Here is a 111,051-nt window from a genome sequence, read left to right as displayed (position 1 = left end):
ACATGGGCCTCGGGGATTCGGGACATGGTGACGGCTCGTAATCGGTACGGGAATCAGAGCCTGCCAATAATCCACCTGACTGACCAGTACTTCCTATAACCCGACGTTGGGGTTTATCGCCTTCTGCGATAACCCTGGGTGATCAATGGATAGGGATAAGTGATTAGTCGCTCCCGGGTCGGCTGGCTACAGTCGGCTCAGCGATCGACGGGTAATGACCTCCAGGTTTTACCGAGGGATCGTACGCACAAATACAAAAAGCCTGTCTTGTCTATTCCGCAAGACGTTAACCGGCACTTAAGGAACATCCTTATGACTTACCCAGATTCGGCGTCGGTCCTGCACCGCGCCATTGCCAAAAGCCGCCTGCGGCTGCTGCCGTTCCTGATCCTCATGTACATCCTGGCGTTTATCGACCGGTCCAACGTCGGTTTTGCCAAGGCCGCGCTGCAGGCCGACACCGGCCTGGGTGATGCGGCCTTCGCCTTTGGCGCGAGCATCTTCTTTATCGGCTACGCGTTCTTCGAAGTCCCGAGCAACTATATGTTGCACCGCCTGGGCGCACGGGTTTGGCTGTGCCGGATCATGGTGACCTGGGGGCTGGTCTCGGCTGCGATGATGTTTGCCCATGACGCCAACACCTTCTACGTACTGCGCTTCCTGCTGGGCGTCGCCGAAGCCGGGTTTTTCCCCGGGATCATTCTCTACCTCACCTACTGGTTCCCGGCGCAGAGCCGTGGCCAGGCCCTGGGCCTGTTCTACTTCGGCCTGCCACTGGCCCTGGTGCTGGGCAGCCCGCTGTCGGGCTGGTTGCTGGAGTTCCATGGTGTGTTCGGGCTGACCAACTGGCAGTGGCTGTTCGTGGTCGAAGGCCTGATGGCGTCGGTGGTCGGCGTCGCGGCTTACTTCTACCTGGTGGACCGGCCGGCCGATGCCCGCTGGTTGAGCGCCGAGGAGAAACAGGTGCTGCAAACCACCCTGGCCGATGAAGACGCGAAGAAGCAGGCCCAGGGCCCGCACGGTTTTCTCAGCGCCTTGCGCAGCCGTCGCGTATTGCAGTTCTGCCTGGCCTATTTCACGGTACAGATGAGTGTCTATGGCGTGGTCTTCTACCTGCCGACCCGTATCGCCGGGCTGCTCGACGGGCATGTCGGTCTGAATGTCGGGCTGATCACCGCTATCCCCTGGATCTGTGCACTGGTGGTGACCCGCCTGGTGACCCGTTATGCCGATCGCAATGGCCAGCACCGCCGTGTCGCCGTCTGCATGCTGACGATGGCCGCCCTGGGCATTGCCGCCTCGGCGCTGGGTTCGAGCATGGTGCCGGTGGTCCTGGCCTTCTGTTTTGCCGCCGCCGGGTTCGTCGCCGTGCAGCCTCTGTTCTGGACCATCCCGACCAACTACCTGACCGGCGCCGCAGCGGCCGGTGGCATTGCCCTGATCAACTCCATCGGCAACCTCGGCGGCTTTGTCGCGCCGAACCTCAAGACCCTGATGGAAAGCCAGTTCGCCGACCCCCGGGCCGGCATGTTCGCCCTGGCGGTGGTCGGCTTGCTTGGCGCGGTATTGCTGTCGCGACTCGGGCGCCAGGACACCGGTACTTCCCCCTCAACCTTGAAGCCGGCACAGGTTGGTTGATCTCTATTCAATAGCTGTTGCAAGGAACCGTATTCATGAAAATCAAAGCGATCCGTACCCGCGTATTCGAGTGGAAGGGCAAGGTTGTCCCGCCCCAGGCGCACTTTTGCACCAATGCCAGTGACATTCTGTTCGAGCGCGGCGATGCCATGGGCTCGTTTCGTTTCCATGGCTGGCTGGTGGTGGAAGTCGAGACCGATACCGGTCTTGTCGGTATCGGTAACTGCGCCCTGGCGCCGCGCGTGGCCAAGGAAATCATTGACACTTACCTGGCGCCTATCGCCATCGGTGAGGATCCCTTCGACAACGAATACATCTGGCAGAAAATGTACCGCCAGAGCCACGCCTGGGGCCGCAAGGGTATTGGCATGGCGGCGATCTCGGCCATCGATATCGCCATCTGGGACATCATGGGCAAGGCGGTGAACAAGCCGGTGTTCAAGTTGCTGGGCGGGCGTACCAAGGAAAAGATCTGGACCTACGCTTCCAAGCTGTATGCCAACGACAACCTCGATCTGTTCCTGGAGGAGGCCAAGGGTTATCTCGACCAGGGCTTCACCGCCATGAAGATGCGTTTCGGCTACGGTCCCAAGGACGGCCCGTCAGGCATGCGCCGCAATATCGAACAGGTGCGCGCATTGCGTGAGCTGGTCGGCCCGGATGTCGACATCATGCTCGAATGCTATATGGGCTGGACCCTGGAATACGCCCGGCGGATGCTGCCGAAGCTGGCGGAGTTCGAACCACGCTGGCTGGAAGAGCCGGTGATTGCCGACGATATCGAAGGCTATATCGAGCTGAAGAAGATGGGCATCATGCCGATTTCCGGCGGCGAACATGAGTTCACTTCGTACGGTTTCAAGGACCTGCTCGAACGCCGCGCGGTCGACGTGATCCAGTACGACACCAACCGCGTCGGCGGCATCACGGCGGCCCGCAAGATCAACGCCATGGCCGAAGCCTGGTCGGTGCCGGTGATTCCCCATGCCGGCCAGATGCACAACTACCACCTGACCATGGCCAGCACCGCATCGCCGATGGCCGAGTTCTTCCCGGTGTTCGATGTCGAGGTCGGCAACGAATTGTTCTACTACGTGTTCAAGGGCGAGCCGCAGCCGGACAACGGCTATATCCAGCTCGACGACAATACGCCCGGCCTGGGCCTGGAAATCAGCGACGAGTACCTGAGCGACTTCAATATCATCGAATAACGTCATGCCGCGGCGTCCGGCCCCAGGACGGGCTGGGCGCTTATTGCAAAATGTATCGGGCGCTGGTTATAGTCGGCGCCTGGTCCTTTTTCCTCTCCCAGAAGATCTGTCCATGGCCGTTTCCCTTTCCAGCGTGGTAGTCGATTCAGCGGTCAACGCTGGCGTTGTGCCGTGCGGGAAACAGCAGCCTGTGCAGATCAGTCACTACCCACCCCCTGTCAGTAGCACGCCGGTCTGCGTCAGCGCAGCACCGCCAGGCGTTGGTTACTCGGGCTGATCAGCCTCACGCGCTGATCCCTGCTGCCCGCCTGAAACAAACCTACTGAACTTCAGCCTCGGCTGAGTTGGCTTTTGCCTGAATCACAGGTGGTACCCATGTTGCCTATTTCCAGACAATCCGTAGCGGCGGCCGCTTCCACGAGCCTGTTTGTCCTGCTGTGGAGCAGTGGCGCGATCTTCTCCAAGATCGGCCTGGCCCACGCTTCGCCGTTCGCGTTCCTGCTGATCCGTTTTGCTCTTGCCCTGTTCGCGCTGTGCCTGCTGATGCCGCTGCTCAAGTTTCGCCGGCCCCGGGGCGGCCAGCCGATGCTCTACGCCATGGCTACGGGCGTCGTGTTGCTGGGCGCCTACCAGATCTTCTACCTGCTGGCGCTGGACCTGAAAGTTACGCCGGGCGTGATGGCGACCATCATGGGCGTGCAGCCGATCCTGACGGCGGTCCTGATGGAGCGCCAGCGTTCCTGGTCACGCATGTTCGGCCTGGGGCTGGGCCTGGCGGGCTTGATACTGGTGGTGTACCAGGGCATCGGCCTGGCCGGGATGTCGCTGGCCGGGATGCTGTTCGGCCTGCTGGCCCTGGCCAGCATGACCTTTGGCTCGATCATGCAGAAGCGCATCACCGATAACCCCTTGGGGACGTTGCCCCTGCAGTACCTGGCCGGGCTGTTGCTGTGTGCGGTGTTCGTGCCTTTCCAGCCGTTTCACTTTGAGTACAGCGCCGGCTTTATCGGGCCGGTGTTGTGGATGGGGCTGGTGGTCTCGGTGCTGGCGACGGTGCTGTTGTATCGGCTGATTGCCCGCGGCAACCTGGTCAATGTCACCAGTCTGTTCTACCTGGTGCCGGCGGTGACGGCCGTGATGGATTACCTGATCTTTGGCAATACCCTGGCGCTGCTGAGCCTGTTCGGCATGCTGTTGATCATCGTCGGGCTGGTGTTCGTTTTCCGCAAGGGATAGGCGAACAACGGCTGGCCGCTGCGACAGGGCGGCCAGCCGGCTGGCTAGCCCTTGGCGATGGCGCCGGGGCGCAGCACCAGCCAGAGCGCCAGGCCGATCAGCAGGCCACCATAGAGATGGGCCATTGACAGCGGCTCGTCCAGCCACAGGGCGCCCCACAAGACGCCGAACACCGGAATCATGAAGGTTACGCTCATGGACTTGACCGGGCCGATGCGGGTCAGCAGATGGAAGTAGAGGATGTAGGCCAGCGCGGTGCAGATCAGCCCCAACCCCAGCAACGACCACCACACATCCGCTGCGCCCCAACTGGCAGGTGGTTGGCTAATGGCGCTGTAGGCGAACAAGGGCAGTAGCAGTAGCGTTGCCCCGAGCATGCTGCCCAGGGCCGATAGGCGAGGGTCGAGGCCGCCTTGCTGGTCGAGCCAGCGGCGGGCGAGAAAACCGGCAAAGCCATAGCAGGTGGTGGCCCCCAGGCAGGCAAGCGCTCCGACCAGCAGTGGCAGATCAAAGGCCACCGGGCCAGCACGGGTCAGGATGCCCACGCCAAATAGCCCGATGCTCACGCCCAGCAGCTTGACCGGGCTGAGTTTCTCACTGAAGAACAGGCCGCCGATCAATACGCCCATCAGCGGCGTGGTGGCGTTGAGGATTGCCGAGTAACCGGCGGGCAGCACCTGGGCAGCGACTGAATAGAGCGTGGCCGGAATGCCCGAGTTGATCACGCCCAACAGCAGGCAGACCTTGAATTTGCCCTGGAAGTCCCAGCGGGTGCGCAGCAGCGCCAGGATGACCAGCAGTCCGGCGGCGGCAATCGAAACACGAAAGAACGCCGTGGGGAGGGTGCCCAGTTGCGGCGCGATGATCCGCATAAACAGAAAGCTGGCACCCCAGATGGCCGCGAGTAGCAGCATGTTCAAACTATCGACAGGTCTCACGACACACTCCCAGGTAGAGCGCAGGAGTGTTGCCGAGTGAAGCTTTGGGTGCAATCGCGCAGTGTGATTTACAGCACGAAACGGTTGACCAGGCCGTTCAGGTTGATGGCCAGTTGTGCCAGTTCCTCACTGGCGACCGACGTCTGGTTGGCGCCGGTGGCGGTCTGGCTGGCCAGGTCGCGGATGCTCACCAGGTTACGGTCGACCTCACGGGCCACCAGGGCCTGCTCTTCGGCAGCACTGGCAATGACCAGGGTGCGCTCGTTGATCAGGGCGACCGATGTGGTGATTTTTTCCAGTGCCTGGCCGGCGCTGCTGGCCTTGAGCAGGGTCTGCTCGGCCTGCTCGGCACTGTCTTGCAGGGCCTGGACAGTCGCGCTGGTGCCTTGCTGGATGGCGCCGATCATTTGTTCGATTTCTTCGGTGGAGCCGTGGGTACGTTGGGCCAGGGAGCGCACTTCATCGGCGACCACGGCAAAACCACGCCCGGCTTCGCCTGCACGAGCGGCCTCGATGGCGGCATTGAGGGCCAGCAGGTTGGTCTGCCCGGCGATGCCACGAATCACTTCCAGTACCTTGCTGATGTCCTGGGCTTCGGTAGCCAGGCCTTTGGCTTTGTCGGAGGCATTCAAGACCTCGCCGACCAGGCTCTGGATCGCTGCGACCGTTTCGCTGACCTGAAGCTGCCCGTGCTGGCTGTCGGTGTCGCAGGCGCGGGAGGCATCGGCGCTGGCCACGGCATTGCCGGCGACTTCGTCGACCGCTGCGCTCATCTCGGTGACGGCGGTGGCGGCCATTTCAATTTCATCGTTCTGCCGTTGCAGACCGCGGGTGCTTTCTTCCATCACCGTGCTCATTTCCTCGGCGCTGGCCGCCAGTTGGCGGGCAGAGTCGCTGATCCCGCCAATGGTCGTGCGCAGGTTGTCCTGCATGGTCGCCAGGGCCTGGAGCAGTTGTGCCGGTTCGTCCTGGCCGGTGACCTGGATGGTGCTGGTCAGGTCGCCGGCGGCGATGGTGCTTGCCACGCTCAGGGCTTCGGTAATGGGCTGGGTAATACTGCGGGTCAGCACCAGTGCCAGGCCGAGTGTGGCCAGCAGTGCGCCGAACAGGCACAGGCCGACGATCACCTGGGCCTGGCTGTACACATCGGAAGCGTCTTTCGAGGCCATCTCGGCGCCTTTTTGATTGAAGACAATCAGGTTCTCGATATCCTCGTCGAGCACGGTCCCCTGGGGCGTCAGTTGCTCGGTGAGCAGGCGGACGGCGTCGGCCTGGCTTGTCTCAAGCAGGCTGCAGACCTTGTCCAGGATTTGCAGGTAGAGGGTGAAGGTCGCCTGTAGGCGATCAAACAACACACGCTCGCGATCATTGGCAATGTACGGGTCGTACTGTGCAAGGCGAGTGAGCAGGCTTTGCCGGCTCTCGGCAAGCTCGCTCAGGCTTTGCTTGCGAGCGGCCGGGGTCTGTGGGGTCATAAGTTGCACGGCCTGCATGCGGATGGCGGCGATCTCGGCATTGGCGTCGTGCATGTTCTCGATGCTTGGCATCCACGACTCTTCGATCACGCGTGCGCTTTCGCGCAGGTTGGCCATCTGGCTCAAGGCGAAGCAGCCGACCACTACCAGCAGCGCCGCCAGGGCACCAAAACTCAGAGAGGCTCTTAGACCGATACGCATGTTTCTGATTGACATGAATGTGTTCCCGGGACAGTTGAAGATGACTGGCAGTACAGGTCGGGCGGATCTGTGTTCGATTGCCAGATTCCGTAATAGCAAGGTGCTACTTGCTTGGTAACCCCGGTTTGGCAGCACCTTTTGTACGAAATATGACCGTGCAGGGGAGGGGGATAGGCTGTGCCGCACCCTGTAATCAAGGCACAGGCCTTTTGGCATAAGGGCTGGCGATGAAACGTTTAAGCGCTGATCGGGGGGGCGGTGGGCGTTTTTTGCGCGGAAGTCAGAAATGCACTGTATTGATTTCTCGAAGAGCTGCTGTAGGTCAAATCAATTCTTTAGTGTGGGAAAAATACTATTCTCTTGGCGCAAGTCACTGGCTAAGCTCTGGCATCCCAAACCCGCAGAGGTTGTTCTATGCCGCAGTCATGGCCCGCCGCCGATATCGCCCGGATGATCCTCGATGGCTTTGATGATTATCGGGAGCATTTCCGCCAAATCACCGATGGCGCCCGCGCCCGTTTCGAAGGTGCACTGTGGCAGGAAGCCCAGGCCGCTTCGGCAGCGCGGATCAATCTCTATGAGGAGAAGGTCAGCGAGGTCAATGCACGCCTGCGGGCCGGATTCGAAGAAGACGTGCTGCTGGATGCCACGCTATGGCCGCTGGTCAAAAGTGCCTATATCAGCCTGATCGACCTGCGGTTTGACGATGAGTTGGCCGAGACCTGGTACAACTCGACGTTCTGCGGGCTGTTCAGCCACGACATGATCAGCGACGGCTGCATGTTCATCCACACCACCCGGCCGTCCCTGCGCCGTGCGCGGGCCGCACAGACCCGGACCTATCGACCGGCGGGCGAGCTGTCCGACATGCTGGCGCAGATTTTTGCCGACTACCGTTTCAGCGAAGATTACGCCGACCTGCCGGGCGATATGCGCCGCCTCGAAGCGCAACTGCGTGAAAACCTGCCGGACTGGGTCTGCAAGGACCCGCAGCTGAGTGTCGAGCTGTTTTCCTCGGTGCTCTACCGCAACAAGGGCGCCTACCTGGTCGGGCGGATTTTTACCCCGGACGAGCAATGGCCGCTGGTGATCCCACTGCTGCATCGCGAAGGGCGCGGCATCCAGATTGATGCGCTGATTACCGACGAGGCGGATGTCTCGATCATCTTCTCGTTCACTCGCTCCTATTTTATGGTCGACGTGCCGGTGCCCGCCGAGTTTATCGGCTTTTTGCGGCGCTTCCTGCCGGGCAAGCACATTGCCGAGCTGTACACCTCCATTGGCTTCTATAAGCACGGCAAGTCCGAGTTCTACCGGGCGCTGATCAATCACCTGGCCAGCACCGATGATCAGTTCATCATGGCGCCGGGCGTGCGCGGGATGGTGATGAGCGTGTTCACCCTGCCGGGCTTCAATACGGTGTTCAAGATCATCAAGGACCGGTTCTCGCCGTCGAAAAACGTCGATCGCGCCACGGTGATCGAGAAGTACCGCCTGGTGAAGAGTGTCGATCGCGTTGGGCGCATGGCCGATACCCAGGAGTTCGCCGATTTCCGCTTTCCCCTGAGCAAGTTCGACCCGGCGTGCCTGGCCGAGTTGCTGGACGTTGCCGCGTCGACCGTCGAGGTCGATGGCGACACCGTGCTGATCCGCCACTGTTGGACCGAGCGGCGCATGACCCCGCTGAACCTCTACCTGGAAAACGCCAATGACGCCCAGGTCCGCGATGCGCTGGAAGACTATGGCCTGGCCATCAAGCAGCTGGCGGCGGCGAATATCTTTCCGGGCGACATGCTGTTGAAAAACTTCGGCGTGACCCGCCACGGCCGCGTGGTGTTCTACGACTACGACGAGATCTGCTTTCTGACCGAGGCCAACTTCCGGCATATCCCCGAGCCGCGTACCCCGGAGGATGAAATGGCCTCCGAACCCTGGTACTCGATCGGCCCGCTGGATGTGTTCCCCGAGGAGTTCCCGCCGTTCCTGTTTGCCGATGCAGGGCAGCGGCGCCTGTTCAACGAACTGCATGGCGAGTTGTACAACGCCGATTACTGGAAAGGGCTGCAGGAAGCGATTCGCGCGGGCAAGGTCATCGACGTGTTCCCCTATCGGCGCAAAGGCCACGAAGCGTAAAAGCCGTGGCAAGCTCAGGGCTTGCAGCGGCCCGTAGCGCGTTGCGAGCAACGCGCCACAAGCTATAAATGCAGAGCTGCGTTAACCTTGCTGCTTTTCGCTTGCCGCTTGCAGCTCCCGCGCCTATGACTACTGAATCGCCCGCTATCGACCAACTGCTGAAAAACCTCGATCAAGCCATGCTCGCCGACCGTCATCGGTTGCGGCGCCAGTTGCACGAACTGCGCAAGAAACCCGATGAGGCCAAGCTGGCCCAATGGGTCGAGCGGGTACAGGCGTCGTGCGCCCAGGTCACGGCACGGCGCGACAGCGTGCCGCTGATTCGCTATGACGACAGCCTGCCCATCGCAGCCAAACGCGATGAGATCAAGGCGGCGCTGCTCAAGCATCAGGTGCTGATCATCGCCGGCGAAACCGGCTCGGGCAAAACCACCCAGTTGCCGAAGATCTGCCTGGAAATCGGGCGTGGCCAGCATGGGCTGATCGGCCATACCCAACCACGGCGAATCGCGGCGCGCAGTGTGGCCAGCCGAGTGGCCGAGGAGTTGGCGACGCCGCTGGGTGCACTGGTGGGTTACCAGGTGCGGTTCGAGGATCAAAGCGACGCCAATACCCTGGTCAAGCTGATGACCGACGGTATCCTGCTGGCCGAAACCCAGAACGACCGCTACCTCGAGCGCTATGACACGATCATTGTCGACGAGGCGCATGAACGCAGCCTCAATATCGACTTCCTGTTGGGCTACCTCAAGACCCTGCTGCCGCGTCGCCCGGACCTGAAGGTCATCATTACGTCGGCGACCATCGATCTGGAGCGCTTCTCCAAGCACTTCAACGATGCGCCGATTGTCGAGGTCTCGGGGCGCACCTTCCCGGTCGACACCTGGTATCGGCCGCTGACGTCCCAGCAGGATGAAGAGGGCAACAGCGTCGAGGACGACCTGACGGTGGACCAGGCGATTCTTGCCACCCTCGATGAAATTGCCGACTTCGAGCGTCGCGAGCGCAAGAGCCCGGGTGACGTACTGGTGTTTCTGCCCGGCGAACGGGAAATCCGCGACGCTGCTGAGATGCTGCGCAAGGCCCAGCTACGCCATACCGAAATCCTGCCGCTGTATGCACGCCTGTCACCGGCCGAGCAGCAACGGATCTTTCAGTCCCATCCGGGGCGCCGGGTGGTGCTGGCGACCAACGTCGCCGAAACCTCGCTGACGGTGCCGGGGATCCGTTATGTCATCGACAGCGGCACCGCGCGGATCAGCCGCTACAGCTATCGGGCCAAGGTCCAGCGCCTGCCTGTCGAGGCCATTTCCCAGGCCAGCGCCAATCAACGTAAGGGCCGCTGCGGCCGGGTTGAGCCGGGCATCTGCGTGCGCCTCTACAGTGAGGACGACTTCAACGGCCGGCCGGAATTTACCGACCCCGAGATCCTGCGGACCAACCTGGCGGCGGTGATCCTGCAGATGCTTCACCTGCGCCTGGGCGAGATCACGGCGTTTCCGTTTATCGAGCCGCCGGATGGCAAGGCCATCAGCGACGGCTTCAACCTGTTGCAGGAACTCTCGGCGGTCAACCGCGAGAACCAGTTGACCCCGCTGGGTCGCCAGCTGGCGCGCTTGCCGGTGGACCCGCGAATGGGCCGCATGCTGCTCGAAGCGGCAAAGCTGGGCAGCCTGCAGGAAGTGTTGATCGTCGCCAGTGCCATGTCGGTACAGGACCCGCGCGAGCGTCCGCCGGAGCGCCAGCAGGCGGCTGATCAGGCGCACGCGCAGTGGAAGGATGTCGATTCGGATTTCGCCGGGCTGATCAATGTCTGGCGCGGGTTCGAGGAGCAGCGCCAGGCGCTGACTGCCAGCCCGCTGCGCAACTGGTGCCGCAAGAATTTCCTGAACTACCTGCGCCTGCGCGAGTGGCGCGACTCCCATCGCCAGCTCAGCCTGATCTGCCGCGACCTGCAATTGAGCATCAATAAGGAACCGGCGGATTATCCGAAGTTGCACAAGGCAGTGCTGTCCGGGTTGCTCAGCCAGATTGGCCAGAAGACCGAGGAGGGCGATTACCTGGGCGCCCGCCAGCGGCGGTTCTGGATTCATCCCTCTTCGGGCCTGGGCAAGAAGCGTCCGCAGTGGCTGATGACCGCCGAACTGGTGGAGACCACCAAGCTCTATGCGCGCATGGTCGCCAAGATCGAGCCGGACTGGATCGAGCCGCTGGCCGGACACCTGATCAAGAAAAACCACTTCGAGCCGCACTGGGAGAAGAAGCGTGGCCAAGTGGTCGCGTATGAGCAGATCACCTTGTTTGGCCTGATTGTGGTTGGGCGGCGGCCGGTGCACTTCGGCCCGATCGAGCCGGTCCTATCCCGCGAGCTGTTTATCCGCGAGGCGCTGGTGCGGGGCGAGATTCAGTCGCGGGCCAAGTGCCTGAGTGCCAATACCCGTTTGCTGGAGCAGCTCGACGAACTGGAAGCCAAGGCGCGCCGCCGCGATATCCTGGCCGACGAGGAAACCCTGTTCGCCTTCTACGATGCGCGCCTGCCGGCGGAGATCCACCAGACCGCGACCTTCGACAGCTGGTACCGGGTCCACAGCCAGAAAGACCCGCAATTGCTGATCATGCGCGAGGAAGATGTGCTGGCGCGCGAGGCCAGTGAAGTCACCGCCGCCCATTATCCGGACACCTTGCACCTGGGCGACCTGGCCCTGCCTCTGAGTTATCACTTCGAGCCCAACCATCCCCGGGATGGCGTGACCCTGCGCGTGCCGGCGCCGCTGTTGCCGGTATTGCCGCCCGAGCGGTTGGAGTGGCTGGTGCCCGGCCTGCTGGAAGCCAAGTGCATCGCGCTGGTGCGCAACCTGCCCAAGGCCTTGCGCAAGAATTTCGTGCCGGTGCCGGATTTTGTCCGTGCGGCGTTGCAGCGTATCGAATTCGCCCAGGGCTCGTTGCCCCAGGCCCTGGGGCGTGAACTGCTGCGCATGACCGGGGCGCGGGTCAGCGATGAAGCTTGGGCCGAAGCCGAACAGCAGGTCGAGAGCCATTTGCGGATGAACCTGGAAGTGGTCGACGGCGAAGGCAAGTTCCTTGGCGAAGGCCGCGACCTGGCCGAACTGACCGCGCGCTTTGTCCAGGCCAGCCAGGCCGCCCTGGCGGTGGCGCAAACAGCGAAGAGCCAGCAGCCGGTCGAGGCCAAAGTATTTGCCACGGTGGCGCAACAGACCCAGCAAAAGATCGCCGGGCTGTCGATGACGGTCTATCCGGCGCTGGTGGAAGAGGGCGGCACGGTCAAGGAGGGGCGTTTCTCAACCCCGGCCGAGGCCGAGTTCCAGCATCGTCGGGCCTTGCAGCGCCTGTTGCTGCAGCAACTGGCAGAGCCGGCGAAGTTCCTGCGCGGCAAGTTGCCGGGGCTGACCGAGCTGGGCCTGCTGTACCGCGACCTGGGCCGAGTCGAAGCACTGGTGGAAGATATCCTGCTGGCGAGCCTGGACAGCTGTGTGCTGGAAGGGGAAGCCGTACTGCCGCGTGACGGTGCCGGCCTCGCGGCCCTGGCCGAACGCAAGCGCGGTGGCTGGACCGAGCACGCCGAGCGCCTGGCACGCCTGACCCTGGAGATTCTCAAGCTCTGGCATGGCCTGCAAAAGCGCTTCAAGGGCAAGATCGACCTGGCGCAAGCCGTGGCCCTCAACGACATCAAGCAGCAGTTGAGCCATCTGGTGTATTCGGGGTTTGTGCGCGAAACGCCGGCTGTCTGGCTCAAGGAGTTGCCGCGTTACCTCAAGGCGGTCGAACTGCGCCTGGAGAAACTGCCGGGCCAGGTGCAGAAGGACCGGGTCTGGAGTGGCGAGTTGAGCGGGCTCTGGAGTCAGTACCAGAATCGCTTGAACAAACATGCCCAGGAAGGCAAGCGCGACCCGCAACTGGAACTGTATCGCTGGTGGCTGGAAGAGTACCGGGTGTCGCTGTTCGGCCAGCAGTTGGGGACCAAGGTCCCGATCTCCGACAAGCGCCTGAGCAAGCAGTGGAGCCTGGTCGAGCCCTAGCGGCCAGGCTGGCGCAGTGCAGGCACGGGCTTTTGGCGCGAGTGCAGACGTCAAAAACTCGCGCCTGCCGGTTCAAGTGTCGTCCAACGAGATGGGCGAAAGCCCGGTGGTTATGGCAAACTTCGCGGTTATAAGCCGTCGCACCGGGCACTTGCCAGGCCGGAACCGGCATACACACGATTGAGGTGTTGTTCCATTTGCCAGGGATAACATCTTTTACGTATTGGTACTGATGTGCCAATACCACCTGTCTGAACACGATAGAGGAACGACCGTGCATAACGTCGTCATCAGCGGCACCGGCCTGTATACCCCGGCCAACAGCATCTCCAACGAAGAGCTGGTGCAGTCCTTCAATACCTATGTGCATCAGTTCAATGCCGACAACGCCGAGGCGATCGAGCGCGGCGAAGTCCAGGCCCTGACCGAATCCAGCGCGGCGTTTATCGAGAAAGCCTCCGGGATCAAGAGCCGCTTCGTGATGGACAAGGACGGCATTCTTGACCCGCAACGCATGAAGCCACGCCTGCCCGAGCGCTCTAACGACGAGTGGTCGATCCTTTGCCAGATGGCCGTCGGTGCCGCTGAACAGGCCCTGGCCCGTGCGGGCAAGACCGCCGCGGATATCGACGGCGTGATCGTCGCCTGCTCCAACCTGCAACGGGCCTACCCGGCCATTGCCATCGAAGTCCAGGAAGCCCTGGGCATCCAGGGCTTTGGCTTTGACATGAACGTTGCCTGTTCCTCGGCGACCTTTGGTATCCAGGCCGCGAGCAACAGCGTACAGCTGGGCCAGGCCCGGGCGATCCTGATGGTCAACCCGGAAATCTGCACCGCGCACCTGAATTTCCGCGATCGCGACAGCCACTTTATTTTTGGTGATGCGGCGACCGCCGTGGTGATCGAGCGCGCTGACCTGGCGACCTCGGCCCATCAATTCGAGGTGGTCAGCACCAAACTGCTGACTAAATTCTCCAACAACATCCGCAATAACTTCGGCTTCCTCAACCGCACGGCAGACGAGGGCAGCGACTCGCCGGACAAACTGTTCGTGCAGGAAGGCCGCAAGGTGTTCCGCGATGTCTGCCCGATGGTGGCCGAACTGATCGGCACTCACCTGGATGAAAACCAGCTGAACGTCGCAGAAGTCAAACGCTTCTGGCTGCACCAGGCCAACCTGAGCATGAACCACCTGATCGTCAAGAAACTGCTGGGTCGCGAGGCTTCGGAAGTGGAAGCCCCGGTCATTCTCGACACCTACGCCAACACCAGTTCGGCCGGTTCGGTCATTGCCTTCCACAAATACCAGGACGATCTGCCGGCCGGCGCGCTGGCGGTGCTCAGCTCGTTCGGAGCCGGTTACTCGATCGGTAGCGTGATCCTGCGCAAGCGTTGATTGCGACGGTGCCTGCACGCCATGTTGCTAGCGTTCGCCTGGGTGTTCGGCGCATGGCTTGTCATGCGCTGCCCTTCAGGAATCGGAGGTAGGCATGGCCACTGACGACCCACTGTTGCTGCAACGGCTATTGGCTGGAGAGCAGCGGGCCTTCAAGGAGCTGGTCAGCACCTATCAGGGGGCGATGCGGGCCGTGGCCTATGCCATCGTTGGCAATCGTCACGCCGATGAAGTGGTACAGGACGCCTGGCTGGCCGTGGTACGCAATCTGGCGGGCTTCGAGGGGCGTTCCAGCCTCAAGACCTGGCTGCTGACCATCACGGCCAATGCGGCGAAGAATCGCTACAAGCAGAATCGCCGTGAAGTCCTGCTCGATGACCTGCCTTCGCCCCACGGGACGATCGGCGAGCAGCGCTTTTCCAGCGACGGGCACTGGCTGCTCGCACCCTATGCCTGGCATGAAGACACCCCCGAAGCCCTGCTCAGTGAAGAAGAACTGCGTGAGTGCCTGGAGAGCACGTTGCTCAGCCTGTCGCAATTGCAGTGCAGCGTGTTGTTGCTGCGCGAGCGTCAGGGGTTGGAGCTGGAGGAGATCTGTAATCTTCTCGGCCTGTCGCTCTCCAATGTGCGGGTGCTGTTACACCGGGGGCGGCTGAAGGTCTTTGCGACCATCGAGCATTTTGAGGAAACCGGTAAATGTTGACCTGTAAGGAGCAAGTGGCACGTTCCAGCGACTTCCTCGATGGCCAGTTGAGCTTTCGCGAGCGCTTGCTGGTGCGCCATCACTTGATGTTCTGCCCGAATTGCCGCCGCTTTATCCGCCAGATGCGCCTGGTGCAGGCGACGCTGCGCGCACTGCCTGAAGCCCCCGTACCGGAGCTCGATGAACTGGCGCAACGCCTGGCCGCCGCGCAACGTGACAGTCGCAGCGAAAAGCCTTAGTCCGAGCCTTTTGCGATAATGACTTTCCAGCGCCGCAACGGCTCTGGAGTGGGCATTTTGCCTTATTTCAATTCGAAGTAAAAAGTTCCACTGTCATAAAATCTTTATATAACAGCAACTCCTCTGAAATAACCCGCCGCCAAGATTCCCTCCCAACACAAGCGGGCCAGACCCGCGTGTTTTCAAGCTAAAGACCACCACTTTTAGGGGAACTCTTCGATGATCCGTAAGCACTTCGCCGGTTTTGCGGCCAGCGCCCTGGCCCTGGCAGTTACCGCCCAGGCTTTCGCTGGCACCGTCACCACTGACGGCGCCGATATCGTAGTCAAGACCAAGGGCGGCCTTGAGGTTGCCACCACCGACTCGGCATTCAGCTTCAAGCTGGGCGGTCGTCTGCAAGCCGACTACGGTCGTTTTGACGGGTTCTACACCAAGAATGGTGATACCGGTGATGGCGCTTACTTCCGCCGCGCCTATCTGGAACTGGGCGGCACGCTCTACAAGGATTTCAAATACCAGATCGCCTACGATTTCTCGCACAACTCCGGCTCCTCCGATGATGGCTACTTCGACGAAGCGTCGATGTCCTACGTCGGCTTCAAGCCAGTCGTGATTCGCGTGGGTCGCTTCGACCAGGACTTCGGTCTGGAAAAGGCCACCAGCTCCAAGTGGATCACCGGGATCGAGCGTAACGCCGCCTACGAGCTGGCCGACTGGGCCAACTCCCATGAAAACGGCATGGGCATCCAGCTCAGCTCGGTCGTGGCCGACATGGCTTACCTGTCCACCAGCATCGCGTCCAAGGACATGAATGACACGGACGGTGACAGCGTCAAGCAGTTCAACGCCCGTGCGGTCTTCGCCCCGCTGCATGAAGCCGGCAACGTGCTGCATATCGGTGTCGACTTCGCCCGCCGCGATTTGAGCGACGCGGCCTTCGACTCGCGTATCCGTCCACGTCTGGGGGCTCGCGGTATTGCCACCAACGGTGGTAACGATGCGGGCACCAACGGTAACCGTGCGACCTTCGGTGGCGGTATCGGCCTGAACGCCAGCAACGTGACCGCTGCCGGCGCTTACGACAACGACTCGGTCTACGGTGTCGAACTGGCTTATGCCATCGGCCCGTTCTCGGCCCAGGCCGAATACCTGAACCGCAAGATGAAAGCGGACAGCAACGCTTACCAGGATGTCAAAGCCAGCGGTTACTACGGTCAACTGGCCTACACCCTGACCGGCGAGTCCCGCGGCTACAAACTCGATGGCGCCAAGTTCGACAGCATCAAGCCTGAGAACAAGCAGTTGGGTGCGTGGGAAGTGTTCTATCGCTACGACAACATCAAGGTGGATGACGAGAACGTCGTCACCAGCACCGCCACCCGCGAAGTGGGCGATGCCAAGGCCAACCTGAACACCATCGGTGTTAACTGGTACGCCAACGAGTCGGTAAAAGTGGCCCTGAACTACATGAAGGTCAAAACCGACAAGATCACCAACGCCAACAACGACGACAGTGGCGACGCCATTGTGGCCCGCGTGCAATACGTGTTCTAAGCAAGGCTGACACCGCAATAGGGCTTTTTTCCATCCGTTAAAGCTCCTCTGGTTATTTCGACCCCGCCTCGGCGGGGTTTTTTTATGCCTGGACCCAGGCGGATGGGCGATACTCGCCAGGCGTGTTGATCATGATTGTCGGGGAATGCAATGCCGCTACAACGTCTGCAAAGCCTGTCCGAAGTGGCCGCCGAGCAATGGGATGCCCTGCTGCCTGACCGTCAGCCATTTTTGCGCCATGCCTTTCTCTCCACGCTGGAGGACAGCGCCAGCCTGGGTCCGCACTCCGGCTGGCGCCCGGAGCATCTGTTGCATATCGAGAACGGTCGTGTGCGCGCGGCTTTGCCGAGCTATCGCAAGTGGCATTCCTATGGTGAATACGTGTTTGACCATGGCTGGGCCGATGCCTGCGCGCGGGCCGGTATCGACTATTACCCCAAGCTGCTCAGCGCGGTGCCGTTCAGCCCAGTGACCGGCCCACGTCTGCTCGCGGCGAATATTGAAGACGGTCTTGAATTGCTGGCGGCTTTGCCGGGCTACCTGGAAGTCGAAGGGCTGAGCAGCGCCCATATCAACTTTACCGAGGCGCCGCTCGATAAGGCCTTGGCGGGGCAGCCCGGTTGGCTGGAGCGCCTGGGTTGCCAGTATCACTGGCGGAATCGCCAGTACCGCGACTTCCAGGATTTTCTCGACGCACTCAGTTCGCGCAAGCGCAAACAGATGCGCAAGGAGCGTGAGCAGGTCGCGGGGCAGGGGATCGAGTTCCAGTGGCTCGAAGGGGCACAGGTCAGCGAAGCGCAATGGGACTTTATCTACGCTTGCTACGCCAATACCTATGCCGTCCGCCGGCAGACACCGTACCTGACCCGGGCGTTTTTCAGCCTGCTGGCCGAGCGCATGCCCGAGGCGATTCGCGTGGTGCTGGCCATGCAGGGCGCGCGGCCGGTGGCCATGGCGTTCAGCCTGGTGGCCGGGGACAGTCTGTATGGCCGTTACTGGGGCTGCCTGGCGGAGTTTGATCGCCTGCATTTCGAGACGTGTTTCTATCAGGGGATGGACTTTGCCATCGCCCAGGGGCTGCAACGCTTCGATGCCGGCGCTCAGGGCGAACACAAGCTGATTCGCGGTTTCGAACCGGTGATCACCCATTCCTGGCACTACCTGCGCCACCCGGGCCTCAAGGCGGCGGTCAGCGCTTTTCTCGACGAGGAGCGCGTGGGCGTACTGGCCTATGCCGAGGACGCGCAGACCGCCCTGCCGTATCGGCAGGGCTGAGTCCGGCGCCCCGGCGTTGACTCAACGGCCTTCCTTGCCCAACCAGCGATAGACCACGCCGCCCATCACGGCGCCAAGCAGCGGTGCCAGCCAGAACAGCCAGAGTTGCTGCAGTGCCCAGCCGCCGACGATCAGCGCCGGGCCGGTACTGCGCGCGGGGTTGACCGAGGTGTTGGTCACGGGGATCGAGATCAGGTGGATCAAGGTCAGCGCCAGGCCGATGGCAATCGGTGCGAAGCCGGCCGGGGCACGTTTATCGGTGGCCCCGAGGATGATCAGCACGAACATGGCGGTCATCACCAGTTCGCAGACAAAGCCCGCTGCCATCGAGTAGCCGCCCGGAGAGTGCTCGCCATAGCCGTTGGACGCCAGCCCGCTGGCCAGTTCGAAGCCGGGTTTGCCACTGGCGATAAAGTACAGCAGCGCTGCCGCAATCACCCCGCCGAGCACCTGGGCAATGATATAGGCCGGCAGTTCCTTGGCAGGGAAGCGCCCGCCCACCACCAGGCCAACGGACACTGCCGGGTTGAGGTGGCAGCCGCTGATATGGCCGATGGCGAACGCCATGGTCAGGACCGTCAGGCCGAAGGCCAGGGCCACACCCAGCAGGCCGATACCGACATTGGGAAAGGCCGCTGCGAGCACGGCGCTGCCACAACCGCCGAGCACCAACCAGAAAGTACCCAGCAACTCGGTTGCCGAACGTTTGAGAAGAGTCACGAAAGCCGTCCTTGATAGAGGCATCTATCGAGAGGGTGGATCAGCAGGGTGTCCAGGGATTTACGGCAGGATCGCTCCGGATCCTTGCCTCAGTACAGCAGATTCATGGCGCAATGCCAGAGAGGAGCAAGCCCCCGGGATTCGGGGGCTTTGCCGGCGGTTCGAGGGCTTGCGAGCGCGCTCGCTACAGCCGGGCGTGGCGGGGTTAGTCGATGCCGACAAAGCCGCCGGTCTGGTGTTGCCACAGGCGTGCGTAAAGACCGCCCCGGGCCAGCAGTTGGGCATGGGTGCCGGTCTCGGCGATCCGGCCCTTCTCCAGCACCACCAGGCGATCCATGCGGGCAATGGTGGACAGGCGGTGGGCGATGGCGATCACGGTCTTGCCTTGCATCAGGGTTTCCAGGCTTTCCTGGATCGCGGCCTCGACTTCGGAGTCCAACGCGGAAGTGGCTTCGTCCATGATCAGGATCGGCGCGTCCTTGAGCAGCACCCGGGCAATGGCAATGCGCTGGCGTTGGCCGCCGGACAGCTTGACCCCGCGTTCGCCCACATGGGCATCGAAGCCGGTACGTCCCTCGGCATCCGACAGCAGTGGGATAAATTCGTCGGCGCGGGCCTTGCGCACGGCTTCCCAGAGTTGCGCATCGGTAGCGTCGGGCTTGCCGTAGAGCAGGTTGTCGCGGATCGAACGGTGCAGCAGCGAGGTGTCCTGGGTGATCATGCCGATATTGGCGCGCAGGCTTTCCTGGGCCACGTCGGCGATATTCTGGCCGTCGATCAGGATGCGCCCGCCCTGGACGTCATAGAGGCGCAGCAACAGGTTGACCAGGGTCGACTTGCCCGCGCCGGACGGGCCGATCAGGCCGATCTTTTCGCCTGGGGCAATCACCAGGTCCAGGCCGCCGATCACGCCGCTGTGCTTGCCGTAATGGAAGTCCACCTGCTCGAAGCGTACCTCGCCACGCGTTACGCGCAGGGGCTGGGCGCCTTCGCGGTCGGTGACCTGGATCGGTCGGGCAATGCTTTGCAGGCCGTCCTGGACCATGCCGATGTTCTCGAAGATGCCGTTGACCACCCACATGATCCAGCCGGACATGTTGACGATGCGGATCACCAGGCCAGTGGCCAGGGCAATCGCGCCGACCGAGATCAGCGACTGGGTCCAGAGCCACAGGGCCAGGCCGGTGGTGGTGACGATCAGTACGCCATTGAGGCTGGTGATCACCACGTCCATGCTGGTGACCACACGGCCGGCCAGTTGGGCCTTTTCGGTCTGTTCGTCGATGGCCTCGCGGGCGTACTGCTGTTCGTACTGGGTGTGGGCAAAGAGTTTCAGGGTGGTGATATTGGTGTAGCCGTCGACGATGCGTCCCATCAGCTTGGAGCGAGCATCGGAGGCCACCACCGAACGCTCCTTCACCCGGGGCACGAAGTAGCGCAGGGCGCCGATGTACAGAACGATCCAGGTCAGCAGCGGGATCATCAGGCGCCAGTCGGCTTCGGCAAACAGCACCAGGGAGCTGATCGCGTAGATCAGCACGTGCCAGAGTGCATCCACCGCCTGCACGGCTGAGTCACGCAGGGAGTTACCCGTCTGCATGATGCGTTGGGCGATGCGCCCGGCGAAGTCGTTCTGGAAGAAATTCAGGCTCTGCTTGAGCACGTAACTGTGGTTTTGCCAGCGAATCAGGCTGGTCATGCCTGGGCTGAGCGTCTGGTGCACCAGCAGGTCATGCAGGCCGAAGAAAATCGGCCGCAAGACCAGCGCCACCACCACCATCCACAACAATTCGGCGCCGTGGATGCTGAAGAAATCGGTATTGGGTGTGCCTTGGGCGAGGTCGATAATCCGGCTCAAGTAACTGAACAGCGCCACTTCGATCAGTGCGGCGATCAGCCCCACCACCAGCAGGGCGGCAAAGCAGGGCCAGACCTGGCGCAGGTAGTAGAGATAGAAGGGCAGGACCTTGTTGGGGGGAGCCTTGCTGGGCGCGTCGCGGAAGATATCGATCAGTTTTTCAAAGCGACGGTACAGCATGGGGCGAAACTCTCCTGGCGTGACCTACAGGGTGCCGGGGCTGCGCGACGGTGAGCCACCGTCGCGCAGCGGCTCGGGCTTAATCGAGGCGCTTGGCCGACTTGATCAACACCGGGTCGATGGGCACGTTCTGCATGCCCTGGCGGGTGGTGGTCTGGGAATTGACGATCTGATCGACCACGTCCATGCCGTTCACTACCTTGGCAAATACCGCGTAGCCGAAGTCACGGCCGCCGTGGTCGAGGAAGGCGTTGTCATTGACGTTGATAAAGAACTGGGTGGTCGCCGAGTTGACGTCCGACGTACGGGCCATGGACAGGGTGCCGCGCACATTCTTCAGGCCGTTGTCGGCTTCGTTCTTGATCGGGTCCTTGGTCGGTTTTTGCACCATCTGCGGGGTGAAACCGCCGCCCTGGACCATAAAGCCCGGGATGACCCGGTGGAAAATGGTGTTGGTGTAGAAGCCGCTGTCGACATAGGCCAGGAAGTTTTGGCTGCTGATCGGCGCCTTGACGGTGTCCAGTTCGATTTCGATCTTGCCGAAGCTGGTGTCCAGTACGACGTGGGGCTGCTTGGCCGGGGCCGGGGTGGCGGCCATCAGTTGGCTGGCGAACAGGATGGAGCCGGCAAAGAGGGCGATTTTTTTCAGCATGGTTCAGTGATCCTGGGAAGTGGTTTCAACTGCGTTGATGAAATCGAGCAGGGTGTCGTTGAACACCTGCGGTTGGTCCAGCGGTGTAGCGTGACGCGAGTCGGCGATAACCACCAGCCGCGCATCGGGGATTAATCCGACATAGGCCTGCTTCAGCGCGACTGGGGTGTAGTCGTGGTCGGCGCTGACGATCAGGGTTGGACAGGTGATCCGTGAAAGTCGTTCCTGCACGCCCCAGCCAACGATGGCATCGAAGCTGGCGAGATAAGCACGTTTGTCGTTCTTTGCCCAGCGCTCGGCGATCTTGCGACGCAGGTCGGCCTGTTGCGGCTGGGGGAACAGCAGGCCTCCCAGCGCCAGGCCCACACGGTGCATGCTAAACAGGCGCGCCAGGCTCCAGCGCTTGGCCCATTGCAGCACATCCGTCGGGGTGCGGACCTTGACCTGGGGCGCGCTGTTGACGATGCACAGGCTCTTGAGCAGTTGCGGGTGATCCACGCCGAGCTGAAAGGCGATCATGCCGCCCATGGACAGCCCGACCAGATGAATGCGCTCAAGCGCCAGGTGCTCGATCAGGGCCAGCAGGTCGGCGCTGAACCCGGCAATGCTGTAGCGCTCGTGCGGTTTGTCCGAGCGCCCGTGGCCGCGCACATCCATCAGGATCACCCGATAGTGGCGCGACAGCGCGGGGACCTGCATCTCCCAGTCCAGGCAACTGGAGCCCAGGCCGTGGAGCAGTACCAGGGGCGAACCCTGGCCGTATTCCTCGTAGTGCAGGGTGCAACCGTCGTGCTCGAAATAGGCCATGCGTGACCTCCTGTCAGGCTTGTTCGGGGGCCGCGAACGGTGCGTCCAGCGGCGCGGTGTCGAAGGTGCGCAGCAATTCGATCAGAATCTGCGTGGCCGGGCCAAGGGGTTTGTCCTTGTTCGAGTAGAGATAGAACTGCGGGTTGCGGCTGCCGCCCTGATCCAGGGGCAGGGGCTTGAGCAGCCCTTCGCGCAGTTCCCGCTCGATCAGGTGGCGGGGCAGCCAGGCAAAGCCCAGGCCGCTGCAGACAAAGGTCGCGGCGGTGGCCAGGGAACCGACCGTCCAGCGCTGCTCGGCGCCCAACCAGCCGACATCGCGCGGTTGCTGGCGGCCGGAGTCGCGGATCACCACCTGCAACTGGCTTTGCAGGTCTTGGAAATTCAGTTCGCGTTGCAGGCGGTGCAGGGCATGTTCCGGGTGGGCGACGGCGACAAACTCCACCGAACTCATTTCCGCACCGAGAAACCCGGGAATGCTGAAGCCGCTGATAGCCAGGTCGGCGACGCCTTCGAGCAGGACTTCCTCGACGCCGGACAGGACCTCTTCGCGCAGGCGCACCCGGCAGCCACGGCTTTGCGGCATAAAGGCGGTCAGGGCGCGAACCAGCCGGGCGCTGGGGTAGGCGGCGTCGACGACCAGCCGCACCTCGGCCTCCCAGCCCTGTTCCATATGGTGGGCCAGGTCTTCCAGCTGGCTGGCCTGCTTGACCAGTTGGCGCGAGCGCCGGAGCAGCACGCCACCGGCATCGGTCAGCACGGCCTTGCGCCCGTCGATGCGCAGCAGGGGGACGCCGAGTTGGTCCTGCATGCGCGCCACGGTGTAGCTCACCGAGGACTGGGAGCGATGCAGCGCTTCGGCGGCCTGGGCGAAACCGCCATGGTCGACCACGGCCTGCAGGGTTCGCCACTGATCGAGGGTAACGCGGGGCGCTTTCAAGTTGGGTTCCTCTTGTCCTAAGCTGGCGCCCCCACTGGAGAGCGCCGAATGAAAAAAATAACCTGTGCGTTACTGGCCCTGCTGCCGTTGACGGCCTTTGCCTACCCCATCGCTGTCGAGAAGGAGCTTAACGGGCTCTCGATCGACTACACCACCTTTGCCACCGACTACGATATCGGCGCCATTACCCTCAACAACTATGGCAATGTCGCGGCCGACTGCACCGTGGTGTTTCGCAACGGCCCGGAGTCACCGCGGACCCGGCGTATCGTGGTCGGGGCCAAGCAAAGCAGCGACCTGTCGGCCAAGTTCAACCGCAAGATCATCAAGCTGCGCATCGGCCTGACCTGCAAGGCCAAGTAACGCTGCGCTGAAGCATGGTCCATTGTGCTGTTATGAACAAGTTTACTGATGGGTTATAGCAGTTATTTGCGCTTTTTTATCGATATGGTCCTGGCTAACCTTCGCTCCATCGTTTTGCAGCATTTACCGATGGAGGCTTTAGCCCATGTCCCGCGTCCTGATTATCGAAAGCAGCGCCCGTCAGCAAGGTTCGGTCTCGCGCCAGTTGACCGAGCAGTTCATCAGCCAGTGGCAGGCGGCGCACCCGGCGGACCAGATCCAGGTACGCGACCTGGCCCGTGACCCGGTGCCCCATCTGGATGCCGACCTGCTCGGTGGCTGGATGAAACCTGTCGAGCAGCGCAGCGCCATCGAGCAGGTCGCACTGGAGCGTTCCAACCAGTTGACCGATGAGCTGCTGGCCGCCGATGTGCTGGTCATGGCGGCGCCGATGTACAACTTCGCGATTCCCAGCACGCTCAAGTCCTGGCTGGACCATGTGCTGCGTGCCGGCTTGACCTTCAAGTACACCGAAACCGGCCCCCAAGGGTTGCTGACCGGCAAGCGCGCCTATGTACTGACCGCCCGTGGCGGTATTCATACCGGTAGCCACAGCGACCACCAGGAACCCTACCTGCGCCAGGTCATGGCCTTTATCGGCATTCACGATGTGGCGTTTATCCATGCCGAAGGCCTCAACCTGGGCGGCGACTTTATGGAGAAAGGCCTGAACCAGGCCAAGGCGCGCCTGGCCCAGGTCGCCTGAGACGGATTTATCGCAACCAGGGTTCGCGCATCGAACTTCCCTTTGTACTGAGCCTATTTCAGTGCACATCCCCCGGCCCGGCGTAATCGCCCGGCCGGTTTTTTTTGCCCGTCACGTTCACGTCATCGGGGAAAACCGCTAAGGTCGCCGCCATTCGAAAGCGAGGCGAGCATGGGCTATCTACTTTTTGTCACGCTGATTCAGGCGTTTTCCTTCAACCTGATCGGTGAATACCTGGCCGGTCATGTCGACAGCTATTTCGCGGTGCTGGTCCGGGTGGTGCTGGCCGGGCTGGTGTTCATTCCGCTGACGCGCTGGCGTCGGGTCGAGCCGGGCTTTATGCGGGGCATGCTCCTGATCGGCGCGTTGCAGTTCGGTATTACCTACGTCTGCCTGTACCTGAGTTTTCGCGTGCTGAGCGTGCCGGAAGTGCTGCTGTTCACCATCCTCACGCCGCTGCACGTGACCCTGATCGAGGACGCCTTGAACCGGCGTTTCAATCCCTGGGCGCTGGTGGCTGCACTGGTGGCGGTGCTGGGGGCGGCCGTGATTCGTTACGACCGCATCAGCGCGGATTTCTTCCTGGGTTTCCTGCTGCTGCAACTGGCCAACTTCACCTACGCGGCGGGTCAGGTGTTGTATCGCCATCTGGTGCGACGCTATCCGAGCGATCTGCCGCATTATCGGCGTTTCGGCTATTTCTACCTGGGGGCGCTGGCGGTGGTGCTACCGGCATTCCTGCTGTTTGGTAAAAGCAACTTTCTGCCGGATGCACCTGTGCAGTGGGCGGTATTGCTGTTTCTGGGGTTGGTCTCGACGGCGTTGGGGCTGTACTGGTGGAACAAGGGCGCCTGCCTGGTCAGTGGCGCGACCCTGGCGGTGATGAACAACTTGCACGTACCGGTGGGGTTGTTGATGAGCCTGCTGATCTGGAACCTGAACGAGGACCTGGGGCGCCTGTGCCTGGGCGGCCTGGTGATTCTCGGGTCATTGTGGATCAGCCGGCTGGGCGACCAGCGGCCGGCGCATTTGACGCCGTAACCGCTGTCGCCGCGCAGCGACGTCTCTACAGAGAAGGCGTCGACGGTTGCGGTTGGCTCGCCAGTAAGCCGGCGCGCAGGTCACTGCCGCTGGGTTGCTGGTAAAGGCCCAGGCCGAATTCCGGCAACACCGCCAGCAGGTAGTCGAAGATATCGCCCTGGATACGCTCGTACTCGCCCCAGGCGGTGGTGCGGGTAAAACAGTAGATTTCCAGTGGTACGCCCTGGGGCGTGGCCGGCATCTGGCGGACCATGCAGGTCATGTTCGGCTGGATCTCGGCGTGGCTTTTCAGATAGGCCAGGGCATAGGCGCGAAAAGTCCCTAGGTTGGTCATGCGCCGGCGGTTGGCCGACAACTCAGCGACATTGCCCTGGGCCTCATTCCAGCTCTTGAGTTCGGCCTGTTTGCGGGTGATGTAATCGGTCAGCAGGCGTACCTGGGCCAGGCGCTGTTCTTCGTCATCATGCAGGAAGCGCACGCCGGTGGCGTCGATAAACAGACTGCGCTTGATCCGCCGACCGCCGGCCTGCTGCATGCCGCGCCAGTTCTTGAACGACTCGGACATCAGGCGCCAGGTGGGGATCGAGACAATGGTCTTGTCGAAATTCTGCACCTTGACGGTGTGCAGGGTCATGTCCACCACATCGCCGTCGGCGCCGACCTGGGGCATTTCGATCCAGTCGCCGACGCGCAGCATATCGTTGCTGGTCAACTGCACGCTGGCGACAAAGGACAGCAGGGTGTCCTTGTAGACCAACAGGATCACCGCCGACATGGCGCCCAGGCCGGACAGCAGCAACAGCGGCGAGCGGTCGATCAGGGTGGCGACAATGATGATTGCGCCAAAGATGTACAGCACCATCTTCGCCAGTTGCACGTAGCCTTTGATCGAGCGGGTCTTGGCGTGTTCGGTGCGCGCGTAGATATCCAGCAGGGCATTGAGCAGGGCGCTGATCGCCAGCAGCTGGAACATGATGGTGAACGCCAGCGCCACATTGCCGAGGAAATGCTGGCTGGCGGTACTGAGTTCCGGCACCAGGCGCAGGCCGAACTGGATGACCAGCGAGGGGGTCATTTGCGCCAGGCGATGGAACACCTTGTTGTGGCGCAGGTCGTTGACCCAGTGCAGCGCCGGCTGGCGTCCGAGCAGTTTGGCGGCATGAACGAAGGCGTAGCGAGCAATGCGCCCGACGAGCAGGGCAATGGCCAGCAGGACAATCAGGCCGATACCGGCGTAGACGCGCGGATGTTGATCGAGGTTGCCCCAGAGTTCCTGGGTCGAGAGCCAGAGCTGTTGAATATCCATGGGTAAAAAGGTTCTTGTGCGGCAAATGAACGGACAATTAGAGCATCCCTGGCCGCGCAAGGGGGCATATTGGCCAGAATCCGCCGGAAAAAACCTTCTATTGCAGCCGTTCACACAAAGACACTCGGTTTGAGCGCCCGAAACCGTTACCCTATGCAGCTGTTTCTTGGTATTTCTTCGAGGTAGCACCCGTGTTTTCCCAATTCGCCCTGCACGAACGCCTGCTCAAAGCCGTGGCCGAGCTTAAATTTGTCGAGCCCACGCCTGTGCAAGCCGCGGCCATTCCGCTCGCGCTCGAAGGGCGTGACCTGCGGGTGACGGCGCAGACCGGTAGTGGCAAGACTGCCGCTTTCGTGCTGCCCATCCTCAATCGCCTGATTGGCCCGGCGAAAATCCGTGTCAGCATCAAGGCGCTGATCCTGCTGCCGACCCGCGAGCTGGCCCAGCAGACGCTTAAGGAAGTCGAGCGCTTTTCCCAGTTCACCTTTATCAAGTCCGGGTTGATCACCGGCGGTGAAGACTTCAAGGTCCAGGCCGCGATGCTGCGCAAAGTGCCGGATATCCTGATCGGTACGCCGGGTCGTTTGCTGGAGCAACTGAACGCCGGCAACCTCGACCTCAAGGAAGTGGAAGTGCTGGTGCTCGACGAAGCCGACCGCATGCTCGACATGGGGTTCGCCGAAGATGTGCAGCGTCTGGTCGACGAGTGCCCGAACCGTCAGCAGACCATGCTGTTCTCCGCCACCACCGGGGGTTCCGGCCTGCGCGAGATGGTCGCCAAGGTCCTGAACAACCCTGAGCACCTGCAACTCAATAGCGTCAGCCAACTGAACGCCACGACGCGTCAGCAGATCATCACTGCCGACCATAACCAGCACAAAGAGCAGATCGTCAACTGGCTGCTGGCCAATGAGACGTATCAGAAAGCCATTGTGTTCACCAACACCCGGGCCATGGCCGACCGTATCTACGGCCGCCTGGTCGCCCAGGAATACAAAGCGTTCGTGCTGCACGGCGAGAAGGATCAGAAGGATCGCAAACTGGCGATCGACCGCCTCAAGCAGGGCGGCGTGAAGATCCTGGTCGCGACGGATGTGGCGGCGCGAGGCCTGGACGTCGAGGGCCTCGATCTGGTGATCAACTTCGATATGCCGCGCAGTGGCGACGAATACGTGCACCGTATCGGCCGTACCGGCCGTGCGGGTAACGATGGCCTGGCAATCTCGCTGATCTGCCACGGTGACTGGAACCTGATGTCGAGCATCGAGCGTTACCTCAAGCAGAGTTTTGAGCGACGCACCATCAAGGAAGTCAAGGGCACCTACGGCGGACCGAAGAAGGTCAAGGCTTCGGGCAAAGCCGTTGGCGTGAAGAAGAAAAAGACCGACGCCAAGGGCGACAAGAAAAAAACCGCGGCCAAGGCCCCGACCAAGCGCAAGACCGCCAACCGGCCGAAGGCCGAGGTGCCGTCGCTGGTCAGCAAGGATGGCATGGCGCCGCTTAAGCGTCGCAAGCCCGAGGCCCCGGCTGGCGAATAAGCCAACTGGCATCACGCGAAACGCCCGGACTTGTCCGGGCGTTTTGGTATTCGGGGGCTATTGCTCGGCTTTGTCTGCGGCCGTATCCAGCTCTTTCAAGCGTTTGTCGATCAGTTGGCAGTTGTCTGGCTGATCCTGGCTGGCCGTCTGCAGCTTCATCTTCTGCAACTCATCGTTGATTTCCTTGGCCTTGTGCGGGTTCTGCTCAGTGATTTTGGCGATCTCCCGAGCCAGTTGGTCACGCTTGGCCGAGGCTTCTTCCGGGGTGCAGGCCAGCGCAGGCAGGGCACCGAGCAAGCAGGCGGCGAGGGTGATATGCGTCAGTGTTCTCATGGTCGGGCCTCCGGGAGCCGTAACGGGCGCCGTGAAGTCGGCGTATGCGGTTGAGGTATTTGGCGGTGGAAAAGTTCAACCAAATCCCCTGGGTTGCGCCGGCAATACCGTCAGTCCGCTTTGACTGAACGGTGGTCACGGGCCTGTGTCATTACTGCTGAAGGTTTCTTTTCAGCACGTCACCAAGGCCGGGAGGCTGAGCACAATGACCACCTATAACTGGGAGTTGATCGAACGACTGCTCCACGAAGTGCAGAACGGCGCCGACCACAGTTTCGCGCCACGCGCCTACGCCGAAGAACACGCCACTGCCCAGGCCGCGAAGGGCGAGGCGGTCGGCAATCTGGATGAGCTCAAGGCGCTGGCGGCGGATTACGAAGCTTTGCTGCTCAAGCGTGGCTTTATCGAAAGCCGGCCGGAGGAGGAGGGCGGTAATGGCGAGAACTTTCGCCTGACGCCACGGGGCTCCAGCCTGTTGTGCCTGCTCGATAGCAGTATCCCAGGTAACAACCACCCGCTTGAGGTACTCGATGCCCAGGTCGACGCCCTTGACCCGCACGTGTTCGATGACCTCGCCTCGAAAGCGCAGATTGCCTGAGGGCCGGTCGACGGGTTCAGGGTTGGCGAGCGGCTTGCAGGCATTTGAGCTCGCTGAAGTCCTGGCGGGTCTGGGCGATTTTCTTGACCAGCCGCTGGCGCTGGCCCGCCGAGCTTTCGGCCAGCAGGTCGACCAGCAGGCTGCGGGTGGCTTGCTCGGTACGTAGGAACGCCTGGCGGTACTCCTCGGTCCACAGGCTTTCCCGGTCGACGATCAAGGTGTTCAGCCGTTGAGGAAAGTCGGGCTGCTGCCTTTGTGCCAGCGCTGCACTAAAGAGTGCCTGCCAGCGGGCACGGTTGCCGATCCATTCGCGGTTCTGTTCCCCCAGTTCGGCTGACCAGGCGCTGACCCGTTGGCGTTGGCCGGCCGTCAGCGGCCCGAGCCAGGTGCTCAGGCGTTTGTTCATGCGCTTTGCCCGTTCGTCGACTTGCTCGGCCAGGGGCGGTTGTACGTATTCGGCCTGGCGCTGGCGCAGGTCCTTGGCGAGGGCGCGGTTCAGCTGTGCGACTTGCTGGTTATCCAGCCCCTGCAGCAGTTCGGTGGCTGGCGGGGTGATCTGGCGGGCGATGTCGGCGATGGCCTGGCGGGCCTCCTGGGTGCGTTGCCAGAGATTGGCATCGTTGACCTCGCGGGTTTCGACCATCAGTTGGAGACGGTCGAGCCAGTCCAGGTAGCCAGGGAGCTGGGTGGTGCAATGCCAGTCGAGTTGGGATTGGAGGCGGTCGTTAAACCAGCCTTTCTGTTCGCGGTCCATTTGCAGGTAATCGCTGAGTGTCCAGGGGATGATCACATCGAGATTGCGATAGGCCAGGCCCATGCGGCTGCAGGCGCCCAGTAGCAGGCTCAGGCTGAGCAGCAGGCAGAGGGTTTTGAATGTGCGATACATGGGCGGGTCCTTGCACGAACGTGTCCTGTAGAACCCAGGATGCGCCCGGCAGTTCAGCCGCTCAAGAGCAGAAGAGGGGGAGCCGATGACGGGGGAGGCGGCAGTCCTGGCGCTCCGAGGGTTGGAGCGCTTAGGGACCGGGCTTGTTGCGAGGGGTGTTACTTCTTGCCGAGGGTGATCTGCTTGGACGGGCCGAATGTCTGGCCGCTGACGCCCTTGGCAATTTGCTGGATTTCACCACCGGACTTCAGGAACGCGGCGATTTGTTCATTGATCGAATCGCTGGTTTCGACGGCTGGAGCTGGCTTTGCTTTGCTGTTGGATGCTTTTACGCGCATGGCGGCCATTAACCTGTAGAAATTAACTTGGCCAGGCATATTACATGAAATGCTTGACAATTGCTTGGTAAATATCTTCCTGATTAATTTAGTCCTGGGCGATGGTGCCAGATATAGGCCAAGTTCAACGCGCCAATAGGCGGCTAACTCGCTGTTTTAACTGGGAAGAACCGAGCAGGTAGACGGCGGTGAACGCGTCGGGTGCGGTCTGCTACCCTTCCAGTGACCCGACGGGCGGCCCGACCTTGCTCTGCAAGCCTTGAAAAACAAGCCACTGGCGGTTTTTATCGGAGGCGTTTGTCCATGGCCAACGTCGTTGAGAAACTCGGGTAGAATGCGCGCCACGCAATGAGGGTTCCGGAAATGGCTTTAGTGGGTCGCTACAACAGTTTGCAAGTGGTTAAACATACAAACTTCGGTTTGTATCTGGACGGTGGGCAGGAAGGCGAAATTCTGTTGCCCAATCGTTATATTCCTAAAGATATTCCCAGCGAAGATGAAGACTGGCTGAATGTTTTTATTTATCTCGATAGCGACGATAAATTAATTGCTACCACCGAAAAACCGAAAGTTCAGGTGGGTGAATTTGCCAGTCTGAAAGTGGTTGAGGTGAACAGCATTGGCGTGTTCCTCGACTGGGGCCTGCCCAAGGACCTGCTGCTGCCGTACTCCGAAGAGAAGCGTCAACTGAGCGCTGGCGAGTACTGTGTGGTGCATGTCTATCTCGACAAGCACACTCGCCGTATCACGGCCACGGCCCGCCTGGATCGCTACCTGGACAAGACACCGGCGGACTACAAGGTCGGCCAGGAAGTTGATCTGCTGGTGGCTGAAGCGACCGACATGGGCTTCAAGGCCATTATCAACAACAAGCACTGGGGCCTGATCCACAAGAACGAAGTGTTCAAGTTCCTACGTCCGGGTAAACAGGAAAAAGGCTTTATCAAGGAGGTCCGCGCCGATGGCAAGATCGCCTTGAGCCTGCAACCGATTGGCCAGGAAGCGGCCAGCAGCCTGAACTCGAAGATCCTCGCCAAGTTGCGTGAAAACAATGGCGTACTGCCCGTGAGCGACAAGAGCGATCCGAGCGTGATCAGTGGCCTGTTCGGTGTCAGCAAGGGCAACTTCAAGAAAGCGATTGGGGCGCTCTACAAAGAAGGGCGTATCGTGATCCACGCCGATCGCATCGAACTGAGCTGATATCCCCCGACGGAGATCATCGACCATGAAGCGCAACCTGCTGGCCTACGTCGTAACGTTGCTGGTTTTTCTGCTCCTCGACGGTCTCTGGCTCGGTGTGATGATGGGCCCCACCTATGGGGCGCTGCTGGGGCCGCTGATGCGTGATCAGCCATTGTGGGGGCCGGCGGTGGCGTTTTACCTGATGTATGTGCTGGGTGTCGTGGTGCTCGTGGTGTGTCCTGCGCTGGCACACCGCAGTGGCTGGCACGCCGCCGGCTTTGGCGCATTGCTCGGGCTGGTCGCCTACGGCACTTACGATCTGAGCAACTGGGCCACGCTGCACGCCTGGCCCGGGCAATTGGCCGTGCTGGATATGGCCTGGGGCACAGTGCTGACCTGTCTGGCCGCCAGCGCCGGGTATGCCGTTGCTCGCCGGGTATCGGCTTAGACGGCTACCTCGCGGCCAGCGCCGCACGGCACACCAGCCTTGCGGGCCAAGGGTTGCCAGATCAGGATCCCCGCGACCACCAGGCCACTGGCGGCAGCGATCAAGGCCGGTTGCAGGCTGCCATCCAGAAAATGGCTGAGAGTCGCCAGCAGCGGTCCTCCCAACTGGCCTACTGCAAAGCAGGCGGTCAGCAGCCCGGCATTGCGTTGGGAGGCATGGGGCGCCAACTCTCGCGAACGCTGCATCACCAACTGCATGCAGGCCAGGAACGGCGTGCCGCAGAGCAGCACACCCAGGGCCAGCCCGAAACCGCCTGGCAACAGACAGGCGAACACGCCCGCGGCCTGCAGCCAGAGTGTCGCAATCAACCAGTGACGGGTACGCCCCGGCGTAAGCCGACGCAGGCTGGCCAGGACCACGCCGACTGCTGCCGCCAGGCCGAAGCACGGCCAGAACAGATCAGCCTGCCACTGGCCTTGAAAGCGTGCGCTAGCCATTTGCGCAAGAAAGGTCGCCGGAATGATGTAGCCGATGCCATAGAGCCCATAGACCAGCCCCAAACGGCAGATCCCTTGGCCCCTTGGCTGCTGGGCGAGCTCGGGCGCAGCCGGTTCGCCGATGCCGGGGCGAGGCAGGATCGGCAGGATTCCCAGCAGCAGCACCAGGCCGGTGACGGCATAGACCAGCCATAGGATCGCCGAACCTTGCCCAAGCAGATTCGAACCCAGCGCCAGCAGGCCGGTCAGCATGATACCCAGGCCCGGCCCGGCAAAAACCAGGGCGCCCAGCCGAGGACGGCCGGCGGCAATCGCCAGCGGCTGGCTGAGTGCGGTGATCATGACCAGCACCCAGGCGCTGGCCACGCCGGTGCCCAGGCGCAGGAGCCAGTGACTCCAGAATCCCTGGGCCCAGAACGAGGCCAGGGTCAGCAGGACGCAAAGCCACAAGCCGCCCTGCAGGCGCAGGCGCACCTGGGCCGGACGCCGGGCAAACATGGCATCGAGCGCGCCGAGCAAATAGCCCAGGTAGTTGGCCGCGGCGATCAGTCCGGCGGCGCTCAAGTCGATCTGTCCCTCGCTGATCAGGTGAGGCAATTGCGGCGTCAGGGCGAAGCGGCCAATACCCATGGCCATCATCAAGGCGATAAAGCTGGCGAGCAAACGGGTTTGGGCAGGCATGGGCGCGGTTCCAGGGGCGAACAATGACCGTTAGGCTAGGGTGAATTGACTTTCTTTAAAAATGAATAATAGTGAGTGACTTGTTCACTTAAAGAGAAAGTCATGGAGTTCAGCCAACTGCGGATCTTCCAGGCCGTGGCCGAAGAAGGCTCGCTCACCAGAGCGGCGGAGCGCTTGCATCGCGTCCCCTCGAACCTGTCGACGCGCTTGCGCCAGCTCGAAGAGCAATTGGACGTCGAGCTGTTTGTTCGCGAGCGTCAGCGCTTGCTGCTATCGCCCGCCGGGAAGGTGTTGCTGGAGTACACGCGCCGCCTGTTCGCCCTGCACGAAGAAGCACGGGTAGCGGTACAGGGTGGCCAGCCCGGCGGGGATTTTGTCCTGGGGACCATGTACAGCACGGCGGCCATCCATTTACCGGAGCTGCTGGCGCGTTATCACCGCCGTTATCCGGCGGTGAACTTGCAGGTACAGTCAGGGCCCAGTGGCGAGTTGCTCGAAGGCTTGCTGAGCGGGCGCCTGGATGCGGCCCTGGTCGATGGTCCGATGGAACTGGCGGGCCTGGATGGCGTCCCGCTGTGCGAGGAAACCCTGGTGCTGGTCAGTGAGGCCGATCATCCGCCGGTGCGCAATGCCCTGGATGTCGAGGGGCGGGCAGTGTTCACCTTTCGTCAGGGCTGTTCCTACCGGATGCGGCTGGAGGCCTGGTATGCCCACGATCGCGCGAGCATGGGGCGAGTGATGGAAATCGAGTCCTATCCCAGCATGCTGGCCTGTGTGATTGCCGGTGCCGGGGTGGCGTTGATGGCCGAATCGATGCTGGCCAGCCTGCCGGGACGTGAGAGCGTGGCGGTGCATACCCTGGCCGAACCTTTCGCGCGTGCAACCACCTGGTTGATGTGGCGCAAGGGCATGGTGGGGGCCAATCTGAATGCCTGGATCGAGATGCAGCAGGCAGCTTGAGGATCGGCGGTAGTGACCTGGGTCACGATCACCTGCGACTTGAGCGCGCATTGCGCGAAACTTAGCGCTATGATCTCTAGGAGACGGCCTACAAGCTTTGGCCGCTAGCATGATGTGCAGCTAGCACTATCGAAAGAGGGGAGCGTCATGAAAGAGAAAATCCAGAACTGGCTCCACGATCTCGGCGTCGCCCTTGGGCTGATCGAGCCCCCGCTGCAGCCGGTACCGGTTCGCACCGATGACGAGCGTCGTCGCCCGCGTCGCTGAACCAGCCCGTGCCCGGGCAGGCGCCTTGCGGCGCACTGCCCGCGATCCCGTCTAGGCGGCTTGCCCTTCGCCCGCCAGCTTGCGATTGAGCTGATGGCTCCAGCGCACGTACATCATTGCGCTGCAGAACACGGCCACGCTGGCCGCCATTTCCAGCACGCCGAACCATTGCCGGTTGGGGTCGTACGCGGCCAGCGCGCCCTTGATGAAATACAGATTGACCACGTAGCAGGTCCACGAGTGACCGCGCACGCTACCCATCAGCATGCCCGGCAGCAGGGGCAGTAACGGTACCAACTCGATCAGCAGGATCACCCAGGGCCGCGCGCCGTGCAGATCGGCGAGCCACAGGTACCAGACGCAAAGCAGCCCGATCAAGCCGAAAAAGCACGCCAGGCTCACGACCCGGCTTATGCGCACCCGTGGCTGCAACCATTGCAGGGACGGTAATACCTTGGGCTTCTTAGCCACGGGGACTCTCCAGTTGCCGCGCGGTTTTCGCCAGGCGCAGGCCCAGTGCACGGCACAGGCTGATTTCATGTTCATCCAGCGCGCGCTTGCCGTCCGCCCCGGCGTGGCGGCTGGCGCCATAGGGCGTGCCGCCACCGCGGGTGTCGAGCAAGGCAGATTCGCTGTAGGGCAGGCCGGTGACCAGCATGCCGTGGTGCAGCAGTGGCAGCAGCATGGACAGCAGGGTGGTCTCCTGGCCGCCATGCAGGCTGGCGGTGGAGGTGAACACAGCAGCTGGCTTGCCGACCAGGGCGCCCGTCAGCCAGAGGTTGCTGGTGCCGTCGATAAAGTACTTGAGCGGCGCCGCCATATTGCCGAAGCGCGTCGGGCTGCCGAGTGCCAAGGCACTGCAGTGCTTGAGGTCGTCGAGGCTGGCATAGAGCGCGCCTTCGGCGGGAATATCGGGGGCTACAGCCTCGCATTCGCTGGAAACTGCCGGCACGGTGCGCAATCGTGCTTCCAGGCCGCCCTGCTCGATGCCGCGGGCGATCTGCCGGGCCATTTCGCTGGTTGCGCCATGGCGGCTGTAGTACAGCACCAATACATAGGGGGCGCTCACGGCAGGATCTCCAGAATGTTTTCCGGTGGCCGGCCAATGACCGCACGATCACCGACTTCCAGGATTGGCCGTTCGATCAGCTTGGGGTGTGCCGCCATGGCGGCAATCAGCTGCGCTTCGCTCAGGTTCGTATCGGCCAGGCCCAGGGCCTTGTATTCGTCCTCACCGCTACGTAGCAGCTGCCTTGCACCCATGCCCAGCTTGGCGAGCAGGGCCTGCAGTTGCGTGGCGTCGAGTGGGGTGTCGAGGTAACGCACCACGGTCGGGGCCAGGCCGCGGGCTTCGAGCAATTCCAGCGCGCTGCGCGATTTGGAGCAACGCGGGTTGTGATAAAGCGTCAGGTCGGTCATGTGCTGGTCGCATCTTGCGTAAGGTGGCGGCTATTCTACCTGCGTGGCGCGTGCGGCTGAACCTTGCGAGGTGATTGGTCGCAGGCCGGTGCCAATCAATTGAAAGGGATCAGAGCATGACCAGGCGTTGGATAACGGCAGTGGCAATCATGGGCAGCCTGTTGCTCAGTGGCTGTGGCAATGATTACGGGGTCGATCAGCATGGCCAGAAAGTCGCCGCCGAGCGTCTGGACACGCAGTGGAAGGTGGTCAATTACTGGGCCGAGTGGTGTGGGCCGTGCCGGATCGAGATTCCGGAGCTCAATGCCCTGGCCGAGCAACTCAAGGGCCAGCCGGTCGAAGTGTTCGGGGTCAATTTCGATGGGATGCAAGGGGCTGAGCTCACCCAGGCGAGTGAGGCGCTGGGGATCCGTTTCACGGTGTTGGCCCAGGACCCGGCCGAGCGGTACGAGTTGCCGCGCAGTGAAGCATTGCCGGTGACCTATCTGATCGACCCGCAGGGCAAGGTCCGCGAACAGTTGCTCGGCGAACAAACGGCAGCAGGGCTGACGCTGAAACTCAAGCAATTGCAGGCCGTGAACTGAGGCCTACCCCGCGCGAACAAGCGTGCTGGCGACGCTTTGCAACGCCTGCAAAGATCGCGAGCACGCTCATTCCGGCCATCAGGCCGGGCGGCTCAGCCTTCTTCGAGCCACAGGCGCAACGGCTTGCCCTGGGCAGGCCAGAAACGCATCTGGTCGATGGGGGAGATATCCCAGCGCTGCACGGTTTCCAGCGCCTGGAGAAAGCGTCGCTCCTGCTCCATCAGGGCTGGCGCACAGAGTTTGCGCGTGCTGCCGACCTTGCCGAAGCTGAGTGTGTTGCCGTCCAGTGTGTAGGGCGCAAACCAGTGATTGCAGCCGCCATTGCCGTAGGCCCGGCCATCGCTGCCAAGGGTGACGGTCAGGTGGCTGTAATCGATCAGGGGCCGCTCGCCGATCCATTCCAACACATAGCTTTTATCCTGCTGCAGCTTGACCGGCTCGGCGGCGCAGCCGACCAGGCCGGCCGCGAGACCGCAGAGCAGTAGCGCATGGCGCATTATTTTGCCTCCTGGCACGCTGGGCACAGGTGTTTTTCGCCCTGGCTGGCCCAGCCCAGCTCGGCGATACGCGCAGTGGCAGCAGGCTTTTGGGCCTTGTTGCCGAGCTTGCTGTCGACCGCGAACTCGAAGCTCAGGGTCTTGGCGCAGCTGTCGCAATTGACTTCCCACTGGTGAATCGCCAGCTCGCCAAACACCGGGCCACTGGCCACGGCGACCCATTGGCCGCGGGGATTGATCAGGTGGCGAACGGTCTCGACGGTCAGGCGCATGGACAGGTCACGGCTGCCCTTGAGGGTCACCAGCAGTACATCGCCAATACGGATCGAGCCACCGTTGCCCGTGACCTGGTAACGACCGGGCACCAGGTTGCGGCATTCGATCAGGGTATGTTGCGGGCTCATCAGGCTGTAGCGGAAATCGTGTTCGACCATGGGTCCTCCAAATAGGCTCGGTATGCTAGCACGCAGATCCCGGGAAGATGGCAGGGCGTTGTGACCTTCGATCTGGTGCAGCCGGTCCGTGACGCGCCCCTCGGCAAGCTGGCACACTCGCACACTGATGTTATTGAGGAATGAACATGGCGTTGATTCAGTGTGCAGGATGCAAGCGGTCCATCAGTTCGGTGGCGTCGGCGTGTATTCATTGTGGTGCGGCGATGCCCGGGGCGAATGCCAAGCCGGCGGCCGCTGCAGCTGCCAAGCCGGAGCTGGGGGGCGTGATGCTGATGGATGAGTCCTTGCTCTCGATGCATGGGCTGAGCGATCCCCAAGTGCGTAATGCTTTGAATGAGGCGTTGGCTTCTGCGCAAGCCTCGACAACGCCTCCCAGTTTCGAGTCGCACACCTCTTCCACACAGACCTATGGCCCTGGAGATAATGTTCCAGCCTCTGTACAGGCGATGACGGACGCTGCACTCGAGAGCATCAGGCTGGCTGATGGCAAGTCTAGCGAGCGGACTTACGAAGTTGGAGAAGAGGTCCCGGCCCACCTGCTGACCTTGGCCTCGGCAGGGGTCGAGAGCGCCATGCAAGCCAATGGCAATCCGGATTTTGCGGTTGCAGGACTTGCCGGGAGCGGATTGACGCCGGAAATTCTATCGGCAGTCAATTTTTCTCTAGCCCAGGTAGCCGCCAATGCGGCGCAGGCGGCCGACAAGCCTGGATTCGCCGGCGCAGGTACGATACCTACCAGCACAGCGTCGAACTCGGCGCCGTCAGTCAGCTTTTCCATGGGGGATGTGATTGCGGCCGCAGCGCTGGCCGACCTTCCTAAGGTCGCCACTGTTGCACCGCTCCAGGCCAGTGCCGTACAGACGCCGTTGCCGCCCGCCCGCGTCTCCACGGATGAGGTCACTGCCGCCGCAAAGCCGGCCGATACGCCTGATACTGCTGTCGTTGCACCGCTCCAGGGCCGCGTCGTACAGATCCCTTTACCGGTGCCGGCTGTCAGTGCTCCCTCTGCGCCCGTCACTGACACCGGGGTGTCGGCGGACCCGGCTGAAGTTGCTGTCGCTGCACCGGCCCCGGCCCGCTTGGTCCAGATTCCATTACCGACACCGCCAGACCATAGCCCTCTTCCCGCAATGACGGCTCCCGCACAAACTGTCGATTCAACTGATGCCCAGGGTGCCAAGCGCTCGGTCCCCCTATGGCTGGGGCTGGCGATCTTTTTACTACCGCCGGTGTTCGTCTGGTTTCTGCTGCGCAAGGGCCATACCACGACGCAGCGTGTGTTGGGATTCTCCTGGATGGGGCTTATCGCTTTGGGGAAATACGCCAGCACGTTGGCGGGCAGTTAGACCCGATTGCGCACCTTGCCGGCGGCCCAGTCGGCAATGTTGCCCAGGGTCGTCTCGGCGATGGCCCCGAGCGCTTCATGGGTCAGAAAGGCCTGGTGAGCAGTGACGATAACGTTGGGAAATGTCAGCAGGCGCGCCAGCACATCATCCTGTAGGGGGAGATCTGAACGGTCCTCGAAAAACAGCTGCGCCTCCTCCTCGTAGACATCCAGCCCCAGATAGCCCAACTGACCTTCCTTGAGCGCGTCGATCAGGGCCGGTGTGTCGACCAGGCCGCCACGACCGGTGTTGATCAGCATGGCGCCCGGCTGCAAGTGGGCCAAGGAGTCACGGTTGATCAGGTGTTTGCTTTCAGCGGTCAACGGGCAGTGCAGGCTGATGATGCGTGACTGCTCCAGCACCTCGCGCAGGCTCAGGTAGCGTGCGCCCAGGGCCACGACTTCCGGATTGGGGAAGGGGTCGTAGGCCAGGAGTTCGCAACCGAAGCCGGCCATGATCCGCGCGAACGTCGCGCCAATCTGGCCGGTACCAATCACCCCGACGGTCTTACCTACCAGGTCGAAACCAGTGAGCCCGTGGAGGCTGAAATCGCCTTCGCGGGTGCGGTTGTAAGCGCGGTGCAGACGACGGTTGAGGGCGAGGATCAGGGCGACGGCATGCTCGGCCACGGCGTGGGGGGAATAGGCCGGGACACGCACGACCTCAAGGCCCAGGCGCTTGGCGGCCAGCAGGTCGACATGGTTGTAGCCGGCGGAGCGCAGTGCGATCAATTGCGTTCCACCGGCTGCCAGCTGTTCAAGCACTGGGGCGCTCAGGTCGTCGTTGATAAAGGGGCAGACCACCTCATGGCGCTCGGCCAGGGCAACCGTATCCAGGCTCAGGCGTGCGGGTTGGAAATGTAGTTCGAGTCCGGCGGGTTGTTGGGCAGCCAGGAAACTGTCGCGATCATAGGTCTGGCTGCTGAACAGAATGGCACGCATTAGGGCTTTCCTTTTAATGAACGCCGACAGTCTAGCGGCCGGCGCTGTGACACGGCTTGCGCCAGGTCAGGCGCTGACACGCGCCTCGCTGGTCAGCCGGGAGATGGCGATATCGAGCTCTTCGAGGGCGGCCATGGCACCGGGGTCGTCCTGCTTGAGCAGCGTCTCGCTACGCAGGCAGGCGGCGCGCAGTTGCGGCACGCCACAATAGCGGGTGGCACCGTGCAAGCGATGAACCCTTTCGATCAAGGCCAGGCGGTCATTCGCCTCGCGGGACTGGCGAATGGCCTGCCGATCGGCGTTCAGGGAGGCCAGCAGCATTGCCAGCATATCGGCAGCCAGGTCAGCCTTGCCCGCTGCCAGGCGCAGCCCTTCCTCGGGGTCAAGGACACGCAGCTCACCGCCCTGGCGTACGGGTTCGCCACCCAGGTCCGGTGCCTGGTTGCGCAAGGCCAGGCCCGTCCATTTAAGGACCACCTGGGCCAACTGGCGCTCGCTGATGGGCTTGGTCAGGTAGTCGTCCATGCCGCTCTGCAGCAGGGCGCGTTTTTCATTGGCCATGGCGTGGGCGGTCAGCGCGACGATGGGCAGCGGGTTGCCGGACCGTCCTTCTTCCCAGAGCCGGATCGCTTCGGTGCATTGGCGGCCATCCATGCCAGGCATCTGCACATCCATCAGCACCAGGTCGAAGGCTTCCTGGTGCACGGCCTGGATGGCCGCGAAGCCACTGTCGACCGCCGTGACCTGGGCGCCGATGTCTTCGAGCAGGGTCTGGACCAGCAGCAGGTTGGCCGGGTTGTCGTCGACGCACAGTATCCGTGGCGCGCGGCTGGACAACGGTTCGCTGGGGCTTGGCCGGCTGGGGCCGGGATGAACCAGGTCCGCCAGGGCGCGGCGCAGTTTGCGGGTGCAGGCCGGCTTGGCCTGGAGCTGGCTGTGGGGGTTGGGCACTGCCACCTGGAACAGCGTCTGTTCGGTGGTCGGGCACAGGACCAACGCCTTGCAGCCCAGGTGTTCGAGGTCCCAGATGCATTGGTTGAGGCGTTCAGGCGGCATCTCGTTGGCGGTCATGCCCAGGACTGCCAGGTCAATGGGCTGCGCCGTCTGGTGAGCACTGGTCACGCCATTGAGCAGGTTGTCCAGGGTGGTGAACGGGCTGACCTGCAGCCCGCAATCCTCCAACTGGTGTTGCAAGGCCTGGCGTGCCAGCTCATGGCTTTCCAGCACCGCGACGCGACGCCCAAGCAGCGGCGGTGTGGGCAGATCTTCGGCATCGCTGCGGGTTTTGGGCAGGGTCAGGCTGATCCAGAACTCCGAGCCCTGGCCGGGGCTGCTGTCGACGCCGATTTCGCCGCCCATCTGTTCGATCAGGCGTTTGGAGATCACCAGTCCCAGGCCAGTGCCACCCGGCTGCCGGGCCAGGGAATTGTCCGCCTGGCTGAAGGCCTGGAACAGCGTACGCACATCCTGGTTGGACAGGCCGATACCCGTGTCCTGGACGCTGATGCGCAATTGCACGTTGTCTTCCTGCTCGTCTTCGAGCATGGCGCGCACGACGATCGTGCCCTCGCGGGTGAACTTGATCGCGTTGCTGACCAGGTTGGTGAGGATCTGCTTGAGTCGCAAGGGGTCGCCGATCAGCGACAGTGGCGTGTCGCGGTAGACCAGGCTGACCAGTTCAAGCTGCTTGGCGTGGGCGGCAGGCGCGAGGATGGTCAGGGTATCCTGCTGCAGGTCGCGCAGATTGAACGGGATGCTGTCGAGTACCAGCTTGCCGGCCTCGATCTTGGAGAAGTCGAGGATCTCGTTGATGATGCCCAGCAGGCTGTCGGCGGACTTCTCGATGGTGCTCAGGTAGTCGAGTTGGCGAGGCGTCAGTTCACTCTTTTGTAGCAGATGGGTAAAGCCGAGGATGCCATTGAGCGGGGTGCGGATCTCATGGCTCATGTTGGCGAGGAACTCCGACTTGATCCGGCTGGCCTCCAGCGCTTCCTTGCGAGCCAGGTCTAGCTCGATGTTCTGGATCTCGATGGTTTCCAGGTTTTGGCGCACATCCTCGGTGGCCTGGTCGATGCTGTGCTGCAATTCTTCCTGGGCGTTCTGCAGGGTCTCGGCCATATGGTTGATGCCCGCTGCCAGCTCATCGAGTTCCTGGCTGCCGAGCGCATCGAGCCGGGTTTGCAGGTTGCCGTCCTTGAGTAGCGCCACGGCCTGTTTGATCTGCTCGATCGGCTGGTTGATCGTACGGCTCATGCGCAGGGCCAGCAGCGCGGTAGCGCCAAGCCCGAAGGCGATCAGCAGCAGGCTGGCAAACAGGCTGCGATAGCCGCTGAGCAGCATGCCGGTGTGGGACAGTTCCAGCTCGACCCAGCCCAGCAGGCGTTCCGATTCATCCGGCACCGGTTGGCCGGCGATATTGCGATGACGGCCAAAGACCGGCATCAGATAGCGCGTGGCGTCATTGCCGCTGCGAAGCAGCATGCGGCGGTTGTCGCCGGTGGGCGCTGGGTTGAGCATGCTCGGCCCGGCATGGGCCAGTAGTGAGCGATCGGCCGCGAGCAGTGATACGGCCCGCACATCGCGTTGCTCCAGGGCCTGGGTCGCGATCCGCTCGAGGGCCTTGGCGTCGTCGTTGGCCATGGCCGGCGCAACCAGGGGGGCCATCTGCTCGGCGATCATTTCGCCTTCATGCAGTAATTGGCTTTTCAGGTCAGCCTGTTGCAGCCACGAAAAGTAGCCGCCGAGGATCAGCGCCATCAGGCTGGTGGGCAGCAGCGCCAGCAATAGCACGCGACCTTTGATACCCAGATTCTTCAGCACGCCACTCTCCCGCAGACAGCCATTTCAAGGGGGACGAGCGTGTCCTGCGCTCGTCAGCCGCCAGTGTAGCCATTTGACCGGGGGGCACGCGCGCAAAAAAAGGGTGAATCGGTGAGGAACAGACATTGCCCACGACCAGAGTCGAGTTGCCTGCGCCCCGTCGATCTTGAATAATCACCGATTGAGAATTATTTGCAGACGCCAATGATCCCCGTATCCGCCGTGCCCGCCCGTATCCTGACCATTGAAGACGACACCGTGCTGGGCGCCTACGTCCATGAGCACCTGGGGCGTTGCGGTTTCGAGGTGACCTGGTGCCAGAACGGCGCCCAGGGCCTGGATCTGGCCCGCCGGGACGTGTTCGATGTCGTGCTGATGGATATCTTGCTGCCAGGCATGCACGGCCTGGAAATTCTCACGCATTTGCGCCAGCGTCACTCGACGCCGGTGATCCTGATGTCGGCGTTGGGGGCCGAGGCGGACCGTATCAGTGGGTTTCGCCTGGGTGCCGATGATTACTTGCCCAAGCCGTTCAGCATGGCCGAGTTGCGTGTGCGCATCGAGGCCATCCTGCGTCGGGTGGCGCTGGATCGTCGGCATCTGGGCGGGCCCTCGATGCCGCCGGTGGAACCGGTCGACACGCCGGGGCTGCTGCTCGACGACGAACGTTGCGACGCGGGCTACAACGGGCAGTGGGCGGGCCTGACCCGCAGCGAATACCGGCTGCTCGAAACCCTCAATCGCCATGCGCACGAAGTGCTGAGCAAGGCGTTTCTTTATCAGCATGTGCTGCAGCGCGGTTTTGCCGCCCATGATCGCAGCCTGGATATGCATATCAGCCAGATCCGTCGCAAGCTCAAGGCCCTGGGCTACAGCCAGCGTGAAGTGCGCACGGTCTGGGGCAAGGGCTATGTCCTGAGTGCCAGCGATGAGCGCTAGATTACCGGGCCGTCATTCGCTTTTCTGGAAACTGGCCTGCCTGCTGGTTGCCTTCTGCGTCCTGATGGTTTGGCTCAGTTGGTACTGGGGGCGCTACCTGGAGCAGCAGGACGCCTACCTGTCCGATCATGCGCGCCAGACGTTGCGCGACTATGCGGCCCAGGCCGAGGAAGCGTGGAAGCAGGGCGGTGAAAGCGGCATCGATGCTTGGCTGGAGCGCGTGCGCCAAGGCGAGGGCACCTGGATCGGCGTGGTCGGCCATGACCTGCAGTCCCTTGCCAGCTTGCCCTTAAATGAGTTGCAGACCCAGCGCTTGACCTTTTTGCGCGGCGTCGATTGGCCGGTCAGCCGGCATACCCGTGGACTGCCGTGGTTGAAAGTGCCATTTCCCAACGACTCGACGCTCGGCAGCCTGGTGATCGAGCTGCCGCAACGCTTTATGCCGGGGCGTTACCAGTTGTTCTGGCGGATGGTGACCAATGGCGTGATCCCCGGCTTTTTCACGTTGCTGCTGTGTGTCGGCCTGTATCGTTTGCTGATCATGCCGCTCAACCATCTGCGCGAGCAGGCCAACGCCTGGCGGGCCGACCAGTTGAGTACCCGGCTCTCGGCGCAAACCACCAGCCGTCAGGACGAGTTGGGAGAGCTGGGGCGGGCATTCGACCAGATGTCCGAGCGGTTGCAGAGTACCGTGGCCTTGCAGCAGCAACTGTTGCGCGACTTGTCCCATGAGCTGCGCACCCCTTTGAGCCGCCTGCGCGTGGCCAGTGAAAGCGAGCAGGACCTGCCGGCGCTGCGTGAGCGTATTGCCCGGGAAGTGGACGGCATGCAGCGCTTGGTCGAGGACACCCTGCAACTGGCGTGGCTCGATACCGAGCTGGCGCCGCTGCCCCAGGAAGCGATCCAAATTCAGGCCTTGTGGGACATGCTGGCGGAAAACGCCAGTTTTGAAACCGGCTGGACGCTCGAACAACTGCAGTGCGCGGTAGTCGCCGATTGCTGGGTTTATGGCCATTTGAACAGCCTGGCCCAGGCCCTGGAAAACAGCTTGCGCAATGCCATTCGTCATTCTCCGCCGGGTGGGGTGGTGCGCCTGGATGGTCGTCGCGAGGGTGACTACTGGCATCTATGGTTGGAGGATCAGGGTGGCGGGGTGGCCGAGGCGGATCTGGAGCGGATCTTTGCGCCCTTTACCCGGCTTGACGGCTCACGCCCTGGCGACGGTGGTTTCGGGCTGGGCCTGAGCATCGCGCGCAACGCCTTGCAGCGCCAGGGCGGGGCACTGTGGGCCGAGAACACCGGGCAGGGGCTGCGTCTGAACATGCGCCTGCCGGCGGCGGAACCCGCGGGCAGCACTTATAACGTTTAGCCATAAGCCTCGTACTTTGCGTGATATGGGCCGTCAGCGTTTGCCGGTATGATAGGCGGCCCCGCAGTCTGGATTGCGAATACGCCATGACCTTGCAGTACCCCACCATCGCCGATTGCGTCGGCAACACCCCGCTGGTTCGTTTGCAGCGCCTGCCCGGCGCCACCAGCAATACCCTGCTGCTCAAGCTCGAAGGGAACAATCCGGCCGGTTCGGTCAAGGATCGTCCGGCCCTGTCGATGATTACCCGCGCCGAGTTGCGCGGGCAGATCCAGGCCGGCGACACGCTGATCGAAGCCACTTCGGGTAATACCGGGATTGCCCTGGCCATGGCCGCGGCGATCAAGGGTTACCGGATGATCCTGATCATGCCGGACAATTCCAGCGCCGAGCGCAAGGCTGCCATGACCGCCTATGGCGCCGAACTGATCCTGGTGTCCCAGGAAGAGGGGATGGAAGGCGCTCGCGACCTGGCACAGCGCATGGAGGCCGAGGGCCGTGGCAAAGTGCTCGACCAGTTCGCCAATGGTGACAACCCGGTGGCGCACTACACCAGCACCGGCCCGGAGATCTGGCGCCAGACGGCTGGCAGCATCACCCACTTCATCAGTTCCATGGGCACCACCGGCACCATCATGGGGGTTTCGCGCTACCTCAAGGAGCAGAATCCCGACGTGCAGATCATCGGCTTGCAACCGATGGAAGGCTCGGCGATCCCGGGGATCCGTCGCTGGCCCCAGGAATACCTGCCGAAAATCTACCAGGCCGAGCGGGTCGATCGCATTGTCGATATGGCCCAGCAGGAAGCCGAGGATGTCACGCGGCGCCTGGCCCGCGAAGAAGGGATTTTCTGCGGCGTCTCTTCCGGTGGTGCGGTGGCAGCCATGCTGCGCCTGTCCCGGGAAGTCGAGAACGCGGTGATGGTCGCGATTATCTGTGACCGAGGCGACCGTTATCTGTCGACCGGCGTCTACGATGCGTCCAACTGATGGCCAAGCATGAGAGAGGCCTGCGCTTCCAGCCCGCTGGTGGCAGCCGTGCCCCGCAGGTTCCGGTTGGGAAGAAGCAGCGCCTGAGTATTGAGCGCCTGGCTGGCGACGGTCGCGGCATTGCCTTTGTCGAGGGCCGCACCTGGTTTGTCGCTGGTGCCCTGGCGGGCGAAGAGGTCGAGGCACGGGTGTTGGCCGCCCATGGCAAGATCGTTGACGCCCGCGCCGAGCGCGTCCTGCTGGCCAGCAGTGCCCGGCGCCCGGCGCCCTGTGCCCATGCCGGTCGTTGCGGCGGTTGCAATGTGCAGCACCTGCCCCATACCGACCAACTTGCCCTGAAACAGCGCATGCTCGCCGAGCAATTGTCGCGGGTCGCGGGTGTTGAGCCGCAGGAGTGGGCCGCGCCTTTGAGTGGTCCCGAATTCGGCTATCGGCGCCGGGCCCGGGTCGCGGTGCGCTGGGACGCCAAGGCCAAACACCTGGCCGTGGGGTTTCGGGCCGCGTCCAGCCAGGACATTGTCGCTATCGACGATTGCCCGGTGCTGGTACAAGCCTTGCAGCCCATCATGCGCGAGTTGCCGTCGATGTTGCGACGCCTGAGCAAACCGCAGGCACTGGGGCATGTCGAGTTGTTCAGCGGCTCGGCCATCGCCTTGCTGCTACGGCATATGGCCGCGCTGTCGGAAGGCGACCTGCAGGTGTTGCGTCAGTTCTGCGAGCAGCATCAGGCGCAGCTGTGGTTGCACGGTGAAGGTTCGCCCGAGCCTGACGATGCCAGCCAGCCCCTGGGCTATCGCCTGGAGTCGTGGAATCTGCAACTGGCTTATCGGCCGGGGGATTTTGTCCAGGTCAACGCCGGGGTCAATGAAGCCATGGTTGCGCAGGCACTGGAGTGGCTGCAGCCCCAGCCCCACGAACGGGTGCTGGATCTGTTCTGTGGCCTGGGTAATTTTGCCTTGCCGCTGGCCCAGCAGGTCAGCGAAGTGGTGGCGGTAGAAGGCGTGCAGACCATGGTCGAAAGGGCCGAGGCCAACGCGCTTAGTAATAATTTGCATAATGTTCGGTTTTTTCAGGCCGATTTATCGCAGCCGCTGGGTGCTGCCGACTGGGTCGCCGGGGGCTTTTCTGCGGTACTCTTGGACCCACCGCGAGACGGTGCCTTCGAGGTGGTGAGCCAGCTCACGACCCTGGGTGCCAAGCGACTGGTTTATGTGTCGTGCAACCCGGCTACGCTGGCACGCGACACGGTTGAATTGATCAAGCAGGGCTACCGGTTAAAACGTGCCGCAATCCTCGATATGTTTCCCCAGACAGCGCATGTCGAGGCGATGGCGTTATTCGAAGCGAGCTAGGATGCTCGTCTAGTCCGACTGACCTGCAACGGTCGGGGCGTGCAGGAACAGTTGCTCTCGCACGACCTGATGATTGCGGCTACAGCCTGGCCGGAATCTGATTGCAACGAAGGTCAGTGATTTTGACGCATTGAATCTGCGTCGTAGGGAAGGTAAGCAAGATGGTACAGGTGAGAGCACACCAGCCGATCAACACCGACGGCAGTATCAATCTCGAGGCATGGCTCGATCATGCGGTCAGTGTCGACCCGGCGCTGGACCGTGAAGCCTTGAAGGAAGCCTGCGAATTCGCCAGGCAAGCGGAACAACAAGCCAACGCGGCGAAGAACCTGTGGGCCGATGGCACCTCGAGTTTCAGCACCGGGTTGGAAATCGCCGAGATCCTCGCCGATCTCAAGCTCGACCAGGACTCGTTGGTCGCCGCGATCCTTTATCGCGGCGTGCGCGAAGGACAGATCCAGTTACCCGCCGTCAGCCAGCGCTTCGGTTCGGTGGTGGCCAAGCTGATCGACGGTGTGCTGCGCATGGCAGCGATCAGTGCCAGTCTCAGCCCGCGGCAATCGCTGGTGCTGGGCACCCAGGGGCAGGTGGAAAACCTGCGCAAGATGCTGGTGGCCATGGTCGATGACGTGCGCGTCGCGCTGATCAAGCTCGCCGAGCGCACCTGCGCAATTCGCGCGGTAAAGAATGCCGACGACGAAAAGCGCGACCGGGTGGCCCGGGAAGTCTTCGATATCTATGCACCCCTGGCTCACCGCCTGGGCATCGGGCATATCAAGTGGGAGCTGGAGGATTTGTCCTTTCGCTACCTGGAGCCTGAGCAGTACAAGCAGATCGCCAAGTTGCTGCATGAGCGCCGACTCGACCGCGAGCGGTTTATCAGCGATGTGATGAGCCAACTCGAACATGAGTTGCTGGCGACCGGGGTCAAGGCCGATATCAGTGGCCGGGCCAAGCATATCTATTCGATCTGGCGAAAAATGCAGCGCAAGGGCCTGGCCTTCAGCCAGATCTACGATGTGCGCGCGTTGCGGGTACTGGTCCCGGAAATGCGCGACTGCTACACCGCGCTGGGTATCGTCCACACCCTGTGGCGCCATATTCCCAAGGAGTTCGACGACTACATCGCCAACCCCAAGGAGAACGGCTATCGCTCGTTGCATACGGCGGTGATCGGTCCCGAGGGCAAGGTGCTGGAAGTCCAGATCCGCACGCATGCCATGCACGAGGAAGCCGAGCTGGGCGTCTGCGCGCACTGGCGCTACAAGGGCACCGACGTCAAGTCCGGGTCCAATCACTACGAAGAGAAGATCTCCTGGCTGCGCCAGGTCCTTGAATGGCACGAGGAACTGGGCGACATCGGCGGCCTGGCCGACCAGTTGCGCGTCGATATCGAACCGGATCGGGTGTATATCTTTACCCCGGATGGCCATGCCATTGACCTGCCCAAGGGCGCGACGCCGCTGGACTTCGCCTACCGTGTCCACACCGAGATCGGCCACAACTGCCGGGGCGCCAAGATCAACGGGCGTATCGTGCCGCTCAACTACAGCCTGCAGACCGGTGAGCAGGTCGAGATCATCACCAGCAAGCACGGTACGCCGAGTCGCGACTGGTTGAACCCGAACCTGGGCTATGTCACCACCTCGAGGGCTCGGGCGAAGATCGTTCATTGGTTCAAGCTGCAGGCGCGAGACCAGAACGTCGCGGCGGGCAAGACCCTGCTCGAACGCGAATTGGGCCGCCTGGACCTGCCGCAGGTCGATTTCGACAAGCTGGCCGAAAAGGCCAACATGCGCACCGCCGAGGATATGTACGCGGCCCTGGGTGCTGGTGACCTGCGCCTGGCGCAATTGGTCAACCTGGCGCAGCAATTGGTCGAGCCGGAACGCGGCAGCGAACAGCTGGAGCTGATTCCGCGCAAAGCGACGGGGTACAAGCCGGGCAAGCGCGGCGATATCCAGATCCAAGGGGTCGGCAACCTGATGACCCAGATGGCGGGCTGCTGCCAGCCGTTACCGGGCGATGCCATTGTCGGCTACATCACCCAGGGGCGTGGCGTCAGTATTCACCGCCAGGACTGTGCGTCGGTGCTGCAACTGGGCGGTCGTGAGCCCGAGCGGATCATCCAGGTCAGCTGGGGCCCGGTGCCGGTGTCGACCTACCCGGTGGATATCGTGATTCGTGCCTACGACCGTTCCGGGTTGCTGCGGGACGTCTCCCAGGTCTTGCTCAACGAGCGGATCAACGTGTTGGCGGTCAATACCCGCTCCAACAAGGAGGACAACACCGCGCTGATGTCGCTGACCATCGAGATCCCGGGGCTCGACGCCCTGGGCCGATTGCTCGGACGTATCTCGCAGTTGCCGAACATTATCGAGACGCGACGCAACCGCACGCCCTGAAATCCGTATTTGTTTAGGCGCCAGCGGGTTCGCGATTGGGGGTGAAGCGACTTCATTCCCATCGCGAACCCAAAAGGACAGCTTCCAAGAGACCAACCGATGTATAGCCTTGAAGACCTGCTGCACCTGATGGCGCGGCTGCGGGATCCGCAATATGGCTGTCCGTGGGATATCCGACAGACTTACGCCAGCCTTGTGCCCTACACCCTGGAAGAGGCCTACGAGGTCGCTGATGCCATTGAGAGCGGCGACCTGGCGCACCTGCAGGGCGAGCTGGGTGACCTGCTGTTCCAGGTGGTGTACTACAGCCAACTGGCGCGTGAGGAGGGACGTTTCGAGTTCGACGGCGTGGTCGACAGCATCACCCGTAAATTGATTCGCCGGCATCCCCATGTGTTTCCTACGGGTGACCTGTATGCGCCGCCGGACCAGCCACGTCTGAGCGAAGAGCAGGTCAAGCAGCGCTGGGACCAGATCAAGGCCGAGGAGCGTGCGGAAAAAGCCGACGCTCCGCAGCAGCTCTCGTTGCTGGAGGATGTGCCTTTGGCGTTGCCTGCATTGTCCCGAGCGGCGAAGTTACAAAAGCGTGCGGCCCAGGTCGGCTTTGACTGGCCGGCGGCACTGCCGGTGGTCGACAAGGTGCGCGAAGAGCTGGACGAGGTGTTGGAGGCCATGGCCGACAACGACCAGCCGGCGATAGAGGAAGAGATCGGTGATCTGTTGTTTGTGGTGGTCAACCTGGCCCGGCACCTCAAGGTCGACCCTGAGTCGGCCCTGCGGGGGGCGAATGCCAAGTTCGACCGTCGCTTCCGATTTATCGAACAGGCATTGCGCGACACCCATCGTCCGATTGAAGATTGCACCCTCGAAGACTTGGACGCCCTGTGGGGTGAAGCCAAGCGTCAGGAAAAGAATTTGCCCAGCTGTGGCTGAGCCGTTGCCCAAGTGAGTAAGCACCATGAGCATTTCCCTTCGCGACCAGTTGCTCAAAGCAGGCCTGGTCAACCAGAAGCAGGCCAAACAGGTCGGCAAAGACAAGCAGAAGCAGCAACGCCTGGCCCATAAAGGTCAGATCGAGCTGGACGACTCGCAACAGCGGGCCGCCCAGGAAGCCCAGGCGGAGAAGGTCAAGCGTGACCAGGAGCTCAACCGTCAGCAGCAGGAAAAGGCCGAGCAGAAGGCCAAGGCCGCCCAGATCAAGCAGTTGATCGAAGTGTCGCGCCTGCCAAAGCTGACCACCGAGGACTACTACAACTTTGTCGATGACAAGAAGGTCAAGCGCCTGTCGGTCAATGCCTTGATGCGCGACAAGCTCAGCAGCGGCTCGTTGGCGATCGTCCAACATGGCGGCGGCTACGAAGTGATTCCCCGTGAAGCGGCGCTGAAGATCCAGGAGCGCGACCCACGGCGTATCGTGCAGCTCAACACGCCGACTGAGGCGCCGGACGAGGATGATCCGTACGCGGCCTACCAGATCCCCGATGACCTGATGTGGTAATCGGCGCATAGCGAGCAGCCAGGTCATTGGCCTGGCACTTCGCTCGAGTGTTCAAGCTCGAGGGGGCACATCGAAACCCGATGCCAGAAATGCCGGCATCGGGTTTTTTATGTCCTGTCTTTCAGCCGAACTGCCTGGCTTGGGCTGTCTCGGTTGGCTGCTGTGTATTGCGAGTTGGCGGGGTATTGCTGCGTTTTGAGTAGAGTAGGGCGAGTGTTCTGCCATGAAGGGCAAGCGGCTTGAGTGTTTTCGCCGTTGAGTGAAAAGAGCTGAAAAAAATCTGCGAAAAGACTCTTGAAAAGTGTTTGTCGGTCCCTATCTAGGGAGTACGCGATGCCGAACTCGGGTCGCGGAGACAAATACTCGCTGACTATCAGGAGACTTATCATGACCAATGCATTTTCCATGGCGCCACTGTTTCGTTCTTCCGTGGGTTTCGATCGCTTTAATGACTTGTTCGAAACTGCAATGCGTAATGAGCCAGGCAGCAGCTATCCGCCCTACAACGTTGAAAAACATGCCGATGATCAATATCGCATTGTGGTTGCAGCCGCAGGTTTCCGCGAGGAAGACCTGGAGTTGCAAGTCGAGAACGGTGTATTGACCATTAGCGGTGGCAAACGTGAAGCCTCTCCCGAGAGCATCACCTATCTGCACCAGGGCATTGCCCAACGGGCATTCAAGCTGTCGTTCCGCCTGGCTGACCATATCGAGGTCAAGTCGGCCGGCCTGAGCAATGGTCTGTTGAATATCGACCTGCTGCGGGTTGTGCCTGAAGAGGCCAAGGCCAAACGTATCCCGATCAATGGGGTGCAACAGGCCGCTTTGCAGAACTGATGGTTAAGTTCTGCAGGTAATGCGCTTGGCAGGCTGTACGAAAGTGCAGCCTGCCAAAGGCTTGTTGTTTAACGTTGAATATAAGTTTTTTATTGGTTTCTTTGCGGTGTGATCTTTGTAATAAACGAAGTGTGGCTGTGTTTTGTTTGATTTTGGTTTTTATAGGGAGCTGGCGTAGGCATTAAGGTGTTTGCGAGTGGCAAGAAGGTAATAATCAAAGAAGTCTCTTTCTCTCAAAGAGCCTATATTTCTCTTGGGAAAGTCCTACTGCAAGGCAGTCATCTCTGGCGGAGGCCTGGAGGTTTCCGCGGTCTCTGGAGACTGGTTGGATCTTCCTCCGCGAATATAAAAAAGCCCGGTATCGAAAGATACCGGGCTTTTTTGCCGCTCTGGGTAGGGTTTATAAAACCCTGTCTCAGCTACCTTTGACCGACTTGCCGTCGACCGTACCGTCCAGAAGCATGATGTTGTACTCCTTGCCGTCGGTTTCGACTTGCTGCAGGCGCACCAGCAGGTAGTCCCAGTCCTTGGCGAACCAGAGGACGGTAATACGCTTGCTTTGCGTCGGGTCGCGTACACGCTCGACCTTGATCGCATCGATCTGCCCAGCCTTGGTGTCGACTTTCTCTGAACCCAGCACGCGGAAATCATAGGTGTCGACTTCGCCGCCGTCGATAACCTGATAGCTCATGCTTTTCTTGCCGGCGGCAACGTCATGCTGCAGCGCCAACTGGTAAGTGGACTTGTCGAGGATGCCGCGGTTGAGTGGGACCTTGACTGCGTCGCCGCGGTCGTTACCGGTGATCATCTTGCTGGCCCAGTCAAAGTCCAGGTCGACTTTTTTAGCCTTGCCCAGACCGCCACGTTCAAAATGGTAGGTCTGGGGCAGCAGGGTGTCCTTCTCGAAGCGTACGGTGCTTTCTTCGGTCAGGCTGGCAATCATCATCGAGGCCTTGAAGCTCAAGGTCCAGGTGCCGTTGGCATTGGGCTTGAGACTGCGCTCGGCGGTACCGCTCATGGGCAACTGCTTCCAGTCGGCCGTGTAGCTGGCGGAGAAGGGTTGAAGATCTGCGGCCTGCGCGACAGGCAGGGCGAGCAGAGCACAAGCGAAGAGCAGGGCACGACGCATAAAATCTCCTAGGTTCGAATCAAGTGGCCGCTGGCCGCGAGTAACTGGCCGTCCAATAATGCACCCTGTTCGCCGAGGGTCAATCGGCCTTCAGCGAACCAGTGTACTGCCAGTGGGTAAATCCGATGTTCCTGGCGATGAACGCGCTGTGCGAGCGTCTGCGCCGTATCGTCCAACTCTACCGGGATCACTGCCTGTACGACCAGAGGTCCGCCATCGAGTTCCTCGGTGACGAAGTGCACGCTGCAGCCATGCTCGCGATCACCGGCATCCAGCGCGCGCTGGTGCGTGTGCAGGCCTTTGTACTTGGGCAGCAGCGAGGGGTGGATATTGAGTAGCCGCCCCTGGTAGTGCCGAACGAAGTCCGCACTCAGAATTCGCATGAAGCCGGCCAGAACCACCAGTTTCGGCTGGAAGGTGTCGATCAGCGTGACCAGAGCGGCGTCGAAAGCCTCGCGGCCCTCGAACGCTGTGTGATCGAGGGTGCGGGTTTCGATACCCGCGTCCCGGGCCCGTTGCAGGCCAAAGGCATCGGCGCGGTTGGAAATCACCGCGGCGATGCGGGCGGGGCTGGGGCCCGCCCCTTCGTTGGCCTGTGGGGCCATGCTGTCGATCAGCGCCTGCAAGTTACTGCCGGTGCCGGAAAGCAGCACCACTACATCACAGGTTGCGGGCATTAGTGAGCCTTGAGGTTCTGCAGCACGACCTGGGCCGCGCCTTCGGCAGCGGTCGCGATCTGGCCAATGACCCAAGGCTGCTCGCCGGCTTCACGCAGCACGTTCAAGCAGCGCTCGACGTCCGCCTGGGCGACGCAAACGACCATGCCAACGCCGCAGTTCAGGACGCGGTGCATTTCGACTTCAGCCACGTTGCCTTGCTCTTGCAGCCAGTCGAACACTGCCGGACGCTGCCAACTGGCCACGTCGACCACGGCCTGGGCGCCTTTTGGCAGGACGCGTGGGATATTGTCGAGCAGACCGCCACCCGTGATGTGGGCCATGGCCTTGACTGCGCCGGTGTCCTTGATCAGCTTGAGCAACGGCTTGACGTAGATGCGGGTCGGGGCCATCAGCAGGTCGGTCAATGGCTTGCCGTCGAGCTGGATGCTTTCGATGTCGGCACCGGACACTTCGATGATCTTGCGGATCAGCGAGTAGCCGTTGGAGTGCGGACCAGAAGACGGCAGTGCGATCAGGGCATCGCCTGCGGCGACTTTCGAGCCGTCGATGATCTCGGCCTTTTCCACGACGCCAACACAGAAGCCGGCCAGATCGTAGTCTTCGCCTTCGTACATGCCCGGCATTTCAGCGGTTTCGCCGCCGACCAGGGAGCAGCCGGACAGTTCGCAGCCGGCGCCGATGCCGGTCACTACCTGGGCGGCGGTGTCGACGTTGAGCTTGCCGGTCGCGTAGTAGTCGAGGAAGAACAGCGGCTCGGCACCGCAGACCACCAGGTCGTTGACGCACATGGCAACCAGGTCGATGCCGATGCTGTCATGCTTGTTCAGGTTCAGCGCCAGGCGCAGCTTGGTGCCGACGCCATCAGTGCCGGAGACCAGTACCGGCTGCTTGTAGCCGGCCGGGATCTCGCAGAGGGCGCCGAAACCACCCAGGCCGCCCATGACTTCAGGACGCGCAGTGCGCTTGGCGACGCTCTTGATGCGTTCGACCAATGCTTCACCGGCGTCGATGTCTACACCGGCGTCCTTGTAGCTTAGGGAGGGTTGCTTGCTCATGATCCAGGCCTTTAGGGGGGATTCAGGGGTATCGACCGGGATCGACGGGACCGCTGGGAGAGGTTGTCGCAAGGGTTGCGAGCGTTTCTCGTGGGCCCCGGTTGTCACCGGTCTGCGAAGGCGCGCGATTTTATCAGGCTTGAGCAGCAGCGGCCATCCTCGGGCCGACGGGCAGGGTAATATCGCGAAAAAAACCCTGCGGGTGGGTGCTGGTGGCTCAGCCTGGGCCTGTATAAGGTATAGCCTTTGAACGGCTATCGTTATGACAGCGCGAAAACAGCCGCGCTGTGCCTGAATGAATAACCGGTTGTTGTGGTCACACATTGGACTTGAGTGTCTTTACGCGGTGCTGCATGCCGCTTTACTGCCTGTCGGGAATCCTTCATGCGTCTGTGTAAATTTCTTTTTGTCGGCTGTCTGTCGATCTTTTCCCTGGCTGCGCAAGCGCAAACCCTCACTGGCCTGTATCAGGTGCGTGAGCCTGTCGCCAGCCAAAGCTCGGAAGAGCGTGCCCAGGCGACCCTGCGTGCCCTCGATACGCTGCTGTTGCGCCTGACGGGCGATGCCAAGGCGTTGCAGAACCCCGGGCTGGCCGAGGTGCGCAAGGATCCGCAGCAGATCATCACCCAGTACGGCTATGACGCCGGCCCGCCGGAAAGTCTGCAGGTCGACTTCGATCCGGTCAGTACCGACCGCGTGCTGCGGCAGGCCGGACTGTCGCTGTGGGGGAGCAATCGCCCGGCGATTCTCGGTTGGTGGCTGAATGACTCGACCGAAGGTTCGAACCTGGTGGGCGACGCTCAGGCGAGTGCCGAGCCGCTGCGCCGCGCGGCCCAGCATCGTGGCTTGCCTTTGCGCCTGCCCTTGGGTGACCTGGAAGAGCAACTGGTGGCCACCGCAAAAAACCTGGAAGGCAACGATCCTTCACCATTGCAGGCGGCCTCCGAGCGTTATTCCGCTGATGCGTTGCTGGCGGTGCATGCACGTGAGGACGGTGGCCAGTGGCAAGCCAAGTGGCGCTTGTGGCTAGGCGACCAGCGCGAGGACGGCACGGCCCAGGGGGCTGATCCGGCGGCGCTGGCCGATGCCGTGATGCTTGCGGTCAGTCAGCGTCTGGCGCCACGTTTTGTGGTCAAGCCCGGTGTTGCGACCGAGCAGTTGCTGGAGGTCCAGGGGATGAACCTGGAGCGCTATGCCGCGCTCGAGCGTTTGCTTGAGCCCTTTGGCGCGCGGTTACAGGAGGTTGACGGCGAGCGGGTGCTGTATCGGGTCAATGGCAGTGCCGAGCAATTGCGTGCCCAATTGGGTTTGGCGCGGTTGCAGGAAGTCCCGCCGGGCGAAGGCTTGGCTCCGGCTCCGGCTCCGGCTCCGCAAGCGGCGACGGCTGAGCCTGTGCCCGCGGTGGCGCCAGCGGCAGAACTGCGTTTTCGCTGGTAGTCGGGTTTTTTTGATGCTCTATAAAGGCAGGAATGCTCAATGACCGATACGCGTCGATGGATAGGCTGGGGGGCGGGCGTCCTGTTGTGCGTGCTGCTGTATTTGCTGCACCCGATTCTCTCGCCATTTCTGGTGGGGATATTGCTGGCTTATCTGTTCGATCCGTTGGTTGATCGCCTGGAGAAAGTCGGGTTGTCGCGTACCTGGGGGGTGATCGCAGTTTTCGCCCTGTTTACGCTGGTGTTGATGGCGCTGTTGCTGGTGCTCGTGCCGATGTTGGCCAAGCAGATGTACCGGCTCTACGAACTGGCCCCGCAGATGCTCGACTGGCTGCAGCACACCGCGATGCCCTGGGTGCAGGCGCGGCTGGGCCTGGGTGACGGCTTCTGGAAGTTCGACAAGGTCAAGGCCGCGATCAGCGAGCATATGGGCCAGACCACCGATATCGTCAGCGCTGTGCTGGCCCAGGCAACGGCTTCCGGTTTGGCCTTGATGGGCTGGCTGGCCAATCTGGTGCTGATCCCGGTGGTGAGCTTCTATCTATTGCGTGACTGGGATTTGATGCTGGCGAAGATCCGCAGCTTTCTGCCGCGCCGCTCAGAACCGCGCATCGTCGCGCTGGCTGGCGAATGTCATGACGTACTGGGCGCATTTGTGCGCGGGCAGTTGCTGGTGATGCTGGCCCTGGGCGTGATCTACGCCTCGGGCTTGATGCTGGTCGGGCTGGAGCTGGGCCTGTTGATCGGGCTGATCGCCGGTCTGGCGGCGATTGTGCCCTATATGGGGTTTGTTATCGGGATCGGTGCGGCCCTGGTGGCCGGTTTGTTCCAGTTTGGTGGCGACCTGTATCCACTGATCGGCATCGTGGCGGTCTTTATGATTGGGCAGGCGCTGGAAGGGATGGTGTTGACGCCCTTGCTCGTGGGCGATCGTATTGGCCTGCACCCGGTGGCGGTCATCTTCGCGATTCTGGCGGGTGGCGAGCTATTCGGCTTTACCGGGGTGTTGCTGGCATTGCCGGTGGCCGCGGTGATCATGGTGCTGGTGCGCCATGTACGCGATCTCTATAAGGAGTCGGATATCTATGGCGGCCAGGAAGATCCCGATTTGTAGGATCGAGACACGGGTGGCGAAGGCTGCCCGTGCCCTCGCCGGGCGTCGGGAATTCCCTGTCGCGGTGCTATTGCCGCACGCAAACCTTTGATTTTACAGCTGCATTGTGCCGCCAGCGTCTGCGGTATAGACTTTGCAAACTTTACACAGAGGCCACTAACGGTTCGTTTGAACTGTTCAGTCAGCATGAAACCGATTCAGCTGCCCCTAGGTGTGCGTCTGCGTGATGACGCTACCTTCATCAACTACTATCCAGGCGCCAATGCCGCTGCACTCGGCTATGTCGAGCGACTCTGCGAAGCCGACGCCGGCTGGACGGAGAGCCTGATCTACCTCTGGGGCAAGGATGGTGTGGGGCGTACCCACCTGTTACAGGCCGCCTGCCTGCGCTTTGAGCAGCTAGGTGAGCCGGCGGTCTACCTGCCGTTGGCCGAGTTGCTGGATCGTGGTACCGAAATCCTCGACAACCTGGAACAGTACGAACTGGTTTGCCTCGACGATCTGCAAGTCGTTGCGGGGCGGGCGGATTGGGAAGAGGCGCTGTTCCATCTGTTCAATCGGTTGCGCGATAGCGGACGGCGGCTGCTGATCGCCGCCTCGACCTCGCCGCGCGAGCTGCCGGTGAAGCTGGCGGACTTGAAATCACGGCTGACCCTGGCGCTGATCTTCCAGATGCGCCCGCTGTCTGATGAAGACAAATTGCGTGCCTTGCAATTGCGGGCCTCCCGCCGCGGGTTGCATCTGACCGACGAAGTCGGACATTTCATCCTGACTCGCGGTACTCGCAGCATGAGTGCCTTGTTCGAGCTGCTCGAGCGTCTCGACCAGGCGTCGTTGCAGGCGCAACGCAAGCTCACCATTCCTTTCCTGAAAGAAACCCTGGGCTGGTAAAACCGCGGCCTGCAGGCCCGTTTCGTCAAAACCCGGACGCCATTATTCCTGCGCTGACAGCCGGAGGCTGGCGCTTGCGAGGCAATAGGGTATTAAGGCCTTAGATGTTTTGCCGAAACCGATAAGTCACATCGTGGCCCATAAAATTTGCAAATAAGATCGATAGTAGGCATAGTCGCGGCTTCTTATTCCAAAAGCCACGGTCGTGCCCATGCTAAATCGCTTCGCACCCCTCGTGCCTCTCGCACTCGTCACCCTGTTGTTTGGTTGCGCGGCGCATTCGCCAGTATCGCAACAACAGGTTCAGCATTCGGTTTCTGCCTCTGCCTCTGCCTCCGAGCAGGCATCGGTTCTTCAAGAAGAACTGATCACCGAAAAAGAGCTGGCTGAATTCGCCACAGGCAGCAAGCCTTATCAGATGCCGGTTCTGGCCGACAGTATTCTTGAGCGCGGTATGTCGTTGATCGGTACCCGCTACCGCTTCGGTGGTACCACCGAAAGCTCGGGCTTCGACTGCAGCGGTTTTATCGGTTATCTGTTTCGTGAAGAAGCCGGCATGAATCTGCCGCGTTCGACGCGCGAAATGATCAACGTCAAGGCACCTCTGGTCGCGCGCAGTAACCTCAAGCCGGGTGATCTGCTGTTCTTCAGCACCAATGGCCGTGGGCGTGTCAGCCATGCGGGTATCTACCTGGGCGATGACCAGTTCATTCACTCCAGCAGCCGCCGCAGCGGTGGTGTTCGCGTCGATAGCCTGGGTGATCGGTACTGGAGCAAAACCTTTATCGAAGCCAAGCGCGCCTTGGCGATGGCCCCGGCTGTAAAGAGTGTTAACAAGTAAGTTAAAGTCTTACTTGAAGTTTGGCACCTAGCCACTAGAATCCATTCGTATTGTTGATTCCTGAACCGCGCAGGCATTGTCTGCGCGGTTTTTTCATGTTGACGGCAGCCGCCGTATCCGCAACAGGGTTGTTCTGCTTATGTCGATCGCGGCCCGCATCACCCTTATTGCTCTCGTTGCGTTGCTGGGGGCGTGCTCCAGCCGAGCGCCGGCCCCGGCGCCGGTGGTGCGCCCGGTGGTTTCCAATGCACCCTCGGGCTTTTCGCCAGTGGCCGAAGATGTGCTGTTCCGGGCCCTTGGCCTGGTGGGCACGCCTTATCGCTGGGGCGGCAACACACCGGACTCGGGCTTTGATTGCAGTGGCTTGATCGCTTACGTCTACCGTGACGCAGCGGGTATCTCCCTGCCGCGCTCGACTCGCGAGATGATTGGCATGCGTGCGCCGAATGTCGGTGCCGACGCTCTGCAGACCGGTGACCTGATTTTCTTTGCCACCAATGGCGGCTCACAGGTCAGCCATGCGGGAATCTATGTGGGCGAAGGGCGCTTTGTCCACGCGCCGGCCACTGGCGGCACTGTCAAGCTCGATACCCTCTCCAAGGCCTATTGGCAGAAAGCCTATCTAAGTGCCAAGCGCGTCCTTCCTGCCAACAGCGGCTACAAACTGCAGGCGGCCAGCGGCCAGTTCTGAGTTTGTAGCGCTAAGCTCAAGGCTTGTTGCTGACTCGCCATATCTTGTTGCCCACATCGTCAGCGACCAATAGGTCGCCCTGGCGGTCGATGGCGACGCCTACCGGGCGCCCCAAGGCATTGCCCGATGCATCCAGAAAACCGCTGAGCAGGTCTATCGGCTCGCCTGCAGGCTTGCCGTGGGCGAAGGGCACGAAGATCACTTTGTAGCCGCTGTGCGGGCGGCGGTTCCAGGAGCCGTGCTGGCCGATAAAGACGCCTTCGGTAAAAGGTGCGGGCAGCGTGCTGTTGTCGGCAAAGGCCAGGCCCAGCGAGGCGTTGTGCGAGCCCACGGCGTAATCCGGGGTAATGGCCCGGGCGACCAGGGTCGGATTGGCTGGGCTGACCCGGGCATCGATATGTTGGCCAAAGTAGCTGAAGGGCCAGCCATAAAAGCCGCCGTCCTTGACCGAGGTGATGTAATCCGGCACCAGGTCGTTACCGATTTCATCGCGCTCATTGACCGCCGTCCACAATGCTCCGGTCTTGGGCTCCCAGGCCAGGCCGTTGGGGTTGCGCAGGCCGGAAGCGAAAATTCGGTGGCTGCGGGCGCGTGGATCGACCGCCCAGATCGTGGCGCGGCCGACTTCCTGTTCCAGGCCGTTCTCGCCAACATTGCTGTTGGAGCCAACCGTTACGTAGAGCGTGCGTCCGTCCGGGCTGGCCAGCACGTTCTTGGTCCAGTGATGGTTCAGCGGCCCGCCCGGGAGGTCGACGACTTTTTCCGCTGGGCCCTGAATGGTCGTGGCCCCTGTCTCGTAGTGAAAGCGCAGCAGTCGGTCGGTATCGGCGACATACAGGTCATTGCCAACCAGGGTCATGCCAAAGGGTGAGTTCAACTGCTCGATAAAAGTGCTGCGGGTTTCAGCGACGCCGTCATGATCCTGGTCGCGCAGCAGAGTGATGCGATTGGCGCTCGGCACACCGGCGCCGGCGCGGCTCATGATCTTGCCAGCGACCCAACCGCGAATGCCGCTGTTGTCATCGGGTTTGGCCGGTGCATTGGTCTCGGCCACCAGGACATCACCGTTGGGCAGTACATACAGCCAGCGTGGGTGGTCGAGGTCTTCGGCAAATGCATTGACCCGGGTGCCCGGCGCGGCCGTTGGCGTGCTCCCTTTGGGCCAGCCGATGGCTGGGGCGATATTGACGACAGGGATCAGGCTGGGAGCGGGCTCGGGTAGCACGGGATGGGGGCCGGTACCCTCGATGATGGGCAGGGTCGAGGTCTCGCCGCAGCCGGCAAGGCCAACGGCGAGCAGGAGTATCAGGCTGATCGGCGGCGTGTGCATGGGGGCTCCGACAAGGGGTGGGATCGTGTCGGGCAAGTCTAGCCGCTGCGAGTGCCGTCCGGTGAGCTCAGGCCTGCTTGAGCAGCATGGCGATCCCGGGGTGATAGTTGCCATGGGCGTCGCGCAGCTTGCGATAGGGGTAGGGGAAATACCACGCAATGGCGCAGGCGTTTTCCTTTTGCAGCTCGTCGACCATGTCCTGCATCTCTTCGGGAGAGGCGCTTTGCTGGGCTTTCCAGGGGCTGACAAACAGGCAGCCGAGCTTGAGGTCGTTGGGGTAGCTGACTTTCCTGGCGTCGCTTACGGCGTCCAGCAGCCCGGTCTGCAAGCTGAGCTGCTTGACCTGGGGCCAGCGCTGCTTGGCCTGGATAAACACCTGCTCTTCCTGGGTGGCGATGTACAGGTCATTGCGGCCGCTGCGGTCGCCTTCTTCCTGTTGTTTGCGTGTGGGGTAGTTTTCCAGGGTGACCATCTCGGCCATCCAGGCGGCGGCAGACAGCAGCCCTAGATTGGCCTGGGCATTGAACCAGAAGGGCGCCTGGCTATCGCCCAGGACCTGGTTGTAGCGGTCGATGCAGTCGGCCCAGCGCTCCAGCGCCGGGCGCAGGAATTCCAGTCTCGGGTTGCTGATCGTCAGGCCTTGCATGGGGTTCACCCTTGTTTTTGTTGGATTGAGTTATGGCTATTTGATATCACTGTTTTCAGTGTTGCACAATTTTTGACGTCAGTTTATTGATCCAGGCCGTCATTCGTCCTTGCGGCCCGGCTTTAATTGACGCTCTACCCCCAACCCTCTAACCTTCGCGGCTTGTTTCAGGTGCTCTGTGGCCACGCGTCGACAGAGTGAAACAGGGAAGCCGGTGAGGACCGCTCGATGGAGCCCGTCACGATCCCGGCGCTGCCCCCGCAACGGTAAATGAGTCAAGACCGCGCCTAGAGCCACTGTGTGCTGAACACGGGAAGGCGCGCGGTTGGGTGTCGACCCGCTCATGAGCCCGGAGACCGGCCTGATTCATCCAACAGCATCACGGTGGGCGATGCTGGGCCATTTTTGGCCGCAGTCCTTTTCCTGCCCCCCGTTTGCTTGAGTTCAGCCCCAACGGAGAGCTGCCATGAACGAATCCCCCGAACGTGACGAACGGCATTTGGCGCGCATGCAGCGCAAGAAAGCCGTGATGGACGAGCGCATTTCCAGCGCTCCCAATGAATGTGGCCTGCTGCTGGTGCTGACCGGCAATGGCAAAGGCAAAAGCAGTTCCGCGTTTGGCATGCTGGCCCGGGCCATGGGCCATGGCATGCAGTGTGGCGTGGTGCAATTTATCAAGGGGCGTAACAGCACGGGCGAAGAGCTGTTCTATCGCCGTTTCCCTGAGCAGGTGCGTTTTCACGTGATGGGCGAAGGCTTTACCTGGGAGACCCAGGATCGCCAGCGCGATATCGCGGCGGCAGAAGCTGCCTGGGCGGTGGCTCGCGAGCTGCTGGCTGACCCGGCTATCGGGTTGATCGTACTCGATGAGCTCAATATCGCCCTCAAACACGGTTACCTGGACCTGGAACAGGTGTTGAGCGACTTGCAGGCCCGTCCGCCGATGCAGCATGTGGTCGTGACTGGCCGTGGCGCCAAGCCCGAGCTGATCGACCTGGCCGACACCGTGACCGAGATGGGGGTGCTCAAGCATGCATTCCAGGCCGGTATAAAGGCGCAGAAGGGCATTGAACTGTGAGTGACCGAGCATGAGCGACTCGCGGCATTGCCCGGCGGTATTGATCGCCGCGCCGGCTTCCGGCCAGGGCAAGACCACCGTTACGGCGGCATTGGCACGCCTGCATCGCAACCAGGGCCGCAAGGTTCGCGTGTTCAAGTGCGGCCCGGATTTCCTCGATCCGATGATTCTCGAGCGCGCCAGCGGCGCGCCGGTCTATCAACTGGACCTGTGGATGGTCGGGGCGCAGGAGAGCCGGCGCCTGCTCTGGGAGGCCGCCGGTGAAGCTGACCTGATTCTGATCGAAGGCGTCATGGGACTGTTCGACGGTACGCCGTCGAGCGCCGACCTCGCCCGGCATTTTGGCGTGCCGGTGCTCGGTGTGATCGATGGCACCGCCATGGCCCAGACGTTCGGTGCGCTGGCCCTGGGTCTGGCGCGCTATCAGCCGGACCTGCCGTTTGCCGGTGTGCTGGCCAATCGGGTAGGCACCCTGCGGCATGCGCAGTTGCTCGAAGGCAGCCTGACCGAAGGTTTGCGCTGGTATGGCGCCTTGTCCCGGGACATTGCCATCGAGCTGCCGAGCCGTCACCTGGGGTTGGTCCAGGCCAGCGAGCTGACTGACCTGGATCTGCGCCTCGATGCCGCCGCTGCGGCCCTGGCGGGCAGTTGCGAAGTGGCCCTGCCGCCACCGGTGACCTTTGCCGCGCCGACCGTGGCGGCGGTGCAGCCGTTGTTGGCCGGCGTGCGTATCGCCATCGCCCGGGACGAGGCCTTTGCCTTTACCTATGGCGCCAGCCTGGACCTGCTGCGGGCGATGGGCGCGGAGCTGGTGTTTTTCTCGCCGATTCATGACCGTGAACTGCCGGAGGCGGACAGTCTCTACCTGCCCGGTGGCTACCCGGAGTTGCACCACCAGGCCCTGGCCGCGAATGCCACGATGCTGGCGGCGATTCGTGCCCACCACGCGGCGGGCAAACCACTGTTGGCCGAATGTGGCGGCATGCTCTATCTGCTCGATGCCTTGACCGATGTCGAGGGTACACGCGCCCAATTACTCGGCCTGCTAAGCGGTGAAGCCGTGATGCAAAAGCGCCTGGCGGCCTTGGCCCTGCAGGCCGTCGACTTGCCGGAAGGCGCGTTGCGCGGCCATACCTATCACCATTCGCTGACCAGCACCGAGTTGACCCCGATTGCTCGAGGCGAGAGCCCCAACGGCGGGCGTGGTGCCGAAGCGGTATACCGTGAAGGGCGCATGACCGCGTCCTACGTGCACTTCTATTTCCCCTCCAACCCAACGGCCATTGCGATTTTGCTCCATCCCCTGGGGGGTGTGGATCCTCTATGAGCGACCACGCCATGACCGAGGCGGAACGTGCCGCCGTGTACCGGGTAATTGCCGAGCGCCGGGATATGCGCCATTTCAGTGGCGGCACGGTCGAGCCGGCGCTGCTGGGCCGCCTGCTCGAAGCTGCGCACCAGGCGCCGAGTGTCGGATTGATGCAGCCCTGGCGCTTTATCCGCATTACCGATCGCGCGCTGCGCGGGCAGATTCAGGCGCTGGTGGAAGAGGAGCGGGTGCGTACTGCCCAAGCGCTGGGCGAGCGCTCGGATGAGTTCATGACGCTGAAGGTCGAAGGCATCAACGACTGCGCCGAGGTGCTGGTCGCTGCGCTGATGGACGACCGCGAGCGGTATATCTTCGGTCGTCGCACGTTGCCGGAAATGGACATGGCCTCTCTGTCCTGCGCTATCCAGAACCTGTGGCTGGCCTCGCGGGCCGAAGGCCTGGGGATGGGCTGGGTGTCACTGTTCGAACCCCGGGCCCTGGCCGATCTGCTCGGCTTGCCCGAGGGGGCCAAGCCTTTGGCGATCCTGTGCCTGGGGCCGGTCGAGGCTTTCTATCCGGCACCGATGCTGGTACTGGAAGGCTGGGCGCAGGCGCGTCCACTCGACGAGCTGGTTTATGAAAATCATTGGGGGGTGCGTCCATGAGCGTGGCGTTGCTGAGTGTCGCCGGGGTCGCACTGGATGCACTGCTGGGCGAGCCCAGGCGCTGGCACCCGCTGGTTGCCTTTGGCCGTTTTGCCGATCGGGTCGAGCAGCGCTTCAATTCGGCCGGCCGCGGCTGGCGCAGTCACGGGGTCACGGCCTGGGTGATTGCGGTGCTGCCCTTGACCCTGCTGGCCACGGCCCTGTCCTGGTTGCCGTATATCGGTTGGATCGTCGAGATTCTCGCGCTGTATTGCGCCCTTGGCCTGCGCAGCCTTGGCGAACATGTCGAACCGGTGGCCCAGGCGTTGCGCAGTGGCGATCTGGACGAGGCGCGGCGGCGGGTCGGCTATCTGGTCAGTCGCCAGACCAGTGAACTGGACGACACCGAAGTTGCCCGGGCAGCCACCGAATCGGTGCTGGAGAATGGCAGTGACGCCGTGTTCGCGGCGCTGTTCTGGTTTGTCGTGGCCGGCGCCCCGGGTGTGGTGCTCTACCGTCTGAGCAATACCCTGGATGCAATGTGGGGCTATCGCAATGAACGTTTTGAGCGCTTTGGCTGGGCCGCCGCCCGGATCGACGATCTGCTCAACTATATTCCTGCACGCTTGGTGGCACTTACCTACGCTTTGCTCGGTAAGACCCGCCTGGCGCTGAAGTGCTGGCGGACCCAGGGGCCGAGCTGGGATAGCCCCAATGCCGGACCGGTGATGGCGGCGGGCGCGGGCGCGCTGGGGGTCGAGCTGGGCGGTGCGGCGATTTATCATGGCGAACTGCATCAGCGGCCGCCCCTGGGCGAAGGTCCGCCGGCCGACGCCGATGCGATCGGACGTGGCTGGCAGTTGGTGCAACGTGGCGTATGGCTATGGCTGTTGGTGATCTGCCTGGGGGCTGAGTTCTATGCTTGAGCACGGTGGGCGGTTGCGCAAAGCCGCCTTGCAGTACGCGATTGCCGAAGCCGATTGGCTGGATCTGTCCAGTGGCATTGCGCCCTGGCCCTGGGCGATTCCGCCGATCCCCGAGCGAGCCTGGGCCCGTTTGCCGGAGACCGATGATGGTCTTGAGCAGGCGGCGTGCGCCTACTATGGCGCGCCCCGCGTGTTGCCAGTGGCGGGTTCGCAAGCGGCGATCCAGTTGCTGCCGCGCCTGCGTCGGGCCGGCAAGGTCGGCGTGCTGTCGCCCAGCTACGCCGAACACGCTCATGCCTGGCGGCGCAACGGCCATACCGTGCGCGAAGTGCAGGAGCAGGAAGTCGATTTCTTTCTCGACAGCCTCGATGTGTTGGTGGTGGTCAATCCGAATAACCCCACCGGTCTGAGCCTGAGTCCGCAATGCCTGCTCGACTGGCATGCACGCCTGGCCCGGCGTGGCGGCTGGCTGGTGGTCGATGAAGCCTTTATGGACAACACCCCGCAGCACAGCCTGGCCGCCCGGAGCGATCTGGAAGGGTTGATCGTCTTGCGCTCGTTTGGCAAGTTCTTCGGCCTGGCCGGCGTACGCCTCGGGTTTGTACTGGCTGAGCAGCCCTTGCTCAGGTTGCTCGCCGAACAAGTCGGGCCCTGGTCGGTCAGCGGGCCGACACGGGTGCTGGGGCAGGCCTGCCTGAGCGACAGTGCCGGCCATGAGCACCAACGTTTGCGCAGCGAGCAGGCCAGTCTGCGCCTTGCGGCGCTGCTCGAACGATACGGCCTGGCGCCACAAGGCGGCTGCGCGCTGTTTCAATGGCTGATCACGCCACGGGCGGCAGTGCTGTATGAGTTTATGGCCCGGCGCGGGATTCTCCTGCGTCTGTTCGCGCATAACAGCAGCCTGCGTTTCGGCCTGCCGGCCACCGAGGCTGACTGGCTGCGGTTCGAACAGGCCCTCCAAGCCTTTGACAAGGAACATCCATGAGTACGTTGATGGTGCAGGGCACCACCTCGGACGCCGGTAAAAGCACCCTGGTGACCGCGCTCTGTCGCTGGCTGGTTCGCCAGGGGGTTGCCGTGGTGCCGTTCAAGCCACAGAACATGGCGCTCAACAGTGCCGTCACCGCCGACGGTGGCGAGATCGGCCGCGCCCAGGCTGTGCAGGCCCAGGCTGCAGGCCTGCAACCCCATACCGATATGAACCCGGTGCTGCTCAAGCCCAATAGCGATACCGGCGCCCAGGTCATCATCCACGGTCGTGCGGTGACCAGCATGAATGCCGTCGCCTATCACGACTACAAGGCCATCGCCATGCAGGCGGTGCTGGCCTCCCATGCCCGCTTGAGCAGCGCCTATCCGGTGGTGATGGTCGAAGGGGCAGGCTCGCCCGCCGAGATCAATCTGCGCGCCGGCGATATCGCCAATATGGGCTTTGCCGAAGCGGTCGATTGCCCGGTGGTGCTGATTGCCGATATCAACCGTGGCGGGGTATTCGCCCATCTGGTCGGTACCCTGGAACTGCTTTCGCCCAGCGAGCAGGCGCGGGTCAAGGGATTTGTGATCAACCGTTTTCGCGGTGACATCGCCTTGCTTCAGCCGGGGTTGGATTGGCTCGAGGCGCGCACTGGCAAGCCGGTGATCGGCGTACTGCCCTATGTGCTGGATCTGCACCTGGAAGCCGAGGACGGCCTTGATCAACGCCAGACGGCCAAGGTCGAGCAGGTATTGAAGGTGATCGTGCCGGTCCTGCCACGGATCAGTAACCACACCGATTTCGATCCGCTGCGCCTGCATCCGCAGGTCGACTTGCAGTTTATCGGCCCTGGCCAGGCGATCCCCCCCGCGGACCTGATTATTCTGCCTGGCTCGAAAAGCGTACGCAGTGACCTGGCTTATCTGCGTGCCAGCGGCTGGGAGACGGCGATTGCCCGGCACCTGCGTTACGGCGGCAAGCTGCTGGGCATTTGCGGCGGGCTGCAGATGCTTGGCGAGCAGGTTCACGACCCACTGGGGCTTGAAGGCCCGGCGGGTTCCAGTGCGGGGTTCGGTCTGCTGGCGTTCGAGACGCAATTGGAGCAGGAGAAGCAACTGCGCAATGTCAGTGGGCGATTGGGGTTGGAGAACGCCCCGGTCAGTGGTTATGAGATCCACGCGGGCGTGACCAGCGGCGCGGCGCTGGAAAACGCCGCGGTCCATCTCGATGATGGGCGGCTCGATGGCGCGCAGAGCGTCGACGGGCAGATTCTCGGTACCTACCTGCATGGCCTGTTCGAATCACCGCACGCCTGTGGCGCCCTGCTGCGCTGGGCCGGGCTGGCGGATGTGCAGAGCGTCGATTACCACGCCCTGCGCGAGCGGGATATCGAGCGTTTGGCCGATATGGTCGAAAAACACCTGGATACGGCGCACCTGCGTGCGCTGTGCGGGCTCTGAACAGGGAAACCGACAGCTATGTTGCAACTGATTCTTGGGGGCGCCCGTTCGGGCAAAAGTCGCCTGGCTGAGCGGTTGGCAGCGGATACCGGCTTGCCGGTGATGTATATCGCCACCAGCCAGCCCCAGGATGCTGAGCTCAATGCGCGGGTGGCCCTGCACCGTCAGCGGCGGCCTGTGGCGTGGGGGTTGATCGAAGAGCCGCTCGCGCTGGCGCAGGTGTTGCGCGACAACGCCGCGCCCGATCGCTGTTTGTTGATCGACTGCCTGACCCTATGGCTGACCAACCTGCTGTTGCTTGACGATCCGCAACGCCTGGTCGCTGAGCGAGAAGCCTTGCTGGAGCAGGTGGCCGGATGGCCCGGTGAACTGATTTTTGTCAGCAACGAGACCGGTCTGGGTGTCGTGCCGCTGGGCGAATTGACTCGCCGCTATGTCGATGAAGCCGGTTACCTGCATCAAGCCCTGGCCGAGCGTTGCCAGCGGGTGGTGCTGACGGTGGCCGGGTTGCCCCTGACTCTTAAAGGAACCGCGTTATGAATGAAAACTGGTGGCTCAATCCCTGCCAGGCGCCCGACGAACACGCCCGCGAGCAGGCGCTGACCCGGCAGCAGCAACTGACCAAACCTGCGGGCTCCCTGGGGCAACTGGAGCAGGTCGCGGTACAGGTCGCCGCGTTGCAGGGGCGGGTCAAGCCGCGCCTGGACCAGCTCTGGATCGCTATTTTCGCCGGCGATCACGGCGTGGTGGCCGAAGGTGTGTCGGCCTATCCGCAGGCTGTCACTGGGCAGATGCTGCACAACTTCGTCAACGGCGGCGCGGCGATCAGCGTGCTGGCCCGGCAATTGGGTGCGAGCCTGGAGGTGGTCGATCTCGGTACGGTGAATCTGGCCCTGGAGCTGGCGGGGGTTCAGCACCTGCGCCTGGGTGCCGGCACCGCCAATTTCGTCGACGGCCCGGCCATGACCCAGGCACAGGGGCGTGCGGCGCTGGCCGCTGGGCGTGACAGCGTGCGGCGGGCCATTGCGGCAGGCGCGGAGCTGTTTGTTGGCGGCGAAATGGGCATTGGCAACACCACGGCGGCTTGCGCCGTGGCCAGTGCGTTGCTCGATTGTCCGGCCAGTTTGCTGGTCGGCCCCGGTACCGGTCTGGACGCCAAGGGCGTCAGCCACAAGGCGGTGGTGATCGAGCGCGCCTTGCAGCGCCATGGTGCCGAGCGAGGTGATCCCTTGCAGAGCCTGTTCAATCTAGGGGGCTTTGAAATCGCCGCCTTGGTCGGCGCTTACCTGGCCTGTGCCCAGACCGGTATCGTGGTGCTGGTGGATGGCTTGATCTGCAGTGTGGCGGCGCTGGTTGCCGTGCGCCTGAATCCCTCCTGCCGGCCTTGGCTGTTGTTCGGCCATTGCGGCGCCGAGCCGGGTCATCGGCAGGTATTGGCCGCGCTCGAGGCCCGGCCGCTGCTCGAATTGGGGCTGCGCCTGGGCGAGGGCAGCGGTGCGGCGCTGGCGGTGCCGTTGTTGCGCCTGGCCTGTGATCTGCACGGCCAGATGGCGACGTTTGCCGAAGCCGCGGTGGCGGATCGTCCGGAATGACCTTGCGCCTGGATCTGCTGCGTCACGGTGAGACCGAGTTGGGTGGCGGCCTGCGCGGTAGCTTGGATGATGCGTTGACCGAACAAGGCTGGGCGCAGATGCGTGCGGCCGTGGTCGAGGGCGGTCCTTGGGATCGAGTCGTTAGTTCGCCGTTGCAGCGCTGCGCGCGGTTCGCCGCAGAGCTGGCGCAGCGGTTGGCGCTGCCGCTGGAGCTGGAGGCCGATTTGCAGGAGTTGCATTTTGGCGCCTGGGAAGGGCAGAGCGCTGCCGCCCTGATGGAAACCGATGCGCAGGCGCTGGGCCTGTTCTGGGCCGATCCCTATGCCTTTACGCCACCTCAAGGCGAGCCCGTGGCGCTGTTCGCCGAGCGAGTACTGGCAGCCGTGGCGCGACTGCATCGGACTTACGCCGGGCAGCGGGTGTTGCTGGTCAGTCACGGCGGGGTGATGCGGCTGTTGCTGGCACAGGCGCGTGGGTTGCCTCGCGAGCAGTTGCTGCAGGTCGAAGTGGGCCATGGGGCGCTGTTTTCGCTGCAGGTTGGCGCAGGCGGACTGTTGCGTGAGGCGGCCTGAGATGCTGGCGTTCTGGATTGCCCTGCAGTTTCTCAGCAGCTTGCCGGTACGTTTGCCGGGCATGCCGCAGCCCAGTGAGCTGGGGCGCTCGCTGCTGTTTTATCCGCTGGTCGGTCTGCTTTTCGGAGGGCTGCTCTGGGGCTTTGCCGATCTGCTGGCCGGCGTACCGCTGTTTCTGCGGGCAGCCTTGATCTTGACTGCCTGGGTGCTGCTCAGTGGCGGTTTGCACCTGGATGGCCTGGCTGACAGTGCCGATGCCTGGTTGGGCGGCTTTGGCGATCGTGAGCGGACCCTGGTCATCATGAAGGATCCGCGTAGCGGGCCCATCGCGGTTATCACGTTGGTGCTGGTGCTGTTGCTGAAGTTCTGTGCTTTGCTGGCATTGCTCGAACAACAACAGGCCGTGGCCTTGCTGGTTGTGCCGCTGATCGGGCGGGCGGCTTTGCTGGGCCTGTTTCTGACCACGCCCTATGTGCGGGCGGGTGGGCTGGGGCAGGCGCTGGCCGAGCATTTGCCAAGGGATGCCGGCTGGTGGGTACTGGCGAGCAGCGCGCTATTGTGTGCGCTGCTGGCCGGCTGGAGCGGCATGTTTGCAGTGCTGCTGGCGGTGCTGGTATTCGCCGCGTTACGTCGGGTGATGGTGCGTCGCCTGGGCGGTACGACCGGTGATACGGCGGGTGCTTTGCTGGAGTTGCTGGAAGTGGCGGTGCTGGTGGGCTGGGTGTTGTTTTAAGCGATTTCGCCAACTGCAGTGACCCATAAAAAGTCACTGCTAAGCTTGTTTTCAAAATGTTGCGGGTATATACACTCATCATGTTGCCGACTCTTTGTTTATGCACCAATCTGCGTCGTGCCTCCCGGGGCGTTAGCAGGCACTATGACGGCGCCCTTGAAGGCTTCGGGATCAACGTTGCGCAGTATTCTTTGCTGTGCAATCTCAAGCGCCTCGATCAGCCGAGTATTTCTACCCTGGCCGAGGCCATGGGGCTGGATCGCAGCACGCTGGGGCGCAATCTGCGGGTGCTTGAAGGCGAAGGCCTGGTCAAGCTGGCCGAAGGCGCCGACCTGCGCAATCGTCTGGTGTATTTGACCGAGGCCGGGGAGGCGCGCCTGATGGCGGCGCTGCCGGCCTGGGAAGCGGCCCAGCAGCGTCTGGTCGAACGGTTGGGGGAAGACAAGCGGGCACTACTGGTCGGTTTGCTGAATGAGCTGGCGGGCGATCACTGATTCTTCAGGACAACCTGTGAATGTATGCGGGCATATACCCGTAGCCGGAGAACAACAATGACATCGGTATGGCGTACAAGTGGCTGGATTCTGTTGGGAAGTGCGCTGATTCTGGCGTTGTCTCTGGGGGTTCGGCATGGCTTCGGCTTGTTTCTGGCGCCCATGAGCGCCGAGTTCGGCTGGGGCCGCGAGGTGTTTGCCTTCGCCATTGCCTTGCAGAACCTGATCTGGGGCCTGGCCCAGCCCTTTACCGGGGCCCTGGCTGACCGCTTTGGCGCCGCCAAGGTCGTGATGATCGGCGGTGTGCTCTATGCCGTTGGGCTGGCATGCATGGGGCTGTCTGATTCTGCCGTCACCCTCTCCCTGAGTGCCGGCCTGCTCATTGGTATCGGTCTCTCGGGCACCTCGTTCTCGGTGATTCTCGGGGTGGTCGGCCGCGCACTGCCGCCGGAGAAACGCAGCATGGGCATGGGGATCGCCAGTGCAGCCGGTTCATTTGGCCAGTTCGCCATGTTGCCCGGCACGTTGGGCCTGATTGGCTGGCTCGGCTGGTCGTCGGCCTTGTTGGTGCTGGGGCTGTTGGTGGCGATGATTGTGCCTTTGGTCAGTATGCTCAAGGACAAGCCGCTGCCTTCCCTGGGACACGAGCAAAGCCTGTCCGAGGCGTTGCGTGAGGCGTGTTCGCACTCGGGTTTCTGGCTGTTGGCGTTTGGTTTCTTCGTCTGCGGCTTCCAGGTGGTGTTCATTGGCGTGCACCTGCCGGCCTATCTGGTCGACCAGCATCTGTCGGCCACCGTTGGCACCACGGTACTGGCCTTGATTGGCTTGTTTAATATCTTTGGTACCTACACCGCGGGCTGGCTGGGTGGGCGGATGTCCAAGCCGCGCTTGCTGACCGCCTTGTATCTGGCGCGAGCCGTGGTGATCAGCCTGTTCCTCTGGGTACCCGTGACGCAAACCAGTGCGTATTTATTTGGCATGGCCATGGGCTTCTTGTGGCTGTCGACGGTGCCGCTGACCAATGGCACGGTGGCAACCCTGTTTGGCGTGCGCAATCTGTCGATGCTCGGTGGCATTGTTTTCCTGTTCCACCAGTTGGGGTCCTTCCTGGGCGGCTGGCTGGGAGGCGTGGTGTATGACCGTACTGGCAACTATGACCTGATCTGGCAAGTGGCGATTCTTTTGAGCGTCCTGGCGGCGGCCCTTAACTGGCCGGTGCGCGAGCGGCCGGTGGCGCGCCTGCAGCAGGCCCAGGCGGGCACGGCATGAATACCACCTGGTTGGGTGTGGGCGCGGTGTGTGTGGCACTGGCCCTGTTGGCCTTGGTCTGGTGGGGTTGGCATCAGGGCGGCCTGGCCTTGATGCAGCTCGGCCTAGGCGCTTGCTAGCGGGCGGAGGGGCGAGTAACGTCGGCCCTTCCGGAAGAAATCAAGGACACGAATATGTTCAGGCGCTGCTTCGCGATCGCTGCGGTATCGCTGTTCTGCACGGGGGTCGCCTGGGCTGGCGACTGTCCTGACCTGCTGCAGGGGCAGTTGCCGAAACTGCGTGCCAAGGAGTCGATCGATCTCTGCCAGCGCTTTGCCGGCAAGCCGCTGGTGGTGGTCAACACCGCCAGTTTCTGTGGTTTCGCGCCCCAGTTCAAAGGACTTGAGGCGCTGCACCAGCGTTATAAGGATCAGGGACTGGAAGTGCTGGGCGTGCCGTCCAATGACTTCAAGCAGGAGGCCAAGGACGGGTCTGAAACCGCCAAGGTCTGCTACGTGAACTACGGCGTGACCTTCACCATGACCGAGCCGCAGGCGGTACGCGGCGCAGACGCGGTGCACCTGTTCAAGGTCCTGGCCGAGCAGAGCAGTGCGCCGAAGTGGAACTTCTACAAGTATGTGGTCGATCGCCAGGGCAGGGTGATTGCCAATTTTTCCAGTTTGACCAAGCCCGATAGCCCGGACCTGATTGAGGCGGTGGAGCGGGCCCTGGCCTCCCAGCCCTGATGGACCGTGACACGAAAAAGCCCCGCCTCTGAACAAGGCGGGGCTTTTGCGTTTTCAGGGAGAGGGCCGCAGCCCTCGCCATGACGGTTAGAAGCGGTAGGTTGCACCTACGCCAAAGCCGTGTGCGCTGTTTTTGTATTCAGAGCTGTAGGTTTGGCCCAGAGGAAACTCGTTGGCGTTGTTGATACTCACTTTCTCTTCCTTGAGGTAGGAGTAAGCGACGTCGACGGTCAGGTCTTCGGTAGGGCTCCAACCGGCACCAAGGCTGAAAATCGTGCGGTCACCCGTAGGGATGCGCGGCGAGCGATTGGTGTTGTTGGTTGGCGACTGGTCGAACGTCAGGCCGGTGCGCAGGACCCACTGTTTGTTCAACTGATAGGACGTACCAATGGCGTAGGCCCAGGTGTCGTGCCAGTTTTGCTCTTCCGTGATGGAGGTGAATGCCTCCGGTGCCAGGGCGCCCCCGGATACGTTCTTGTTGTTGACGGTGATTTCTTTCAGTCGGCTCCAGCGCGTCCAGGTCGTACCGGCGTACAAGGTCCAGGCGTCGTCCAGTTGCTGGGTGACCGAGAGGTCCCACGACTCAGGCGTGTCGATTTTCAGCGAGGCATCGTAACGGCCTGCTTGCAGTACGGGGGAAGGGGTGCCGGCGCCCGGGGTGACGCTGGTGTGCCCTTCGAGTTTGTATTTGACTTTGGAGTGGTAGGTCAGGCCGACGCGCGTCGTGTCGGTTGCTTGAGCCAGGACGCCGATATTGAAGCCGTAGCCGACATCGTCTCCCTTGATCTTGACCTTGCCGTCATTATTCGGCGAGAAGGCGGTCGTAAGCGCCGACTCCAGGACGCCGGAGATATGGTTGATGGTCGGGCCGAAACCGATCGAAACCTTGTCGTTGAAGGCGTAGCTGACCGTTGGCTGGAAGGTTACGACCTTGACTTCGCTCTTGCTGCCGAAATTGCGGCCCTGGAACGAGCTTTCATAGTCGGTGATCAGGCCAAACGGGGCGTAGACGCCCAGGCCGAATGCCCACTGATCATCGATAGGCTTGACGTAGAAGCCCATAGGCACGGCAGTGAAGGGCACCATATCGCCCTTGTTGGTCCCGGTACGGTTGCCGCTGGCATCGCTGATATCAGTTTTGGCAACGATCGCCGCCATGCCGCCAGTGACTTGCTGGCGCTTGATGCGGGACATGCCGGCAGGGTTACCAAATACGGTGCTGGCATCATCGGCAGAAGACGAGCGGCCGGCGAAGCCGGTACCCATACCGCTGATGCTTTGTTCGTTGAGGGCAAAACCGCTGGCGAGTGCCTGGGTAGAAGCCATGGCAATGGCAAGGCTAAAGGTGGTTTTAAGCGAGAATTTTTTCATTATTAGAACTCCGGGTGATCACCGGGGCGAAAACTACCAACATTTTCGCGCCAGCGCTATAGGCTGAAACACTGGAGATAGAGCGGTTTTGTAGGACAATCCGACCAAATTTGCCGAAGTTTCCTAAACCATATTCATCGACTGTTCAGCACGCCAATGGCTCATTGGCGCAGAGGCAATTGCGCCAGGCCCCGGTGAAGTCGCGAAGTCGGCCCTGGGGCTGAAAGGTCTGCCGCCAGACCTTGGCCATGCCCAGCAGGTCGTCGGCTTCGGGGAGTGGGGTGTGCTGTTCTTCAATCAGCAACCAGGCGATGGCGGTGGCGTAGCGCAGGTTGACGGTCAGTTCCAGGTGCGGGCTGCTGAGGAAGGCGTGCTGGCTGGCCAGGCCGCGAACCAGGCTGGCCAGCTCCGGGTCCAGGGCCAGGTAGTGGTCCCAGAGCGCCGCGTGGCGCAGTTCGCCGATACGGTAGAGGCCATGGCCGCGCCGGTCGTGCAGCGCCGACCCCAGCTCTGACTGGCTGGCCGCGACGCCTAGCAGTAGGATTTCGGCGGCCGGGCTGTGGCGGTCGAGGTAAATCAGTGTCGGCCGGATCACATAGCGACACAATTCACTGGCGGCGATGCCCATAAGTCCCTCGAGCGTGAAAAGTGGCCGGCGAGGCCAGGGTGCTTGGCAGCAGGTGGATCGGTCAGGCTCGCCGGAAGCGGATCGGGCCGCTCGAGTTGAAGTCTAGTGTCATATCATTGCTGTAAAGGGCTGTTTTTAAACTATTTACGGCTGTGAGTTATTACCTATATATCCAGAAGTACTTAGATGTTCAGCGGTTTTATATAAATCGCGGGCAATAAAAAGCCCCGCTTTTATAGCGGGGCCTTGGCGTTTTGCATCTTGTCGTACTTCAGGCAACCAGTGCCTGGCGGGTACGTTCGATCACGGCCTGCAGCGGCTCGGCGCTGGAGTACTGGTCGGGGTACAGGCGCTCGCTGTGGCGCGCGATCCCGTGTTCATTGACCAGGGTGAAACTGAAGCAGCCTTTGCGAGCGGCCATAATCAGGCAGTTCATGGGAGCAAAAGCATTGGTTAGGGTGCGAATGGCATCCTGAGTATGGATTTGAGTCGACATAGTTATTAGGTGTTCCTACAAATGACACGGTATCAGAGCCGTGCAACGTTAAAACGTTCCAGTAACGTCGACCACCATTGGTCGAACGAAGAACCCGACTGGAACAAAGCAGCCAGTTTGTGCGCATTCATTTGATCGCGCTTGGGCTGGCAGGTAGGTACTTAGGAGGGCAGGCAACACGACAAGGGCAAAGGTTCTGGGCCCGGGGTGAAGATCCTGATCAATTTGCAGGTTGGTTCGGTCAGAGCTATGGACCTTGCACGGGCGTCGGATTCGTTTGAATGCGCGGGAGTGTGCAAGTGCAGCCTGGAAACCATCGAGGTGGTCGATCCCTTTTTTGCTGGCGAAGGCTTCGTTTTCGAAGGTTTGCCGGGGGATGTGTTCGACCAGAATTGACTTTCAGCTTGGTACTAACGTTGGTGATACTAGCCCATTGGGTTGAGGAAGGGAAGCACGGCGGACGAAGTCATTGCGCGGGTAGTGCCTGGTTGGACGATTGGCAACTGGGTGTTGGGCTGTGACGGCGGTCAGCCGTCGGCTTGTCATGAGGGTGGGCGGCCGGTCGATGCGCAGAAAAGGTGCGTCGATATAGCGCTTGGTAAGGTACTTGTGCACATGGATGGCACCGAAGGTTACAGCGGCGGCGTGATGTTTCTTTTGTGCCCCTTAGCCTCCAATGAAAATTTAAGTCAATGAAAAATCTGGTATTTTTTTATTGGTGAAAAAATCGTCAGTTTGACTGCGGGGCCCAGCCCGTGGGGCTTTGCGTAGGTTGAAGGGCGGTTGTCCACTGAGTTATCCACAGCTTCTGTGGATTGTCCCAAGCGCTTGCTCTAGAACGCGGTTGCAGAGCTTTCGACTTTACCTATGCAGTAAAAGGAGTAGAGTGGCGCGCCTTCCGATCTACCCCACAGTGTTTTATGAAGTTTCGTTCAATACCCTCTCCGGTAACACCTGCGGTTTCCTCTTCTGTCAGCCCCAAGCGTTTTTCGCTGCGGGTCGCTCTGTGGCTGTTGGACAGCCCTCATTTGGGGCAAAGCCCGAATATCAAGCATTTTGCCGGGCGTCTGCTCAAGCAGCCGGCGCGCGAAGGTGTGGTTGTCGCGCAGAGTCGGCTCGGCCAATTGCTGTGCCGTGATTGCGGCAGCGCCCGTGATCGGCGCATTGGCCAGGAACTGCTACGCCAGGCTGCCCGGGCCGGTGATCGCACGGCACAGTTGGAACTGGGCCTGCGCGAAGACTGAGCTGTCGCTGCCCGGCCGGCTTCGCTAACCTTACGGCTTTAGCCCGTTGGCACCTTTGGAGTGGTTATGGCTGTGGACCTGACCGGTATTCTGCTCGGCCTGGCCGGCGCGGCATTGCCGCTATTGGCTTTTATCTGGCAGCAGCAACGCCGTCTCGGTGCCGCGCAGGCGGCAACGGCGTTGCTTGAGGAGCGCCTGGATACCGCGCAACTGGCCCAGGACGGCCTGAGCGCACAGCTCGATGCCTGTCGCGACGAGATCAGTGACCTGGGCCAGGCCAATGCGGCCAAGCAGGCGGACCTGGCAGCCCTGCGCCGCGAGGTCGAGTTGCTCCAGATCGAGCGAGACAACGCCCGCGATGCCGCCCATGCCTGGAGCATCGAGCGCGCCGGCAAAGAGGCTGAGCTGCGGCGTCTGGATGCGCAGGCGGCGGCGCTGAGCGCTGAACTGCGTGAGCAGCAGGACAGCCATCAGCAGCGCCTGAGCGACCTGCAGGGCTCCCGCGATGAGTTGCGGGCCCAGTTTGCCGAGCTGGCCGCCAAGATTTTCGATGAGCGCGAGCAGCGTTTTGCCGAGAACAGCCAGCAACGCCTGGGGCAATTGCTTGACCCGCTCAAGGAACGGATCCAGTCATTCGAAAAGCGCGTCGAGGAAAGCTATCAGCAGGAAGCGCGCGAGCGTTTCTCCTTGAGCAAGGAGCTGGAGCGCCTGCAACAGCTCAACCAGCGCCTGAGCGATGAGGCGACCAACCTGACGCGCGCCCTCAAGGGCCAGAAGACCCAGGGCAACTGGGGAGAGCTAATCCTGGAGCGGGTGCTTGAACATGCGGGCCTGGAAAAGGGCCGCGAGTATCAGACCCAGGTCAGCCTAAAAGGCCCGGACGGCGAGCGCTTCCAGCCTGACGTGCTGATCATGTTGCCCGGCGACAAGCAGGTGGTGGTCGACTCGAAAGTCAGTCTGACGGCCTACCAGCAATATGTCGCCGCCGAGGACGAGGCCATCGGCCAGGCGGCCCTCAAACAGCATGTGCTGTCGCTGCGCAATCATGTCAAAGGTCTCGCCGGCAAGGACTACAAGCGCCTCGAAGGGTTGCATAGTCTGGATTTCGTCCTGCTGTTCGTACCGATAGAGGCCGCTTTCTCCGCCGCCTTGCAGGCCGAGCCCAATCTGTTCCAGGAAGCCTTCGATCGCAATATCGTGATTGTCAGCCCGACCACGTTGCTGGCGACCCTGCGGGTGATCGACAGCCTCTGGAAGCAGGAGCGCCAGAGCCAGAACGCCCGGGAAATCGCCGAGCGCGCCGGCTGGCTCTATGACAAGTTCGTGCTGTTTATCCAGGACCTGGATGAGGTCGGTAATCGCCTGCAGCAGTTGGACAAGGCTTACGCCGCCGCGCGCAATAAGCTTACGGAGGGCCGTGGCAATCTGATCAGCCGCAGCGAGCAACTCAAGCTGCTGGGCGCGCGTGCCAGTAAAAGCCTGCCGGCCGACCTGCTGGAGCGGGCGATGACCGATGCTGATGGGCTGCTCGAACTGCCGGAGTGATCGGCAGTTCTTTACAGCCGGCCCTTAGTGGGGCAAGTGGCGGTTGAGCAGGGCGCGCAACGCGGCCGGCTTGACCGGTTTGGCCAGGTAGTCCAGGCCGGCCGCGTGGACTTGCGCGACCATCTCCGGGCGCCCGTCGGCGCTGATGACCACACCCGGCACCGGTTCGCCCAATTGTGTGCGCAGCCAGGCCATGAGTTGCGTACCGGTTTCCCCGTCGTCCAGGTGATAGTCCACCAGCACCACCTGCGGGCGTATGCCTTGTTCCAGTAGCGCCTGGCATTCTTCGCGGTTCCGGGCGGTCCAGACCTGGCAGCCCCAGCGGCTGAGCAGGCTGTTCATGCCAATCAGGATGCTGTCTTCGTTGTCGATGCACAGCACTTGGGTGCCGGTCAGCGGCAAGCCGTTCGGCTCGGCGACCTTGTTGGGAATGACATGCTGGCTGCGCGCCAGCGGCACACTGACGCTGAACACGCTGCCGCGGCCCGGCCATGAGCGCACCTGCAGGTGATGGCCGAGCACTCGGCACAGGCCGTCGGCAATTGCCAGGCCCAGGCCCAGGCCTTTCTCGGCGCGGGTCTGATGGCTGTCGAGGCGTTTGAACTCCTCGAAAATCTCCCGTTGCTTGTCTGCGGGGATCCCCGGCCCACGGTCCCAGACCTCCAGGCAGAGCTGCCCTTTGCGCCGACGTACGCCCAGCAGCACCGGCCCCTTGGCGTATCGGAAGGCGTTGGTCAGGAAGTTCTGCAGAATCCGGCGCAGCAACTTGATATCGCTGTCGATGCGCAGGCGGCTGCCCCGCACCCGGAACTGCAGGCCCTGCTCCTGGGCCAGGGCCTTGAACTCGGCGCCGAGGATGTCGAACAGCTCGTTGACTACGAATGGCTTGGGGTCTGGGTTGATCTTGCCGTTTTCCAGGCGCGAGATATCCAGTAGATCACTGATCAGGTCTTCGGCCGAGCGCAGGGAACTGTCCAGGTGCTGGACCAACTGCTGGGCGTCGTCGCTTAGACCCTCTTGCTGGTGGGAGAGTGCGGCGGAAAACAGCCGGGCGGCGTTCAGCGGCTGCATCAGGTCGTGGCTGACGGCCGCGAGGAAGCGGGTTTTTGACTGGTTCGCCGATTCGGCGGTGCCCTTGGCTTCGGTCAGTGCCTGGTTCAGTTTCGACAGTTCATGGGTGCGTTCGGCCACCCGCTGTTCCAGGCCTTCGTTGGCCTCGGTCAAGGCCTGTTCGGCCTCGCGGAACGCGGTAATGTCGGTGAAGCTCATGACAAAGCCGCCCCCGGGCATCGGGTTGCCGATCAGCTCGATGACTCGGCCGTTGGGAAACAGGCGCTCGGAGGTGTGCGCGCGGCCCTGGCGCATCCAGTGCAGGCGCCGGGCAACATGCACTTCGGCCTCGCCCGGCCCGCACAGGCCACGCTCGGCGTTGTAGCGAATGATATCGGCGATTGGCCGCCCCACACTGATCAGCCCTTCCGGGTAGTTGAACAGCTCCAGGTAGCGCCGGTTCCAGGCCACCAGCTTGAGTGACTGGTCGACCACGCTGATGCCCTGGGTGATGTTTTCGATCGCCCCCTGCAGCAGGGCGCGGTTGAATTGCAGCACCTCGGAGGCTTCGTCGGCGATCCGCACCACGTCTTCAAGTTGCATCTCCCGGCCTTCGATGGCCGCCTTGACCACGGCGCGGGTCGAGGAGGTCCCCAGCACGCCAGCCAGCAGGCGCTCGGTATGGGCGATCCAGTCGCTGTCGGCGTTCTGGTTGGGGTTGAAGCTCTTGCCCTGGCGATAAGCGAAGCGCACAAAGCTTTGTTGGGCGCGCTCTTCGCCGACAAAGCGGGCGGCCAGGCTCAGGAGGTCGTTGATCTGCACGGCGAGCATCGAGCGGGCGTTGGGGCGGGCGCTGATCTCCTGGCCGATAAAGCGTCCGGCCTGCCAGTGCTCGGAGACTCGGGTGCGCGACAGGACCGAGACCCAGGCAAATAGGGTGAAGTTACTGGCCAGCGACAGCACCACGCCCTGGGTCAGCGGGGTGATCGGCAAGTCCAGCGGATTGCCGTGCAGCCACGCCAGGCCCGGGAAACTGTCCAGCGACCAGCCCAGGCTGTGGGCGGCAATCGGCAGAATCAGGGTGTAGAACCACAGGAAGGTACCCGCCGCGAGACCGGCGAACACGCCCCGGCGGTTGGCCTGCTTCCAGTACAGCGCGCCCAGCATGGCCGGGGCCAGTTGGGTGACGGCAGCGAAGGCGATCTGGCCGATGGTCGCCAGGCTGGCGGTGGAGCCGAGCAGGCGATAACTGACATAGGCCAGCAGCAGGATAATCACGATGCTGACCCGGCGGACCGAGAGCATCCAATGGCGGAACACCTCGAACGGGCGTTCGGCGTTTTTGCGGCGCAGCAGCCACGGCAGCAGGATGTCGTTGGACAGCATGGTCGAGAGTGCGACGCTGGCGACGATCACCATGCCAGTCGCGGCCGAGGCGCCGCCGATAAAGGCCAGCATGGCAAGGGCCGGGTGGGCCTGGGCCAGCGGCAGGCTGATGACGAAGGAGTCCGGCAGGACCGAACTGGGTAGCAGCATCTGTCCGGCCAGGGCAATCGGCACGACGAACAGGGCCGCGAGAATCAGGTAGGCCGGAAACACCCACTTGGCCAGGCGCAGGTCCTGGGGGTCGATATTTTCCACCACCGTGACGTGAAACTGCCGGGGTAGGCAGATGATCGCCATCATTGCCACGCCGGTTTGCACCACCATCGAGGGCCAGTTGATGGTTTCCTTCCAGTACTGCTCCAGGCGCGGCGCCAGCATCGCCTGGTTGAACAGGTCGCCGAAGCCGTCGTACAGGCCGTAGGTGACAAAGGCGCCGACGGCGAGAAAGGCGAACAGCTTGACCAGCGACTCGAACGCGATGGCCAGCATCATGCCGCGGTGGTGCTCGGTGGCGTCCAGGTTACGAGTGCCGAAAACAATGGTGAACAGGGCCAGGACCAGTGAGACCACCAGTGCCGTGTCCTGAGCGCGGGTCCCCGTGGCATCGGCGCCAGCGCCGATCAGCAGGTTGACGCCCAGGACAATACCCTTGAGTTGCAGGGCGATGTAAGGCAGCACGCCAACCAGGCAGATGAGCGCCACGACCACGGCCAGTGATTGTGACTTGCCATAGCGGGCGGCAATAAAGTCGGCGATGGAGGTGATGTTCTCCTGCTTGCTGATCATCACCATCTTTTGCAGAACCCAGGGGGCCAGCACCAGGAGCAGTACCGGCCCTAGGTAGATCGGCAAGAAGGCCCAGAGTTGCTCGGCCGCCTGGCCGACCGCGCCAAAGAAGGTCCAGCTGGTGCAGTACACCGCCAGGGACAGGCTGTAGACCCAGGCGCGCACCCGCGGTGGCAGCGGCGCGTGGCGGCGATCACCGTAGAACGCGATGGCAAACATAATGGCCATATAGGCCAGGGCAACGGCGGCGATCAGCCCGCTGGACAACGACATGGTAACTCCACACACAAAAGACGACCGCGGGCGCTCCAGCCCCGGCCAGACAGTCTGGCACGATGTCCGGCGTTCGTCAGTGTCGACCAAGGTCGCAGCGCGGCGAAGGGTCGCACGACGTTGGTCGACATAGCCAAACGCCATGGTTCGAGCCCTGGGAGTAGGCGGTCGTTCACTGGCCCTGGAACTGCGCCCGGTAACTGGAAGGGGAAATCTGTAGCGTCGCATTGAAATGCTGGCGCAGTGACAAGGCGCTGCCAAATCCCGACTGACGAGCGACCGCTTCAATATCCAGCGGGCCGCTCTCCAGCAGGCGCTGGGCATGGCTCAGGCGTTGGCCCAATAGCCATTGGCCGGCCGTGGTGCCGGTCAACTGGCGAAAATGACGGGTAAAGGTGCGCCGGCTCATCGCCGCCCGTTTGGCCAGGGCATCCAGGCTGTGGGGTTCGGTGAAGTGTTGGGCCAGCCACTCGAGCAACTGGCCCATGCGGTCCTGTTCGCCGGCTGCGGGAAGCGGGCGCTCGATAAATTGCGCCTGGCCGCCGGCGCGGTGGGGCGCGAGCACCAGGCGGCGGGCGATGCGGTGGCTGATTTCGGCGCCGCACAGTTGTTGCAGCAGGTAGAGGCAGCAGTCCAGGCCTGCGGCGCTGCCGGCGGAGGTCAGCAGCGGGGCGGCGTCGGCGTACAGCACGTCGGCGTCGAGCAGAACCTGCGGGTACTTTTGCGCGAAGCGATCGGCCCAGTGCCAATGAGTGGTGGCTTTGCGTCCGTTGAGCAGTCCGGCTTCGGCCAGTACAAAAGCGCCCAGGCACAGGCCGACGATACGCGCGCCGCGACGCTCGCCGTCGCGCAGTGCGTCAAGCAGTTCCTGAGGCGGGCGTTCGTCGACATCGCGCCAGGATGGCATGACGATGATGTCGGCATCGCGCAATGCTTCCAGGCCATGGCGTGGGCTGATATCGAAGCCGGCCGACGTTCTCAGGGGCGGTGTTTCAAGGGCGCAGACTTTCAGGCGAAAGCGCGGCATGTCGCGGCTCTGGCGGGTTTCGTCGAACACCAGGGTCGGGACGCTAAGGTGAAAGGCACTGATGCCATTGAACGCCACCACGGCAACGGTGATCGGCGGTGCGAGGGAGGGTGTGGACATGGGCGGGCCTGCCGATGACGGAATGGCCCGATTGTATCGAATATTGTCTTTCGGGCCACTCATGCCCTGGCGGTGCTTGAGCGAACATGGCGCACAGAGCCGACAATGGGAGCTGGGTCGTGGCCAGGATCGTTCGCAGCAGGGAATTTACCGGGACTCAGGCCTGGGAGGCGCTGCCCATCGCTACGATGAACGGCATCAGTACGCGGCTGCACTGGACCGACCAACCTTATCGTTGGCATATCAATGATGGGCAGGAGGTGTTCGTCGTATTGGACGGCCAGGTGAAGATGCATTACCGCGAGGCGGGAGAGCATTGTTGTGTGCTGCTGGAGGTGGGTGACATCTTTCATGCCACCCAGGGGACCGAGCATCTGGCCCAGCCGGTAGGTGTTGCGCGGGTGTTGGTGGTGGAAACGGTGGGCAGCGCCTGAGGTCATTATCTGTAAAGTAGATAAGATATAGAGAAAATACCCGTTATATAGATATTCGATTGGGTTCTATCATGCTTCCTACCTCACCTGAGGACAGGAGTTGAAGATGAAATGCCCTAACCTATCGCGCCCCTTAAGCGGGCTGCAGCATCCTCGCGAAGCGATTCGCCAGTTCACCCCGAACTGGTTCGCCGCCACCATGGGCACCGGCGTGCTGGCGTTGGTGCTGGCGCAATTGCCGGTGCAGATTCCCGGCCTGTATGCCGTTGCCGAGGGATTGTGGCTATTTAATATTGCGCTTTTCATGCTGTTCAGCGTCTTGTACACAGCGCGCTGGATCATGTTTTTCGATGAGGCGCAGCGCATCTTTGGCCACTCTACGGTGTCGATGTTTTTCGGCACCATCCCCATGGGGCTGGCCACCATCATCAATGGTTTTCTGCTGTTTGGCGTGGCGCGCTGGGGCGAGTCGATGGTCACGGTCGCGCATTGGCTGTGGTGGTTCGACGTGGCCTTGTCGCTGGCCTGCGGCGTGCTGATTCCGTTCATGATGTTTACGCGCCAGGAGCACAGCATCGACCAGATGACCGCGGTCTGGCTGCTCCCGGTCGTCGCCGCCGAAGTGGCAGCGGCCAGTGGTGGCCTGCTGGCGCCCCATCTGCACGATGCGTCGGCGCAGTTCAGTGTGCTGGTGACCAGCTATGTGCTCTGGGCATTCTCGCTGCCGGTGGCGTTCAGCATCCTGACCGTGCTGTTGCTGCGGATGGTGCTGCACAACCTGCCCCACGCGAGTATGGCCGCGTCGAGCTGGCTGGCACTGGGGCCGATCGGTACCGGAGCCCTGGGGATGTTGTTGCTGGGGGCGGATGCGCCGGCGATCTTTGCCGCCAATGGTTTGCCGGGGATTGGCGAAGTGGCTGCCGGCCTTGGCCTGGTGGCCGGGATCACCTTGTGGGGGCTGGGGTTGTGGTGGTTGCTGATCGCCGTGTTGATTACCTTGCGCTACCTGCGTGACGAGATTCCTTTCAATCTGGGATGGTGGGGCTTTACCTTTCCGCTGGGGGTGTACTGCCTGGCTACGCTGAAGCTGGGGAGCAGCTTGGAGATGGCGTTCTTCAGTGTGTTCGGCGCGGTGCTGGCCGCGGCCCTGGCCGGGCTCTGGCTGCTGATAGGGGCGCGCACGGTGCGGGGGGCCTGGCGCGGTGAGCTGTTCGTGTCGCCGTGCATCGCCGGCCTGCAAAAATAATGTCTCGGGATCAATGATTGTTGTGGCCTGGAGCGCTTGCTCGCATTCCAATACAGTAAGCCGCTCCGGCGCCACTTAGGATCCATGGACGATGAGTCATCCTTCGCAGTTCAGTTTGCTTGGCAAGCGACGCTTCCTGCCGTTTTTCGTGACGCAGTCGCTGGGTGCCTTCAACGACAATATTTTCAAGCAGTCGCTGATCCTGGCCATTCTCTACAAGTTGAGCATCGAGGGTGATCGCTCGATCTGGGTCAATCTCTGTGCCTTGCTGTTTATCCTGCCGTTCTTCCTGTTCTCGGCCCTGGCCGGGCAATTTGGCGAGAAGTTCGCCAAGGATGCGCTGATCCGCCTGATCAAGCTGGGTGAGATCGCGATCATGGCCATTGGGGCCGTCGGCTTTATGTTCGATCACCTGGTGCTGATGTTGGTGGCGCTGTTCGCCATGGGCACGCATTCGGCGTTGTTCGGTCCGGTGAAGTATTCGATCCTGCCCCAGGCCTTGCGTGAAGAGGAACTGGTGGGCGGCAATGGCCTGGTGGAGATGGGCACGTTCCTGGCCATTCTCGCGGGCACCATTGGCGCGGGGATCATGCTGTCCTCCAGCAATTACGCGCCCATCGTCTCGGTGGCCATTGTGCTGGTGGCGACCCTGGGCTACCTGGCCAGCCGCTGGATTCCCCGCGCGGCGGCGGCCAGCCCGACACTGCAGTTGAACTGGAATATTTTCAGCCAGTCCTGGGCCACCCTGCGCCTGGGCCTGAACCAGACGCCTGCGGTGTCCCGCTCGATTGTCGGCAACTCATGGTTCTGGTTTGTCGGTGCGATCTACCTGACGCAGATTCCGGCGTATGCCAAAGAATGGCTGTACGGCGATGAAACCGTGGTCACGCTGATCTTGACGGTGTTCTCGGTGGGGATCGCCGTGGGGTCGATGCTTTGCGAGCGACTGTCCGGACGCAAGGTCGAGATCGGCCTGGTGCCCTTTGGCTCCTTTGGCCTGACACTGTTCGGCCTGTTGCTCTGGTGGCATTCGGGCCAGTTGCCGCAGAGCCTGCAGCCCAATGATTGGCTGATGGTGCTGGGCCATTCCCAGGCCTGGTGGGTGTTGCTGGATATTCTTGGGCTGGGGGTGTTTGGCGGCTTCTATATCGTGCCGCTGTACGCCCTGATCCAGTCGCGTACCGCCGAAAACGAGCGGGCGCGGGTCATTGCCGCGAACAATATTCTCAATGCCTTGTTTATGGTGGTCTCGGCCATCGTCAGCATCCTGTTGCTCAGCGTTGCCCACCTGTCGATTCCGGAGCTGTTTCTGGCCGTGTCGCTGATGAACGTCGCGGTCAACGCCTACATCTTCAAGATCGTGCCCGAGTTCAGCATGCGGTTCATGATCTGGCTGCTGGGGCATTCGATGTATCGCGTCGAACACCGCAACCTCGAGTTGATTCCCGATGAGGGCGCAGCGCTACTGGTGTGCAATCACGTGTCCTTTGTCGATGCCTTGCTGGTCGGCGGCGCGGTGCGGCGGCCAATCCGCTTTGTGATGTATTACAAGATCTACAACCTGCCGGTGCTCAACTTTATTTTCCGCACGGCCGGGACTATTCCCATCGCCGGACGGCATGAGGATGAGCAGATCTATGAAAGGGCATTCCGCAAGATCGCCGAGTACCTGAAGGCGGGCGAACTGGTGTGCATCTTTCCGGAAGGCAAGCTGACCGGCGATGGCGAGATCAGTGAGTTCAAGAGTGGCTTGACGCGGATTCTCGAGGAAACCCCGGTGCCGGTGATTCCGCTGGCGTTGCAGGGGCTGTGGGGCAGCTTTTTCAGTCGTGATCCGAACAAGGGCTGGTTTCACCGCTTGTGGTCGCGGGTGACCCTGGTGGCCGGACCGGCCGTCGAGCCACAGGACGCGGCGCCGTCGCTGTTGCGCGAGCAGGTTCTGCACTTGCGCGGGGCGGTTCGTTAGGTTGTTGCGAGCCCGTGCGCTCCCCGTTACAGGAGCGCACGGGCTCGCGATGGACTAGGTGCTGATCTTCAGCCCGATCAGGCCGGCAATGATTAGTGCAACGCTGGCCAGGCGAAACAGCGCCATGGACTCGCCAAACAGGATGATCCCGGCGATCACGGTGCCGACAGCGCCCACACCGGTCCAGATGGCATAGGCGGTGCCCAGGGGCAGCTCCTTCATCGCCAGGCCGAGCAAGCCAAGGCTGACGGCCATGGCCGCAATAGTCAGGGCGGTCGGTAATGGCCGACTGAAACCATCAGTGTATTTCAGGCCGACGGCCCAGCCCACTTCAAACAAACCGGCGAAAAACAGAATGATCCAGGACATGGATACCTCCATCGAATGACGGGGTCGTCCCCAATTGAGTCATTTGAGCAAGCCGCAGGGTCGTCCCCGCACTGCGCAGTAGAGTGCCTAAGCCTGATCGCAGGAGCAAGTTCGCTGTTGGGCTGGAGAATGCGCGCCGTTGTTGCAACGGCGCGTGGAGCGGGAGGTCAGATGCCTTGTGGCGTCTCTTCGCCGCCCAGGGCTTCGATCAGCTCGGGGAGGAATTCGCCGAAAGTCAGCATCATCAGCGTGAAGCTGGCATCGAGCTGGCCGAGGGCTTCGTCGCCACCGTCCTGTTCGGCCTGATCCTGCAGCAAGTCTTCGAACTTCAGGCGCTTGACCACCATTTTGTCATCGAGCACGAAGGACAGCTTGTCCTGCCAGGCCAGGGCCAATTGAGTGACGACTTTGCCGGTGCTCAAGTGCAACTGGATTTCGTCGCCGGTCAGGTCCTGGCGCTTGCACCGCACAATGCCGCCGTCTTCGTGGGTGTCGCGCAGCTCGCATTCGTCGAGGACGAAGAAGTTGTCGGCGGCTTTCTGGGTTTTGACCCAGTCGGTCATGATGGCGCTCGGGGCGGTTTTCACGGTCACCGGGCGAACCGGCAGGGTGCCCAGCACTTCACGCAGGGTCGACAGTAGGTCTTCGGCGCGCTTCGGGCTGGCCGAGTTGACCAGGATCAGGCCCTGTTTGGGCGCGATGGCGGCGAAAGTCGCGGAGCGGCGGATAAAGGCGCGGGGCAGGAAGGCCTGGATGATTTCATCCTTGAGCTGGTCGCGTTCCTTCTTGTAGACCTTGCGCATTTGCTCGGCCTCGATTTCCTCGACCTTTTCCTTCAGCGCATCGCGTACAACGCTACCGGGCAAAATGCGTTCTTCCTTGCGCGCAGCGACCAGCAGGAAGTCCTGGCTGACGTGCACCAGCGGCGCATCCTCACCTTTGCCGAAAGGGGCGACGAAACCGTAGGTGGTCAACTCCTGGCTTGCACAGGCACGTGCCGGCTTGGTCGCCAGTGCGGTTTCCAGCGCCTCGGCATCAAAAGGCAGATCTTGGGTCAGGCGATAGATAAGCAGGTTTTTGAACCACATGGGGTGAATCACTCCTTTATACAAAGGTGGGCATTATTGTCCTCGCGGCAGCATAGGCCAACCCTGTGTAAGTCTTTGGAAGGCCTGAAAAAATTATTTTAGAAAGTGCTTGCCAGAGTGGGGGGCGCTCCGTAGAATGCGCGCCACACCGAAAGCGAAGGGTGATTAGCTCAGCCGGGAGAGCATCTGCCTTACAAGCAGAGGGTCGGCGGTTCGATCCCGTCATCACCCACCATTTCGTTCTCAGTGTTACGCGCAGCGGTAGTTCAGTCGGTTAGAATACCGGCCTGTCACGCCGGGGGTCGCGGGTTCGAGTCCCGTCCGCTGCGCCATATTTTTGATCTGGACCACTGAACGCCAGATCATCGCGAAAAGCCCGCCTAGTGCGGGCTTTTTCGTGTCTGCGATTCCTCTTTTACGCCCTCTGCGTAAAGCGCCGTGCCTTGGCAAGACGCTACGGATGAGTCGTGCCCAGGGGGATGGGGTATGGCCCATGGGGGCTGTCCTGCCAGATAAACGTCAGGCCAAAGGCCTGTTCCAGCCAGCCGGCCTGGCGGACCGTTTGCGGGCAGCCCTGGCCCAGCAAACGGCCTTCAGCCAGCACTGCAATGCGGTCGGCGAAGCGCAGGGCCAGCCCCAGATCATGCAGCACCAGCAACTGTGCGCAGTGATCCAGGCGGCTGCGTAGATAGTTCATCAGGTGGAGTTGATGGGCAATATCCAGCGCCGCCGTCGGCTCATCGGCCAGCAGCAGCGGCGAATCCGCGGCCAGGGCCCAGCCGATTCCGGCCCGGGCCCGTTCGCCGCCGGACAATTGGGACAGCCGGCGCTGCAGCAGATGGCCGATATCCAGCGAGTCGATCAAGGCCCGGGGCAGTGCCTGGCCGAGTTGGCCGGGATTGCGTCGGGCGCCCAGTTGCAACAGTTCTTCGACCTGCAGGTCCCATTGGCTGCGAAAGTCCTGGGGCAGGTAGGCCAGATACTGTGCGCGCTCTGCTGCTGGCCAGCGGTCAAAGGCACGCTGTTGCAGGTGTATCTGTCCGCTGCTCAGGGCCTGGACACCGGCGAGGGCGCGCAATGCGGTGCTTTTGCCCGAGCCGTTGGGGCCGACCAGCACCAGCATTTCGCCTGCGTGAAGGTCCAGTGCGAAATCCTGCAGCACCGCTTTGCCGGCGTAGCGTACGCACAGTCCCTGGGCCTGAAGGGCGGGAAGGGGGCTCATGCGGTGGGCCTCGTGCGGGTCAGTAAAACAATGAAGAAGGGCGCGCCGAGGAGTGCGGTCAGCAGGCCCAGGGGGATTTCCGCCGGCGGCAGCAGGCTGCGAGCCAGGCCGTCGAGCAAGGCCAGCAAGGCACCACTGGTGAGTGCGCTGGCGACAATCAGCCGGCGATGCGTCGGGCCGATCAGCCAGCGCACGGCGTGGGGCGCGACGAGGCCGACGAAGCCGACGAGCCCGCCCCAGGACACGGCCAGCGCAGTGATGGCGGCTGCCAGCAGCAGTGCCAGATTGATAAAGCGTTGCGGACGCAGGCCCATGCTGTAGGCCACCGAGTCGCCGAGGCCCAGCAGGTCCAGGCCGTGGGCCAGGCGGCTGGCGCTGAACAGTGCCAGGCCGGTCAGCAGGGCCAGCAGGCCCAGCGCGGCAAAGTCCGGGGTATGAATGCCGCCCAGGGTCCAGCTCAGGACCACTTGCAGATTGACCGTTTCATCGGACAGCGCCAGCAGCAGCAAGCTGCGCAGGGCGCCGAGCAGGGCGGCCACGGCGATTCCGGCCAGCAGCAGGCCGCTGGTGTCATTGATCCGGGTCAGGCGGGTAATCAGCAGCACCAGCAGGGTCGCGCCCCAGGCGCCGACGAAAGCCAGTAGCGGCAGGCTCAGTGACATGGCCAGGGGGAGTGGCACCAGCAACGCGATGGCGGCGCCCACCGCGGCGCCCGGCGCGCTGCCCAGCAGGTAAGGCTCGGCCAGCGGGTTGCGGAAAACTCCCTGGAAAATCACCCCGGCCAGGCCCAGGCAGGCGCCCACGCAAAAGGCCGCCAGCACCCTGGGCAGGCGCCAGTTCAAGAGGAGTTGGGCGAAAGGTGAATCGCTGCCTTGCCACAAGGCGATCAGATCGCTCCAGCGCGCGGGTTCGGCGCCCAGCCAGAGGCCGATCAGGATCGCCGGGAGCGGCGTCAGGCATAGCAGGCGATAGCGTCGGTCGGCGGCGCTCATGGTGCGGGCTCGGCATGGGGGGAGGGGAAAAGATCGGGGTGGAGCAGGGCGGCCAATTGCTCGACGCCATCGACCACCCTGGGGCCGGGTATCAACAGCAGGGCGCTGGGTAGGCTGTCGATGCGTCCGGCAGCGACCGCCGGGATGCTCTGCCAGCCTGGCCGTCGGGCCAGGGCGGCGGCTTGTTGCGGGGTGCCGGCAACGATAATGCGTGCAGGATTGGCGTGAAAGACCGATTCGCCGCCGACCTGGCTCAGGCGGCTGTCGGCGAACAGGTTCCGGCCGCCGGCCAGGCGCAGGATATCGCTGGTGTAGTTTTTCCCGCGCAGGCTCAGGTAGCTGCCGCGCTCATTGCTGCCCGTTTCCATGTAAACCGCCACCGGAGGTCGGCCGGCCAGGCGTGCCTGGACGGCATCGAGGCGCACCTGCATACGCTTGATCAACTGTTCGGCATCCGGCTCATGGCCGGTGGCCCGACCCAGCAGGCGGATATTGGCGAGCACGGCATCGAGATCACGGTGATTGAGGACCAGTGCCGGGATGCCGATGCGTTGCAGCGGGTCGACCAGGGTCGCGGCTTGCCGCGCTGGCGTCATGACGACCAGGTCGGCCTGGAGCCGGGCGATGGCTTCGACGGAGAACCCCAGGCGCCCACCGACCTTGCTGCGCTCGGCGATATCGGCCGGGTAGCGGGTCCATTCCTCGACGCCGACGATGGCATCGCCGGCGCCGATGGCCGCCAGCATTTCCACGTTGCTGGCGAAAATGGCGACGATGCGCTGCGGCTGGCGCGCGATTTCCACCTGGCGACCCAATGCATCGACCACCGTCAGCGGAAAGCCGCCGTCAGCCCGGGTGCCCGGGCTGAGCAGCAGGCATAAAAGCACCAGCCAGCGCATCCGGGTTAGAACCGGTAACGGGCGCCGAGGTACAGCTCGCGGCCCGGATTGCTATTGCCCAGGCCACCATTGGAAGCGCGCGGATCGGCCAGCGAAGAGTCGTTGCCGGTGGCGATGAACAGGGTGCTGCGGTCGATATCGAACAGGTTGTTGACCCCGCCGAACAGGCTCAGCTGTTCGTTCAAGTGGTAGTTGCCGCGCAAATTGAAGACCCAGAATGGCGCTTTGCGATAGACGTAGTTGGCATCCGGGGTCAGCAGGCGTTCTTCGGTGCGATAGTACACGGGGCCGCGCAGTATCGCATTGACCCCCAGGTCCCAATGGCGTTCCTGGCCATAGGTCAGGGCGAGGCCGGCCTGGTGCTGGTACATGCGTTGGATTTGGTCGCGATGCGGGCCGGTCAGGGTGGCCGCGGCGCCCTTGTCGTCCATGTCGAAGTTCCAGGTGGCATTGGCATTAAGGCGCAGGATACGGTCTTCGCCGAGGGCCAGGGCGCTGGCCAGGTCGTACTGCCATTGCGCTTCGAGGCCACGAATCACGGCGTCGCCGTCGCCATTGATGTATTGGCTGACATTGTTGCCCAGCGGGCGGCTGGTGATGCGGTCCTGGATACGGTTCTGGAACAGCGCCAGGTCGAAGAACTGGTGGCGGTTGGTCAGGGTGATCCCCGTTTCGAACTGCAGGCTGGTTTCCGGCTTGAGGTCGGCATTGCCCAGGGTCTGGCTGCCGCTGGTGGTGGTGAAGTTGGCTGCCAGCTCACCGGCCAGTGGCGCGCGGAAACCGGTGGAGACCCCGGCGCGCAGCTTGACGCCGGGGAGGGCTTGGAAAGCGGCGCCCAGGCTGTAGGTCGCTTCGTCGAAGCTGCGGGTCTTTTCGTCCAGCAGCGGCATGTAGTCGGTCTTGACTGTGCTGGAGCGGCCATAGCTATAGCGCGAGCCGGCGCGCAGGGTCAGGCGGTCGTCCATCAGGCGCTGGATCAGCTCGGCATAGAGTGCGGCACTGAGGTCGTCCGAGTTGATGTCATAAGGGGCGACCTGGCTGTTGGTCGAGCCGTTCATGGCGATGCGCAAGCGATCGTTGCGCAGTTTGCTTTTTTCCAGGTCCAGGCCCACCAGGAGGTCGGTGCCGGGGCTCAGCAGAAACTGTGGGGTCAGCTTGAGTCCGTAGGCGTCAAGGCGGCGCTCGATATGATCCTTGCTGAAACCGGCCGTGCCGTTGCCCTGGCGCTCCGAGCCCCAGTGCAGGTCGTCGATATCGCGCAGTGCATAAGCCTGGGATGACCAGTTGAGCCAGTCGGTCGGCTTGGCCGTCCAGTTGGCTTCTACCGACTGGTTGTAGCGATTGTCGTAGTTGTTGTAGTCCCACTGCGAACCGCGAAAGCCGGCGTCGTAAATGCCGTCGGAGCGCAGGGTCACCTCCACGCGCTGGTCGTCGGACAGCTCATAGCCCAGCGCCAGCAGGCCGCCGCGGCGCTTCCAGGCGGTGTTTTCCTGGGTGCCGTCGGCACTGCGGTAATCGTCGCGTCGGCCACTGTCCATGCCCAGGTAGTAGTCCAGTGCGCCGGACTGGCCGCTTTGGAACAGGCTGGTCTGGGCCAGGCCCCAGGACCCGCCCTGGAGGGTCGCGCCGCCGCCTTCGGTGTTGCGGCCATTGCGCGTGATGATATTGATCACGCCACCGATGGCCTGGCTGCCGTAGATCACCGACGCGGGGCCACGGATGATTTCGATACGCGCGACGTGTGCCGGTGAGAGCTTGGAAATGTTCGCGGTGCCGGCCCGGCGTCCGTTGAGCAGAACCGTGACCTGGCTGCGGAAATCCCGGCCCTGGCCATCGGTGTTGCCGCCCCGGATATTGATCGAGGTCTGCCCCGGGGTCCATTCGCTGAAAAAGCCCACGGCGTTTTCTGCCAACAAGTCGGTGAGGCTGCGGGCTGACGAGCGTTCGATCTGTTCGCTGTCGATCACCTGCACGGTGCTGGTCACATCCTTGAGGGATTCGCCGGCGCGCGGGGCGCTGACCAGGGTCGAGTCCATCTGCAGGACTGCAGGGCTGTCGGCGGCGCGGGTGGCCAGGCTGCTGCCCAACAGGAAGGGCAGGGCGGCGGTGATGACATGGCGTAAGCGAGGCATAGGAGAAGTCCGAGGCATTATTGTAAGAGCTGGATCATGCTTGCCAGATCAGGCTGGCCGCGCGTTTCGGGGCGCTGGCCAGCCAGCCGCCGGGGGTGGCTTGCAGGTGATCCTGCAAATGCCGTTCAAGCAGCCGCAGCGCTGCGCCATCGAGGGCGCCGAGTTTCTCCCTGAAGTGCATCAGGGCGGCTTCCGGTGTGGCGAACAGGGTGCTGAAGGCCCAGTCGGTAAAGAGAATATGGTTGGGTTGGGCGCTGGGGCTGAGTTCGTCCAGGGTCAATTGGTAGCCTGGGGTCATATCGCTGCGGTGCAGTTGCGCTGGCAAAAAGCCTGAGAGGCAATAGGTCCGTGGCCCTTCCTGGGCCGGCAGGTTCCACACCAGTGTGCGCTTGGCCAGGGGGCGGATCTGCTGGAGGAAGGTTTCGGCCTGGCCGTCGGCCACCGGGATATTGGCGCACAGCAGCGTGTCGGCGGGCACCAGGTCCAGCTTGCCAAGATCCTGCCAAAGGCTGTTGTGCAGGTTCAGCTCGACGGACGGCGCTTGTGCTGCCAGGCGCTGGATGCAGCCACGCATATAGGCATTGGGTTCGACAGCGGTCCATTGGGCGCCGGGTGCTAGCAGATGGCGACCGAGAATGCCCGAGCCGGCGCCGATATCCAGCAGGTCTTGCTGTGGGCCGAGCTCTGCCAGCAGTCGACCACCTACGCGCTCGACATAATTGGAGGCGGCCAGGTGTTCGCTGTAGAACGCGGCGTCACGGTCGTTCCAGACTGTGGGAATAGAGCGGTGGTGCTGGGTTGCAACGGTCATCGAGGTGCGCCGGGTTGAGCTGAGCCGGGCAAGCAAGGGAGCTGACGCAGAAAGTCGGCGTGCAGAAGAGGATGCGCACGCCAAGGCCTGCACCCGCCCACCGCGGATTGCCATGTGTTGGATCAGGCCGGTCTCCGGGCTCACGAGGTTCATGAAATATTCGCCTTCCCATGCCTTGGCACAGTGGCAGTGTGAATAGTTCGCTCGTATACCGTTGCGGGGGCAGCGCCGGACTGGCCAAAAGGCGTACCGGCTTCCCGTTTCACCCGCAGCACGACGGCTGCGGACACCTGAAACTGGCGCGCATCTGACCATTGGCAGGCGAGGGCGTCAACCGCTGGTCAGGAATATGTCAGGGGAGACGCGGCAGGAGAGTGAGTTTTTTCGGGCTGGAATAGAGCGTTTTTTAGCGATTAATCATTTTTTTGAATAATTTATTATTTAAATCAACACGTTGTGTTTTTTTGTGGCAGAATGCGCCCCGCACCAAAAGCGAAAGGGTGATTAGCTCAGCTGGGAGAGCATCTGCCTTACAAGCAGAGGGTCGGCGGTTCGATCCCGTCATCACCCACCACTTCGTTTTCAGTGTGTCGCGCAGCGGTAGTTCAGTCGGTTAGAATACCGGCCTGTCACGCCGGGGGTCGCGGGTTCGAGTCCCGTCCGCTGCGCCATATTTTTGATCTGGACCACTGAACGCCAGATCATCGCGAGAAGCCCGCCTAGTGCGGGCTTTTTCGTTTTCGGCCGTTTGTTTTTGCGCTTTCGAGCCGCAGACGACCGCTTGAGCCTCTCTTTATTAAGCATCCACTGACAGCCACTTTATTAAGTCCTGTCGTCGGACTGCGCGGCCTTGCGCAGACATGGCGCGTTTTCAGGCTAAAATGGCCGGTCGAACCATGACCCTCTTGCCTGAAGCCAGAATAAGACCATGTCCCTACCCAAGCACCACCTCGAACTCCTCAGCCCTGCGCGTGATACTGCCATCGCCAAGGAGGCCATCCTGCATGGTGCTGATGCCATCTACATTGGCGGCCCCAGCTTCGGTGCTCGGCACAATGCGAGTAACAGCGTGGAAGATATCGCCGAGCTGGTGAGCTTTGCCCGCCTGTTCCACGCCAAAGTTTTCGTCACTATCAATACCATCCTGCATGACGACGAACTGGAGCCGGCGCGCAAGCTGATTTGGCAACTGTACGAGGCGGGTGTCGATGCGCTGATCGTGCAGGACATGGGCGTGCTGGAAATGGACATTCCGCCGATCGAGCTGCATGCCAGCACGCAGACCGACATTCGCGGCCTGGATAAAGCCAGGTTTCTTTCCCAGGCAGGTTTTTCCCAACTGGTGCTGGCGCGTGAGCTGAATCTGCAGGAGATCCGCACGATCAGCGAAGGCGTCGATTCAGCCATCGAGTTCTTTATTCACGGCGCCTTGTGCGTGGCGTTTTCCGGGCAGTGCAATATCTCCCATGCGCAGACCGGCCGCAGTGCCAACCGGGGCGACTGCTCCCAGGCCTGCCGCCTGCCGTACACCCTCAAGGATGACCAGGGCCGGGTTGTCGCCTACGACAAGCACCTGCTGTCGATGAAGGACAACAACCAGAGCGCCAACCTGCGCGCACTGGTCGATGCCGGCGTGCGCTCGTTCAAGATCGAAGGGCGTTACAAGGACATGAGCTACGTGAAGAACATCACGGCGTTCTACCGTCAGCAGCTCGACGAGATCCTGACCGAGCGCCCGGAGCTGGCACGTTCGTCCAGTGGCTTTACCGAGCACTTCTTCCTGCCCGATCCGGAAAAGACCTTTCACCGTGGCAGCACTGACTATTTTGTCAGTGACCGCAAGATCGACATCGGCGCGTTCGAGTCGCCCAAATTTGTCGGCCTTCCCGTGGGCGAAGTGTTGAGTGTCGGCAAGAGCGAACTCACCGTGGTGACCCGCGAGCGCCTCAATAACGGTGATGGCCTGAATGTCCTGTTCAAGCGCAATGTCGTGGGTTTTCGGGCCAATACCGTGGAGCCGATGGGGGAGTTCGAGCAGGACGGCGTCGAGCATCGGCAATACCGTGTGGTGCCCAATGAAATGCCTGCGGAGTTGAAGGAGCTGCGCCCGCACCATGTGCTCAATCGCAACCTGGATCACAACTGGCAGCAGGCCTTGATGAAAACCTCGGCCGAGCGTCGGGTCGCGGTCACCTGGGCGGCGCGTTTGAGCGAGCAGCAGGTCAGCCTGACCGTCACCAGCAGCGAGGGTATCAGCGCTACGGTCAACCTGGCCGGACCGTTTGGTACACCCAAGGATGCCGAACAGGCCCGCAGCCAGTTACAGGACACCCTGGGCAAGCTGGGCACGACCCTGTACTACGCCAGCGAAGTCTCTATCGATGAGCAGCAAGCGGTGTTCGTCCCCAATTCCCAGCTCAAGGCGCTGCGCCGCGAGGCGATCGAGGCATTGACCGCTGCGCGGGTGGAAGGCCATCCACGGGGTGGGCGCAAGGCCGTGAGTGTTCCGCCGCCGGTGTACCCGGAGGCGCACCTGAGCTTCCTGGCCAACGTGTACAACGAAAAGGCGCGGGCGTTCTATCACCGCTTCGGTGTGCAATTGATCGACGCGGCCTACGAGGCCCACGAAGAGCCGGGCGAAGTGCCGGTGATGATCACCAAGCACTGCCTGCGTTTCTCCTTCAACCTGTGCCCCAAGCAGGCCAAGGGCGTGACGGGCGTGCGGACCAAGGTCGCGCCCATGCAATTGATCCATCAGGACGAGGTGCTGACCCTCAAGTTCGATTGCAAGCCCTGCGAAATGCACATCATCGGCAAGATGAAAGGGCATATCTTCAACCAGCCGCATCCGGGCAGCGCCGAAAGCATGGTGGGCTACATCACCCCGGATGACCTGCTCAAGACCATCAAGCGTCCCGCGACCGGCATGCACTGATTTCAGAGCTGCCTGGCAAGCGGGTAACGTCTGGTAAACCAAGCCCATGGTTCATCCCCTGGCGGGATGAACCATGGGCTTTGGCGAAAGTGACGCTGCTTTCAGCCCGTGATACTGGCATTTTGGCTTGATCGTTTGGCCTGCTGGAAATATGCCTTGGCGAAAAAGGTTCCACGCCCTGAACTTATCGGCTATTTGTGCCTCTCATGCCGGTAGCCATTGGTCGTGGCCGCCTGATAAGCTCGCGGCTTTACTCGATTGCCCTTTTGGCGCATGAACAAGGAAATAGCATGAAACAGCATCGGTTGGCGGCGGCGGTAGCCCTGGTTAGCCTGGTACTGGCGGGTTGTGACTCGCAGACCAGCGTAGAGCTGAAAACTCCGGCGCAGAAAGCCTCCTACGGCATCGGCCTGAACATGGGCAAGAGCCTGGCTCAGGAAGGTATGGACGATCTCGACTCCAAGGCCGTGGCCCAGGGCATCGAAGACGCCGTCGGCAAGAAAGAACAGAAACTCAAGGATGAAGAGCTGGTCGAGGCATTCGCTGCCTTGCAGAAGCGTGCCGAAGAGCGTCTGGTCAAAATGAGCGAAGAGTCGGCAGCTGCCGGCAAGAAGTTCCTTGAAGAAAACGCCAAGAAAGCGGGTGTCGTCACCACCGCTTCGGGCTTGCAGTATGAAGTCGTGCAGAAGGCCGATGGCGCCCAGCCAAAAGCGACTGACGTCGTCACTGTGCACTACACCGGCAAGCTGACCAACGGCACCGTGTTCGACAGCTCCGTAGAACGTGGCAGCCCGATCGATCTGCCTGTCAGCGGCGTGATCCCAGGTTGGGTCGAAGGCCTGCAACTGATGCATGTCGGCGAGAAGTACAAGCTGTACATCCCGAGCGACCTGGCCTACGGCGCACAAAGCCCGAGCCCGGCGATTCCAGCCAACTCCGTACTGGTCTTCGACCTGGAGCTGTTGGCTATCAAGGATCCAGCCAAGCAAGAAGACGCCGCCAAGTAAGCTGCGGTTTTCTTTGCACAGCGCCCCGTTTCGACGGGGCGTTGTCGTTTCCGGCGTTGGCAGAACCTAAGCCCGGGCGAACGTTGGCGCGCTGGTGCAGTCTTACTTTCGGTAGCTTCTGATTGCGTTCAAGTCAATGAAATACTGGGCTTTTTTTAGGTGAGTAAAAAATGCCCGATCTGAGCCAGGCCCTTGTAGAGTGGGCCTTTCAGCTATGAAAAGTGGCTCTGTTCACAAGGTTATCCACAATTTGTGTGGATAACATTTTGTGTCACCTGACGTGGAGTGAAGATGAAAGCCCCGTGGAATTTCACCCGCTTCCTACCGCTCGCACAACGACTCCTGGGGCGGGGGCGGTTGCCAGCGTTACTGTTTGCGGTGGCGCGCAAGGGCAACGCCCAAGGCAATCGCCTGGGCAAGCTCAAAAGCGACCTGCGCCTGCTCCAGGCGCTATGCCTGGCCTACTGGCGTGGCGAGTACCGGGCGATCAGCCCCAAGGCCTTGATCTCGGTGGTCGCCGGGTTGATGTATTTTCTCAGCCCGATCGATGCCATCCCGGATTTTCTTCCGGTGTTTGGCATGTTCGACGATATTGCGGTCCTGGCCTGGTTGATGAAAACCCTAGACGACGAATTGAGTGCCTTTCGTGTCTGGCGTGAGCGCCAGGCACCGGAGAAACTGCGCGAGGTCGAGCGTTTGCCGGACAGTGTGAAAGCCTTGCAGCTGGAACACCCGGATAAAATCTAAGGTTTTTCCCGTTTAACCCCCGTAGCAACAACACTAACGACCGTGGCGGCTGATAAGATTAAGCTACAAGGAAATCGCCGACTCGTTATATGCAGTACTCCTACGGGGTGTAGTAAATGGATCTTCAAATCATTAAACGTGATGGTGAGCCGGAGTATGCCGTCCTGCCTTGGGCGCAATACCAGGCTCTGGTCAAGGCAGCGGGCTTGCGCACTGCCACGCCAACGGCCCCCGAGCAACCTCGGGCTGCCGTATCCCGCGAGGCCTTGCCGGGCCTCGACCAACTTCGAACGCTGCGCGAAGCCAAGGGCCTGGCCATTGAGAGCCTGGCGCGAACAGTGGGCATCAGCCCGTCCTACCTGGCAATGATCGAAAGTGGCGAGCGTCAGCCCGATGCGGCCATCAGTCGTAGCCTGGCGTGGGAATTGGGCGTATCAGGTTGGGGGGAAGCGTCGTGAGCGTACGTATCAGTCGTCAACACTGGGATGGGTTACTGACTGAACTCGATCAGGCTCGTCGCCAGCGCCATTTACTGACCTACCGTGCCTTGCTCGAACGGCTGCAACTGCCGAGCCCGGCGATGCAGACCCTGACCGCGGCACTTGAGCATCTGGCGGCGCTGGATGCCCGGGCCGAGCAACCTCTGCGCAGCTCCCTGGTCATCAGCCAGGGGGCGAGCCGCTTGCCCCGCACGGGCTTCTTTGAATGTGTCGAGCGCCTTGGGCGTTTCTCCGGACCCTCCGACGGTGTGGCCGCAGCGTCATGGCATGCCTCGGAAGTCGTGCGGGTTTTCGAATACAGCTACCCCGACACCGTGGAGGCCTGAATGCTCTGGCGTCTGCGTGCTCGATTGAGCTACTGGCTGGCTCGCCGATTGTTCCACTGGCCACGACTGATGCGCCAACCCAGGGTCTGGCGCTGGATGGAGGGCCAGTTTGCGCGCATGGCCAATCTGGGAGATGTGTCTGCACAAAGCTTCTACGGTCATATCCTGACGTTTCGTGGCCAGGGGCTCGGAGCGCGTGAGGAAGGCATCCGCCTGATGCGCCTGGCGGCTACAGCCGGTGATGGCAAGGCGGCTTATCAGATGGGCGTGATCAGCCTGGCCGGGGATACCCGCAACGCGCCTGATCCTGTCGAGGCGGCGCGCTGGTGGACGCTGGCCGTCCAAGCCGGGCATCCGTTGGCGCCGCTCAAGCTGGAGCAGCTCAAGGCCCCTCAGAGCCCCACGATCGATTGATCGAGTGCGATGAGTGTCTCGACCTGGCGTGTATCGATCACATGCACGCTGGCGCCGATCACATCCTTGGCATGGTGCTTGGCTTCGGAGGCTAGCTCGGCCAACTGGCTGGCATCGAGCAGGGCACAGCTTTGCGGATGCAGATGCACCACGCCAATCGACAAGGACAGCAGGGGGAACTCCTGGCGCTGGCCCTGGCGATTGGTCGCGGTGAAGCAGCCGGCGTCAAGATGCTCGCTGCGATAGAAGCGTCGGCATTGCTGGTGGAAGTCATCGAGCAGCAGGCTCAGGCGTTTGCGCCAGTCTTCTGAGCCGAGGACCAGCATAAAATCGTCACCGCCGATATGGCCGACAAAGTCGCGACTCGGATCCACCCGATCATTCAGGCTCTGGGCCAGGCACAACAGGACTTCATCGCCGCGCCCGTAGCCGTAGATATCGTTGAAGGGCTTGAAGCTGTCGATATCGACATAACAGATGACCGACTCGCGTGCCTGTTGCAGCAGGCGCGTCAGGCACTGCTGGATCGGCACATTGCCCGGCAGCAGGGTCAGGGGGTTGGCATACCGGGCCTGCTGGATCTTCAGTTCGGTAATCAGCTTCAGTACGTCGATCACCCGTCCCAGGCCCAAGTAGCTGCCCTGCTGGGTGATGATGAAATCTTCTTCGATACGCTGCCGGGCGCGGCTGGTGATCAGGCGGCTGACCTGTTGCAGTGACTGGCTCAGTTCCACGGCCAGGAAGTCGTCGCTCATCAGGCGGCTGATGGGCTTGCGGGCGAACAGGTCGGTGGCGAAGGGTTTGAGCAAGACATCCGAAAGCGAATGCCGATGCACGATGCCGCAGGGCTGGCCCTGTTCGTCCAGCACCGCCAGGGAGTTGAGATTGGCCTGCAGGCGAAAGGCCTCCAGCACGGTGGCGGTCGGGGTGTTCTGCGCCACGGCCGGTTGCTCGTTGAGCAGGGCGCTGAGGTCGCTGCCTTCTTCGCTCAATGACACTGCCTGGCTTTCGAGCTTGGGCAGCAGGGTCCGGGCATCGCGCGGTGGCTGGTCCTGGGGGCGACAGAGCAGGTAGCCCTGGACCAGGTCGACGCCCATTTCGGTCAGCACGGCGAGTTCTTCCGCCAGCTCTATGCCCTCGGCGATCACCAGCGCCCGGGAGGCCTTGGCGATCTGCATGATCGAGCCGACGAACTCGCGCTTGACCCCGTCCTGATGAATGCCGTCGATAAAGTGGCGGTCGATCTTGACGTAGTCCGGGCGCAGTTCCGACCACAGCCGTAGGCTCGAATAGCCCGCGCCCAGGTCATCCAGGGCAATCGAAAAGCCCATGTCGCGATAGTGGTGCAGGGCGTTCTGCAACAGTTGGAAATCATCGGTTGGCGTCTGCTCGGTCAGCTCGATCACGACCCGGCTGGGCGGGATGCGCAAGTCCTGCAGCAGCTTGAGGGTGCGCCCGGGCTGGTGGGTGGGTTCCAGCAGGGATTCGGGGGAGACGTTGAGGAACAGCTTGCCCGGCAGCTGTTGCTCGCTGAAACGTTTGCAGGCGCTGTGCCGACAAGCCATTTCCAGCTCGCTCAGGCGCCCGGCCTGACGGGCGACGGCAAACAGGCTGATGGGCGAGTGCAGGGGGCTGTTGGAGGGGCCGCGGCTCAGGGCCTCGTAACCGAAGATCCGTCGCTCCGACAGCGAAACGATCGGCTGGAACAGACTGTGTAGACCACCCTGAGCCAGGATTGAGCCCAGGGCGTTCAGCTGTTCGGTCATGGTCATGGCGATCTCTGTCGAAAAAAAAGGACTGAGTGCCTGCGGCGCTCGGTCCTTATTTCACGACAGTATGATGACTGTTTGATGACGGCCCGAAGGCCGTAGCATTAAAAAGCCACTACCGTCAGTGTTTAGCCACGGCCGTGTTGAGCTTCAGGTAGTCGAGCAGAATACGCCCGGTTTCGCTGAGGTAGGCATCGTCTTCCGGCTTGGTCTTTTCGGGCTCGACCGGCAAGGCGTCTTCGTCTTCCTTTTTAAGCTCCTTGAGCGGTTCTTCACCCTTGGCTTTGCGGCGGGCGTTCTCCAGTGCCAGTTGCTGGGCTTCGATCGCGGCGTGCTGGGCGCGACGCTCGGCTTCATTAAGACTGACGGTTTTTTCGGCCATCAATTTTTGCGCCAGTGCCAGCTTCTGGCGAATAAACACGAACTCGGCATCCTTGACCGAACGGGCTTCGTGTTCGGCCTTCAACTGCGCGATGTACGGCTTGAACGGGTCCAGCGCCGGTCTGATGGCTGGGCGAATGGTGTCCCACGGCATCGCTTCGGGCAGGGCGCTCTCGCCAATTTCCTTGGTATCGATCAGCGAGGGGTAGTCGATGTCCGGCAGGACGCCCTGGTGCTGGGTACTTTGGCCGGATACGCGGTAGAACTTGGCCATGGTCATCTTCAGCTCGCCATGGTTGAGCGGCTGGATGTTCTGCACAGTGCCCTTGCCGAAAGTCTGGCCACCCACGATCAACGCACGGTGGTAGTCCTGCATGGCGCCGGCAAAAATCTCCGAGGCCGAGGCCGAGAGGCGGTTGACCAGCAGCACCAGTGGCCCTTTGTAGAAGGCCCCCGGGTTTTCGTCTTCGAGCACGTCGACACGGCCGTCGGCATTGCGCACCAGTACGGTCGGGCCCCGGTCGATAAACAGGCTGGTCAGTTCGGTGGCCTCCTGCAACGAGCCGCCACCGTTGTTGCGCAGGTCGATGACCACGCCGTCGACTTTTTCCTTCTGCAGTTCGGTCAGCAGCTTCTTGACGTCACGCGTGGTGCTCTTGTAGTTCGGGTCGCCGGCACGGAACGCCTTGAAATCCAGGTAGAACGCCGGGATCTCGATGACGCCGAGCTTGTAGTCCTTGCCATCCTGCTTGAGCTTGAGGATCGACTTGTTTGCCGCCTGGTCTTCCAGCTTCACCGCTTCGCGGGTGATGGAAACGATCTTGCTGGTCTGGTCGTTTGGCGGATTGCTCGCCGGGATCACTTCCAGGCGCACCACCGAGCCCTTGGGACCGCGGATCAACTTGACCACTTCATCCAGGCGCCAGCCGATCACGTCGACCATTTCCTTGTCGCCCTGGGCCACGCCGACGATCTTGTCGGCTGGTGCGACCTGCTTGGTCTTGTCGGCAGGGCCCGACGGCACCAGGCGAACGATTTTCACCTGGTCGTTGTCGCTCTGCAGTACGGCGCCGATGCCTTCGAGGGACAGGCTCATGTTGATGTCGAAGTTTTCCGCGCTGTCGGGCGACAGGTAGTTGGTGTGCGGATCGTAGGACATCGCAAAGGTGTTGATATACGTCTGGAAAATATCTTCAGCGCGGGTCTGGTCCAGGCGGTTGAGCTGGTTCTTGTAGCGCTTGGTCAGCAATTCCTGGATGGCCTTGGGCTCCTTGCCAGCGATCTTCAGGCGCAGGACTTCGTCCTTGACGCGTTTGCGCCACAGGTCATCGAGTTCGGCGGTGCTGCTCAGCCACGGCGCATCCTTGCGGTCGATCTGCAGGGATTCCTTGACGGTGAAATCCATCTTGTCGACGCCCTTGTCGAGTTCCGCGAGGGCGAAGTCGAGGCGGGATTTGACCCGGTTCAGATAGCGCTTGTAGATCGTGAAGCCCGGATTCAGGTCGCCGCTCTTGAGGAAGTCGTCGAACTGGGTTTTCCACTTGTCGAATTCGGCAATGTCGCTGGCCAGGAAATAGCTGCGCGACGGGTCGAGCAGTTTCAGGTAGCTGTCATAGATGATGACGGAGCGTGCATCGTCCAGCGGTGGCTTGCTGTAGTGATGACGCTTGAGCAGTTCAACGACGTTAAGGCTGGCAATCACCTCATCACGATCAGGCTGCAGATTGTCCCAGCTATTGGCTGCGAATGTATTGGCGGACATCGGCAGGACGCCGAGGCCAATGAATAGTGCAAGTGCGGAGCTGGAAAATAAATGCTTCATGCTGATTCGACGCGGGGGCAATTGATAACGCATATTAGGCCGTCTTTGAATTCGCCGGCTCCGTTGGGGCCGGTCGCATAATGCAAAAAGCCCGAATGCTTCAGCACCGGGCTCAGTCCAGACTCACTATGGAGGCACTGTGAAAGCATTGCAAGGCGTTGACGGTCAAGTGGCCTGGCTGGAAGAGGCGAGCCCGGCGTGTGATGTCGGCCAGGTTCGGATCAAGGTGGCGGCCGCGGGCCTGAATCGCGCCGATCTGTTGCAGCGCGCCGGGCTCTATCCGCCCCCACCCGGGGCCAGCCAGGTGCTGGGCCTGGAATGCGCCGGGGTCATCACTGAAGTGGGGGCGGGCGCCAGTTGGCAAGTCGGCGACCGGGTGTGCGCCCTGTTGGCCGGCGGCGGTATGGCCGAGGAGGTGGTGGTCGACGGCCGGCATGTCTTGCCGGTGCCGGAAGGCCTGTCGCTGGTCGAGGCCGCGGCGCTGCCCGAGGTATACAGTACGGCGTGGTTGAACCTGTTCCAACTGGCGGGATTGCGGCCGGGCGAGAAGGTGCTGTTGCACGCCGGCGCCAGTGGCGTGGGCTCGGCGGGGATTCAGTTGTGCAAGGCGTTTGGTAGCCCTTGCTGGGTCAGCGTCGGTTCGGCTGATCGGCTGGCGTACTGCGAGGCGCTGGGTGCCCAGGGCGGCGTGGTGCGCGGCGATGACCTGGAGGCGCTGCGCGACTTCGGCCCGTTTGATGTGATTCTCGATCCGGTGGGTGGCAATTACGCAGCGCTGAACCTCAAGCTGCTGGCGCGCGATGGCCGCTGGGTGCTGATTGGCTTGATGGGCGGGCGCGAAGCGCAGATCGATCTGGCGCAGATGCTGGCCAAGCGTGTGCAGGTGGTGGGTTCGACCCTGCGCAACCGTGACGATCAGTTCAAGGCCGACCTGCTCAGCGACCTGGGTCAACAGGTCTGGCCACTGTTCGCCGAGCAGCGCCTGAGCCCGCAACTGGCCAAGACCTTTGCGATCAAGGATGCCGAGGCGGCCTTCGCCGAGCTGGCGGGGAATCAGGTCTCGGGCAAGCTGGTGCTGGTGATCGATGCCACCCTGGTGTGATTGCGCGTTGACCGTAATGTCTCGCGAGTACGCTCGCGCCGATTGACGACGGGTCGTCTGCCGGCGCGAGGGTTTATTTCCAGGTATGGATCGGCCAGCCGGCACGCTCGGCCTCGGCGCGCAGGACCGGGTCCGGGTTGACCGCATGGGGGTGGTTGACCTTGTGCAGCAGTGGCAGGTCGTTGCGCGAGTCGGAGTAGAAGCTTGCGCCTTCCAGGTTTTCCTCTTCGCGATCCAGCCATTCCAGCAGGCGGCTGATCTTGCCTTCGCGATAGGTCAGGGTGCCGACCGTGTTGCCGGTATAGACGCCGTTGCGCACCTCCAGGTTGATCCCCAGCACTTCATCGATGCCCACGCGTGCCGCAATCGGCGTGACCAGGTGGGTGCCTGAGGCAGAGATCACCAGGATCCGGTCGCCTGCCGCGCGATGGGCCGCGATGGCCTTGCAGGCATCGCTGTAGATCAGCGGCTCGATAATGTCTTCGACCCAGGGTTCGACCAGATGAGCGATCTCTTCGGGGGTACGCCCGGCGATCGGTTCCAGGCTGAATGCCATGAAGTCTTCCATCGCCAGCTCGCCCCTGGAGTAGGCCGCCATCAGCTCGTGGTTGCGACGCATGAAGGGTTCGGGGTCGACCCAGCCCAGCCGTCCCATCTGCTCGCTCCACAGCGTGGCGCAGTCGCCGTGGATCAGGGTGTCGTCCAGGTCAAAAATAGCCAGGGGCATCAGTGCAGTTCTCTCTTCAGGTTCGGCAAGGGCATCAGGCTACCTCACAAAGGGCGCCGGGATCGATGGACAGGGACAGGCGCTGACCATTGGCGTACAGGTCGGCAGCCGAACGGTTCAAGACATCGACAATCAGCTCCACGCCCCGCGCCTCGACCCGGTAGCGGATAACGTTGCCCAACAGGCTGTGGCTGCGTACCTGGGCTTCGAGTTCGCCCTGCAGGCTCAGTTCGATGGCTTCCGGGCGAATGGCCAGGCGGCTGCTGATCGGCCGCTGCAGCAGGCGGCTGGCGCTGTCGGCATCGAGCAGGTTGTAGTTGCCGATAAAACCGGCGGCAAAGGCATCAACCGGCGCGGTATAGAGCGACTCGGCGTCGCCGCTCTGGACAATCTTGCCCCGGTTCATCAGAAAGATACGGTCGCTCATGGTCAGGGCTTCTTCCTGGTCATGGGTCACGAAAATGGTGGTCAGTTCCAGCTCGCGCTGGATCTGGCGGATCTGTTCGCGCAGGTGCTTGCGGATTCGCGCATCGAGGGCCGACAGGGGTTCGTCGAGCAGTAGCAGGCGTGGACGGGTCACCAGGGAGCGGGCCAGGGCCACACGTTGGCACTGGCCGCCGGAGAGCTGGTGCGGGTAACGGCTGGCAAAGTCCTTGAGCTCCACCAGTTGCAGCACCTCTGCGACGCGGCGCTGGCTGTCGTCGGCATTGACCTTTTGCATGCGCAGGCCAAAGGCGACGTTCTGCTCGACCGTCATGTTCGGAAACAACGCATAGCTCTGGAACACCATGCCAATGCGCCGCTTCTGCGGGCTGAGCGGCACCAGGTCCTGGCCGTCGAGCAGAATCTGGCCGCCGTCCACGGGGGTCAGGCCGGCGATGCAGCGCAGCAGGGTGGACTTGCCGCAGCCGGAGGGGCCGAGCAGGGTGACGAATTCGCCCTTGGCGATCACAAACTCGATGTCGCTGAACACCGGCGTACCGGCATAGGCCTTTTTCAGGTTCTGGACGTTGACGAAGCTCATTGGCTTTTGTCCTTGTTCAAGTGAGTGGCCACCCAGGTGAGCACCAGTACAAAGAGGAAGTAGGAAATCACCACGGCACTGGTGAAGTGGCCGCTGCTGTTGCGCATGTTGTTCAGGTACACCTGCAGGGTTTCATAGCGGGTGCCGACCAGGATATTGGCGAACACGAACTCGCCGAACAGAAAGGAGAACGACAGCAGCAGCGCAACCATCAGCCCTTTGCGCAGATTGGGCAGGACCACCAGGAACGCCGCTTGCCAGGTGCTGGCCCCGAGCAGTTGGGCGGCGTCCATCAGGTCGCGCAGGTTGATGGCCTGCAAATTGTTGGTAATCGCCCGGTACATGAAGGGCAGGGCGACGGTGAAGTAGCAGCCGATCAGGATCCAGGGGGTGCCGACCATCGCCAGCGGCCCCGAGCCGTAAAGTTGCAGCAGGCCCACCGAGGACACCACCGGCGGCACGGCAAAGGGCAGCAGGATCAGGATATTCATCAGCGCATCGAGTTTGGGGAAGTGGTAGTGCACCACGAACAGCAAGGGCAGGATCAGCACCACTGACAATGCCAGCGCACCGACACAGACCACCAGCGACTGGATGAACGCATTGAGAAAGCGTGGATCGCTCCACAATTGCAGGTACCACTTGAAGGTGAAGCCGCTGGGTAGAATGGTCGCCGACCAACTGCTGGAGATCGAATACACCAGGGTGCCGATCAGCGGCAGCAGCAGGATCAGAAACAGCAGCCAGACCATCACCCGGTGATACAGGTGGGGCGTCGCATCAGCGCGAGACATGGTAGCTCCTCTTAAGCAGCCATTGATGAACCAGCGTCACCAGGGTCATCAGGCCCACCAGGATCACCGCCAGGGCGCTGGCCATGTTCGGGTCGAGGCTGATATCGCCCGAGACCATGGCGGCGATACGGATGGGCAGCACGTTGAAGTTGCCGGTGGTCAGTGCATACACCGTGGCATAGGCGCCCAGCGCATTGGCCAGCAGGATCACGAAGGTGCCGAGCAGGGCCGGGGTCAGCACCGGTATGCCGATATGCCGCCAGAATTGCCATGCATTGGCACCGAGCAGCGCGGCGGACTCACGCCAGTCTTCGCGCAGGGTGTCGAAGGCCGGATAGAGCAGCAGGACGCCAAGGGGAATCTGGAAATAGGTGTAGAGAATGATCAGGCCGGTTTTCGAATAGAGGTTGAAATCCTCGATAATCCCGGCCTGCTTGAGCATCAGCGTAATGGTGCCGTTGAAGCCGAGCAGGATGATAAAGGCGAAGGCCAGCGGAACGCCGGAGAAGTTGCTGGTCATGTTGGCGAACGCGTTGACGAAATTGCGCAGGCGCGAATCGACCTTGTTCAGCGAGTAACTGCCGAGTACCGCGATCACGATGCCAAACAGGCTGGACCAGAAGCTGATCTCCAGGCTGTACTGGATGGCTTGCAGGTAGAACTTGGACGCAAAGATCCGGTTGAAGTTGGCCAGGCCCCAGCCGCTTTCTTCCGATTGCAGGCTGTTGACCAGTACCCAGGCCAGCGGGGCGATCTGGAACAGGATAAAAAACAGTGCAAAGGGCGCCAGGCAGAGCAGCGCCAGGCCTTTGCCACGCGTGAGCGACTTCACTTGAGCAACTCCTGGCAGACGGGTTTGTCGTGGGGCACGCCCAGCAGCTCGCAGATCGTGCCGCACAGCTGTGTCTGCAACGGGCTGGCATCGGTATCGAGGCTGAAGGCCGAGCCCAGCACAAACAATGGCACTTCGCGCTCCTCGGCCAGCAGGCCATTGTGCGAGCGGTCGTTGTTCATGCCATGGTCGGCCGTGACCAGCACCTGGTAGCCGGCATCGAGCCAGCCCTGCAGATAGTCGGCCAGGACGATATCGGCCGAGCGTGCGCTATTGCGGTACTGCGGGCTGTCGAGGCCGTGCTTGTGGCCGGCGTCGTCGATGTTCATTGGGTGCACCAGCAGGAAGTTTGGCGCGTGGGCCAGGCGCAGGCTTTCGGCGTCGGCGAAGAGGTGGGAATCGGGGTAGTGGTCGTTCCAGTAGAAATGCCCCTGCTGGATCGGCAGGTCCGGGGTGCAACTGTGCCGGTCGCGGGCGGCGACAAAGGGTGAGCGGTTATACAACTCGCTGACCCAGTGATAGGCCGCGGCGGCGGTGCTCAGGCCCGCGTCCCTGGCGTAATGGAAAATGCTGCGTTGGCTCGACAGGCGCGAGATCTGGTTATGCACGATGCCGCTTTCGATGGGCGCAACGCCCGTCAGAATGCATTCATAGAGTGGCCGCGAGAGTGCTGGCAACTCGCATTCCAGCGCGTACAGCGCGGCGCGTCCGGCTCCGACATAGGCCTGCAGATGACCCATGGCATGCCGGGCGACCTGATGGTTCAGGCCGTCGAGTACCACCAGAATGACGTTGTGCGACATGGCCCGGTCTCTTGTGAGCGATGTGAGCGGTGCGCCCGTCCGCCCGCGCCGGATTTACCGTTGCGAACGGGCAGGCGCGGCGGCTTATTGCATATTGATGATGACTTCTTCCTGCCACTTCTGCGGCAGGGCCTTGGAGGTCTTCTCCCAGGCATCGGCATCCTTGATCGGCGTAACCTTCTTGTACTGCTCGTTGGGCAGCAGCTTGGCCTGCACATCGGCTGGCAATTGCAGGTGCTCGGCGCGGATCGGGCGGGCGTTGCCACGGGCCAGGTTGGTTTGCCCGGCGTCGCTGAAGATGTACTCGCGGGCCAGCTTGGCGGCGTTTGGATGCTTGGCGTACTTGTTGATGATGGTGGTGTAGCCCGAGATCACCGAGCCATCGGAGGGAATCAGGACGATGTAGTCGTCGGGGTTGGCCATCTTGGCGCGATAGCTCAGGCCGTTGAAGTCCCAGACCACGCCCACTTCGATTTCACCCTTCTCCATGGTTGCAATGGTCGGGTTGGCCAGGGATAGGCGCCCCTGCTTGGCGATTTCGGCGAACATCAACAGTGCGGGCTGAATGTTCTTTTCATCGCCACCATTGGCCAGCGCTGCGGCCAGTACACCGTTGGCCGCCTGGGCGGCGGTACTGACGTCGCCAATGGAGACCTTGTACTTGCCGGACTTGAGGTCGGCCCAGCGGGTCGGCGCTTCGGAGCCGTGCAACAGCTTTTTGTTGACGATAAAGGCGATGGTGCCGGTATAGGCCAGTGCCCAGTTGCCATCCTTGTCCTTGGCCCAGTCCGGGACCTGCTCCCAGGTCGTGGGCTTGTACGGCTGCACCACACCCTGTTTTACCGCGATCGGTCCGAAGGCCGCCCCGACGTCGCCGATATCGGCGCTGGCGTTGTCCTTCTCTGCGGCGAACTTGGCCACTTCTTGGGCCGAGCTCATGTCGGTATCGATATGTTTGAGGCCATAGAGCTTGCTCAGGTCTTCCCAGGTGCCGCGCCAGTTGGCCCAGTCGTCGGGCATGCCCACGCTATTGACGGCGCCTTCGGCCCGGGCGGCGGCCTCCAGGGTTTTCAAATCGGTGTTGGCGGCCATGGCGGCGCTGCACAGGGCGATGCTCGAACCTAACAGTGAGGCCAGGAAAAGCTTTTTCATCCGAAGCTCCTTGGGGCGTGCTCAACGCGCCGGTGTGGTCGCGTCGTTGGGGTGATCGAGGTCTTGGGCTGGGTTGGTCTAGGTCAGCAATACCTGAGCCAATCTAGGTGGACTGGATGACACTTTGATGTCGGTCGCCGCTGCGCCAGCCCTCGCAAGGGGCAACGCTGGTACCGGCGA

At 62.1% G+C, this 111,051-nt stretch carries 106 protein-coding genes, 4 tRNA genes and 2 riboswitches (1 of these 112 only partly in view); of the genes, 65 read left to right on the top strand and 45 right to left on the bottom strand.

Annotated features, from left to right (window positions below; all coding sequences use genetic code 11):
* Positions 1–26, bottom strand: the 5' end (the start) of a protein-coding gene (locus NPS46_RS02395; RefSeq protein ID WP_274104786.1) for a LysR family transcriptional regulator. It extends 943 nt beyond the left edge of the window; 26 of the gene's 969 nt are visible here — the first part of the coding sequence; the start codon lies at positions 24–26; its stop codon lies beyond the left edge, outside the window.
* A 286-nt stretch (positions 27–312) separates the two neighbouring features.
* Here NPS46_RS02395 and NPS46_RS02390 point away from each other — a divergent pair, with 286 nt between their 5' ends.
* From NPS46_RS02390 to NPS46_RS02380, 3 genes are all read left to right on the top strand, one after another.
* The gene (locus NPS46_RS02390) at positions 313–1,638 is read left to right on the top strand and encodes an MFS transporter (RefSeq protein WP_274104785.1); all 1,326 of its coding nucleotides are present in this window, start codon (positions 313–315) and stop codon (positions 1,636–1,638) included.
* A gap of 35 nt (positions 1,639–1,673) precedes the next feature.
* Complete coding sequence (locus tag NPS46_RS02385; protein WP_274104784.1) at positions 1,674–2,849, top strand: L-rhamnonate dehydratase; 1,176 nt, start codon at positions 1,674–1,676, stop codon at positions 2,847–2,849.
* Between the two features lie 375 nt (positions 2,850–3,224).
* Positions 3,225–4,085 (top strand): DMT family transporter, encoded by an 861-nt coding sequence (locus NPS46_RS02380; protein ID WP_274104783.1) that lies wholly within the window; start codon positions 3,225–3,227, stop codon positions 4,083–4,085.
* A 44-nt stretch (positions 4,086–4,129) separates the two neighbouring features.
* On the opposite strand, the gene NPS46_RS02375 is transcribed toward NPS46_RS02380, so the two are convergent.
* Positions 4,130–5,023: a DMT family transporter gene (locus NPS46_RS02375; RefSeq protein ID WP_274104782.1), complete on the bottom strand. Its 894-nt coding sequence runs from the start codon at positions 5,021–5,023 to the stop codon at positions 4,130–4,132.
* Between the two features lie 68 nt (positions 5,024–5,091).
* Positions 5,092–6,699: a methyl-accepting chemotaxis protein gene (locus tag NPS46_RS02370; protein WP_425312688.1), complete on the bottom strand. Its 1,608-nt coding sequence runs from the start codon at positions 6,697–6,699 to the stop codon at positions 5,092–5,094.
* A gap of 414 nt (positions 6,700–7,113) precedes the next feature.
* Here NPS46_RS02370 and aceK point away from each other — a divergent pair, with 414 nt between their 5' ends.
* From aceK to NPS46_RS02335, 7 genes are all read left to right on the top strand, one after another.
* Positions 7,114–8,832 carry a bifunctional isocitrate dehydrogenase kinase/phosphatase gene (gene aceK / locus NPS46_RS02365; protein ID WP_274104780.1) on the top strand — a complete coding sequence of 573 codons (1,719 nt, stop codon included), beginning with the start codon at positions 7,114–7,116 and terminating at the stop codon, positions 8,830–8,832.
* 125 nt (positions 8,833–8,957) lie between these two features.
* On the top strand, positions 8,958–12,869 hold the full coding sequence (hrpA, locus tag NPS46_RS02360; RefSeq protein WP_274104779.1) for an ATP-dependent RNA helicase HrpA: 3,912 nt from the start codon (positions 8,958–8,960) through the stop codon (positions 12,867–12,869).
* Between the two features lie 274 nt (positions 12,870–13,143).
* Entirely contained in the window at positions 13,144–14,265 is a 1,122-nt protein-coding gene (locus tag NPS46_RS02355; RefSeq protein ID WP_274104778.1) for a beta-ketoacyl-ACP synthase III, read from the top strand.
* A gap of 94 nt (positions 14,266–14,359) precedes the next feature.
* On the top strand, positions 14,360–14,968 hold the full coding sequence (locus NPS46_RS02350; protein ID WP_274104777.1) for an RNA polymerase sigma factor: 609 nt from the start codon (positions 14,360–14,362) through the stop codon (positions 14,966–14,968).
* Entirely contained in the window at positions 14,962–15,207 is a 246-nt protein-coding gene (locus tag NPS46_RS02345) for an anti-sigma factor family protein (RefSeq protein ID WP_274104776.1), read from the top strand. The genes NPS46_RS02350 and NPS46_RS02345 overlap by 7 nt, the downstream gene beginning before the upstream one ends.
* Positions 15,208–15,426: 219 nt before the next feature.
* Positions 15,427–16,761, top strand: coding sequence for an OprO/OprP family phosphate-selective porin (locus NPS46_RS02340; RefSeq protein ID WP_274104775.1), 1,335 nt, complete (start codon positions 15,427–15,429; stop codon positions 16,759–16,761).
* Positions 16,762–16,911: 150 nt separating this feature from the next.
* The gene (locus NPS46_RS02335) at positions 16,912–18,036 is read left to right on the top strand and encodes a GNAT family N-acetyltransferase (protein WP_274104774.1); all 1,125 of its coding nucleotides are present in this window, start codon (positions 16,912–16,914) and stop codon (positions 18,034–18,036) included.
* A 21-nt stretch (positions 18,037–18,057) separates the two neighbouring features.
* Here the strand turns inward: NPS46_RS02335 and aqpZ are convergent, their stop codons facing one another.
* From aqpZ to NPS46_RS02310, 5 genes are all read right to left on the bottom strand, one after another.
* Positions 18,058–18,756, bottom strand: coding sequence for an aquaporin Z (gene aqpZ / locus NPS46_RS02330; RefSeq protein WP_274104773.1), 699 nt, complete (start codon positions 18,754–18,756; stop codon positions 18,058–18,060).
* 205 nt (positions 18,757–18,961) lie between these two features.
* A complete protein-coding gene (locus NPS46_RS02325) occupies positions 18,962–20,794 on the bottom strand; it encodes an ABC transporter ATP-binding protein (protein WP_274104772.1) in 1,833 nt (610 codons plus the stop codon).
* A 79-nt stretch (positions 20,795–20,873) separates the two neighbouring features.
* A complete protein-coding gene (locus NPS46_RS02320) occupies positions 20,874–21,446 on the bottom strand; it encodes a peptidylprolyl isomerase (protein ID WP_274104771.1) in 573 nt (190 codons plus the stop codon).
* 3 nt (positions 21,447–21,449) lie between these two features.
* Positions 21,450–22,253: an alpha/beta fold hydrolase gene (locus NPS46_RS02315; protein ID WP_274104770.1), complete on the bottom strand. Its 804-nt coding sequence runs from the start codon at positions 22,251–22,253 to the stop codon at positions 21,450–21,452.
* A gap of 13 nt (positions 22,254–22,266) precedes the next feature.
* Entirely contained in the window at positions 22,267–23,190 is a 924-nt protein-coding gene (locus NPS46_RS02310; protein WP_274104769.1) for a LysR family transcriptional regulator, read from the bottom strand.
* 48 nt (positions 23,191–23,238) lie between these two features.
* On the opposite strand from NPS46_RS02310, the gene NPS46_RS02305 reads away from it, so the two are divergent.
* The 3 genes from NPS46_RS02305 to NPS46_RS02295 all read left to right on the top strand — a co-directional run bounded on the left by NPS46_RS02305 (position 23,239) and on the right by NPS46_RS02295 (position 25,339).
* On the top strand, positions 23,239–23,553 hold the full coding sequence (locus tag NPS46_RS02305) for a 3-phosphoglycerate kinase (protein WP_274104768.1): 315 nt from the start codon (positions 23,239–23,241) through the stop codon (positions 23,551–23,553).
* Between the two features lie 145 nt (positions 23,554–23,698).
* Positions 23,699–24,298 carry an FMN-dependent NADH-azoreductase gene (locus NPS46_RS02300; RefSeq protein WP_274104767.1) on the top strand — a complete coding sequence of 200 codons (600 nt, stop codon included), beginning with the start codon at positions 23,699–23,701 and terminating at the stop codon, positions 24,296–24,298.
* 171 nt (positions 24,299–24,469) lie between these two features.
* Positions 24,470–25,339, top strand: a complete 870-nt coding sequence (locus NPS46_RS02295) for a carboxylate/amino acid/amine transporter (protein ID WP_274104766.1) — start codon at positions 24,470–24,472, stop codon at positions 25,337–25,339.
* 25 nt (positions 25,340–25,364) lie between these two features.
* Here NPS46_RS02295 and NPS46_RS02290 read toward each other — a convergent pair whose 3' ends face one another.
* Positions 25,365–26,645: a mechanosensitive ion channel family protein gene (locus NPS46_RS02290; RefSeq protein WP_274104765.1), complete on the bottom strand. Its 1,281-nt coding sequence runs from the start codon at positions 26,643–26,645 to the stop codon at positions 25,365–25,367.
* Positions 26,646–26,836: 191 nt separating this feature from the next.
* On the opposite strand from NPS46_RS02290, the gene NPS46_RS02285 reads away from it, so the two are divergent.
* Entirely contained in the window at positions 26,837–28,183 is a 1,347-nt protein-coding gene (locus NPS46_RS02285) for a DEAD/DEAH box helicase (protein WP_274104764.1), read from the top strand.
* Positions 28,184–28,240: 57 nt separating this feature from the next.
* Here the strand turns inward: NPS46_RS02285 and NPS46_RS02280 are convergent, their stop codons facing one another.
* Positions 28,241–28,516, bottom strand: coding sequence for a hypothetical protein (locus NPS46_RS02280; RefSeq protein ID WP_274104763.1), 276 nt, complete (start codon positions 28,514–28,516; stop codon positions 28,241–28,243).
* Between the two features lie 205 nt (positions 28,517–28,721).
* Here NPS46_RS02280 and NPS46_RS02275 point away from each other — a divergent pair, with 205 nt between their 5' ends.
* Positions 28,722–29,114: a transcriptional regulator gene (locus NPS46_RS02275; RefSeq protein ID WP_274104762.1), complete on the top strand. Its 393-nt coding sequence runs from the start codon at positions 28,722–28,724 to the stop codon at positions 29,112–29,114.
* 16 nt (positions 29,115–29,130) lie between these two features.
* Here the strand turns inward: NPS46_RS02275 and NPS46_RS02270 are convergent, their stop codons facing one another.
* Positions 29,131–30,000, bottom strand: a complete 870-nt coding sequence (locus NPS46_RS02270) for a DUF6279 family lipoprotein (protein ID WP_274104761.1) — start codon at positions 29,998–30,000, stop codon at positions 29,131–29,133.
* A 158-nt stretch (positions 30,001–30,158) separates the two neighbouring features.
* A complete protein-coding gene (locus tag NPS46_RS02265; protein ID WP_176987101.1) occupies positions 30,159–30,347 on the bottom strand; it encodes a hypothetical protein in 189 nt (62 codons plus the stop codon).
* Positions 30,348–30,701: 354 nt separating this feature from the next.
* On the opposite strand from NPS46_RS02265, the gene NPS46_RS02260 reads away from it, so the two are divergent.
* Positions 30,702–31,538, top strand: coding sequence for a CvfB family protein (locus NPS46_RS02260; protein ID WP_274104760.1), 837 nt, complete (start codon positions 30,702–30,704; stop codon positions 31,536–31,538).
* Positions 31,539–31,563: 25 nt separating this feature from the next.
* Positions 31,564–31,968, top strand: a complete 405-nt coding sequence (locus NPS46_RS02255) for a DUF2177 family protein (protein ID WP_274104759.1) — start codon at positions 31,564–31,566, stop codon at positions 31,966–31,968.
* Here NPS46_RS02255 and NPS46_RS02250 read toward each other — a convergent pair.
* Entirely contained in the window at positions 31,965–33,146 is a 1,182-nt protein-coding gene (locus NPS46_RS02250; protein ID WP_274104758.1) for an MFS transporter, read from the bottom strand. The two genes, NPS46_RS02255 and NPS46_RS02250, sit on opposite strands and share 4 nt — an antisense overlap.
* Positions 33,147–33,248: 102 nt before the next feature.
* Here NPS46_RS02250 and ptrR point away from each other — a divergent pair, with 102 nt between their 5' ends.
* Complete coding sequence (ptrR, locus tag NPS46_RS02245) at positions 33,249–34,106, top strand: putrescine utilization regulator PtrR (protein ID WP_274104757.1); 858 nt, start codon at positions 33,249–33,251, stop codon at positions 34,104–34,106.
* 147 nt (positions 34,107–34,253) lie between these two features.
* A complete protein-coding gene (locus NPS46_RS25180; protein ID WP_337994230.1) occupies positions 34,254–34,373 on the top strand; it encodes a PA1414 family protein in 120 nt (39 codons plus the stop codon).
* Between the two features lie 51 nt (positions 34,374–34,424).
* On the opposite strand, the gene NPS46_RS02240 is transcribed toward NPS46_RS25180, so the two are convergent.
* The 3 genes from NPS46_RS02240 to arsC are packed head-to-tail and all read right to left on the bottom strand — an operon-like array spanning position 34,425 to position 35,792.
* Positions 34,425–34,844, bottom strand: a complete 420-nt coding sequence (locus NPS46_RS02240) for a DUF2069 domain-containing protein (protein WP_274104756.1) — start codon at positions 34,842–34,844, stop codon at positions 34,425–34,427.
* The gene (wrbA, locus tag NPS46_RS02235; RefSeq protein WP_274104755.1) at positions 34,837–35,442 is read right to left on the bottom strand and encodes an NAD(P)H:quinone oxidoreductase; all 606 of its coding nucleotides are present in this window, start codon (positions 35,440–35,442) and stop codon (positions 34,837–34,839) included. Before wrbA ends, NPS46_RS02240 begins: the two co-directional genes overlap by 8 nt.
* Positions 35,439–35,792, bottom strand: a complete 354-nt coding sequence (gene arsC / locus NPS46_RS02230) for an arsenate reductase (glutaredoxin) (RefSeq protein WP_274104754.1) — start codon at positions 35,790–35,792, stop codon at positions 35,439–35,441. Before arsC ends, wrbA begins: the two co-directional genes overlap by 4 nt.
* A gap of 116 nt (positions 35,793–35,908) precedes the next feature.
* Here arsC and NPS46_RS02225 point away from each other — a divergent pair, with 116 nt between their 5' ends.
* Positions 35,909–36,376, top strand: a complete 468-nt coding sequence (locus NPS46_RS02225) for a TlpA disulfide reductase family protein (RefSeq protein ID WP_274104753.1) — start codon at positions 35,909–35,911, stop codon at positions 36,374–36,376.
* 92 nt (positions 36,377–36,468) lie between these two features.
* Here the strand turns inward: NPS46_RS02225 and NPS46_RS02220 are convergent, their stop codons facing one another.
* Together NPS46_RS02220 and NPS46_RS02215 are read right to left on the bottom strand one after the other, a co-directional pair.
* The gene (locus tag NPS46_RS02220) at positions 36,469–36,873 is read right to left on the bottom strand and encodes an META domain-containing protein (RefSeq protein ID WP_274104752.1); all 405 of its coding nucleotides are present in this window, start codon (positions 36,871–36,873) and stop codon (positions 36,469–36,471) included.
* The gene (locus NPS46_RS02215) at positions 36,873–37,307 is read right to left on the bottom strand and encodes a hypothetical protein (RefSeq protein ID WP_274104751.1); all 435 of its coding nucleotides are present in this window, start codon (positions 37,305–37,307) and stop codon (positions 36,873–36,875) included. The genes NPS46_RS02220 and NPS46_RS02215 overlap by 1 nt, the downstream gene beginning before the upstream one ends.
* 146 nt (positions 37,308–37,453) lie before the next feature.
* Between NPS46_RS02215 and NPS46_RS02210 the strand changes: the two genes are divergently transcribed.
* On the top strand, positions 37,454–38,674 hold the full coding sequence (locus NPS46_RS02210) for a hypothetical protein (protein WP_274105400.1): 1,221 nt from the start codon (positions 37,454–37,456) through the stop codon (positions 38,672–38,674).
* On the opposite strand, the gene NPS46_RS02205 is transcribed toward NPS46_RS02210, so the two are convergent.
* On the bottom strand, positions 38,671–39,654 hold the full coding sequence (locus tag NPS46_RS02205) for a 2-hydroxyacid dehydrogenase (protein ID WP_274104750.1): 984 nt from the start codon (positions 39,652–39,654) through the stop codon (positions 38,671–38,673). The genes NPS46_RS02210 and NPS46_RS02205 overlap by 4 nt on opposite strands.
* Positions 39,655–39,720: 66 nt before the next feature.
* Positions 39,721–42,474, bottom strand: coding sequence for a response regulator (locus NPS46_RS02200; protein WP_274104749.1), 2,754 nt, complete (start codon positions 42,472–42,474; stop codon positions 39,721–39,723).
* 204 nt (positions 42,475–42,678) lie between these two features.
* On the opposite strand from NPS46_RS02200, the gene NPS46_RS02195 reads away from it, so the two are divergent.
* From NPS46_RS02195 to NPS46_RS02160, 8 genes are all read left to right on the top strand, one after another.
* Positions 42,679–43,413, top strand: a complete 735-nt coding sequence (locus tag NPS46_RS02195; RefSeq protein ID WP_274104748.1) for a response regulator transcription factor — start codon at positions 42,679–42,681, stop codon at positions 43,411–43,413.
* Positions 43,403–44,782 (top strand): sensor histidine kinase, encoded by a 1,380-nt coding sequence (locus NPS46_RS02190; RefSeq protein WP_274104747.1) that lies wholly within the window; start codon positions 43,403–43,405, stop codon positions 44,780–44,782. The genes NPS46_RS02195 and NPS46_RS02190 overlap by 11 nt, the downstream gene beginning before the upstream one ends.
* A gap of 86 nt (positions 44,783–44,868) precedes the next feature.
* Positions 44,869–45,771, top strand: a complete 903-nt coding sequence (gene cysM, locus NPS46_RS02185) for a cysteine synthase CysM (protein WP_274104746.1) — start codon at positions 44,869–44,871, stop codon at positions 45,769–45,771.
* On the top strand, positions 45,771–47,123 hold the full coding sequence (gene rlmD / locus NPS46_RS02180; RefSeq protein ID WP_274104745.1) for a 23S rRNA (uracil(1939)-C(5))-methyltransferase RlmD: 1,353 nt from the start codon (positions 45,771–45,773) through the stop codon (positions 47,121–47,123). The genes cysM and rlmD overlap by 1 nt, the downstream gene beginning before the upstream one ends.
* Before the next feature lie 161 nt (positions 47,124–47,284).
* Positions 47,285–49,528 carry a GTP diphosphokinase gene (relA, locus tag NPS46_RS02175; protein WP_274104744.1) on the top strand — a complete coding sequence of 748 codons (2,244 nt, stop codon included), beginning with the start codon at positions 47,285–47,287 and terminating at the stop codon, positions 49,526–49,528.
* A gap of 99 nt (positions 49,529–49,627) precedes the next feature.
* Positions 49,628–50,461 carry a nucleoside triphosphate pyrophosphohydrolase gene (gene mazG, locus NPS46_RS02170; protein ID WP_274104743.1) on the top strand — a complete coding sequence of 278 codons (834 nt, stop codon included), beginning with the start codon at positions 49,628–49,630 and terminating at the stop codon, positions 50,459–50,461.
* 25 nt (positions 50,462–50,486) lie between these two features.
* Positions 50,487–51,026, top strand: coding sequence for a DUF2058 domain-containing protein (locus tag NPS46_RS02165; RefSeq protein ID WP_274104742.1), 540 nt, complete (start codon positions 50,487–50,489; stop codon positions 51,024–51,026).
* Positions 51,027–51,413: 387 nt separating this feature from the next.
* Positions 51,414–51,863 (top strand): Hsp20 family protein, encoded by a 450-nt coding sequence (locus tag NPS46_RS02160; RefSeq protein WP_274104741.1) that lies wholly within the window; start codon positions 51,414–51,416, stop codon positions 51,861–51,863.
* Between the two features lie 415 nt (positions 51,864–52,278).
* Here the strand turns inward: NPS46_RS02160 and NPS46_RS02155 are convergent, their stop codons facing one another.
* The 3 genes from NPS46_RS02155 to purM are packed head-to-tail and all read right to left on the bottom strand — an operon-like array spanning position 52,279 to position 54,727.
* Positions 52,279–52,992: a DUF3108 domain-containing protein gene (locus tag NPS46_RS02155; protein ID WP_274104740.1), complete on the bottom strand. Its 714-nt coding sequence runs from the start codon at positions 52,990–52,992 to the stop codon at positions 52,279–52,281.
* An 8-nt stretch (positions 52,993–53,000) separates the two neighbouring features.
* On the bottom strand, positions 53,001–53,669 hold the full coding sequence (gene purN / locus NPS46_RS02150) for a phosphoribosylglycinamide formyltransferase (protein WP_274104739.1): 669 nt from the start codon (positions 53,667–53,669) through the stop codon (positions 53,001–53,003).
* Positions 53,669–54,727, bottom strand: a complete 1,059-nt coding sequence (gene purM / locus NPS46_RS02145) for a phosphoribosylformylglycinamidine cyclo-ligase (RefSeq protein ID WP_274104738.1) — start codon at positions 54,725–54,727, stop codon at positions 53,669–53,671. Before purM ends, purN begins: the two co-directional genes overlap by 1 nt.
* Positions 54,728–55,111: 384 nt before the next feature.
* Here purM and NPS46_RS02140 point away from each other — a divergent pair, with 384 nt between their 5' ends.
* The 5 genes from NPS46_RS02140 to NPS46_RS02120 all read left to right on the top strand — a co-directional run bounded on the left by NPS46_RS02140 (position 55,112) and on the right by NPS46_RS02120 (position 59,700).
* The gene (locus NPS46_RS02140; protein WP_274104737.1) at positions 55,112–56,164 is read left to right on the top strand and encodes a DUF2066 domain-containing protein; all 1,053 of its coding nucleotides are present in this window, start codon (positions 55,112–55,114) and stop codon (positions 56,162–56,164) included.
* Positions 56,165–56,203: 39 nt separating this feature from the next.
* Positions 56,204–57,277 (top strand): AI-2E family transporter, encoded by a 1,074-nt coding sequence (locus NPS46_RS02135; RefSeq protein ID WP_274104736.1) that lies wholly within the window; start codon positions 56,204–56,206, stop codon positions 57,275–57,277.
* A 186-nt stretch (positions 57,278–57,463) separates the two neighbouring features.
* On the top strand, positions 57,464–58,168 hold the full coding sequence (gene hda, locus NPS46_RS02130) for a DnaA regulatory inactivator Hda (RefSeq protein ID WP_007998108.1): 705 nt from the start codon (positions 57,464–57,466) through the stop codon (positions 58,166–58,168).
* Between the two features lie 211 nt (positions 58,169–58,379).
* Entirely contained in the window at positions 58,380–59,009 is a 630-nt protein-coding gene (locus NPS46_RS02125) for a C40 family peptidase (protein ID WP_274104735.1), read from the top strand.
* Between the two features lie 139 nt (positions 59,010–59,148).
* Complete coding sequence (locus NPS46_RS02120) at positions 59,149–59,700, top strand: C40 family peptidase (protein ID WP_274104734.1); 552 nt, start codon at positions 59,149–59,151, stop codon at positions 59,698–59,700.
* Between the two features lie 16 nt (positions 59,701–59,716).
* Here NPS46_RS02120 and NPS46_RS02115 read toward each other — a convergent pair whose 3' ends face one another.
* Positions 59,717–61,030: a PQQ-dependent sugar dehydrogenase gene (locus NPS46_RS02115; RefSeq protein WP_274104733.1), complete on the bottom strand. Its 1,314-nt coding sequence runs from the start codon at positions 61,028–61,030 to the stop codon at positions 59,717–59,719.
* A 67-nt stretch (positions 61,031–61,097) separates the two neighbouring features.
* Complete coding sequence (locus tag NPS46_RS02110) at positions 61,098–61,676, bottom strand: hypothetical protein (RefSeq protein WP_274104732.1); 579 nt, start codon at positions 61,674–61,676, stop codon at positions 61,098–61,100.
* A gap of 152 nt (positions 61,677–61,828) precedes the next feature.
* Positions 61,829–62,055: riboswitch (cobalamin riboswitch) on the top strand.
* Positions 62,056–62,142: 87 nt separating this feature from the next.
* Between NPS46_RS02110 and cobO the strand changes: the two genes are divergently transcribed.
* The 14 genes from cobO (at position 62,143) to NPS46_RS02040 (ending at position 73,451) form a co-directional block, all read left to right on the top strand.
* Positions 62,143–62,754: a cob(I)yrinic acid a,c-diamide adenosyltransferase gene (gene cobO, locus NPS46_RS02105; protein WP_274104731.1), complete on the top strand. Its 612-nt coding sequence runs from the start codon at positions 62,143–62,145 to the stop codon at positions 62,752–62,754.
* Positions 62,755–62,764: 10 nt separating this feature from the next.
* Positions 62,765–64,081, top strand: a complete 1,317-nt coding sequence (locus NPS46_RS02100) for a cobyrinate a,c-diamide synthase (protein WP_274104730.1) — start codon at positions 62,765–62,767, stop codon at positions 64,079–64,081.
* A complete protein-coding gene (bluB, locus tag NPS46_RS02095; RefSeq protein WP_274104729.1) occupies positions 64,078–64,728 on the top strand; it encodes a 5,6-dimethylbenzimidazole synthase in 651 nt (216 codons plus the stop codon). Before NPS46_RS02100 ends, bluB begins: the two co-directional genes overlap by 4 nt.
* Positions 64,725–65,633, top strand: a complete 909-nt coding sequence (gene cbiB, locus NPS46_RS02090) for an adenosylcobinamide-phosphate synthase CbiB (protein WP_274104728.1) — start codon at positions 64,725–64,727, stop codon at positions 65,631–65,633. Before bluB ends, cbiB begins: the two co-directional genes overlap by 4 nt.
* The gene (gene cobD, locus NPS46_RS02085; protein ID WP_274104727.1) at positions 65,626–66,618 is read left to right on the top strand and encodes a threonine-phosphate decarboxylase CobD; all 993 of its coding nucleotides are present in this window, start codon (positions 65,626–65,628) and stop codon (positions 66,616–66,618) included. Before cbiB ends, cobD begins: the two co-directional genes overlap by 8 nt.
* Positions 66,615–68,066, top strand: coding sequence for a cobyric acid synthase (locus tag NPS46_RS02080; RefSeq protein WP_274104726.1), 1,452 nt, complete (start codon positions 66,615–66,617; stop codon positions 68,064–68,066). The genes cobD and NPS46_RS02080 overlap by 4 nt, the downstream gene beginning before the upstream one ends.
* An 18-nt stretch (positions 68,067–68,084) precedes the next feature.
* On the top strand, positions 68,085–68,606 hold the full coding sequence (gene cobU / locus NPS46_RS02075) for a bifunctional adenosylcobinamide kinase/adenosylcobinamide-phosphate guanylyltransferase (RefSeq protein WP_274104725.1): 522 nt from the start codon (positions 68,085–68,087) through the stop codon (positions 68,604–68,606).
* A complete protein-coding gene (cobT, locus tag NPS46_RS02070) occupies positions 68,603–69,658 on the top strand; it encodes a nicotinate-nucleotide--dimethylbenzimidazole phosphoribosyltransferase (RefSeq protein ID WP_274104724.1) in 1,056 nt (351 codons plus the stop codon). Before cobU ends, cobT begins: the two co-directional genes overlap by 4 nt.
* Positions 69,655–70,230 (top strand): alpha-ribazole phosphatase family protein, encoded by a 576-nt coding sequence (cobC, locus tag NPS46_RS02065; RefSeq protein ID WP_274104723.1) that lies wholly within the window; start codon positions 69,655–69,657, stop codon positions 70,228–70,230. The genes cobT and cobC overlap by 4 nt, the downstream gene beginning before the upstream one ends.
* Before the next feature lies 1 nt (position 70,231).
* Positions 70,232–70,963, top strand: coding sequence for an adenosylcobinamide-GDP ribazoletransferase (locus tag NPS46_RS02060; RefSeq protein ID WP_274104722.1), 732 nt, complete (start codon positions 70,232–70,234; stop codon positions 70,961–70,963).
* Between the two features lie 80 nt (positions 70,964–71,043).
* The gene (locus NPS46_RS02055; protein WP_274104721.1) at positions 71,044–71,457 is read left to right on the top strand and encodes a MarR family winged helix-turn-helix transcriptional regulator; all 414 of its coding nucleotides are present in this window, start codon (positions 71,044–71,046) and stop codon (positions 71,455–71,457) included.
* A 57-nt stretch (positions 71,458–71,514) separates the two neighbouring features.
* Entirely contained in the window at positions 71,515–72,726 is a 1,212-nt protein-coding gene (locus tag NPS46_RS02050) for an MFS transporter (RefSeq protein ID WP_274104720.1), read from the top strand.
* Positions 72,723–72,845: a hypothetical protein gene (locus tag NPS46_RS02045; protein ID WP_274104719.1), complete on the top strand. Its 123-nt coding sequence runs from the start codon at positions 72,723–72,725 to the stop codon at positions 72,843–72,845. The genes NPS46_RS02050 and NPS46_RS02045 overlap by 4 nt, the downstream gene beginning before the upstream one ends.
* Before the next feature lie 54 nt (positions 72,846–72,899).
* Positions 72,900–73,451, top strand: a complete 552-nt coding sequence (locus tag NPS46_RS02040; protein ID WP_274104718.1) for a glutathione peroxidase — start codon at positions 72,900–72,902, stop codon at positions 73,449–73,451.
* A gap of 87 nt (positions 73,452–73,538) precedes the next feature.
* Here the strand turns inward: NPS46_RS02040 and NPS46_RS02035 are convergent, their stop codons facing one another.
* The 3 genes from NPS46_RS02035 to NPS46_RS02025 all read right to left on the bottom strand — a co-directional run bounded on the left by NPS46_RS02035 (position 73,539) and on the right by NPS46_RS02025 (position 75,946).
* Complete coding sequence (locus NPS46_RS02035) at positions 73,539–74,822, bottom strand: OmpP1/FadL family transporter (RefSeq protein WP_274104717.1); 1,284 nt, start codon at positions 74,820–74,822, stop codon at positions 73,539–73,541.
* Positions 74,823–74,967: 145 nt separating this feature from the next.
* Positions 74,968–75,450 (bottom strand): hypothetical protein, encoded by a 483-nt coding sequence (locus NPS46_RS02030; RefSeq protein ID WP_274104716.1) that lies wholly within the window; start codon positions 75,448–75,450, stop codon positions 74,968–74,970.
* A 271-nt stretch (positions 75,451–75,721) separates the two neighbouring features.
* Entirely contained in the window at positions 75,722–75,946 is a 225-nt protein-coding gene (locus tag NPS46_RS02025) for a hypothetical protein (protein WP_007898912.1), read from the bottom strand.
* Positions 75,947–76,153: 207 nt separating this feature from the next.
* On the opposite strand from NPS46_RS02025, the gene NPS46_RS02020 reads away from it, so the two are divergent.
* From NPS46_RS02020 to rmuC, 3 genes are all read left to right on the top strand, one after another.
* Positions 76,154–76,342 (top strand): hypothetical protein, encoded by a 189-nt coding sequence (locus tag NPS46_RS02020; RefSeq protein WP_274104715.1) that lies wholly within the window; start codon positions 76,154–76,156, stop codon positions 76,340–76,342.
* A gap of 524 nt (positions 76,343–76,866) precedes the next feature.
* Positions 76,867–77,190: a sel1 repeat family protein gene (locus tag NPS46_RS02015; RefSeq protein ID WP_274104714.1), complete on the top strand. Its 324-nt coding sequence runs from the start codon at positions 76,867–76,869 to the stop codon at positions 77,188–77,190.
* Between the two features lie 180 nt (positions 77,191–77,370).
* Positions 77,371–78,735: a DNA recombination protein RmuC gene (gene rmuC / locus NPS46_RS02010; protein ID WP_274105378.1), complete on the top strand. Its 1,365-nt coding sequence runs from the start codon at positions 77,371–77,373 to the stop codon at positions 78,733–78,735.
* A 24-nt stretch (positions 78,736–78,759) separates the two neighbouring features.
* On the opposite strand, the gene NPS46_RS02005 is transcribed toward rmuC, so the two are convergent.
* Together NPS46_RS02005 and NPS46_RS02000 are read right to left on the bottom strand one after the other, a co-directional pair.
* Positions 78,760–82,230 carry a hybrid sensor histidine kinase/response regulator gene (locus NPS46_RS02005; protein ID WP_274104713.1) on the bottom strand — a complete coding sequence of 1,157 codons (3,471 nt, stop codon included), beginning with the start codon at positions 82,228–82,230 and terminating at the stop codon, positions 78,760–78,762.
* 172 nt (positions 82,231–82,402) lie between these two features.
* Complete coding sequence (locus tag NPS46_RS02000) at positions 82,403–83,377, bottom strand: helix-turn-helix domain-containing protein (RefSeq protein WP_274104712.1); 975 nt, start codon at positions 83,375–83,377, stop codon at positions 82,403–82,405.
* Positions 83,378–83,496: 119 nt separating this feature from the next.
* On the opposite strand from NPS46_RS02000, the gene NPS46_RS01995 reads away from it, so the two are divergent.
* The 3 genes from NPS46_RS01995 to NPS46_RS01985 all read left to right on the top strand — a co-directional run bounded on the left by NPS46_RS01995 (position 83,497) and on the right by NPS46_RS01985 (position 87,023).
* Entirely contained in the window at positions 83,497–83,811 is a 315-nt protein-coding gene (locus NPS46_RS01995) for a cupin (protein WP_274104711.1), read from the top strand.
* A 106-nt stretch (positions 83,812–83,917) separates the two neighbouring features.
* Entirely contained in the window at positions 83,918–85,057 is a 1,140-nt protein-coding gene (locus tag NPS46_RS01990; RefSeq protein ID WP_274104710.1) for a TDT family transporter, read from the top strand.
* A 91-nt stretch (positions 85,058–85,148) separates the two neighbouring features.
* A complete protein-coding gene (locus NPS46_RS01985) occupies positions 85,149–87,023 on the top strand; it encodes an MFS transporter (RefSeq protein ID WP_274104709.1) in 1,875 nt (624 codons plus the stop codon).
* A 54-nt stretch (positions 87,024–87,077) separates the two neighbouring features.
* Here the strand turns inward: NPS46_RS01985 and sugE are convergent, their stop codons facing one another.
* Together sugE and rdgC are read right to left on the bottom strand one after the other, a co-directional pair.
* Positions 87,078–87,392 (bottom strand): quaternary ammonium compound efflux SMR transporter SugE, encoded by a 315-nt coding sequence (gene sugE / locus NPS46_RS01980; RefSeq protein ID WP_274104708.1) that lies wholly within the window; start codon positions 87,390–87,392, stop codon positions 87,078–87,080.
* A 167-nt stretch (positions 87,393–87,559) separates the two neighbouring features.
* Entirely contained in the window at positions 87,560–88,480 is a 921-nt protein-coding gene (gene rdgC / locus NPS46_RS01975) for a recombination-associated protein RdgC (RefSeq protein ID WP_274104707.1), read from the bottom strand.
* Positions 88,481–88,639: 159 nt separating this feature from the next.
* Here rdgC and NPS46_RS01970 point away from each other — a divergent pair.
* Both NPS46_RS01970 and NPS46_RS01965 read left to right on the top strand, forming a co-directional pair.
* Positions 88,640–88,715, top strand: a tRNA-Val gene (locus NPS46_RS01970).
* A gap of 20 nt (positions 88,716–88,735) precedes the next feature.
* Positions 88,736–88,812: transfer RNA gene (locus NPS46_RS01965), tRNA-Asp, on the top strand.
* A 122-nt stretch (positions 88,813–88,934) separates the two neighbouring features.
* Here NPS46_RS01965 and NPS46_RS01960 read toward each other — a convergent pair.
* The 5 genes from NPS46_RS01960 to NPS46_RS01940 are packed head-to-tail and all read right to left on the bottom strand — an operon-like array spanning position 88,935 to position 94,536.
* Positions 88,935–89,702 carry an ABC transporter ATP-binding protein gene (locus NPS46_RS01960; protein ID WP_274104706.1) on the bottom strand — a complete coding sequence of 256 codons (768 nt, stop codon included), beginning with the start codon at positions 89,700–89,702 and terminating at the stop codon, positions 88,935–88,937.
* Positions 89,699–90,694, bottom strand: a complete 996-nt coding sequence (locus NPS46_RS01955) for a FecCD family ABC transporter permease (protein WP_274104705.1) — start codon at positions 90,692–90,694, stop codon at positions 89,699–89,701. The genes NPS46_RS01960 and NPS46_RS01955 overlap by 4 nt, the downstream gene beginning before the upstream one ends.
* Complete coding sequence (locus NPS46_RS01950) at positions 90,691–91,593, bottom strand: ABC transporter substrate-binding protein (protein ID WP_274104704.1); 903 nt, start codon at positions 91,591–91,593, stop codon at positions 90,691–90,693. Before NPS46_RS01950 ends, NPS46_RS01955 begins: the two co-directional genes overlap by 4 nt.
* Before the next feature lie 5 nt (positions 91,594–91,598).
* Positions 91,599–93,725 (bottom strand): TonB-dependent receptor, encoded by a 2,127-nt coding sequence (locus tag NPS46_RS01945; protein ID WP_274104703.1) that lies wholly within the window; start codon positions 93,723–93,725, stop codon positions 91,599–91,601.
* A 34-nt stretch (positions 93,726–93,759) separates the two neighbouring features.
* The gene (locus tag NPS46_RS01940; RefSeq protein WP_274104702.1) at positions 93,760–94,536 is read right to left on the bottom strand and encodes a class I SAM-dependent methyltransferase; all 777 of its coding nucleotides are present in this window, start codon (positions 94,534–94,536) and stop codon (positions 93,760–93,762) included.
* A gap of 108 nt (positions 94,537–94,644) precedes the next feature.
* A riboswitch (cobalamin riboswitch) is annotated at positions 94,645–94,845 on the bottom strand.
* A 189-nt stretch (positions 94,846–95,034) separates the two neighbouring features.
* On the opposite strand from NPS46_RS01940, the gene NPS46_RS01935 reads away from it, so the two are divergent.
* From NPS46_RS01935 to NPS46_RS01900, 8 genes are all read left to right on the top strand, one after another.
* Positions 95,035–95,110: transfer RNA gene (locus NPS46_RS01935), tRNA-Val, on the top strand.
* 20 nt (positions 95,111–95,130) lie between these two features.
* Positions 95,131–95,207: transfer RNA gene (locus NPS46_RS01930), tRNA-Asp, on the top strand.
* A gap of 257 nt (positions 95,208–95,464) precedes the next feature.
* Positions 95,465–97,471: a peptidase U32 family protein gene (locus NPS46_RS01925; RefSeq protein ID WP_274104701.1), complete on the top strand. Its 2,007-nt coding sequence runs from the start codon at positions 95,465–95,467 to the stop codon at positions 97,469–97,471.
* 290 nt (positions 97,472–97,761) lie between these two features.
* Positions 97,762–98,478, top strand: a complete 717-nt coding sequence (locus tag NPS46_RS01920; RefSeq protein WP_274104700.1) for an FKBP-type peptidyl-prolyl cis-trans isomerase — start codon at positions 97,762–97,764, stop codon at positions 98,476–98,478.
* A 291-nt stretch (positions 98,479–98,769) separates the two neighbouring features.
* Complete coding sequence (locus NPS46_RS01915; protein ID WP_274104699.1) at positions 98,770–99,225, top strand: YkvA family protein; 456 nt, start codon at positions 98,770–98,772, stop codon at positions 99,223–99,225.
* A 116-nt stretch (positions 99,226–99,341) separates the two neighbouring features.
* Positions 99,342–99,683: a helix-turn-helix domain-containing protein gene (locus NPS46_RS01910; RefSeq protein WP_274104698.1), complete on the top strand. Its 342-nt coding sequence runs from the start codon at positions 99,342–99,344 to the stop codon at positions 99,681–99,683.
* A complete protein-coding gene (locus tag NPS46_RS01905; RefSeq protein WP_274104697.1) occupies positions 99,680–100,051 on the top strand; it encodes a hypothetical protein in 372 nt (123 codons plus the stop codon). Before NPS46_RS01910 ends, NPS46_RS01905 begins: the two co-directional genes overlap by 4 nt.
* On the top strand, positions 100,052–100,465 hold the full coding sequence (locus tag NPS46_RS01900) for a sel1 repeat family protein (RefSeq protein WP_274104696.1): 414 nt from the start codon (positions 100,052–100,054) through the stop codon (positions 100,463–100,465).
* Here NPS46_RS01900 and NPS46_RS01895 read toward each other — a convergent pair.
* Both NPS46_RS01895 and NPS46_RS01890 read right to left on the bottom strand, forming a co-directional pair.
* Positions 100,444–102,237, bottom strand: coding sequence for a bifunctional diguanylate cyclase/phosphodiesterase (locus tag NPS46_RS01895; RefSeq protein WP_274104695.1), 1,794 nt, complete (start codon positions 102,235–102,237; stop codon positions 100,444–100,446). The two genes, NPS46_RS01900 and NPS46_RS01895, sit on opposite strands and share 22 nt — an antisense overlap.
* A 118-nt stretch (positions 102,238–102,355) precedes the next feature.
* Positions 102,356–104,437, bottom strand: a complete 2,082-nt coding sequence (locus NPS46_RS01890) for a carboxy terminal-processing peptidase (protein WP_425312672.1) — start codon at positions 104,435–104,437, stop codon at positions 102,356–102,358.
* Positions 104,438–104,576: 139 nt separating this feature from the next.
* Between NPS46_RS01890 and NPS46_RS01885 the strand changes: the two genes are divergently transcribed.
* Positions 104,577–105,539, top strand: a complete 963-nt coding sequence (locus tag NPS46_RS01885) for a zinc-binding dehydrogenase (protein WP_274104693.1) — start codon at positions 104,577–104,579, stop codon at positions 105,537–105,539.
* 73 nt (positions 105,540–105,612) lie between these two features.
* On the opposite strand, the gene NPS46_RS01880 is transcribed toward NPS46_RS01885, so the two are convergent.
* The 6 genes from NPS46_RS01880 to NPS46_RS01855 all read right to left on the bottom strand — a co-directional run bounded on the left by NPS46_RS01880 (position 105,613) and on the right by NPS46_RS01855 (position 110,871).
* The gene (locus NPS46_RS01880) at positions 105,613–106,266 is read right to left on the bottom strand and encodes an HAD family hydrolase (RefSeq protein WP_274104692.1); all 654 of its coding nucleotides are present in this window, start codon (positions 106,264–106,266) and stop codon (positions 105,613–105,615) included.
* A gap of 34 nt (positions 106,267–106,300) precedes the next feature.
* Positions 106,301–107,290: an ABC transporter ATP-binding protein gene (locus NPS46_RS01875; RefSeq protein ID WP_274104691.1), complete on the bottom strand. Its 990-nt coding sequence runs from the start codon at positions 107,288–107,290 to the stop codon at positions 106,301–106,303.
* Complete coding sequence (locus NPS46_RS01870; RefSeq protein ID WP_274104690.1) at positions 107,287–108,084, bottom strand: ABC transporter permease; 798 nt, start codon at positions 108,082–108,084, stop codon at positions 107,287–107,289. The genes NPS46_RS01875 and NPS46_RS01870 overlap by 4 nt, the downstream gene beginning before the upstream one ends.
* The gene (locus NPS46_RS01865) at positions 108,071–108,916 is read right to left on the bottom strand and encodes an ABC transporter permease (RefSeq protein ID WP_274104689.1); all 846 of its coding nucleotides are present in this window, start codon (positions 108,914–108,916) and stop codon (positions 108,071–108,073) included. Before NPS46_RS01865 ends, NPS46_RS01870 begins: the two co-directional genes overlap by 14 nt.
* Entirely contained in the window at positions 108,913–109,719 is an 807-nt protein-coding gene (locus tag NPS46_RS01860; RefSeq protein ID WP_274104688.1) for an alkaline phosphatase family protein, read from the bottom strand. Before NPS46_RS01860 ends, NPS46_RS01865 begins: the two co-directional genes overlap by 4 nt.
* 84 nt (positions 109,720–109,803) lie before the next feature.
* Positions 109,804–110,871, bottom strand: coding sequence for an ABC transporter substrate-binding protein (locus NPS46_RS01855; RefSeq protein WP_274104687.1), 1,068 nt, complete (start codon positions 110,869–110,871; stop codon positions 109,804–109,806).
* Between the last annotated feature and the right edge of the window lie 180 nt (positions 110,872–111,051).

It is taken from the genome of Pseudomonas putida, from assembly GCF_028682395.1.
Lineage (GTDB): Bacteria > Pseudomonadota > Gammaproteobacteria > Pseudomonadales > Pseudomonadaceae > Aquipseudomonas > Aquipseudomonas putida_AB.
Note: the sequence above shows the minus strand (reverse complement) of the source record. Positions and strands in the feature narration are given on the sequence as shown.

Bases quoted from the DNA above. Each gene is read 5' to 3' on its own strand.
- NPS46_RS02390 (WP_274104785.1), top strand. From the start codon at position 313: ATGACTTACCCAGATTCGGCGTCGGTCCTGCACCGCGCCATTGCCAAA.
- NPS46_RS02385 (WP_274104784.1), top strand. From the start codon at position 1,674: ATGAAAATCAAAGCGATCCGTACCCGCGTATTCGAGTGGAAGGGCAAG.
- NPS46_RS02380 (WP_274104783.1), top strand. From the start codon at position 3,225: ATGTTGCCTATTTCCAGACAATCCGTAGCGGCGGCCGCTTCCACGAGC.
- NPS46_RS02370 (WP_425312688.1), bottom strand. From the start codon at position 6,699: ATGCGTATCGGTCTAAGAGCCTCTCTGAGTTTTGGTGCCCTGGCGGCG.
- aceK (WP_274104780.1), top strand. From the start codon at position 7,114: ATGCCGCAGTCATGGCCCGCCGCCGATATCGCCCGGATGATCCTCGAT.
- hrpA (WP_274104779.1), top strand. From the start codon at position 8,958: ATGACTACTGAATCGCCCGCTATCGACCAACTGCTGAAAAACCTCGAT.
- NPS46_RS02350 (WP_274104777.1), top strand. From the start codon at position 14,360: ATGGCCACTGACGACCCACTGTTGCTGCAACGGCTATTGGCTGGAGAG.
- NPS46_RS02345 (WP_274104776.1), top strand. From the start codon at position 14,962: ATGTTGACCTGTAAGGAGCAAGTGGCACGTTCCAGCGACTTCCTCGAT.
- NPS46_RS02340 (WP_274104775.1), top strand. From the start codon at position 15,427: ATGATCCGTAAGCACTTCGCCGGTTTTGCGGCCAGCGCCCTGGCCCTG.
- NPS46_RS02335 (WP_274104774.1), top strand. From the start codon at position 16,912: ATGCCGCTACAACGTCTGCAAAGCCTGTCCGAAGTGGCCGCCGAGCAA.
- NPS46_RS02325 (WP_274104772.1), bottom strand. From the start codon at position 20,794: ATGCTGTACCGTCGCTTTGAAAAACTGATCGATATCTTCCGCGACGCG.
- NPS46_RS02320 (WP_274104771.1), bottom strand. From the start codon at position 21,446: ATGCTGAAAAAAATCGCCCTCTTTGCCGGCTCCATCCTGTTCGCCAGC.
- NPS46_RS02315 (WP_274104770.1), bottom strand. From the start codon at position 22,253: ATGGCCTATTTCGAGCACGACGGTTGCACCCTGCACTACGAGGAATAC.
- NPS46_RS02305 (WP_274104768.1), top strand. From the start codon at position 23,239: ATGAAAAAAATAACCTGTGCGTTACTGGCCCTGCTGCCGTTGACGGCC.
- NPS46_RS02300 (WP_274104767.1), top strand. From the start codon at position 23,699: ATGTCCCGCGTCCTGATTATCGAAAGCAGCGCCCGTCAGCAAGGTTCG.
- NPS46_RS02295 (WP_274104766.1), top strand. From the start codon at position 24,470: ATGGGCTATCTACTTTTTGTCACGCTGATTCAGGCGTTTTCCTTCAAC.
- NPS46_RS02290 (WP_274104765.1), bottom strand. From the start codon at position 26,645: ATGGATATTCAACAGCTCTGGCTCTCGACCCAGGAACTCTGGGGCAAC.
- NPS46_RS02280 (WP_274104763.1), bottom strand. From the start codon at position 28,516: ATGAGAACACTGACGCATATCACCCTCGCCGCCTGCTTGCTCGGTGCC.
- NPS46_RS02275 (WP_274104762.1), top strand. From the start codon at position 28,722: ATGACCACCTATAACTGGGAGTTGATCGAACGACTGCTCCACGAAGTG.
- NPS46_RS02270 (WP_274104761.1), bottom strand. From the start codon at position 30,000: ATGTATCGCACATTCAAAACCCTCTGCCTGCTGCTCAGCCTGAGCCTG.
- NPS46_RS02265 (WP_176987101.1), bottom strand. From the start codon at position 30,347: ATGGCCGCCATGCGCGTAAAAGCATCCAACAGCAAAGCAAAGCCAGCT.
- NPS46_RS02260 (WP_274104760.1), top strand. From the start codon at position 30,702: ATGGCTTTAGTGGGTCGCTACAACAGTTTGCAAGTGGTTAAACATACA.
- NPS46_RS02255 (WP_274104759.1), top strand. From the start codon at position 31,564: ATGAAGCGCAACCTGCTGGCCTACGTCGTAACGTTGCTGGTTTTTCTG.
- NPS46_RS02250 (WP_274104758.1), bottom strand. From the start codon at position 33,146: ATGCCTGCCCAAACCCGTTTGCTCGCCAGCTTTATCGCCTTGATGATG.
- ptrR (WP_274104757.1), top strand. From the start codon at position 33,249: ATGGAGTTCAGCCAACTGCGGATCTTCCAGGCCGTGGCCGAAGAAGGC.
- NPS46_RS25180 (WP_337994230.1), top strand. From the start codon at position 34,254: ATGAAAGAGAAAATCCAGAACTGGCTCCACGATCTCGGCGTCGCCCTT.
- arsC (WP_274104754.1), bottom strand. From the start codon at position 35,792: ATGACCGACCTGACGCTTTATCACAACCCGCGTTGCTCCAAATCGCGC.
- NPS46_RS02225 (WP_274104753.1), top strand. From the start codon at position 35,909: ATGACCAGGCGTTGGATAACGGCAGTGGCAATCATGGGCAGCCTGTTG.
- NPS46_RS02220 (WP_274104752.1), bottom strand. From the start codon at position 36,873: ATGCGCCATGCGCTACTGCTCTGCGGTCTCGCGGCCGGCCTGGTCGGC.
- NPS46_RS02215 (WP_274104751.1), bottom strand. From the start codon at position 37,307: ATGGTCGAACACGATTTCCGCTACAGCCTGATGAGCCCGCAACATACC.
- NPS46_RS02210 (WP_274105400.1), top strand. From the start codon at position 37,454: ATGGCGTTGATTCAGTGTGCAGGATGCAAGCGGTCCATCAGTTCGGTG.
- NPS46_RS02205 (WP_274104750.1), bottom strand. From the start codon at position 39,654: ATGCGTGCCATTCTGTTCAGCAGCCAGACCTATGATCGCGACAGTTTC.
- NPS46_RS02195 (WP_274104748.1), top strand. From the start codon at position 42,679: ATGATCCCCGTATCCGCCGTGCCCGCCCGTATCCTGACCATTGAAGAC.
- NPS46_RS02190 (WP_274104747.1), top strand. From the start codon at position 43,403: ATGAGCGCTAGATTACCGGGCCGTCATTCGCTTTTCTGGAAACTGGCC.
- cysM (WP_274104746.1), top strand. From the start codon at position 44,869: ATGACCTTGCAGTACCCCACCATCGCCGATTGCGTCGGCAACACCCCG.
- rlmD (WP_274104745.1), top strand. From the start codon at position 45,771: ATGGCCAAGCATGAGAGAGGCCTGCGCTTCCAGCCCGCTGGTGGCAGC.
- relA (WP_274104744.1), top strand. From the start codon at position 47,285: ATGGTACAGGTGAGAGCACACCAGCCGATCAACACCGACGGCAGTATC.
- mazG (WP_274104743.1), top strand. From the start codon at position 49,628: ATGTATAGCCTTGAAGACCTGCTGCACCTGATGGCGCGGCTGCGGGAT.
- NPS46_RS02165 (WP_274104742.1), top strand. From the start codon at position 50,487: ATGAGCATTTCCCTTCGCGACCAGTTGCTCAAAGCAGGCCTGGTCAAC.
- NPS46_RS02160 (WP_274104741.1), top strand. From the start codon at position 51,414: ATGACCAATGCATTTTCCATGGCGCCACTGTTTCGTTCTTCCGTGGGT.
- NPS46_RS02155 (WP_274104740.1), bottom strand. From the start codon at position 52,992: ATGCGTCGTGCCCTGCTCTTCGCTTGTGCTCTGCTCGCCCTGCCTGTC.
- purN (WP_274104739.1), bottom strand. From the start codon at position 53,669: ATGCCCGCAACCTGTGATGTAGTGGTGCTGCTTTCCGGCACCGGCAGT.
- purM (WP_274104738.1), bottom strand. From the start codon at position 54,727: ATGAGCAAGCAACCCTCCCTAAGCTACAAGGACGCCGGTGTAGACATC.
- NPS46_RS02140 (WP_274104737.1), top strand. From the start codon at position 55,112: ATGCGTCTGTGTAAATTTCTTTTTGTCGGCTGTCTGTCGATCTTTTCC.
- NPS46_RS02135 (WP_274104736.1), top strand. From the start codon at position 56,204: ATGACCGATACGCGTCGATGGATAGGCTGGGGGGCGGGCGTCCTGTTG.
- hda (WP_007998108.1), top strand. From the start codon at position 57,464: ATGAAACCGATTCAGCTGCCCCTAGGTGTGCGTCTGCGTGATGACGCT.
- NPS46_RS02125 (WP_274104735.1), top strand. From the start codon at position 58,380: ATGCTAAATCGCTTCGCACCCCTCGTGCCTCTCGCACTCGTCACCCTG.
- NPS46_RS02120 (WP_274104734.1), top strand. From the start codon at position 59,149: ATGTCGATCGCGGCCCGCATCACCCTTATTGCTCTCGTTGCGTTGCTG.
- NPS46_RS02115 (WP_274104733.1), bottom strand. From the start codon at position 61,030: ATGCACACGCCGCCGATCAGCCTGATACTCCTGCTCGCCGTTGGCCTT.
- NPS46_RS02110 (WP_274104732.1), bottom strand. From the start codon at position 61,676: ATGCAAGGCCTGACGATCAGCAACCCGAGACTGGAATTCCTGCGCCCG.
- cobO (WP_274104731.1), top strand. From the start codon at position 62,143: ATGAACGAATCCCCCGAACGTGACGAACGGCATTTGGCGCGCATGCAG.
- NPS46_RS02100 (WP_274104730.1), top strand. From the start codon at position 62,765: ATGAGCGACTCGCGGCATTGCCCGGCGGTATTGATCGCCGCGCCGGCT.
- bluB (WP_274104729.1), top strand. From the start codon at position 64,078: ATGAGCGACCACGCCATGACCGAGGCGGAACGTGCCGCCGTGTACCGG.
- cbiB (WP_274104728.1), top strand. From the start codon at position 64,725: ATGAGCGTGGCGTTGCTGAGTGTCGCCGGGGTCGCACTGGATGCACTG.
- cobD (WP_274104727.1), top strand. From the start codon at position 65,626: ATGCTTGAGCACGGTGGGCGGTTGCGCAAAGCCGCCTTGCAGTACGCG.
- NPS46_RS02080 (WP_274104726.1), top strand. From the start codon at position 66,615: ATGAGTACGTTGATGGTGCAGGGCACCACCTCGGACGCCGGTAAAAGC.
- cobU (WP_274104725.1), top strand. From the start codon at position 68,085: ATGTTGCAACTGATTCTTGGGGGCGCCCGTTCGGGCAAAAGTCGCCTG.
- cobT (WP_274104724.1), top strand. From the start codon at position 68,603: ATGAATGAAAACTGGTGGCTCAATCCCTGCCAGGCGCCCGACGAACAC.
- cobC (WP_274104723.1), top strand. From the start codon at position 69,655: ATGACCTTGCGCCTGGATCTGCTGCGTCACGGTGAGACCGAGTTGGGT.
- NPS46_RS02060 (WP_274104722.1), top strand. From the start codon at position 70,232: ATGCTGGCGTTCTGGATTGCCCTGCAGTTTCTCAGCAGCTTGCCGGTA.
- NPS46_RS02055 (WP_274104721.1), top strand. From the start codon at position 71,044: ATGTTGCCGACTCTTTGTTTATGCACCAATCTGCGTCGTGCCTCCCGG.
- NPS46_RS02050 (WP_274104720.1), top strand. From the start codon at position 71,515: ATGACATCGGTATGGCGTACAAGTGGCTGGATTCTGTTGGGAAGTGCG.
- NPS46_RS02045 (WP_274104719.1), top strand. From the start codon at position 72,723: ATGAATACCACCTGGTTGGGTGTGGGCGCGGTGTGTGTGGCACTGGCC.
- NPS46_RS02040 (WP_274104718.1), top strand. From the start codon at position 72,900: ATGTTCAGGCGCTGCTTCGCGATCGCTGCGGTATCGCTGTTCTGCACG.
- NPS46_RS02035 (WP_274104717.1), bottom strand. From the start codon at position 74,822: ATGAAAAAATTCTCGCTTAAAACCACCTTTAGCCTTGCCATTGCCATG.
- NPS46_RS02030 (WP_274104716.1), bottom strand. From the start codon at position 75,450: ATGGGCATCGCCGCCAGTGAATTGTGTCGCTATGTGATCCGGCCGACA.
- NPS46_RS02025 (WP_007898912.1), bottom strand. From the start codon at position 75,946: ATGTCGACTCAAATCCATACTCAGGATGCCATTCGCACCCTAACCAAT.
- NPS46_RS02015 (WP_274104714.1), top strand. From the start codon at position 76,867: ATGAAGTTTCGTTCAATACCCTCTCCGGTAACACCTGCGGTTTCCTCT.
- NPS46_RS02005 (WP_274104713.1), bottom strand. From the start codon at position 82,230: ATGTCGTTGTCCAGCGGGCTGATCGCCGCCGTTGCCCTGGCCTATATG.
- NPS46_RS02000 (WP_274104712.1), bottom strand. From the start codon at position 83,377: ATGTCCACACCCTCCCTCGCACCGCCGATCACCGTTGCCGTGGTGGCG.
- NPS46_RS01990 (WP_274104710.1), top strand. From the start codon at position 83,918: ATGAAATGCCCTAACCTATCGCGCCCCTTAAGCGGGCTGCAGCATCCT.
- NPS46_RS01985 (WP_274104709.1), top strand. From the start codon at position 85,149: ATGAGTCATCCTTCGCAGTTCAGTTTGCTTGGCAAGCGACGCTTCCTG.
- sugE (WP_274104708.1), bottom strand. From the start codon at position 87,392: ATGTCCTGGATCATTCTGTTTTTCGCCGGTTTGTTTGAAGTGGGCTGG.
- rdgC (WP_274104707.1), bottom strand. From the start codon at position 88,480: ATGTGGTTCAAAAACCTGCTTATCTATCGCCTGACCCAAGATCTGCCT.
- NPS46_RS01960 (WP_274104706.1), bottom strand. From the start codon at position 89,702: ATGAGCCCCCTTCCCGCCCTTCAGGCCCAGGGACTGTGCGTACGCTAC.
- NPS46_RS01955 (WP_274104705.1), bottom strand. From the start codon at position 90,694: ATGAGCGCCGCCGACCGACGCTATCGCCTGCTATGCCTGACGCCGCTC.
- NPS46_RS01950 (WP_274104704.1), bottom strand. From the start codon at position 91,593: ATGCGCTGGCTGGTGCTTTTATGCCTGCTGCTCAGCCCGGGCACCCGG.
- NPS46_RS01945 (WP_274104703.1), bottom strand. From the start codon at position 93,725: ATGCCTCGCTTACGCCATGTCATCACCGCCGCCCTGCCCTTCCTGTTG.
- NPS46_RS01940 (WP_274104702.1), bottom strand. From the start codon at position 94,536: ATGACCGTTGCAACCCAGCACCACCGCTCTATTCCCACAGTCTGGAAC.
- NPS46_RS01925 (WP_274104701.1), top strand. From the start codon at position 95,465: ATGTCCCTACCCAAGCACCACCTCGAACTCCTCAGCCCTGCGCGTGAT.
- NPS46_RS01920 (WP_274104700.1), top strand. From the start codon at position 97,762: ATGAAACAGCATCGGTTGGCGGCGGCGGTAGCCCTGGTTAGCCTGGTA.
- NPS46_RS01915 (WP_274104699.1), top strand. From the start codon at position 98,770: ATGAAAGCCCCGTGGAATTTCACCCGCTTCCTACCGCTCGCACAACGA.
- NPS46_RS01910 (WP_274104698.1), top strand. From the start codon at position 99,342: ATGGATCTTCAAATCATTAAACGTGATGGTGAGCCGGAGTATGCCGTC.
- NPS46_RS01900 (WP_274104696.1), top strand. From the start codon at position 100,052: ATGCTCTGGCGTCTGCGTGCTCGATTGAGCTACTGGCTGGCTCGCCGA.
- NPS46_RS01895 (WP_274104695.1), bottom strand. From the start codon at position 102,237: ATGACCATGACCGAACAGCTGAACGCCCTGGGCTCAATCCTGGCTCAG.
- NPS46_RS01890 (WP_425312672.1), bottom strand. From the start codon at position 104,437: ATGAAGCATTTATTTTCCAGCTCCGCACTTGCACTATTCATTGGCCTC.
- NPS46_RS01880 (WP_274104692.1), bottom strand. From the start codon at position 106,266: ATGCCCCTGGCTATTTTTGACCTGGACGACACCCTGATCCACGGCGAC.
- NPS46_RS01875 (WP_274104691.1), bottom strand. From the start codon at position 107,290: ATGAGCTTCGTCAACGTCCAGAACCTGAAAAAGGCCTATGCCGGTACG.
- NPS46_RS01870 (WP_274104690.1), bottom strand. From the start codon at position 108,084: ATGTCTCGCGCTGATGCGACGCCCCACCTGTATCACCGGGTGATGGTC.
- NPS46_RS01860 (WP_274104688.1), bottom strand. From the start codon at position 109,719: ATGTCGCACAACGTCATTCTGGTGGTACTCGACGGCCTGAACCATCAG.
- NPS46_RS01855 (WP_274104687.1), bottom strand. From the start codon at position 110,871: ATGAAAAAGCTTTTCCTGGCCTCACTGTTAGGTTCGAGCATCGCCCTG.